Origin of the sequence: Flavobacterium sp. LPB0248, assembly GCF_013388355.1 — a bacterium.
Classification (GTDB): domain Bacteria; phylum Bacteroidota; class Bacteroidia; order Flavobacteriales; family Flavobacteriaceae; genus Flavobacterium.
The window spans coordinates 2,652,684-2,768,026 of sequence record NZ_CP058246.1 but is presented as its reverse complement, the minus strand read 5'-3'; the positions used below and the strand labels follow the sequence as shown (position 1 = coordinate 2,768,026).

Below are 115,343 nucleotides of genomic sequence, written 5' to 3'. Positions count from 1 at the left end.
CTAAAGCTGAGTAATCTTTCCATTTATCAGGATATCCTACTTTAATAGTTATTTTGTTTAGCTTTTCAATTGCTTTTGCCTTAGTGTCTTTAGACATCCAAGTTAAATTGTTAATACGATTTTGGTAAGCCGTAATAACATTATGAATCATATCAACCGCTTTTGTTTTAGCTTCAGCTGGAAAAACTTTTTCTACATAAAGTTTTCCAAGAGCTTCACCAACATTTCCGTTAACCACATTAAGTGCTCTTTCTTCAGACGGAAGCTGTTTTATTGCACCTCTTAAAGTTTTGCTGTAGAAATCAAAATTAGCATTATCAATTTCGGTTGTCAGCTTACTTGCAGCACTGTTAATCAAATCCCATTTCAGGTATTCTTTCCACTGTGCTACTTTATTTTCTTTGAAAACAGTTTGTAAAGCTGTCATATATTTAGGTTCAGAAACAATTACAGTATCTAATTTAGTGATTCCTAAACCTGCAAAATATTCATTCCATTTAATAGCTGGAGTTAATTTTTGAAGATCGGCAATTGTCATTGGATTATATTGCAAACGGCTGTCTCTTCTTTCAACTCTATTTAATCTTGGCTGTGACAATTCTGTTTCAAGAGCTAAAATTTCAGTAGCGCTTTGTTTTGCTTTTGCTGGAGATTCTCCAATAAACTGAAGCATTCTTGCAACATGCAATTCATATTTTGCGCGTTTTTCTTTTGAATCTTTATCTTCAGAAGTATAGTAATCTTTATCAGGAAGTCCTAATTGGCTTGGACTTAAATTTACAGAGTTTTTAGAACTGTCTTTATCATCAGCTCCAATGTAAATTCCGAAAAATCCAGCGTTTCCTTCTTGTTCCATTTCAACCAAATATTTCTGAACATCAGCGATACTTTTAATTGCATCAATTTTTTTCAGATATGGTTTTAAAGGCTCGATTCCTTTTTTATTTCTTCCAACAGAATCCAAATAAGTGTTGAATAAATTAACTGCTTTTCCTTGATCTGTATTAGACTTGTACTTCGGGTTTTTAGAAGCTTCTTTTAAAACCTCCATCACGTCTTTGTCAGTTCTTTTAATTAATTCATTAAAACTTCCCCAAGTAGTTCGGTCACTCGGAATTTCTGTTTTATCCAGCCAAGTGCCGTTCACATATTTGAAAAAATCCTGACTTGGGCTTATTTTCGTATCCATATAAGATACATTAATACCTGGCTCTTTTGGCGCTGTTTGAGCTTGAGCTGCAGTTATTGCAAACATTGCAGATATCACACCAAACACAGGTTTAGCAAATTGTTTTTTCATAAAAAATTATAGTTAAAGGGAAAATACAAACATATTGTTATTATTTCAAAAATTGTGTTAAAATTCTAACTGTACAGTCAAAAAGACGGATAAATTTCACAAATAGAACTTAAACATTGAGGTATATGTCTGCAGATACTAGTAAAAGTTACAAAAGGCTGTTAAAAAAATAATCCAGTAAAGTTTTTAGAATCTGCTTTTTGTATTTTTGCGCCAAATTATTTTTATGAAATCGCTTTTATATAAATACCGCAAATTCTTCATTGTATTAATAGTGTTTTCGGTTGTTACGATATCTTTGTTTTATTCTGCATTAAAACCTAAAAAAACGCTTCCGATTTACAATCCAGCCGATGTAAATCCAGAATTGGTGGATAGTACAGTTCAATATAAAAGCAAATACCACACTATTGCCGATTTTTCTTTTATCAATCAAAATGGTGATACAATTACACAAAAAGATTACGAAGGAAAAATCTATGTTGCAGATTTCTTCTTTACAACCTGCGGATCAATCTGTCCAAAAATGTCAACCAATTTAGTTGATGTTCAAAAAGCGGTTTTAAACAATCCAAAAGTGATGCTACTTTCACATACCGTTTTTCCTGAAGTGGACAGTGTTTCTGTTTTAAAAGCTTATGCTATTAAATACGGTGTTGTAGACAGTAAATGGAATTTGGTTACGGGCGACAAAAAAGAAATCTACAAAATGGCCAGAAAATCGTATTTGGCTGTAAAAATGGGAAGACCAGATCAGCTTTATGATATGGTGCATACAGAAAATTTTGTTTTAGTTGATCAAAAACGCCGCGTTAGAGGTTTTTATGACGGAACAAATAAAGAAGACATAAAACGTCTTTTAGAAGACATCGAATTCCTTTCTCAGGAGTAAAATCCCTTATTTTTAGAAACATTTAGCATTTGTCGAAGTGTTAAATGCCTTGAAATAAAGAATAATTGCCTACTTTTGCAATCTAAATTCAATCTAAATAAGCTTGCAAAATACAATACATACTCTGAAGAAAGGCGAAAAAGCCATTATCAAAGATTTTGATATCGATCTTATTCCACTTAAATTATTAGAAATGGGTTGTCTTCCTGGCAGCTTAGTTGAATTATTGCAGGTTGCTCCTTTTGGTGACCCATTATATTTAGACATTAATGGTTCTCATGTTGCAATCCGAATTGAAACAGCTCGTGAAATTGAAGTAGAAATTATCAAAACCAATTTGTAATGAGTGTTCAGAATATCAATGTTGCCCTTATCGGAAATCCAAATACCGGAAAAACCTCTGTCTTCAATCAATTAACAGGACTTAACCAGCAAGTTGGAAATTACCCTGGAATCACGGTTGAGAAAAAAATGGGTTTCTGCAAGCTGCCTAATAATGTTAAAGCCAATATTCTAGATTTACCAGGAACTTACAGTTTGAACGCCAGTTCTATGGACGAAAGCGTGGTAATCGAACTTTTATTAAATAAAAACGACAAATTATATCCAGATGTAGCAGTAGTTGTAACAGATGTCGAAAATCTGAAACGAAATTTACTGATTTACACACAAATAAAAGATCTTGAAATTCCGACGATTTTGGTCATTAATATGTCTGATCGTATGGAACGCAAAGGAATTTCTTTGGATATTCCGTATTTAGAAGAAAAATTAAAAACGAAAATTGCTTTAGTAAGTTCAAGAAAAGGTTTAGGAATTGAAGAATTAAAAGAACTCATTGTTTCTCATAAAATTATTCCTCACGAACCTTGTTTGAATGCTTCGGTAATTGATCCTGAATATTTTGAAAAATTACAAAAAGCATTTCCAAACCAATTGATGTATAAATTGTGGCTGGTAATTACGCAGGATGTTAATTTTTTGAACTTAGACCGAAACGAAATACGAAGCACTTTTACCAAATCGCATTCCGAATTAAAACGTTTACAGCAGAAGGAAACCATCAAAAGATATCAGTTTATCAATGATGTTTTAAAAGATGGTTTAAAGATTGATGCTTCGATGGCGAAAGACATTCGTGCCAAATTAGATCGTATTTTAACGCATAAAGTTTTTGGTTACGTTATTTTCTTTGCCATTTTATTTTTGATTTTCCAATCGATTTTCAGCTGGTCCACTATTCCGATGGATTTCATTGACAGCACTTTCGCTTCTTTAAGCAGCTGGGTTGCAGAAGAACTTCCAAGCGGTATTTTGACCGATTTGCTTTCGCAGGGAATTATTCCGGGAATTGGCGGAGTTATTATTTTCATTCCGCAGATTGCCTTTTTGTTTTTATTTATTTCAATTTTAGAAGAAAGCGGTTATATGAGCCGTGTTGTATTCTTAATGGATAAAATCATGCGTCGATTTGGACTTTCAGGGAAAAGCGTCGTGCCTTTAATTTCAGGAACTGCTTGCGCGATTCCGGCAATTATGGCAACTCGAAATATCGAAAACTGGAAAGAACGTTTAATCACCATTTTGGTAACGCCATTCACAACTTGTTCAGCAAGATTGCCTGTTTATGCGATTATTATCTCGTTGGTTATTCCGAGCAAAAGAGTTTTTGGAGTATTAAATCTTCAAGGGTTAACCCTTATGTCCCTTTATGTTTTAGGGTTCTTTATGGCCATTTTATCGGCTTACATTTTGAATAAAGTTTTAAAACTGCAATCTAAAACATATTTCGTTGTTGAGATGCCAAGTTACAAAATGCCACTTTTAAAAAATGTTGGAATCAATGTCGTAGAGAAAACAAAAGCATTTGTTGTTGGTGCTGGAAAAATTATCTTGGCAATATCGGTTATTTTATGGTTTTTGGCTTCTTACGGTCCTGGAAAAGAATTTAATGAAGCCGAAACAATCGTTAAAGAAAGATTTGCTAATACAACTTTGGATGAAACTCAATTTGAAAATGAAGTTAATTCTCAAAAACTAGAGAATTCTTATATTGGATTGATGGGAAGAGCGATCGAACCAGCTATTCAGCCTTTAGGTTACGATTGGAAAATCGGAATTGCCTTAATTAGTTCATTTGCTGCACGTGAGGTTTTCGTAGGAACATTGGCAACCATTTATAGTGTTGGAGATACAGATAACGAATCGACTATCAAAAGCAAAATGCAAGCAGAAATTCGTCCAGATACCGGAAAAAAAGTATTTGACTTTGCAACCGGAATCTCTTTATTGCTGTTTTATGCTTTTGCGATGCAATGCGCCAGTACATTGGCAATTACCAAAAAAGAAACCAACTCATGGAAATGGCCCGCAATGCAGTTGGTCTTAATGAGTGGTCTCGCTTATATTACCGCATTAATTGCGTATCAACTTTTAAAATAAGAAGTTATGTTTCAGGAAATAATAGCCTTTGCCATATTAGGATTTGCAGTTGCTTTTTTGATTAAAAAATTCTTTTGGAAATCGAAAAAGAAAAAAGACTGCGGTGGCGGAACTGATTGTGGATGTTCTTAAAAAGGGACAAAGGTGCAAAGGTTCATAGGTGCAAAGTAAAAAAAAGCTGTTCATTTTGAACGGCTTTTTTTTATGACGAAAAATGTCTTATTCTGTTGTTTTAAAAACTTAAAATAGCTTATCGGTATATTTTCTAAGATTATTTTTGATTTCTAAATTTATTAAAGATGACACCAGAAGATAGAATGGAAGTAATTCGAGACAATAGAGTTGCCCGATTGCTATGGTTTGCAATCGGTTTTTTCTGCGCAACGATTATTACCTATTTTACAATGAAAAACAATCATTAGTTTTTTCTCTGCTGATTTAATTATAATTTTATCCCATTAAAACAGCAGAAAAAACTTTAAAAATGAACCTAAAAACTCCTTTACTTTTCTTTCTATTTCTGTGTTTCACACAGATTGGAATTGGTCAGACAAAAACAATTGCAAAACAAGATGCTATACGTACATTTCAAACTTCAGATGGAGTTCCTCTATTTCTGAAAGTTTCAGGAAAAGGTGATGTCTGTATTTTTGTTCATGGCGGACCAGGCGCGTGGAGCAAATCTTTTGAAGAATTTGGCGGAAATGTTCTGGAAGATAAACTAACCATGTGTTATTACGACCAAAGAGGTTGTGGCCGATCTGGATCTCCTGCAGATAACAATTACAGCATGGATAGAATGATTGATGATATTGAAGAGATTCGAATTCATCTTAAAACGGATAAAGTGTTTGTAATTGGGCATTCTTTCGGAGGAATTTTAGCTACTAAATATGCCGAAAAATATCCTCAACATGTAAAAGGCTTAATTCTATTGAATGCTACATTGGATATAAATGATTCTCTTCTTAATCAAATTGCTTTTATGGGTAAAACTCTAGGAAAAGATTTTACAGTAAAAAGTAAGGATTCAATTCTAAGTACTTTTTTTGAAGCAAAACAGCAAATTAAAAAAGCAGATCTAGATTATAAAATGCTTTCTGATAATAGAGCAACTGTTGAAAAACTGGACAGCATTGATAATAGTGAAAAAAGGAACTCTTCATTTGCGCAACATGCATTAAGTGGTCCGTTATATTTTAGTGATTTTACAAAAGAGACAGCTTCGATTAAAGTTCCAACACTTATAATTTCAGGAACAAAAGACAACAATATTGGCCCAGAACATTATCGTTTGTTTAAATTCCCAAATCAAGAAGTTAAGATCATTAATGGTGGGCATATTTTGTATTACGAGCAGAACAAAGAGTTTAAGAATGCGATTGAGGGATTTGTTCGTTCTAGAAAGTAAAGATTAAAGAGGCAAGAACAAAGATTATACTAAATAGTAAAGACTGAAAACTGAGACTGAAAACTGTGATTAAAAAATGTCTTATTCTAATGTTTTAAAGACTTTTTCGACCTTTATCATTTAAGTTACAAAGATACTTTTGGAGCATTCAAAATTAAATTCAAAATGACAAGGTTTGAAAAAAGAGAAATGGTTCGAAATAAAAGCATTACAAGGTTACTATGGTTCTCAATTGGATTTTTATGTGCTTTTGTAATAAGGTGTCTTTTAAAAACCAAATTGTAAATAATTTAACCACCTTATAAAGAAAAAGCGACTCTAGATCTAGAGTTGCTTTTTCTTTATAAATTACATGATCTTACTTCACACCTTCCCATTCTGCGTAAAACTGAGCAAGGAAAGTTTCCATAAAACGATGTCTTTCGGCAGCGATTTCTTTTCCTTTTTCGGTATTCATTTTGTCTTTTAGCAGTAAAAGCTTTTCGTAAAAATGATTAATGGTTGGCGCATTGTTTTTTTTGTATTCCTCTTTTGTCATATTGGTAACTGGAGCAATTTCTGGATTATGTAAAGCTCTGTTCTTAAATCCACCATAATTAAAAGCTCTTGCAACACCAATGGCACCAATTGCATCTAAGCGATCAGCATCTTGAACAATATCCAATTCGACAGAAGAGAATTTCTTTTCGAAATTTCCACCTTTATAAGAGATATTTTCAATGATCTTAACTACATGAGCAATTATGTCTTCAGAAACATTTTCGGCTTCTAAAAACGTTCTTGCCATTTTTGGCCCAATAGTTTCATCTCCATTATGAAACTTACTATCTGCAATATCATGCAGCAAAGCACCCAATTGCACAATTGTAAGATCGCATTCTGTTTCTTTTGCAATCAATAGCGCATTTTTATAAACACGTTCAATATGAAACCAATCATGACCACCTTCGGCATCGTTTAGTTTTTCTTTTACAAAAGCAATGGTTTTAATAATTAATGCTGCGTCGCTCATAGTGAAGTTTTACGGTTTATAAAAAATGTTGATTGCCAAAGATTTTAAACCTCCAACAATCAACAAATATGTTTTAAAGCAACAATGTTGCTTTTTTAATTTCTAAATTCGAAAATTCCACATTCCAATCAAGAATCTGAAATCTACATTCTAAAATCTACAATCTTGCCGGTTCAACCCATTTAAAGATATGCGATTCTTGTGGAATAACGATTCTTTCAGAAATTTTAGCCATTCTCGCAGGCAATTTCATTAAATAGTCACGTGCTTTTTCTGCTTCATCAGTCAGATTAGAGATTTTATCAATCTCCCATTTATTGATTAATTTCTGCATAATTTCAACATAATCATTTGCAGTGTAAACTCCAATACGTTGTGCAGAATCAGAAAACTGTTCGAAAGCTGTACTGATTTTTTGACCAGATTCTCTCAAGAAATGAGCTGGCATAACGATTTTCTGCTTCATCATGTATTGAAAAGCCAACATCATTTCGCTAGGATCTACTTGGAAAATTCTAGTTACAAATTCGCTGTATGCATGGTGGTGACGCATTTCGTCTCCAGCAATCATTTTACACATTTTAGACAACTTGTTGTCGCCAAATTTCTTAGCCATCTGAGCTACTCTATTGTGCGAAACATAAGTTGCTAATTCCTGAAAACTAGTGTATACAAAGTTTTTGTACGGGTCAGTTCCAGTTCCAATATCAAAACCGTCGTTGATTAAATGCTGTGTCGTCATTTCGATTTCACGCATGTTTACACGACCAGACAAATACAAGTATTTATTTAAAAGATCTCCGTGACGGTTTTCTTCTCCAGTCCATTGTCTCACCCATTTGGCCCAACCATTTCCTTGGCCTTCTTCCTGCTGATCTATTCCTTCAACATCCATTAACCATGACTCATATGTAGGCAATGCTTCCTCTGTGATGGTATCACCAACAAGTGTTACCCAGAAATCGTACGGAAGTTCTTTAGCAATCTCACGTAATTCTTTTACCTCTTCAAAGAAGTTTTCTCCTTGAGAATCTGGTAAGAAATCCGACGGCTGCCAAATTTTTTCCACTGGAATTAAATACTGTTCCACGAAGCTATCCACGTTTTTTTCCAAAAACTGCATTACTTCTAATCTAATGTTTTTTATAGACATTACTTATTATAGATTTGGGTTGTACGTTTTAGCTCGGACTAAAACTTAAACCTGTTTATATTCATTTATTCCTTCTTTAACTGCTTTTTCAGTTATCTCCATCAGCTCTTCGAACTTGTAATCTTTAACAGCCAAAGCTTTATGAGCTGTAAATTTGAGGTGATTTCCTAAACCAACAGGAAAAAAACCAAATTTTACCATTTTCCAAGAATTATTGATGCTTACTGGTACAACATATGCAGATGGTGCATATTTGCATAAAATTTTTAAACCGCTTTGCGCAAATTCTTTTGGTACTCCCGTTTTACTTCTTGTCCCTTCTGGAAAAATAACGGCAGATCTTGTGTTTTTTTCGATATATTCAGACAAGCCTTTAATAACGGGTATCGCTTGTTTAGGGTCTTTTCGGTCAATTAAGACAGATCCTCCGTATTTCAAATTATAAGAAACACTTGGAATTCCGCTACCTAACTCCTTCTTACTTACAAATTTACAATGAAAACGTCTAAAATACCAAATCATTGCCACGATATCGTACATACTTTGGTGATTTGCCACAAAAATAATTGGCACACCCTTCGGAACCGTGTCCACGCCTTCAATTGTGTATCTTGTCCCGACAAGATTGGTACATTTTAAAAGGCAGAAATTTAAATAATCAACACTTTTTTTGTGAGCCTGGTAACCAAAAACATTTAAACAAATCCACTGAATTGGGTGAAAAACAGCCAAACATAAACCAAATAATAAATAATAAATTACCGATATTGGATAAGAAATAATTTTTTCCATGCTTCAAAAATTAATGCGCAAAAGTAGTAAATATATTTTTAGCCTTATTAAAATTGAAAACAATAACTGTTTTTATGGTTTAATTGTACCTTTGCAGCAGAATTTGCAAATTTTTTCTGAAATAAATGAACTTTACATATCCTAAAAACGAGCGTTTAAAAAGCAAAACTACCATTGGACTACTGTTTTCCGCAGGAAAATCGATTTCCAAATATCCGCTTCGTTTGGTTTACCGTCAAGCGGAAGAAAATTCAGAAGAGCAGACTAAAATTGGTGTTTCGGTATCTAAGAAATACTTCAAGAAAGCTGTTGACCGCAATTACTTCAAAAGAGTTTTAAGAGAAACGTATCGTTTGAACAAACATTTGCTTTTGGATAACTTAGATCAGCCCTATTCGATAATGCTTTTCTATCAGACCAAAGACCGTTTATCTTACGAAGAAATCAATACCAAAATGATTCAGTTATTTGAGAAATTTTCTTCTCAAATCAACAAACCTCAAGATTCTGATACGAAAACTGAAGCGTAAATTTCAAAACGTAAGATTATTAATCAAGTTAGACAAAAAAATCGTAGTTTTAGCTCTAAATTGAAATTTTATGCGTCAACTTTTCTTTTTATTACTTTTTGTTTTTATTCTTTCTAGCTGTAGTAAATCTTCTGCTCCAAATGAAGAAAATATTTCTATTGCAGCGGTAAAACTTCCTCCAAAAGCAGGAGCTAGTTCTGGTGATAAAGATCCTGATCCAGTAGCAGCGCCTCCTGTAAAAGTCAAACAAGAAATTGAACAGAAGATTATAAAGGAAGCGACATTACGATTTGAAACTGATAATCTTGAAAACACTTTCAATCAAATTCAAAAAACAATTTTAAGCAACAAAGCCAGAATTATAAACGATTCAGAAGGAAAAGATTACGGAACTGTCTTTAGAAATCTTACTGTAAAGGTACCAAGCCAGAATTTTGACCGTTTTATAAATGATGTTTCTAAAGGTGTTTCTTATTTTGAAGTCAAAAACATCTCAGCAGAAGACGTCACAGAACAATTTATCGATTTAACTTCACGATTAAAAACCAAGAAAAAACTGGAAGAACGTTATCTTGAAATTTTAAAGAAAGCGAACAAAGTCAGTGAGATTTTAGAAATTGAACAACAGATTTCAACTATTCGAGAAGAAATTGAGGCTAAAGAAGGTCAGTTGAAATATTTAGAAAGCCGTGTTTCTGAAAGCACGATTACAATAGAGTTTTATAAAACTATTGCTGAAAAAGAAGGCATTAAAATATCTTACGGCTCCAAACTTTGGAACGCTGTTAAATCGGGATTCTTTAGTCTATCTGATTTTTTAATTTCGCTAATCAGCGTTTGGCCGTTTGTTATCCTATTTTGTGTATTTGCCTATTTTATAAGAAAAAGATTAAAAAGAAGAAAAAAAGAATAATCATGTATCCGTATTTCAAAAAGAAATTTATTATACCAGTCGCTGCGGCGGGAATGTTGTTTGTTGGAACCAGTTTTAGAGAAGATTTTTTTGAAATTGCCAAACAGATCGAAATTTTTACGACTTTGTTTAAAGCCGTAAATACCAATTATGTCGACGAAACCAATCCTGGTGATTTGATGGATAAAGCCATTAAAAGTATGTTGGGAAGTTTAGATCCGTACACGGTTTATTTTAACGAACAAGATGTTGTCAACTTTAAAATCAATAATACTGGAGAATATACTGGAATCGGCGCCCTGATTTCTAGAAAAAATGACCGCTTAGTTGTTCGTGAACCTTATAAAAATTATCCCGCTGATAAAGCCGGATTAAAAGCTGGTGATGAAATTATCCAAATTGGTGATGTATTGATTGCTGATTTTAAAGACGATGCTTCTCAATTATTGAAGGGAACAAAAAACACTAAAATCAACATCAAATATCTTCGTCAGGGAAAACCAAATACTACTGTTCTGGTTTTGGATGAAGTTGATATTAAATCCGTTCCTTTTTACGGAAAAATTGATGATAAAACAGGATATATTGTTTTGGCGCATTTTAGCAGAAAAGCTTCTGCCGAAGTTAAAGATGCTCTTGAGAAATTAAAAGCCGATGGAGCCAAACAGATTGTTTTAGATTTAAGAGGAAATCCTGGAGGATTATTGAATGAAGCAATTGATATCTGCAATTTGTTTGTTCCAAAAAACGAAGTAATCGTAACAACCAAATCGCGAATTGAAAAACACAACAATACGTATAAAACACAGAAAGAACCTGTTGACACCGAAATTCCATTGGCAATTTTAGTGAACGGAAGAAGTGCTTCGGCTTCTGAAATTGTTTCGGGCGCTTTGCAAGATTTGGATCGTGCCGTTATTTTAGGAAGCAGAAGTTTTGGAAAAGGCTTGGTTCAGCGTTCTGTTGATTTAACTTATGGAACGCAATTGAAAGTAACGATCTCAAGATATTATACGCCTTCTGGAAGATGTATTCAGGCTTTGGATTATGCGCATAAAGATAAAAATGGTGTGGCTCAGAAAACTGATGCTAAAAATTTCAATGCTTTTAAAACCAGAAAAGGAAGAACTGTTTATGATGGTGGAGGAGTTTTACCAGATATTGAATTGGAAGAAACCAAGACGAGTGCCATTGCAACTGCTTTGATTAAAAATGATGGTGTTTTTGATTATGCAACAACGTATTATTACAAAAATCCAGCTTTGGGAGATAAAATTCCGACCATTACAGATGCAGATTATACCGCTTTTAAACAATATTTGAAAACCAATAAAATCACTTTCGATACAGATACTGAAGTGGCTTTGAAAAACACTTTAGCAGCAGCTAAAAAAGAAAAAATTGACGAGACCATTACTGCCGAATATCAGCAATTGTTGAATGCTTTAGAAAAAAGCGAAACTACTTTACTGGACAAAAACCAAAAAGAAATTAAAAACATGATTTTGGAAGAGTTGATTAAAAGATACCAATATCAGGAAGGTTTGTATCAGTATTATTTAAAAAACAATTCAGAAATTAAAAGAGCAGTTAGCGTATTAAATAACCAAACAGAATATAAAACGATTTTAAAAATGTAGTGAATGAAGATAACTTTAGCCCTGACTCTTTTTTCATTTTATACAGTAACGGCACAGCAAAAACCTGTTGAAACTATTTATTTTGAATTTGACAGGTATGATCTGACAGATAAACAAATTACTGTTGTATCAAACTTTATAAAAAACATAGACACAGCAAAAGTTGAGTCTATACAGATTTATGGCTATTGTGATGATCGCGGAAACGATGAGTATAACTTTAGATTGTCTAACAATCGGGCTAATACGATTCAGAATCTATTGGTCGCGAAAGGATTCAAACAGAGTAAAATTGTCATTCTTGAAGGAAAAGGACGTGTTATCGTAAAAGCAGATACGGTAGAAAATCTGTATGAGACACGCCTCCGAAATCGGCGGGTTGATTTAATCGTTGTTAAGAAAAATAGTTTTGGAAAAGGAGTTTATACTTCTTTCAAAGACAATCTAAAAGTTGGTGACAAGGTTTATCTCGAATCTATTTTATTTGATATTGGAAGCGCCAAACTAACCAGCACTTCTAAAAAAGAACTAGATAAAATTGCAGTAACACTTCAAAAACATAGAACTCTCAATTTTGAGATTAGAGGTCATGTCTGTTGCACACCCGAAATTTATAGTGACGGAATTGATAGAGACACAAAAGAAAGGAGACTTTCTTGGAATCGTGCCAAAACGGTTTTTCACTATTTGATGTCTAAAAAAATTTCCAAAAGCCGTATGACTTATGTTGGATGCGGCAATCGATATCCTTTAGGGAAAGGTGATAATTATGATCGGCGAGTGGAGTTTGTGATTACTAAAATTTAGTTTTTTCTAAGCTTCTAAGATGCTGAGTTACTAAGATTCTAAGGTTTTTCCTTATTGTAGCTTTATTGAATTTTCAATTATTCTCTCACCATTTCAATATGCTCAATATCATCTTCTAGATACATTTCGCTGGTTTGAACAAAACCGTGGCTTTCGTAGAATTTCTTCAAGTATAATTGAGCTCCAATGGTAATTTTATCTTTTCCAAAATTAGATTTAATTCCAGCTACGGCTTCCTGCATTAGTTCATGTCCCCATTTTCTATCTCTGTAATTGGCGTCTACAACTACTCTTCCGATAGAAGCATTGTCAAAACTAATTCCAGCATCAAATAAGCGTGAATAAGCCACGATTTTATCTTCAAATTCTCCAATTAAGTGCAAAGCTTTCTTGTCTTTGCCATCAAGGTCTAAATAGACGCAGTTTTGCTCAACGACAAAGATTTCACTTCTTAGTTTGAGTAAATCATATAACTCATGAACAGTTAATGCCTCAAAAGGCTTTATTTTCCATTTTAATTCCATTCTTGCTTACTTTTTGCCGCGAAGGCACGAAGGCGCTAAGTTATATTATTTTTTAATTGCGCTAAAGTTTCTTATAGAAATCAAAAAAGACACAAAGTTATATCTCACAGAAATAAACCTTTGTGCCTTTGCAACTTTGTTTCTTTGAATCTAAATAGAAAATTATTTTTTCGTCATTACGATTTCCATGCTTTTATATTCTGTTCCGTTTTTTGTGTCGAACATTTCCATTTTTCGTGTTTTAGCATCTACAACGGTGTAAACTTCTCTGTACTTTGTATTTTTTGCTGTTACTGGATCGGCCATTTCGCCGTCAAATTCTATACTCTTAGTACTTTCGTTATACTTTCCTCTACCAACCATCATTCCTGTTCCCATATTATCAATAAATGTGGAAATGTATTCTTTACTCGCATTATTATAGCCCACTGTGCCTTTGCCTTCAAATGGCTGCCCCATCATAGTTCCTTTATACGTTGCTTCTTGAAAGCGTCCGCCTAAAATCATTTTAATTTCCGCCACAGAAGTTTCTTTTTCAGGTTTTGCATTAGCATCAGACCAAAACGTCATATCACAATTCCAAGTTCCAACTTCATCAGCCAGCATTTTATGCGGATTACTAGGAGTTGCATATTCTTGCCAAGCCTTCATTTGTGCTGCAGAATCTAATGGCGCTTCGGTAACAGGTTCTTCAGTTTTAACAGAATCTGTTGCTACTGAGGTTGTAGTTTCCTCTTTCACTTCTTTTTTACAAGAAATAAAACACAAGGTTATTATTGCTAAGGTTGCGGTTAATCTTTTCATAACTATTTGTTTTTATGTTTGTTATGAATAAAAGTACGAAATTTTTTGTTTCAAGTTTGAAGTTTGAGGTTTCATGTTGATAAACTAGACAAATTAAACCGCAAAGCTCACAAAGTTTTTGCGCAAAGGACGCTATTAATCTTTGAGAACTATTGAATACGTAATAAAACCTGAAACTCTATCTTTTGTCAATTTTAACTGTTTTTATAATGGCTTCAAGTTCTAACATTAGATCACGTTCTTGATGCGAAGGCGAATAACAGAAACCTTCTATAACCAAAACACGATTGAAGGTTTCATCTAATATGGCATAATTGATAAAAGGCCCCGACATAAAATCGTTTTTCAATTCCCACGTTCCTTTTGTTTCGAAAGCCGTTTTATTATCTAAAGTTATTTTTGAGAAATAAGGAGCGTAAGCTTCGCTGGTAATCATTTGCGTATTGGGTTCACGTCCTTGAATATATTTACCTATTGAATCACGCATTTTGACAATGGCATTTACAACGTCTTTTTTCTTCTTGAAATTAGATAGTGGAATCTGGTAAATTAATAAACTGGTGTTACCGCTTATGATTTCTTTTTTAAGCCAGATGAATTTCTTTTTATGCAACATATATTCATATCCTGATGGAATCTGAATATTAATATGGAATTTGTTTTTAATAATTGCCTTATTTAACAACGAAGTGCTGTTATCTTCCTGAATTTTTTCAATTTCGGCGTCGTGAATTATTTTTATGATCTGCGCTGAATTCAATTCGAGACTGCAGATAATATCGTCTACCGATTTTCCGTAAATACGAAAAGTATTGTGGGGCAATGTTTTGCTCCGAATGATTTCGAATTTATCCGTTGTGGCTTTTTTTACCACAATAATGCTTCGGCTGTCTGTAACAAAGCCTTCTAGCAATCTGGCGGGATATTGATTTATGGTAAAAAGTGGCTCTTCTTGGGTAAGTCCAAGAACCGGAGAGGCAAATTTATTTCTGATGCTATCACCTACTTCTCCATACCATAGCTGATCGTCAATAATGACCGAGATGGTGTTGGTTTTTCCAGAAACTGGTTCGCTCTGTTTTTCGCTTTTAAAACAAGAAGTCAGGAAAAATGGAACTAATAGCAATAAAAAATGGGTTTTATTCATTTTTTTAATTTATGAAATAAAACCCAAATTTAATAAGAATATTCTATTTATCCGTTTATTTTAAGTTTCATTCCCGGTTTAATATCTTCATCTTTAATACCATTCCATTTTTTAATATCTGAAATTGTTACTCCAGGATATTTTTTAGAAATGCTGTATAAAGAATCTCCTTTTTTAACGTAATAATCTTCACTTACATTTTTAGAAGGTGCTTTTTTCTTGAATGAATCAACCGAGTTTGATGCAATTGCTGTTGAAACAGGCTCTTCTATAACTATTGCTGCTTTAGAAATAATCAGTGTTTTTCCTAAACCAATGTTATTTGAAGTTAAATTATTAAGTTCTTTTAACTCCGCAATAGTCGTACCGAATTTCTTTGCAATACTGCCTAAATTATCTCCAGCTACTACAACATAGTCCATATCTACCGCTGTTGACTTATTTTTTTCATCAGCAGAAGCGATTGCTTCTTCTTTTCTGTCTATGATAGGAGTAGTTTTAACTGGAACTTCTTCTTCAGATTTAATCTTTAGACTTCTTCCAATAGCGACAGCATTTGTTTTCAGATTATTCCATTTTTTCAACTCGCTAATGCTAACATTATATTTAGATGCAATTGCGCCTAAATTATCTCCTTTTCGAACTTTATAAAATTCAAAATCACCGCTTTCAACCGCTGCAGGTTTTGCAACCGCAGGTTTCGCTTTTGGAGCATATTTTACCGCTAATCTAGATGATGTTGCTCTAAACTCTGTATCATGCTTTACGTAAGCATAAATCTGATCTTCGTTTGAAACAAATGTTGCTACTTTATCTTTTGGAAGACGGATAAAATGCTGTTCTCCTTGGTAAAAAGGCACAACTCCCATTTTATACGATGGATTTAAAAGCTGAATTTGAGATTGTGGCATATCTAATAAATCGGCAATCTGTTTGAAAGACATTTGATTTTTGACTGCTATCGTATCGGTTTCAAAGTTTTTAACTACAGCTCTTTCTGGATTGATTCCGTGTTCTTTGTGATATTCAAAAAGGTACATTGTTGCTAAGAAAGCTGGCACGTAACCTTGAGTTTCTTTTGGAAGATAATTACGAATGTCCCAGTATTTTGTTTTTCCGCCAGAACGACGAATTGCTTTGGTAACATTTCCTGGACCTGAATTGTAAGAAGCTAGAACCAGTTCCCAGTCGCCAAAAATATTGAACATTTTGGTCATGTATTCTGATGCTGCAGCTGTAGCTTTAAGGGGATCACTTCTTTCGTCGATATAAGAATCGATTTTTAAAGCGTATTGTTTTCCGGTTCCGTACATAAACTGCCAAAGTCCCGTAGCGCCCATTTTAGAAACTGCTTTAGGATTTAAAGCAGATTCTACAACGGCTAAATATTTTATTTCCAAAGGAACGTTTTGTTTGGCAAAAGCATCCTCGAAGATTGGGAAATAATATTCTGATAAAGCCATTAATCGAGAAAACGATTTTTTACGATTCTTAAGAAATGACTTTATTATATTTTCTAAACCTTGATTGTATTGTATCTCAAAAGGTGATTTCTGATTCATCGCCGCCAAACGCTGTTTTAGCAGTTCGGTTGGGAGTTCTTCATCGACAGTAACATCTTTATTGATGGTTTGAATGTCTTTGGTCAGATCATCATAAATATCGAGACTTACTAATTCGTTCATCCAAAGACTATCTACTTTTGTAGCAAGATCGTTCTTTTTGAATGTGCTTTTAATAGAATCTAAATATGAAAGTTTAACCTCTGGCTTCAGTTCTACATCTGCCTTTGCCGTTTCCTGTGCACAGACAGCAAGCGAAAAGAAAGCCGAAACCACTAACGATAATTTCTTTACAATCATATAACATTTTTTTAAAATTCTGTAATTCAAATAATTACAAGAGTTGTATTTTTGCAAATCTAAGCCCTTTATCGAAGAAAAGTGTTTAAAAAAATGTTAATTGTGATTTTTTAGTCTAAAATCGCAGCGATTCCAGGTAAAATTCTTCCTTCTAACATTTCTAGCATAGCCCCGCCACCAGTGGAAACGTAGCTCATTTTATCTTCAAATCCGAACTGTTTTACTGCTGCAACAGAATCTCCACCACCAACTAATGAAAATGCTCCATTTGCTGTAGCTTCTGCGATATAATCTCCTAATGCGATTGTTCCTTTACAGAACGTTTCCATTTCAAAAACTCCTAATGGACCATTCCAAAGAATTGTTTTTGACTCTAAAATAACCTTTTTGAAGTTTTCTAAAGATTTTGGACCTGCATCTAAACCTTGCCATCCGTCAGGAATTGCAGTTACATCTACAACCTTCGTGTTTGCATTGTTTGAGAAATCGTCTGCAGCAATAACATCAACAGGAATATGAACCTGAACATTTTTTTCTTTTGCTAATCTCAAAATTTCAAGAGCTAAATCTAGTTTGTCATCTTCGCAGATAGACTCTCCAATTTTTCCGCCTTGAGCTTTAATGAAAGTAAAAGTCATTCCTCCTCCAATAATCATGTGATCTACTTTATCTAGGATATTTTCGATAACGGTGATTTTAGAAGAAACTTTAGAACCTCCAAGAACAGCAGTTACAGGTTTTTCACTGTTTTTAAGAACTTTATTTAAACTGTCAATTTCTTTTGCCAATAATGTTCCGAAACATTTATCGTTTGGAAAAAACTGTGCAATAATTGTAGTCGATGCGTGCGCTCTGTGAGCTGTACCAAATGCATCGTTTACATAAATATCTCCAAGAGAAGCTAATTCTTTAGCGAAAGCTACATCTCCAGCTTCTTCTTCAGCATGAAAACGTAAATTTTCTAATAAAAGAACTTCACCTGGTTTTAAATCTTTTGCGGCAGTCTGAGCTGGTTCTCCAACGCAGTTTTCAGCAAATTTTACTTGAACTCCTAAAATATCAGAAGCTGTTTTTAGAATATGTTTTAGAGAGTATTTCTCTTCTGCTCCTTTTGGTCTTCCAAGGTGTGACATTAAAATCACGCTTCCGCCTTGTGCTAAAATAGTATCGATTGTTGGTTTTGCAGCCTCAATACGTGTCGTATCTGTTACATTAAAATTTTCATCCAATGGCACGTTGAAGTCAACACGGATAATTGCTTTTTTATTTTTAAAATCGAAATCGTTTAAAGTTTTCATCTGCTAATTTTTTTAATTTTTTGAAAGAATAACAAATATAGAACTTTTACAGTAGTCTAAATTTCAAAAAAGCAAAAATAATCGAACAATAAAAACGAAAACGTTGTAATTTATGAAAATAAACAAATTTATTCTCAAAAATGATAAAATTACTTGTTTAATCTCGAACGGGACTTTGTGTACAAGGACAGTTACTGATAGATTGCAAGAAATCGAATCCGATTGTGATAGAATGCGTTCCTGAATTGTAGCTTCCAAGACCATTAAACATCAATTGATAAGAGTATGCAAAATAGAATTTAGATTTCATAAAACCAGCCATTGGTCCCATTGCCAAAGGTTTTGGGAACTGGTCGTTTAAGAAACGATATGAAACTCCAATCCAATAATAATCTTCGTAACGATTATAACGTCTGTACTTAAAGTTAAAATCGGTTGTAGAACGCTGGTCACTTGCAAAGTATTGTAAGAAAACTGATGGTTCGTATTCGATTCGTCTGTTTTCTCCATCTTTAAAAGTAAATCCAGAATATACCTGAAAATTTGATAAAAGATCTGGTTCATTTACTCTTTCAAGACTAATATTCTTTTTTAATACGTTATTGGCATTGAAACTTAAATAAAACCCTCTATTACGATACAAAGCACTAATATCAAAGTTATTATTAGCACTATAGCGATTGTCTGTTGGCTGTTGTCCACCAACTGGCGGATTTCCGTTACTACCGTCATTAAAATTTCCAGTCTCAATACGGAAACTATTAAAGTTGTAAGAGATACCAAAAGATAAATACTGTTCTGTACGATAATCTAAAATCAAGTGGTGCGCAAAAGAAACTTTTGCTCCAGTTTGCCTTGTATTACCGTTGCTATCATTATAGAATGAAATACCTACTCCCGAACGATCTAAAAGACGAAAATCTGCATACAATGATTGGTTGTCTGGCGCATCTTTAATTCCGACCCACTGTGTCAAACCGTTGGCTCTAATACGGAGATTATCTCCAATACCAGCATACGCAGGAGAAAGAATAAAAGGGTTATCAGCTAAATACTGGGTAAACACTGGTAGGTTTAACTCTTGGCTGTAACTTGTAGTTACAGCCATGAGTACTAAGGATAAAATAAACTTTTTCATTGTATTAATTTTTTTAGACAACATCATTGGGGCTATAATTTTGTTATCTGTATAATGTGAAATGTCCAACAAATTCTCTTGGATCTTTCGGATCATTTAATTTAAGAACATACCAGTAATCTCCTGTAGGCAGTTCGCTTCCATGATATCTTCCATCCCATTTTCCATTTACACGGTATTTCGCTACTACTCTACCATATCTATCATAAATATCGAATGTCAATTCTTTGTAAGCTAATGCACCACAACCAGGTCCAATATTGTCTCCATCACCGTCACCATTAGGTGTAAAGTAGTTAGGCATACAGAAGTCATAGAAAATTCCTTCTACATCTATCGTAGCTTCACAACCATTTTTGTCTCTAACAACTACTTTATAAATACCTGTTTTATAAATTCTATAGCTATTAGATGATGTAAATGGTTCCCCATTGAAACTGTATTCATAAGGAGCAACTCCACCAGAAGCTTTTACAACAATAGTGTTGATGTCTTTGCTTTGGTTTGTAACATCTATTACGCCTAATTCTGCAACTGCCTCTACAGTAAACACTGGAGTACGCACTTCACATCCGTTAGTATGTCTTGCAACGATGGTGTGATCACCAGCAGCAACATTAGTAAAGATTTCACTTGGCTGATAAACACCGCTATTATCTAATGAATAATCTACATCTGTAGGATTATTAGATTTATCAATAGTAACGATTACCATGTTTGCCTGTTTGTTGTCCACACAGTCGTATTGAACTTCTGCAGTTGGGTTAAGAATAACGGCTTTATCCATCGTTACTTCTAACATTGTCAAACAACTAGCGTCTTTAATGTAAACATTGTGAATACCGCCTTTTAATGCGCTAAATGTATGTTGAGTACCATTTACTGCTACATAAGTTCCGTTCTCGTTATCTAGGCTTACAGTGTAAGGAGGTGTTCCGCCAGAAATTTCAATACTGAATTCTCCATCTTTATCACCGTCACAAATTTCCTGTACAATTGGACCAAGAACTTTTGCTTCTAATAACTTTGGTTCTTTGATCTCATGCTCAAGGATTCTGAAACAAGAATTTTCGTCTTGTACTAAAATCGTATACTTACCTGGAGCTAAACGATCAAATACTGATTTGTCATCGAATAAACCTAAATTAGGTGAAATAGCATATTTAATAACACCTGTACCACCTGTTGCAGTAACTGTAATTTTTCCATCATTTGCAGCGAAACATGTTGCATCAACTGCACTAGAAGTAACTGCAAGTCCTTCATTAGGTTCGGTAATTACAATTGCAGCCGAATCATATTGACAATCTCCACTATCTACACGTACTACATAAGTTCCTTGAGGAAGCAGATCAAAATATCCTTCAGATTGTGCTGGTCTTAATTGATTACCATTGCCATCAAATAAAGTATATACATAATTTGTTAAACCTCCGCTTGCTACTGCATCTATCGCAGCAGTTGAATCTCCTTTACAGTAAACAACAGCATTGCTTAAGTCTACATCTAAAGTTAAAGGTTCTAACTGGTCTATAGTTACGTTGTTAGAGATAGATGAAATACATCCGTTAGTATCTCTTACAAAGTACTGATGATCTCCAACTGAAACTGGGAACGTTGCTGGCAATGTACCTAATACAGTTGTAAAGTTTTTATCAGCACTATACTCGTAAGTTCCTGTTCCTCCAACAGCTGTTAATGTTAACGTTGCATCAGTTTTACAAGTAATTCCTGTAGCCATTTCTAACGTTGGAACAATTTCTGTTGGTTCATTGATTGTAACCTCTACAGTAGTTCCTTCGCAATTAAGCGGGTCTACAATAGTTACTGAATATCTTCCTGCTCCTAATCCTGTAAAGATTGGTGAATCTTGAGACGCAGTAGAGATAACTGGAGTAGCTGATAACATATTTAAGATGTACGCATAGTTACTTCCTTGACCTCCTGTTACACCAGAAACTGTAATTATTCCATCAGTAGCTCCATAGCAAGACAACATTGTTGCGGTTGCTGTAGCGGTTGCTGTAATAGGCTGCGGGTTATCTAATTTTACAGTAGTTATTGCCTCACATCCTCCAAGATCTTTTACTTTTAATGTATAAGTTCCCGCTGGTAAATCTGTAAATTCAAATACATCAGAGTATAATGAATTTACTGGTCCAGTCAATTCATATTGGTAAAATCCTGGCCATCCTCCATCTGCAGAGATTACAATTCTTCCGTCATTTCCTGGTATACAAGAAATTGGGTTGTGTGTCTCAAAAATCTCAAGTGCTTTTACTGGCTGCAGAATTGTAAAACTTGTCTCAACCTCACAATATGGTGGGCCAACAAGAACCGCTTTTACATTATAATTTCCAGCTTTTAATCCGCTTACAGTTACTTTTCCTGTTGCATCACTACTTCCTCCTGTAACTGGGTTTCCTAAATTATCTGTAATAGTATAATTAAATTGGCCTGCATCATCAGTTGGCACTTTTAAATTATCTACTAGAACTAAATCTACACTTCCATCAAAAACTCCATAACATGTGATGTTGCTATAGTTTTCTACATTTAAATCAAATGTATTTGGATCGTTAACAAAATGATCTTTCTTAATAATACATCCAGTTAATGGATTTCTTACCGAGATTACATATTGTCCTATTGCTAAACCTGTAAATGAACCATTTGTACTTGTTTGATTATATACAGTTCCTTTTACTCCTGTAACTGTATACTCTAAAGGTGTTATTGTACTACCATCAAATGCTTTTACGCTAACTACTATGCTTTCGTTTACTGCACAAGTTATTGGCGTAATTGCCACATCAATTCTATCCATTGCAACGAATGGGAATACTTCACTTTCTAGAGATGTACCCATACATCCTTTATTGTCAAATACATTTACAGTATATTTTCCTCCAGAGTAATCCGTTTCAGTGTATACGTTAGAAGGTCCCTCATAAACGATATCTGTTCCGTTTTTAATAAACTGGAAGTATGTATATGTACCTGATCCACCTAAAATCTTGCTCATATCTACAGTAACTGTAGCGTAGTTAGACGTGTTATCAGCTGTACATTTATATTGACTTACCACTGGTGGTTCAACCGTAATAAGATCTGGTTCAGTTACTCTAAACGGTAACGGTGTTTTACAACCTCTTCTAGAAATAGCAGTTACTGTATAATCTCCCGGTTTAAGATTGATGAAAGAACCACTCTCTTGTGCTGGCAGATTAACATCTGGCACTGGACTTCCTTTTGTTGTACCTTTTAATTGGTACATGATAGGATTGTCGTTATCTGTTCCAGCTGTAATTGAAGCTGTAATCGTTCCGTTTGTGTTACCAAAACAAGTTACTCCTGTTCCTGTTACTTTAAATCCAGAAACTGGTAATGCTGGGTTTATTGTAAAATCTACTTTGTCTTTACATCCCGTAGCTGTATCTACTACTTCGATAAAGTGATATCCAGACGAAATTTTATCAAATTTATAAGTAGCACCTGTTTGTGGGAAACCGTTGTTATCTAATGTATAAACATAGTTTGTACTAGACGAACCTCCTGTTGCCCAAACTGTAATTTCTCCGTCATTTTCGTCACAGCTTGGTAATATTTCGTATTTGTAATTTAATACTAATGGTTCTCCAATGATTACCGGTGTTGGCGCTGTAACTTTACAACCATTAGCATCCATTACAGTTATAGTATAAGTACCAGCATTATCTACTATAAAAATTTCGCTGTCTTGGAAATCAATACCGTTTAAACTGTATTTAAATGGTCCGACACCTGAAGCTACTCTTACCGTAAATGTATATTTACCTGTAAGGTCATCTTTACATTGGCTGTAAGGATCAATCGTAATACCTCCTGGCAGCGGTGCTGTTGAAATATTCTGAACTTTTGTAAGAGAACAATTGTTCAAATCTTTCACATAAACATCCCACGCAAGTTTTGTTCCGTTATTAGTATCTACTTCAAGTACATTACTGTCTCCATAAACTGGAATAGATGTATCACCTGACTCTAATACTGCATATTTGTAACCTGGCGTTCCTGTACCGTTCGTAACTGTTACTGTTATTAATGACGTTTTCTTATTACAGTTAATGTCTGTAGCAACTGCTGTGAAATCAAGAGGATTTGCTGGCTGATTAATCAAGAAATCAGTCACTGCATCTGTACAACCAGAGATCTTATCTGTTACTGTGAACGTATAAGTTCCCGATCCTAAACCTGAATATGTAACAACATCTCCAACTTGAACTGGCACTATCGCTAACGGATTTGGACTTAAGTTATAATCGTATTGTCCTGCTGTTATATAGTCGCTAATTTCAAATGTAATAGCTCCTGTACTATCTCCGTTACAGAAAACATCGTTCGATGATTGTTCCGTTACACTGATTTCTGATGCTTTCTTAATTTCAATAGAACCTGTTGCATAACAATGAGAAGCATCGTCTGTTACTTTAAATTCATATACATTACCCGCTACTAATTTAGGGAACACTCCTGTATGATTAGACACTACAAAAGCAGCTGGACTTGTAATTTCATAAGTATAAGCTGTTCCTGCTGGTGGTCCAGTAACACTTGTAACCGTTACTGTTGTTTCACCTAGAGGGGTATTGCAATAGATAGGTGTTGCATCTAGAGTAATTTCTTTTGGCGGGTTGTAAGAGTTTACAATCGCGTCTCCAAAAACTCTACATCCGTTTTTATCTACTACAACATATTTAATTGTTTTTGCAGTATTAACCGTGATACTAATATCCTTGTCTGAAAACGTTTTTCCATTATCAAAACTATAGCTGTACGGTGCTGTACCAAATGTAGCATCAAGTCTTACTACAGCATCAACGGTATCATTAGTAGTACTACATCCAAATGGAGTTACAACAGGAGTTACCAATAATTGAGCTGGCTCATCTATAATAATATCGTGAGTAACAACACATTCTTTTACATCTTTTACATAAACATGGTACGTTCCAGGAGCTAAGCCAATATATTCGCTTTTCAAAGGATCATAATTTATTCCACCATCAATACTATACTGATATGGTTCACGACCGCCGCTTGGTGTAATGGCAAAACTTCCGTTGTTATCTCCAAAACAGCTAATATCTTTTTTAGTGAATGTAAACTCAGGAGTTGTTTTGTCAGAAACAATTACTTCTTTAGAAACTGCCACGCAACCCGCTGCATCTTCTACTCTAAATGTATAAGTTCCTGCAACATTTGTTGTAAACGGTACAGAAGGAACATCATTAAATGTAATACCGTCTGTAGAATATTGAATAGTTTTATAAGGTAATGTATATGCTCCTTGAGTTGCTACTAGATCGATCACAGCGTCTCCTGCAGCACCTGGTTTACAAGTGATATCATCTTGTAAAGTTGCTGTTAACAATAATTCTTGGTTTAATGTGTACTCAAACTTCGTAACTGAAGTACAACCATTACCATCCATTATTGAGAATTCATATTTCCCTGGAGCGTCTAATCTGAAAGTATTATCATAAGTCCAACCGTTTCCTATGTTATATCTAGGTGCGCCAGTTCCAGTCGCTACAGTTCCAGAAAGGGTAACTGTTATTGGGTCACCTGTATAACATACATTACTAACACTATCAATAGTAGGGTTTGGATCTACTACAATTGGGATTGGAATTTCTGCAGTACAATTATTAACGTCTTGAACGTAAGCTATCCAAGTTTTTGATGGATCTAAAACGCTGCTTGCGTTAGCACCAAACACTGGAGTCGCTCCATCAGCTGCAAATGCATATTTGTATCCAGTACCAATAGTACCACCTTCACCTTTTACAGTAACTTTTGCGCCAAATCTACAATTAGCATGTGTATTGCTTACTATAGAAATTGCAATTGGGTCTGCTGGCTGATCTACATCTGCTTCTGCTGAAGCCGTACAACCAGTTACTGAATCTAAAATATCTATTGTATATTTTCCTACAGAAAGTCCTGTTACAGTAATTACATCGTAACCTAAGTAATTAACTTTTGTCGCCGTACCTGTTGAAGGTCCGCTTATATTGTAGTTATATGTGCCTTTAAAGTTTGCAATCGTAAATGCAACCGTACCATTAGATTGTGCTGGTGTTTCATTACAATCTACGTTTTTCACGTTTGCACCAGAAGCTGTAATATTTACGACACGGTCCACTGTGTGATCCCCTTCAATTGAACATCCGTTGCTGTCTGTTGCTTTGAATCTGTATGTATCTGGATCAAGACCTGTGAAAATTCCTGATGTCGCACCAGTAGTGTTTCCTATCGCAGATGCAGGAGAAACAATTTCATAAGTGTAACCTGGATAACCGCCACTTGCGACAACCGTTACATCTGATTTTGTAGCTATACAAGTAACATCAGTTCCTGTAATTGCTAATGCATTAAGTTTTTTGTATGCATCTACATCTACTGTACCGTTGAATACACATAAGTTTTTATCCTGAACAGAATAACTAATTGTTTTTACACCTGTAAAATTACTATCAACACTTAATGTATTATTGTCATCATAAGTCGTAGCTGTACCGAACTTATACTTGTAACCCCCTGTGCCTGTACCAGCCGTAACATTAATTGTTACAATTGCTTTACGAACAGCATTATTTGCTGGATCACAGTTGAAAGGTGCAACTGAAGCAGTTGCCTTTAAAGCTTTAGGCTCTGTAATTACAATATTATTTTCTTGTAATTGACATGAAGTACCATCTTGCACTGTAACCGTATAATTTGTTCCTGCTGCTAAATCTCTAAATTCACTTTCATCTTGAGGCCCCCAAGTATTTGTACCATCTGTCAATGTGAATTTAAAAGGTCCCACTCCGCCAGTAACATTAACTGTAATTGAACCGTTACCACTGTTTTCACAAGTTAAGTTAGTCTCAATTGTATCGAATGTGATTGCAGGAATTGCATCTATTTTCAACGTCTCTGTTACAAAACAAGATGGAGTTGCAGGGTTTCCTGTATCTGTAAGTCTAAAGATATAATTACCTGATACAGTAGCTTCGAAAATATTTCCTGTAGAAAATGTTACTGGTAAATATAAACCACCACCATTTGTAGAGTATTCAAGAACATAAGAAGATCCTTCTCCACCCGAAGCTGTAAGTTCTATCTGAGCATTTGGTGTCGGAGTACAATCTAAACCTTTTTTCTTCTCCACTTTTAGTTTCAATTGCGGATATACCACAAAACGTTTAGTGTCTGTACAGCCATTACCATCTTTTATTGTTAAATTGTAATTTCCGGCCGCATTGAACTCGAAATCTGGATTTGTACTGAAAGCACTTCCGTTAACACTATATGTTGGTCCATCAACAATTGATGGATCAGTTGTACCTGTTACTGTAATTGTAAATGGCGTAGCTCCGTCATAACAAAACGGTGCAGGCAAAGTAACAACAGGATCTGCATCTTTAGTTAAAACAACATCAAAGTCTGCGATACATCCATAAGCATCTAATGCATATACAGTATAACTTCCTGCATTTGCAAAGAAAGTGCTATTAGTAACCCAACGCGTATCTTTTGGATCTGTAGGTGCTGCATCTGTTTCTAATAACAGCATGTATTTGAAATATGCTGGTCCTGTAGCTGGGAGAACTGGAACGAAAGGAGTTCCGCCAACTGCATTAGCTGTAATTATTCCTGATAAATTTTTACAATTAGCGTCTTTAGCAACAGAAGCAGTAACTGTCAATAATTCCGTTGATTCTTTGATATTAAAATTCACAGAAGGAACTCCACAGCCACTATTTCCACCTGAAGTTTCTGTTATTAAAACATAATACGTTCCTACTGGTAGTGGTACTGACGATGCAGGGTTTACTGTAACTGTTGCACCAGCTGGAATTGTTGCTGTTCCAGCAGTACCCATTAAAATATTCGTAAATGCACTAAAAATTTCATATTTAACATCTACAGAAGTAGCATAAGGACTTGTAATATCAAAACTTACATTTCCATTATTTGCTCCCTTACATGTAATGTTTTGTGGAGTAAAACTTTCTATTGCTAATGTTGACGTACTTGGAATAGGGTCTTTTGACGTTTGGAAATAATAGCATTCTGTACTTTCATCGTAAATGATAAAAGTATATGTTTTACCTGGCGTAAGACCTGTAAATTCTGCTACTTTACTTCCTGGGAACGTTTCATCTATCCATCCATTTGCTTTGTTTGTGATTACATCTGGATCTGTTGGATCTGTTGGATTAGCTGGTTTAATCCATGTTTGAGGAGTTCCATTGTAAATATTAAAATGAAAAGCTCCAGTTCCAGCAAAAGCACCTAAAATTTCAACTGTAGCTTTACCTCCATTAGTACAATCTGCAGTTGTAGAAACTTTAATTCCTAATTCAGTTACTGGTGCTGCAATTAAAACATCATCAATAATAAAAGGCGCGCAACCTTTACTATCTTCAACCCTAATCTGGTATAAGCCGAAATCTACAATTTCAAAACGTGCACTACCATTTTGATTGTCAATTCTTTTGTAATAATTATTAATACCAGTTACAATATAACTATAATTTGGTGTTCCACCAGTCACCTGCTGAATAGTGATACTACCTTGGGTAATTCCTTTACCAGTACATTTAAGTGGTTCAGTAGTATAAACAACCTTAATTGGATCTGGTTCTTTTATTTGTGCAGATGCTGTAACTGTACAATCATTAAAATCTTTTAAGGTTACTACATAATAACCTGCAGGTAATCCTGTAGTTTGTGTACCAAAATCATTAACGAACATAGTATGGGCAGCATCTTGATATTGTTTAACATTAATATCAAATGGACCTACTCCTTGAGTATTATCATAAACTATAGTAAGCGCACCTGTAGTAGCTCCATTACATAAAATATTTACTGGAGTTACAGATGTAATTACTGGAGTTGTTGGCGTTTTAATAATTACAGCATTTGGTATCGTTGCAGAACAACCATTTGCATCAGTTACTGTAAATAAATAATTTCCTTGTGTTGTAGTCTCAAATACTCCTGGACTTGTAAAAGTTCCGGTAGTTGGATTACTTGTATATGTATATCCAGGTTTTCCTCCACCAGGAATTAATGTAATTATAGCCGCTTCGCTACCAACAGTACAAGTAATGTTCTTGTCTATTTTAGCGCTTAAAGTTACTTTATCATAAACATGTATTGGAGCAGTTGTAGTTGCAATACAACCATTTCCGTCTCTTACAGTTATAGTATAATCTTTAGCAACTGTTACGATAAATTTATTATCTGTTTTAAAATTTGTACCATCAATGCTATACTCTAAAGTTCCTACTCCAGAGCCGTTTGCTGTTATGGTGTAATCGCCATCTCCTAAACATTGTCCAACAGCCGAAGCAGTAACTGTAGGAGCATCATCTACTTTAACAGTCACATCAATTTTAAATGTACATCCGTTTGCGTCTTTTACCCAAACATCCCAATCTGGAGTTGGAGTTACACCAAGATCTGCTATGTTACTTGCTTGATATTTTGTTGAAGGATCAGTTCCATCTTGTACAAAAGCATAACTATAAGTTCCAGTTCCTCCATCTGCAGTCACTGTAATTTTAGACGTTGTAGATTTACAGTTCGCATTTTTTTGGTCTATTACAGCAGTCAATGCCTTAACTGGTTCTGTAATTGTTAATTGTGCATCATCTTTACATCCAGTTTCTTCATCAGTAACAACGATGTCATAGACTCCATCAGCCAAATTAGGTATCGTAATCGTTGATCCTGAAACGTTTAAAGTCTCTACACCATTAATACTATATTTATAAGTTGTATTAAAGCCAGTAACATTTAATACAATTACTCCGCTATTATCATCTTTACAATACACTTGTTTAGAGATAGAAGCATTAAGATCTATATTTACAACTGGTTTAACTTCGTAAGTGCCAATAGCAAAACATCCGTTATCGTCGGTAACTTTAAATTTATAAATTCCTACTGGTAAATCTTTAAATTGTCCTGAAGTTGCTCCAGTAACATTTCCTGTCTCAGAAGCAGGTTCAATAATAGCATAAGTCACAGGATCTACACCTGTTAAAGCAACTTTTGTAACTGTAACTATACTCTTAGCACTTGTTGATGGCTCACAAAGAATAGGAGTTCCTTTAATTTCAAGAATTTTAGGAGCATTTAATGCTTTTAAAACTCCGTTACCTGATACAGAACATCCGTTTGCATCGGTTACTGTATAAGTATAAGACTGATCTGTTCCTGCAGTATTATCATTTAAGGTTAATACGTTAGCTCCAGGAGATGCGCTTAAACCTCCTCCATTAAAACTATATCTATATGGTGCAGTTCCTCCAGAAGTAACATTCAAAGTAACAGTTCCTTTTACTTTATCACTGTTTGCATCACAAGAAAATGGCACTACATCAACTGAAACAATTAGTTTTTCAGGTGCTGTTAAAGTAATCGAACCACTGCCTTTACATCCTTTTCCGTCAATTACTTCATAAGGATAAGTTCCTTCTGGTAAATTAGAATAATATGCATCATCACTAAATCCTAGATTATTAAAATTAAATTTATAGCCACTTCCAGATCCACCTGTTGCCTGTAATTCTACAGCACCATCACTATAACCATCACACTTAGGATTAGCAAAAGATTTCACAGATACTACAGGGTTTGTTATTGATAAAACTGTAGCATTAACTTTTACATTACATCCGTTAGCATCTGTAATATCAAATTCATAAATATCCGCATTAGCTGCTGTTACAGACAGTACGATTGGTCCTGCTGCAATTGTGTTTACACCTCCAGCTACTGCTGTTCCTTTTTTAATGGTATAATTATAAGATCCTTTACCACCTATAATGTCAACTGTAATTTGTGCATCTGGTGTAGTAGGGCTACAATCTAATCCTTTAGTAACAGATGCTAAAGCTGTTAATGGTTCGCTCACCACTATGCTTGTTGGAGCAGTTGCTCTACAACCATTTTTATCTTCTACAGTTACTGTATAAATACCTGCTGGAACATTAAACGTATTTCCAGATTTAAAAGTTTTTCCATCTATGCTGTATTTCAAAGGAGCTAATCCGTTACCAGTAGCTGTAATAGTAAAAATATTACCTGTACCTGTAGGTCCACACTGACTATCTAGAACAGCTGTCACCGTTGGTGTTTCTTCGCTTTCTATATCAACTGTAAAGTTTCCTGGACAACCATTTGCGTCTTTTACATAAACAGTCCATTTTACATTTGTACCTAAATTAGTATCAACCGTTAGAACGTCATTAGTTCCAAAAACTGTTGGTGCAGGATCAGTACTTTTTACTACTGCATATTCATAATTTTTAGTTCCGCCAACAACTGTTACCGTAATATCCGATTTCCCGTTTTTACAAGTAATTTTTGTTGCTGTTGCACTTACATTTAATGCAGCCACTGGCTGAGTTAAATTAACAGTATATTGAGCCTGACAATTTGTAGTTTTATCCGTAACAGTGATAGTATAATTACTGCTTGGCAAATTATTTAAATCAATAGTCAAATTTGTTGTATCAGTATTACTTCCTACCGAAACATTTGCACTATTTACAATGTTATAAGCAAATCTAGTTGTTCCCGAAACAACAAATTGCACAGAACCTTTATCACCAAAACATTTTACAGAAGATTCTACAGTACCTGTTACCTTAATTGCAGGAATACCAGATACGGTGTGATCCACAGTTTGGCTACATCCGTTTTTATCTGTTGCCTGAAAAGTATATAATCCTGGGCTAAGACTTGCAAATATACCGTCAGTATTTTCAGCAGAAACTGTTGGGCTTATTATTTTATATTTTATTGGACTAACTCCACCTTGCGCTTTTATGGTAACAGTTGCTGTATTAGCAGGACAGCTTAATCCGCTATCAGAGACAATATCGACAATCGTAATTGGATTTTTAGCGGCAATCGTAATTTTTAATGGACCTATTTCACAACCATTTGCATCTTTGATATAAGCTGTTACATCTCCTGCATTAGAAGTACTAAAAGTATTTTTACCAGAATAACTTGTATTGTTATTAAAACTGTACTGATAAGTTGCATTATTACCACCGGTTGCAGTAACAGTAACAACTGCGTCAACTGTTTGATTTCCGTTACATCCTATCTCAGTTGCTTTAATATCACCTTTTAATTCTGTTGGTTGTGATAATGTAAATGTTTTTACATCAGAGACACAACCGTTATCATCTCTAACTTGGTAGCTGTACGTAATATCGGCACTTAATCCTGTGTAAGTTGCATTTGTTTTAAACCCACCATTATTAAAATTATATTCATAACCGCTTCCTGATCCTAAAGAACCTGATAATACAACAGATCCTGTTGCAGCACCAAAACATTTAGGGTCTTTTGGATCTGCTGCTGCTACTGGTTTTGTAGGTGCTTTAATTTCTGCCTGTGCGGTAGTTTTACAAACAAACTTTTGCGAATCTGAAATTTCAAAAGTATAAGTACCTGGTACTGTTGCGGTAAAAGTAAATGTATCAGAAGTTGGATAATTGAATGTTCCTGTTCCAGGACCAGAAAGAAGCGTTACACCAAATGGTGATTTTCCTCCTTCAATTTTACCTGTTATAACCGCAGAAGCTGTTGCTGGCGGTGCCACACACTTTAGTGTTTGTGTTACCGAAGCCAAAACAATAAGTTCTTTTTCAATTACAATTGCATCTGTATCGTCTGTACAACCATTTCCATCTGTTACCGTGATTACATAAGAACCTGGCACTAAATCTTTGAAAGTATTAGAATCTACAGCTGGTGCTCCATTTAAACTATAAGTAAAAGGAGCTGTGCCACCTTTAACAGTAACAACAATAGTCGCTTTGTCAGTAGGATTATAACAAAGGTTTGAAGTTGTTGCTAAAACTGCCTCAATCGGATCTGGCGTGTTAACAGTAACTATAACATCGACATTATTTTGACAGCCATTTTTGTCATATGCTTTTACTTTATATGTCCCTTTAGGTACATCAACAAAATCTGAAGTCATCGCTACTACATCAGAAACAGGCTGCCTTGGTTTTACAACTGCATCTGTGGCGGCATCTAGAAGTTCAAACTCGTAAGCTGGAGTTCCTCCTGTTGCTTTAACTGTAATTGTAGCCCCAATTTTACATGTTGCTGGTTTAGTAATAGTTGCTGTTACGCCTAAAACATCTGGTGCTTTAATAGCTTGAGAAAATGGCCACTTACAGCTTTCTGCTTTATCCTCATAACGTACGAGAATATCATAAATTTTACTTTCTAGATTCTTAATAGTAACGCTTCCTGTAGATGCAGCGGGTACTGGTTTTACTGTTGACCAGTTTTGACCTCCATCAATAGAATACTGGAATCCTTTTGCAGGATCAAAATTTACTGCATTAATAGTAAGTTCTCCATTTTTATCTCCATAACAAAGCACATCTTTTACTCCTGTTATAGAAGCGTTGAATCTTTTTGATGGATCAATAGTAATGTCATAATCTTTTACAGTTCCACAAGCTCTTGGTATTTGGCGAACCCAGATATCATCCATTACCAAGTCATTTCCTCCATATTCAGTACTTCCTGAACGGATCTTGAAAGTTAATTTTTTATTATTTCCTGGATTTAATGCTAATGATTTTAGTAACCAATTGTTCCTCTCTGAACCATTTTTATCCTCAGCAATTTTTCCTGTTTTATCAGTTGCAACGACATTTCCATTCTCATCTACCAATTCAAAGATAAGAATTGGTGAATCTCCATCTTGGCCTTTTTTAAGTAAGTTACCTACATATAGGTCAATTAAAACGGGTTGATCAGGAATTACGTCAACAATCTCTTTACTATACAAAACACCATAATCTCCCGCTGCTTTTCCGATATTGATCAATAAAAATCGTCCATTTTTATCTGCACCACTAGTAGTATGATCTTTAAAATGGAACCATGCTCCTTTACCAGTATAAGTATTACCAGAATAATCATCGCCTCTCCAAAAGTCGCTTGCAACAGAATATTGGTTATCTTCTACAGAACGTGTCCCTGTACCATTTAAAGAACAAGTGTATGGCGGGTCAACTCTTTGGTCATTAAAGCAATATGTACCTGCAATACCAGGAGTCGTAGTTGGTGCTCCACTACCGAATCCTTCAATCAATAAATTGCTATACGTTTTTACGCTCGTTACAGTATATTCTACTGTAATGGTGTGGGGACCTTGAGGTACGTTTAAGAATACATTTGACGGCGTATTTGGATTAAGGAAACCATCAATGTAATATTTGTAACTGTATTTTGAATCTGGTACTCCACCATTTACTTGAACCGTACTAGTAGCCGAACCATCACAATTGAATACAGGATCCAAAATTTTAATTTCTGGAGCAGCTGGCTTTGCATCAAGATAAATGTCTTTCATATCGTAAGTACATCCCGCCGCATCCATTATGCTAAATGTATATGGACCACCTGGCTTTATATACATTTCATTTGAATCCTGCCATGGCGAATCCATAAATTTATATTTATACGGATTTGCACCCGCAAAAGGAATCCCTCCTTGTGGGTTCACAATACGAGCAAGACCTTTCTCTTCTTCTCCAACAGGACCACAACCTGATAAAGCAGCAATACCTGCAGAAGCAGACAATGGATTGGCTGCTCCAACTGTAATCATAATTGGTGGATCAACACAATAAGAATTGTTACTTCCGCTTGTTGTAGAATTCTTATATTCTACAACAACATAATAAATCCCAGCATCTAAATTAGAGAATGTTGGTGTGGTTACAAAACTATTACTAGCACCATTTTTGATACTATATTTTATATCTGTAAATCCATTAGGATTTGTTACGTTAACTGTAATGCTTCCTTTTAAACCAGTACAATTTCCATCTACTTTATCAACTTTGTAAATTGGTTTTACAACAGAACCTATTGTAATGGTTTTATCAGCAGTACATCCATTGGCATCTTCTACTCGAACTACATAAGTTCCTGCTTTTGCTACAGTAATTTCGTTATCAACATTCGCAACATTTACAAATCCTGCATCATCAATATTTACAGAATAACGTAATGGTGCTTTTCCTCCAGTCGCCGATCCCGTAATTGTACCAGCGGTACAAGCTGTTAAATTTTTTGTTCTACTTGATGTATTCTTTAAAACATTTGGGCTAGCTACAATAACTTGATTTGTTTTTGTATCCTTCATACAATTTGGCGCGCCCACAATTGTAGTTTCTACCGTATAAGTTCCAGATGCTAAATCTTTAAAAGTATATTCTGGAGTAGATATAGATGGAGTTGTAATATTTGTAGGCCCACTAATTTTGTATATGTATTTTAAATTTACATCGGTATTAAATACTCTAATACTTCCTAATTCACCACTACATCTAGGTGAATTTATTTGGGTTGAAACTACAAAATCTGTATTCTTGATTACAATATTTGGTACTTTAAAATCACAAGAACCCGATACTCCTTTTAATCGAATAAATACATTATAACTTCCAGGTGATGTAACTGTAAAAATATTACTTTCCTGCCATACAGATGGTGGAGAAGTACTTGTCGTTAATCCGTACTCATAACCGCCACCAAAACCATTAACGGTAATTTTTCCATCAAGCGTACAACCTGTACCATATTTAATAATATCATTTTTAGCAATCGCACCTGGGTCAAGCGTATTCTGATATACGTTAAAATAAAAAGTATTTGGTACTCCCGCATTGTCAATAATTCGAACCCTAAATTGTCCCGCTTCATTTGCCACATAATCAACTGCAGTTCCAACAGTTGTCCAACATGAAGCGGCTGCCGTTTCATTTGCACAATTGGTGTTCAAAACATTTAAACAAGAACCTCCTGCTTTAAATTTTTCCCAAACAATTAATCGCGGATTTTCTAATCCTGTTTCAATTTTTCTAGTTTCGTTACTTCCGCAAAGGAATAATTTTGGAAGCTCTTTACCATCATTGGGACAGATAGAAACTGTACCTAAAAAAGGAGATTGCGCATACTTAATTGCTGGATTGACCATTGCATAAGCAGGTTTACCAACTTCATTTGGCGAGTTACTCTCAAGACCAAATTGACCATTAAACTGATTATTTGCTTTTAAGAATAAAGACTCATTCGAGCTTGAATTAAGCTTTGAATTATATGCAACCCAATTTTGCGCGTGGGAGGCAAAATTGAATAGCAGAGCTAAAACAAAAATCAGCGTTCTTAAAGTAGTAGGTTTTTTCATAATCATTTTTTGTTACTTCTGTTTATCCTCTAAGGGGCATTAGTGAATAAAAAAATTTGTATTTGATAACATTTATTTCAATGTCTCTCTTAGCTTTTAAGAGAGACTACTGTTTTTACTAATTCTCCACTTTTACAATGGCCATTCTTCCGTTGTATGGTTTATTTCCTTTTGCTTCTAAAGCTTTTGTTGCCTCTTGTAAACCATCAAACTTCTCGTAATAGATATAATATTTACTTGTTGTCACATTGTAAAAGAAATTAATATCTGATCTTCCTGCAGCGACTGCTTTTGCTAAAAACTCATCTCGTTTCTCTACGCTACTATGAACCGCGATAATCATATAATACCCGCTATCAGAATTTTTAATATTCTTAATAATCTGCATATTTGACTGTTCTTCACCAAAATCAAAATCATTTGCTTTTAATGGTGTACTGCTCAGCTTAGTTGTTTCTTTTATTCTCTTAAGAGCTGCAACGTCCTGCGCATATCTTCCTTCATCATTCTCATAAGCTGCACGTTTAATTCTACGTTTACGCTCAACTTCAGTATCTGTTTTAATACGCTCTAAATCGGCAAGTAATGCTGCTCCTTCCCTTTCCATTTTTAATTGAGCCGCTTTCAATTCGTTTATCTTTTCAAGATAAGCTTTATTCAAAGGATCATCTTTTGGGAACTTTTTAAGCCTTTCGTTATAAAGATTAGTCAGTTTCGCAATCTCATTTTTCATGCTGGTATTGGCATCAGCAATCTGAATTTTCAATGCCTCAATCTGGCTGTTTTCTGCCGCTACACTCTTAAATGGTTTTGGCTCTCTATAAATACCCTTTTCACTTAAATCATTCTCCTCTTTCAAATCGTTTAAGTCTTTCTGCTTATTCGCAACGGTTGCTTTAAACTGATTTAATAAATCCGTTTGAATGTTACTTGTACCTTCAACAGATTTAGTCAAGTTTTCGATCGCTTTTCCAGTATCATCTTTCGCTTTTGCGGCAAGTGCCGCTGCTGCTGCATCTGCTTTAGCCTGTTCTGCTGCTAATCTTGCTTGGCGCTCTTCTTCTTCACGTAGGCGTCTTGTTTCTTCTTCAGCTTTCAACTTTTCTGTTGCTTCAGCATCCGCTTTTGCTTTTGCTTCTGCCAAAAGTCTTGCTTGTTCAGCTACCATATCGGCTTTTGCTTTGGCATCTGCAGCAAGTTTCGCTTGAAGTGCCTCTGCATCGGCTTTAGCTTTTGCGTCTGCTGCAAGTTTAGCTTGAAGTGCTTCTGCATCAGCTTTAGCTTTTGCATCTGCTGCAAGTTTCGCTTGAAGTGCCTCTGCATCGGCTTTAGCTTTTGCGTCTGCGGCTAACTTAGCTTGAAGTGCTTCTGCATCGGCTTTGGCTTTTGCGTCTGCTGCTAACTTAGCTTGACGAGCCTCTTCATCCAATCTTGCTTTTTCTTCAGCAGCTTGTCTCGCTTTTAATGCTTCCGCGTCTGCTTTTGCTTTAGCATCCGCTGCTAACTTAGCTTGGCGAGCGTCTTCCTCTTCTTGTAATTTTTTCGCTTCTGCGTCTGCTTTTGCTTTTGCTGTAGCTTCTGCATCGGCTTTTACTTTTGCATCAGCTAATAGTTTTGCCTGTAAAGCTTCCATGTCCGCTTTTGCTTTTGCATCTGCTGCCAATTTAGCTTGGAGTGCTTCATCGTCTGCTTTTGCTTTTGCATCGGCAGCCAATTTGGCCTGACGAGCTTCTTCTTCTACTCTCGCTTTTTCTTCAGTAGCCTGTTTAACACGTAAAGCTTCGGCATCTGCTTTAGCTTTGGCTTCTGTTGCTAATCTTGCTTTTTCTGCTTCTGCATCTGCTTTGACTTTTGCATCGGCAGCTAATTTCGCCTGACGAGCTTCTTCTTCTACTCTCGCTTTTTCTTCAGCAGCTTGTTTAACACGTAAAGCTTCGGCATCTGCTTTAGCTTTGGCCTCTGCTGCTAATCTTACTTTTTCTGCTTCGGCATCTGCTTTTGCTTTAGCTTCTGCTGCTAGTCTTGCTTTCTCTGCTTCGGCATCTGCTTTCGCTTTTGCATCGGCTGCTAACTTAGCTTGGCGAGCATCTTCCTCTTCTTGTAATTTTTTCGCTTCTGCTTCTGCCTTAGCTTTTGCTGTAGCTTCTGCATCGGCTTTTACTCTAGCATCTGCAATTAATTTAGCCTGTAAAGCTTCCATATCTGCTTTAGCTTTTGCGTCGGCTGCCAATCTTGCTTGCTCTGCTTCTGCATCTGCTTTAGCTTTTGCTTCGGCGGCTAATCTAACTTTCTCTGCTTCGGCGTCTGCTTTTGCTTTAGCATCAGCTGCTAATTTTGCTTTAGCTGCTGCTTCGGCATCTGCTTTCGCTTTTGCATCGGCTACAAGTTTAGCTTGAAGTGCTTCTGCATCTGCTTTTGCTTTTGCTTCAGCATTTAATTGTGCCTGACGTGCATCTTCCGCTTGTTTTATTCTTAGTGCTTCTGCATCTGCTTTTGCTTTCGCTTCAGCAGCAATAAGCGCCTGTCTTGCTTCTTCATCTGCCTTAACTTTCGCTTCAGCAGCTAATTTTTCTTTAAGTGCAGCTTCTTCTGCCGCTTTTGCTTTCGCATCTGCCGCTAATTTGGCTTTGTTTGCTGCATCGATAGAAGATTTTGTTTTAGTTTCTGCTGCCGCTTTTGCTTTTGCTTCAGCAGCTAATCTTGCTTGCAATGCATCCGAATCTGCTTTCGCTTTAGCATCTGCTGCTAATATTGATTGCATATCTGCAGCCTCTGCTTTAGCTTTTGCATCTGCTTTACGTTTTGCTTCGGCAGCATCGGCTTTGGCTTTAGTATCTGCAATTAATTTTAATCTTGCAGCTTCTGCATCAGCTTTTGTTTTTTCTGCTGCTGCCAATCTTGCCTGTCTTGCGGCTTCTGCATCTGCCTTAACTTTTTCAGCTGCCGCTAATCTCATTTTTGCAGCTGCTTCTGAATTTGCTCTTGCTCTTTCAATTGCAAGCTGTGCAGCTGTTTTTTGCTGTGTTGGTGCCGCTGCATTTGCAGCGGCTGCTTTAGCTTTTGCAGCTTCTGCATCTGCTTTTGCTTTATCGGCTGCTGCTACTTTTACTTGTAGCGCTTCCGCATCTGCTTTGGCTTTAGCATCAGCAGCTAATTTTATTTTTAATGCTTCCGCATCTGCCTGTGCTTTATCTGCAGCTAACTGTTCTGGTGTTTTCTGTTCAACTGCTCCAGACTTGCTTGCTGCGGCTTGAGCTCTTGCTGCGGCTGCGGCATCTACTCTTGCTTTGTTATCAGCAGCTAGTTTTATTCTGCGTTCTTCTGCATCTGCTCTAGCTTTATCAGCAGCTAGCTGTGCTTGTGTTTTTTGCGTTTCTGCTACGGCTTTATTTGCTGCAGCAGTTTGTGCTCTTGCTGCGGCTGCAGCATCTGCTTTAGCTTTTGCCTCAGCAGCTAATCTTATTTTAACAGCTTCTGCATCTGCTTTGGCTTTATTATCTGCTTCTAATTTTGCTTTGGCTGCCGCTTCAGCATCTGCTTTCACTTTTTCAGCTGCGGCAAGTCTTGCTTGTTTTGCTTCAGCATCTGCTTTTGCTTTTGATTCGGCTGCCAATCTATTCTTTTCAGCGATTTCTGCTCTGTTAACTTGAGTTGCTTCCGATTGTGGTTTTGCAGGTACTGGTTTTGGTTTCGCAGGATCAACTAAAGAACCTTCATCATCATCTCCATAGTAGTAATTTCTATTTTTGAATTTATACGCAATAGCAAATTCATGAGAACCACCTAGGTTGGAGAAATTCCCCATTCCTCTTTCATAATTGTACTCAATAGCAATACTCGGCGTAATGTTAACTCCAAGTCCTGCAGAAACTCCATATAATGTGTTATAACCTAACTGAGCCCAAACTCCTTGCTGAAGTGAAAGCATTCCAAGTCCAGAAATAACTGTTTTATCTTTTTTTATTTCTGTCCTTACAATTCCAGAAAATTTACTTCTGTCAAAAAAGCCATAACTATCAATATATCCAGTATACATGGCATGCAATTGAATCGCTCTTTCTGGATCTTCTTTTACCATTCCAGATCCAAAATTGTAAAGCACTAAATTGTTAATTGCTAATCCGAAATCTAAAAATTCTGTACCATAATTAATCCCTGGATTTACAGTCAGTAATGTGCTTTTTGGAAAATCTCCTGATAGAATAGTAGAATCATCTGATATAATTTTTCCTGTATTTATACCGCTTTGATAGATTCCCACATTTAAACCAAAAGTCAAATTACTAGCTTCTTCCAGAACAATATTGTGAGCGAAATTGGCAACTCCGCCAAAGACAGTCATCAATCCGTAATTCTGTTGAAATAAACCTACAGCAAATGCTTCGTTTTCTCTAAATCGGCCAGAATAATTGGCTAAATAAGTCTGCGGAGCATTATCAAACTGTACCCATTGTCTTTTATTATAGAAACTTGCGTACGGGCTCGATTCTCTAACAAAACTGAACGTTGGGTTAATTAAATATCTATTAAATTTTAAAGAATTTCTTATGGGTAATGAAAACGAAACAACTCCATCCTCAGAAGCTTCTTGAGAATAGAGTACATTTGATAAACCGTAAAATAACGTGACGAATAGTAAAATTTTCTTCATATTATTTTATAACCGTTATTGATCCTTTTTTTTCACCTGCATCGCCTTGAATGACATAGTAATAAACGGGATTTACATTTTTAAAATCTATATTGTTTTGAGGCCAATCGCCTTGGTAATTCACTACATCCAGAACTTTATCTCCGTTTGAACTAATGATAATTACCTTTGTATTTGCATTTTTATATTCGTCTGGAATGTTCCAATACGGATTCATTCCGCTTAGTTTAATAATGTTTGGAATAACACTAGCTGGCCCAGACTCTCCATTTATTCTAAATGGAAATTCTCTGGTAGCAATACAGCCAGAAGACTGAGAAACCTTTGCTATGTAATTACCTTTAACAGCTACTACATAAGAGTTTGATGTTTCGCCAGAAATTAAGTTCCCATTCAGATACCACTCATAAGTTGGACTAACAGCATCTGTTGTTATCGTCACAGTTATAGTTTCGCCTTCACTTAGTTTGTATCCGTCTTGCGCATCGATGCTAGCTTCAAAACCATTGCTTTGAAGATTTATAGAGCCCGTTGCTTTACACCCTCCAAAATCTACATCTACAGAATAAACTCCAGATTCGTTTGTAGAATATGTACGATTTGTCGCTCCAGGAATTATACTGCCGTCTTTCTTCCATTGATAGCTATTTCCAGAAGTAGCTGTCAAAACTGTTCCTGTTCCGCTAGCGCAAAATGGGTTTCCAAGACTAGAATTAATCGTTACAGCATTACCAGAAGATGAGCTTCCAACATTAATGTGATTCGAACTAAAATTGGCATCAGTACAAGAACCATAATCAATTGTTGCATAATAATCACCAGGGCTAGTTACTGTTAACGTTTTAGCACTTTGTCCTGCTATAACAGCATTATCTTTAAACCAAATGTATTTTAGATTTGGAAAGTTTAAAGGAGAAGATGTTCCAGCATCTACAGAAAGAGTAAGACTTCCGCCTGAACAAATTGTCGCGCTAGTTTCTTTATTGTTTATTGAAAACGATGCTTCAAAATCTTTATAATAGGCAGGGAAAGATGTTGCCCCTTGAGAATTTTTAAATCTAGGGCTGGCATAAGTTTGAGAACTCTTAATTCTTAAGCCGTAATTATCAGAACCGACAAGATTTACCGGAACCGCAAATTTTATAGTTTTTTGCGTTTCCGATAAATCTATCGTCTGTAATAAAGTTGTTGCAATTGGATTATTTGCTGAATCTACAAGCTCCACAGAAAATGTAGTTCCCGCAGGAAAATTAACATAACTAAAAGTAGCAAAAAACTCATTGAAAGAACTACCAGCACAAAGTTTCTCTAAACCATCTAACTGTTGAGGAACTATCGTTTGGGCATAGGCATTCGATCTAGCAAAAAGTAAAATGCTAAATAATATTATAACTTTAAAAAAAGATAAAGTAATTTTTTGAATCATATAGTGCGTGTTCTTGCTAGATCTATACGCTCAAAAAACAGGATATCTATGAATGTTTCAGAGAAATCATATTTGTAGTTTTCAATTACTTCTTTTGCAAGAATTGAAGTTGCTGCAAATGATGAATTCTCATTACAATCATTAGATACAGTATTTGACTCAGCCGCTATAGTAAGGCTATCCTTGGGGGTGGACATCCCTACTATAGACTGATTTAAATTACTTGATTTGCCGTTTTCAATAACAGCATTATTATTGTTGTTCTGGTTATTGCAAGCTAAAGTTAAACCACACTCAGAAACAGCAGCCTTAGTAGGATTTTCTGCTGTATTCTGTGCATATAGAGTTAACGAAATAGGCGAAACCAAAAATATTATATATATAAAATATTTTTTCGTAGATACCATTATGTCTTGATCTTTATTTGGGCCCGTAAGACGATACATAAATTGTGTCTGGGGACTTAATTAATAAAATTTACGCGAGGGAAATAAAAATCGAAACTATTTATTTGTTACCGCTAGAAGCTGTGATTTTTCCTAATTGTAATCTAAAATCTGGTTTTTTAGGATTGAAGATATCAATGAATGTTTCTTTGTTATCACTTTGTGACATAACATTAAAAAACACAGGGTTTCCATACCAGCTCTCTAAATCTTCGTTGTTAGAATTGTATTCAGTAAAGATGTTTCCTTTACATAAATTGAAATACATTTCCTCAAATTTGATTTTTTTAAGGTTGGCATCATTGATTTCAGTTTTGCTGTCTAATAATACTGCAGGGTTGAATCCAGAGATTACACTTCTTTTCATTTCAAGAGAAGCATTTTCGGCTACATAAACAGCCTCTTTTACTAATCCTGCTTGAATGTCAGCATTAATGTTTTCACTGTCATTAACCATTGTAATATTACTTGCAACAACTAAAGTTTGTTTTTTAGTGAAATCTGTTTCACTTTTCTTTTCAAAAGATTTTACCTCCATACAACGAGATCCATCTTTTGTACTTGAGAAGTAAGAAGATCTAACTGCTAAAGAGTTGAAGAAACGACATTGAACTCCTTGAGAGAATTTAAAGTCATCGTTTACTGATTTATAAGAAACGAATTTTGTAGCATTTAAGTCACCACCTAAGATTCCGAAAGAATCTCCACCAGCGTAACTTACCATGATGTTTTCTAAAATTGTTTTGTTACCAACAGCTGCTAAAGTTAAAGCGTTGAAAGTATCAGCTCCTTTTACTTTTTTACCAGCAAACTCGATTCTTACGAATCTTAAAATTCCTGAGTTTGAAGCTACGTTGTCTCCACCGTAAGTAGTCATTGTTGGATCAAGATCTAGGTTGTAAGAACCTACATTTCCAAATTTGTTAATTGGAGCATCTCCAAGAATCACAATTCCACCCCAATCTCCAGCTTTTTTCATGCTGCGGTTTGAAGTAAATACGATTGGATCTGTTTCTAAACCATCAGCTACTAATTGTGCACCTTTTGTGATCACCAATGTTCCTTTTGTTTCGAAATCACCAATAATTACTGTTCCTGGTTCAATAGTTAAAACAGCATTGTTTGTAACATAAACGTTTCCTTGCAAAACGTAGATATTTCTTTTCAGCAATTTGGTATTAACAGAAATGTTTCCTGCCAAAATTTGGTTTGCTTCTCCATAATCAACTTTGTTAGGCTTAAACTCAGTCCAGTTGTTTAACCAATTGGTGTAGCCCATAATTCCTTTCTCTTGTTGAGCATTCATACTCGCAACTGTCAAAAGAACGCAGATCAATTGAGTAATTTTTTTCATGATAAGGGGGGTATTACGGTTAATAATAAATTTGGGTATGCGTAAATGCAAAAACTCTTCTCGAGTTTTCTGAAATTTTCAGGACCCTCGAGAATGAGTTGTTTTTTTTATTTTGTTTTTTAAGAATGCCTAGCTGGTATTCACCAGACTTTCTCAAAAAAGATTTTAAAAAATGCTTTATTACATTTCGTTCAAATCGTTGAACTCGTGTAATGATTTCAATGTACTTTCGTAGAATAAGATTGCAGCGATTAGATTTCCTTTATCAGAGTAAGGCATCATTTTTCTTTGAAAATCTACCGTAGTATCCAAGAAAGTTGTTGTACCAACTGCCTGAGCATCTAATACTTTTTTGTGTTCGTTATCGTCTGGAATACCTAAGTCTGCCATAGTAACACCTGGTTTAGTAACCAAAGCAATGTAAGGGAGAGTTTTAACTAATACTTTAATACGCTCGATGTATAATTCCAAAAGTTCTCCTTTTTGCATACCACTTAATTCTTTTTGATCATGGTATTTTCTGATAAGAGCAGTTGTACTGATAATACTTCTCGGTGCGTTTTTAGCTTGTGCTGAAGCAGCCGCAGTAGTTAAGATAAAAAAAGCACTAAATAGAATAATTTTCCCTTTCATAGATTCTTATTTTATAATTGGTTGTTGATAAAAACAAAAATATAGAAATTAACTTAAATTACAACTGTAATGGATTTTTTTTTCAAAAAATTTCCTTAAAAAAACCTTAAAAACCAGCGTTATGTCGAGAAAATGTGCGTTTTAACGGGCATTTTGTTAAAAATGTTAATTTAAAATCCGTAAGATATTCGCTATAAAAAAAGAAAAATCCTTCTAATTAATAACCAAAAAAACCTTACGTTTATCGTTTTTTGAAAAAAAATATTAACAAAAACATCTTGATATTTACTCACTTGAAGATATTTATTAACAAAATTCTGTCGAAAATGATTCGAAAATTTTAAAAATCATCTTCAAGCTTTGGAATCAAATTTGAAAATGTGGGCAGCTAAATAATCTTATTCTGAAAATTTTTGACTACACAATTTCTTCTATCTTTGCGCAATGCAATTTTCTCAAATTTTAGGTCAAGATTACATCAAAAGCCACTTGATAAAAAGTGCTGCTTCTGGTAGAATTCCTCATGCACAATTATTCGTTGGTCCAGAAGGAAGTGGCACATTAATAACGGCCATTGCCTATGCCCAATACATTTTATGCAATAATACCGGTGATGAAAATTCAAATGGAAATGATTCTTGTAATCTAAAATTTGATAACATCTCACATCCCGATCTGCATTTTATTTATCCAACCGTTACAACCGAAGACGTAAAGACAAAACCGAAAAGTTTAGACTTTATTCAGGATTGGCGCAGTTTTATTCAAGAAATGCCTTATGGAGGTTTGTTCGATTGGTATAAAATTCTTGGTGTTCAAAACAAGCAGGGAGAAATTCGTGTAGAAGATGCGCAAGAGGTTTTAAAATCGCTTTCGCTGAAATCTTATGAAGGCGGTTACAAAATCATGATTATCTGGATGGCCGATAAAATGAATATCGCCGCATCTAATAAACTGCTAAAACTTCTCGAAGAACCTTCAGACAAAACCATGTTTATTCTGATTTCTGAAAACGAAGAAGATATAATTCAAACCATACGTTCAAGATGCCAGGTTATTCACTTTAACGGTCTTCCCGAAAAAGTAATAGCTGAAGCTTTGGTTGCCAAAGAAAATATAGATCCAAACTTAGCTAAAAAAATTGCACATCAAGCGCAAGGAAATTTTAATAAAGCATTGCATTTGTTAAAAGAAGACGATGACGATCTTCCTTTTGAGCAATGGTTTGTTAATTGGGTTCGAGCTGCTTTTAGGGCAAAAGGAAATGCCGCCGCTATTCAGGATTTAATTTCATGGAGCGAGCAAATTGCTGCGCTCGGACGTGAGAGCCAAAAAAAATTCATCCAATATTGCATGGAAATGTTCAGACAAGCTCTTATGCTAAATTATCAAGCGCCGAGTTTAGTTTATATCGAACCAAAAGCGGATAAATTTAAATTGGAGAATTTTGCTCCTTTCGTAAACGGAAACAATATTCACGAAATTTTCAAAGAACTTTCAGATGCTATGTATCACATTGAAAGAAACGGAAATGCAAAAATAATCCTTACCGATTTATCAATCAAATTGACTCGTCTAATTCATAAAAAATAATTCATAATGAACAATGTTGCCTCAATTTTGCTTTTAGCTTTTCTGGCTTTAACTTTTTTACAATCGGGTTACGAAAAAATTTTTTACTGGAAAGATAATGTTGCTTGGCTTAAAGAACACTTTGCCAAAACGCCTTTAAAAAATCAAGTTCCTCTGGCTCTATTGCATTTATTAATTTTAGAATTGATTTCAGGAATTTTATGTGTTGTGGGCGGAATTCAATTATTTACAAACAATGGCAGAGAATTTGGCTTTTATGGAGCTATCTTTTCTTGTATCTGTTTGCTAATGATGCTTTTCGGACAAAGACTTGCAAAAGATTACGATGGTGCGAGAACCATTGTTATATATTTTATTCCAGCTGTAATGGCTGTTTATTGGTTAAATTAACCAGTACAATTTTTAAATTTTACATTAAAAAAATGAATCCAAAACATCCTTCAGAATCCCTAACTATTTTAACTGATTTGGTTTTACCGAGCGAAACAAATCCTTTAAACAATCTTTTCGGCGGTGAGCTATTAGCCAGAATGGACCGAGCGGCAAGTATTGCGGCCCGCAGACACTCACGTCGAATTGTAGTAACGGCATCTGTAAATCACGTTGCTTTTAACAGAGCTATTTCGCTTGGAAGCGTTGTAACTGTAGAAGCAAAAGTTTCCAGATCTTTTAAAAGTTCTATGGAAGTTTTTATAGACGTATGGGTAGAAGATCGCGAATCTGGAAACAGAACAAAAGCCAACGAAGCAATTTATACTTTCGTAGCGGTAGACGATACTGGAAGACCTGTTGAAGTTCCAGCAATTGTACCAGAAACTGAATTAGAAATTCAGCGCTTTGAGGCTGCACTACGTCGTAAACAATTGAGTTTATTACTTGCTGGTAAAATAAAACCAACAGATGCAACAGAATTAAAGGCTTTGTTTTTGTAGAACGATTTTGTGACAATTTGGAACAATCAAACTTCAAAAAAAGAAGTAATTTTACAAATTATAAAACTGATCAATAAGATTATTAGAGAATTTTCTTATTTTTATCCAGAAAGACAAAATAATAATTTAAGATATTTAGAAAAAAATGAGTTCAGAGAAAGAAGCCAAATTAAAAGCACTACAATTAACGCTTGACAAACTTGACAAAACCTACGGAAAAGGAACCGTAATGAAAATGGGCGACAGAGCCATTGTAGAAGTAGAAACGATTTCTTCTGGCTCACTAGGTGTTGACTTAGCTCTTGGAGTAAACGGATATCCAAAAGGAAGAATTATCGAAATATATGGTCCAGAATCTTCTGGAAAAACTACTTTGACGCTTCACGCAATTGCAGAAGCTCAAAAAGCAGGCGGTATTGCTGCTTTTATCGATGCCGAACATGCTTTTGATAGAAACTACGCAGAGAAATTAAACGTTGATATTGAGAACTTAATTATTTCTCAGCCAGACAACGGGGAGCAAGCTTTAGAAATTGCTGAAAATCTTATTCGTTCTGGCGCTATAGACATTGTTGTAATTGACTCGGTTGCAGCTTTAACTCCAAAAAGCGAGATTGAAGGTGAAATGGGAGATTCTAAAATGGGTCTTCACGCACGTTTGATGTCTCAAGCATTGAGAAAACTTACTGGAACTATCAGTAAAACAAACTGTACAGTTTTCTTCATCAACCAGCTTCGTGAAAAAATTGGTGTTATGTTCGGGAATCCTGAAACGACAACTGGAGGTAACGCACTTAAATTTTACGCTTCTGTACGTTTAGATATTCGTCGTTCTGCTCAGATCAAAGACGGTGAAAATGTAATTGGTAACAGAACTAAAGTTAAAATTGTTAAAAACAAAGTGGCACCACCTTTTAAAACTGCCGAATTTGACATTATGTACGGCGAAGGTGTTTCTAAAACTGGTGAAATCTTAGATCTAGCTGTAGAATTTGATATCGTTAAAAAAGCAGGTTCTTGGTTCAGTTATGGTGATACCAAATTAGGGCAAGGACGTGACGCCGTTAAAGCTTTAATTAAAGATAACCCAGAACTAGCTGACGAACTGGAAGTTAAAATTAAAGATCACATGAAAGAATTGGCAAACGCATAAAAATAAGTCAACAAAGACGCTTTAAAAGCCGAATGATTCTAAAAAATCATTCGGCTTTTTTATTTTGAAATAAAAAATGAAATTTTCACGCAACCTTTTTACCAATCTTCCATCTGTATAAAAAAGCAGTTTATAATTGGTAATGCCATATATCAATTTCGGTTTTTTTTAGAATTTACATTGGTTGGTTATTTGAGTTAAAAATCCGTTAGTTGTTCAAACTGACGGGTTTTTGTCAAATTATCCTCAATTCCAACGCAACCTTTTTAATTTTTCGATATCTATAATAATGTGACATTAACTTGAGTTATTAACTAAACTCTTTATTATCAACCATTAATTTTTTTAACCATGAAAGAAAAAATAGAATTGTTGTACAATAAAAACCGAAGAAAAACCAAATTGAAATTTAAAAAAGTATTGCGTTTTATTTCAGAAAAGATAATTCACAGATAATAAGCTTTTGAATAAAAATAGGGGTTTTTAATTCAAAGAAAAGCCGGTAAACTTTTAAGTCTACCGGCTTTTGTATTTTACATAATGTTTTTTGTGGTTATTCCTTTTGATAATCCACTAAACCATTATAAATCATATTTCTAACTTGATCTCTTAATTCTTTTCTGTTGTCGCTTGTCAATCCTTTTGTTTCTACGAAAGGTAAAATTCTAGCGCGCATCTTTCCAGGACTTCCACTAAAAAAAGTATATGAAAAACGCTCTTTGTTATCTGGATAAACAATAGGCACAATCGGAATCTGATGATCGATTGCCAATCTGAAGGCGCCATCTTTAAACTCATCCAGCAAAATACTTTCGTCATCTGGAACTCCGCCCTCTGGGAAAATGCAAATACTTAAACCTTGATTCAATCTGTTTTGAGCTCTTTTAAAAACCTCATTTTTACTTTTAGACGAACTTCTGTCAACCAAAATACAAGTACGTTTATAGAAAAATCCAAAAAGTGGAATCTTTACCAGCTCTTTCTTCCCAACAAAAACAAATGGATTTTTAATTAAAGCCAACGTAAGCATAATATCCGTCATAGAAGTATGATTGGCCACTATCATGTAACTTTTCCCTTTAACGAGCTTCTGCTCGCGTTTTACGGTATAAAAGAAACCCATTCCGAAAAGGATAAATTTAGCCCAAATGCGGGCCATTTTAAAGAAGTATGGATATCCTTTCTCAGAAAGTATAGAAATAACCAGAAAAGGCAACATAATCAGTATTGGAATGGCCATCAAAATGTAAAACCAAATTCTCCAAAGAATCCAAAAAGCAATTTTAAATATTTTCATAGATTCAAAAGTAAGAAAACAGAAATGAATTTTCTATATAGAATTTATTCACCACACTGCTTTTATTTATAACACAGAGATCTCTGAGTTTTTTCCGCAGAGAAATGAAGTTTTATTTATTATTCGAGATTTGCTAAAGCAAAAGTTCCCAAAGATCTGTATTATTGGGGGTTTAAGACAAAATTTTGCAAAATTTAATGAATATTTCTTGTATTTTTATACGAAATTATGCGTTAAAATTAAAATGACTGAAAATGAAATTTCAACTATTGTAATTGGTATTGCAATAGAAATACATAGAAAATTAGGGCCTGGATTGTTAGAAAATGTTTATCAAGAATGTCTTTTTTATAAAATTAAACAACGTGGACTTCATGTTGAAAAAGAAAAACCAATACCACTAGCCTTTGAAGAAATAAAACTAGATTGCGGATATAGAATCGATTTATTGGTTGAAAATAAGTTTGTTATTGAAATTAAAGCTGTTGAAGCTTTAACAGTAAACCATTTGGCACAAACATTAACTTATCTCAAACTAGCTAAATGCAAACTCGGCTTGCTAATTAATTTTAACGAGTCTCTTTTGAAAAACGGTATTAGAAGAGTGATAAATAATATCTAAAAAAAATAGAAAAACACCGTGGTCTTCAAAAAACTCAAAAAATCTTCCCAAACTCTGCGAAAAACTCTGTGAACTCTGCGCTAAAAAAACGAACTTTGCAGATCAAGTATAAGAAAAAACGAGAATGGCAAAAATACTTACGGGTGTTCAAAGTACAGGAACACCGCATTTAGGAAATTTATTAGGAGCAATTATTCCGGCAATCGAATTATCAAATGATCCATCAAACGAATCTTATTTGTTTATTGCCGATTTGCATTCAATCACTCAAATTAAAGACGGAAAGACTTTAAGAGAAAACACGTACAGTACTGCTGCGGCTTGGCTTGCGTGCGGATTAAATCCTGAAAAAGTTACATTTTATAGACAATCAGACGTAGTGCAAACTACAGAATTGACTTGGTATTTGAGCTGTTTTTTCCCATTTCAAAGATTGACTTTAGCACATTCTTTCAAAGATAAAGCCGATCGTTTAGACGATGTTAACGCTGGACTTTTCACATATCCAATGCTTATGGCTGCGGACATTTTGCTATATGATGCAGAATTTGTTCCTGTTGGAAAAGATCAATTACAGCATTTAGAAATTACTCGCGATGTTGCGGCTCGTTTTAACCACCAAATGGGTGAAACTTTTGTTCTTCCTGAAGCAAAAATTCAAGAGAATATTATGCTGATTCCAGGAACAAACGGAGGAAAAATGAGTAAATCTGCAAACAATATTATCAATATTTTCTTGGACGATAAGACTTTGCGTAAACAAGTTATGAGTATTGAAACGGATAGTACACCACTTGAAGCTCCAAAGAATCCTGATACTTGTAATGCTTTTGCAATTTATTCTCTGTTAGGTACAGAAGAGCAAATCGCCCAAATGAGAGCAAATTATTTAGGCGGAAATTATGGCTACGGTCACGCTAAACAAGCTTTGTTTGAATTGATTACTGAAAAATTTAAAACAGAAAGAGAAAAATATAATTACTACATCAACAATCTAGAAGAAGTTGACACTTTATTGAAAAAAGGCGCGACAAAAGCTTCTGTCATTGCAGATGGTGTTTTAGCAAAGGTTAGAGAAGTTTTAGGATTTCAGAAATAAATTTAGAAAGTATTATACTATAAAACGCTGAACATTATTAAAATTGATCAGCGTTTTTCTTTTATCATATATTTTTGTAACTTCAAGTATATTAATCTTTAAAAAACAAAAAGAATGGATAAGTATATTGAAGATTACAATGTTCCCTCGTATGTATTTCAAATCTTAAATATAATTTTCGGCTTACTACTGATTTATATTTTATATCGATTGTACAAACATTTTACGAGAAAATAAAATATAGGATTTTCTGCGTTAAATTGATTCAAAAAGTTTTCCAGGAAGTGGCCTAATAACACCTTTCAATTCCATTCCTATCAAAATTCCAGATAGCTTGAAAATTGGTATTTCACATTCGATTGCAATGATGTCTAATAACTCTTTTCCGTTTTTTAGAAGAAAATCATAAACCTTCTGTTCTTCTGATTCTAATTCTACAAAAAGCTGTTTTTGAATGCTTTTTGGTTTTTCTTTAATATCCCAATTTAGCATATAGATTAAATCAGCGGCATCTGTCAACACATTTGCTTTCTGGGTTTTAATCAAATTATTGCAACCTTGACTGTATTTATCTGTAACTCTTCCAGGCACAGCAAAAACATCACGATTGTACTCGTTGGCCATATTTGCAGTAATTAGAGATCCACCTCGATCAGCAGATTCTATAACAATTGTAGCTTCAGTCATTCCAGCAACAATACGGTTTCGACGCACAAATTTCTCTTTGTCTGGATTCGAATCGCTCCAAAACTCAGTAATAAATCCTCCGTTTTCTTCCATTCTGGCCATGTACTTTTTATGAGTTCTCGGATAAATCTGATTTAACCCATGAGCCAGCACGCCAACAGTTTGTAAATTTAAATCCATTGCTGCCTGATGTGCCACGATGTCAACTCCATAAGCAAATCCACTAACAATCACAGGATCTAATGGAGCCAAATCTTCAATTAATTTTCTACAAAAATCGGTTCCATAAGAAGTAATCTGACGTGTGCCAACGATACTGATTATTCTTTTGTTTTTAAAATCTAAATTTCCCGCAGTAAATATCAGAATTGGCGCATCAATGCAATGCTTGAGACGCTCTGGATAATTTTCATCCTGAAAAAAAGAAAACTGAATATTATTGTTTTTTATAAATGAAAGTTCTTTATCTGCTTTTTCAAAAACACTTTTATCTTTTAGATTTTTCAATAAAACAGATCCAATTCCATCAACAGCAGCCAATTGAGAATTCTTTGCTTTAAAAATAGCCGTAGCATCACCAAACGAATTAAGCAATTTTTTACCCATTATGTCACCTACTCCATCTACCTTCAATAAGGCAAGCAAATTAAACAATTCTTGATCTGTCATTGTGTTTTAACATTATGTAAAATAGATAAATAAAATCTACTTTTTTTAAGGCGCAAATATCTATAAAATAGGGTAATTTCTTAATAAAATTATAAAATATTTTTAAAGTGCCTGGTTTTGAAAGAAAACATAAAAAGTTAATGTGCTGAAAACGAATTGTCTAAAAATAATTCCGAATTGTTAATAAAAATTGTGAATAAAATTTTGATAACTATACGCGTTGTCTAACTTTGTTAATATGAAAATCGAAGTATATATCTCACAGTTATTGTATCGTTATCAGTGTGTAACGATTCCAGGATTTGGTGCATTTTTAACAGAAACTCACTCAGCGCAGCTGAATGAAAGCACTAATTCGTTTTTTCCTCCAAAAAAAACCATTTCTTTTAACAGTCGTATCAAAAACAACGATGGATTGTTGGCAAATCATATTGCACAAGCAGAAAAAACATCTTACGGTTTTGCTGTAAGCGCAATTGCTTTTGAAGTTTTAAATTGGAAAAAAACATTGGAAGAAGAAGGCGTAATTCTTTTAAAGAACATTGGAGAGCTACGTTTAAATTCTGAAAGCAATATTGTTTTTAAACCAAACGATCAAACCAATTTTCTATCTACTTCTTTCGGATTAAGCCCTTTTGTTTCGCCAATGGTGAAAAAAGAAGATTTCGAGAAAAAAATCGAAAAAATCGCAGCAAAAGAAAAAGATGCTGTTTTATTATACGAAAATGAAGAAGAAACAAAATCTTCAAATCCGTTCTTGCGATATGCTGCAATTCTTGTTTTAGGACTTGGAATTACAGGAAGCATTGGTTACCCATTGTATCAAAATCAAATTGATAACCAAACACTTGTTGTAGAACAAGCTGTTCAGAAAAAAGTACAGAACAAAATTCAAGAAGCAACTTTCTTCATCAAAAGCCCCCTTCCAGCTGTAACTCTTTCTGTTGATTCTGCTAAAGTTGAAACTGTCGAAACAACAATGCCATATCACATTATGGCTGGTGCTTTTAGAAGCGAGCAGAATGCAAGAAAAGCTTATAACCAACTAATTAAAGATGGTTTCAAAGCGAGAATGCTGAAAGAAAACAAACACGGATTGTTTCCTGTTTTATACGGAAGTTATGCTACAATGAAAGAAGCTGAACAAGCTCAAAAAGAAATACAAAAAGGCGAAAATCCACAAGCTTGGATTCTGGTCGAAAATCTATAAATCAAAAAAATCCCGTTTCAGAAGAACGGGATTTTTTTTTGACCTAAACTTAATATTCCGCAATGTTTATCGTGAAACAATTTTGGCATCTTGCGACAAAATTTCTTTTCCTGATTGATATACAATTAACGCCGCAGGCGCCAAATTTTTTTCTCCCAAAACAGTGAAATGACATTCATATCTAAAATTTCCTTTTTTGAATTCATAATGATGATTTCCACCAGTTCCATCCGCATAGAAAACACCGTTTTCAATTACCAAATCGGGCTTGTCAGTCATTTTGTTTTTGATTCCCCAAGAAACATAACGATAATTATTATTTCCCAAATCGTCAATTCTTATTCTAAATTTTGAAGTTTCAAGAACGGCAATCGGTTCTTTAAAATTTGAAATTGAAGCATTTACATTTTTCTTCTGTGCTGCAATCAGCGAATTTTTCATTTTCAGTTCCTCATCAGATTGATGATTAATACTAATGATTCTTCCATCAGTATCAATCCACAAATCTCCTTGATTGAGCATAATCCCACGCCAGCCCACTTCCGACCAATCTTTTGCAGGATCCGATTTTATTATTTTTTCAATCAAAACTTTATCAAAAATTTGATTGTATCTTTTTATAAAATCTGCTTTATCTTTTACTGACGGAATTGGATATTCTCGCTTGAACGGAAATTTTATCCGTTTTGCAATTGCTTCTTTATCGCTGTTTTTCACCTCCAGAATAAACTTCGAAATGAACTTTTGATATTCTAGTTTCAAATCCTGAGCAATCAAAAACGAAGAATTAAACACCAAAATTGTTAGCAATATTTTAAATGTTTTCATGTCAAAAATAATTTAATACGTTAGAAATTAGATTTTTAAAAAACAAAAAACAGTGTTTCACGTAGGACGTTGCAAAAATTAATTGATGCTCGCTTTGAACATTTTTAATTCGTCCCAAGTAAATTCATCTCCATATTTTTCTTTCAAAGGACTCAAAGATTCTTCTTGATAAAACTGAAATGCTTCTCGCAAGGCCAAAATTTTATCATACGGCAAAACATCTGTAATTTCAATTTTCTTCGCTTGAATAAGTCGTATCAAATGCCCTTCGATAGTTTGAACATTCAATTTGCGCATTCTCGCAATATCTTCCACTGAATTTTTATCCATCCACAAATCGTATGTTTCTTCGACTGTCGTTTTTTTAGCCGTTTTAAGCTCGTTTTTCTCTGTCTTAGCTGATTTGTATCGAACAACGGGTTCTTCGGTCCTAAAAATGTCTGTATTTGTCGTTTTCAGCTCTTCTCTTATTCTTTCCGCTTTGTTCGTTTTGTAATTTTTAATATTTGGCGACGAAAGCTTTTCTTTACTGATTTCTTCTCCTGCAACAACAACTTCAATCAATAACTTGGCTTTCATCAATCGCAAAACCGCTTTAGTCTGAAGATCTTCTAAAAAGTTAAGTTCTTCGTAGAACTCTTTTACTTTTTTAAATTTTTGAATTTCAGCCATTTTGTAAATCAGATCATCAACCAATTTGTCCATTTGCTTGAAGAAATAATCGTAGGCAGCATCTACCCTTTCTTTTACAAAAAACAAATCAACAGTTTCTTTGATGAAAATTTTATTGAGTTGCGAAATGAATTTCTGCGAAGGATCTAAAAGCTGCTCCATAATTTCCATGCGTTTATGTGCCCAAACCGCATGTTTCGTTTTTTCCGAACCTGCTGCATTTTCGTTATAACTGAAACGATGATTTCGCCATTCTTGCGCCAATTCTCCCCAATTAAAACTGTTTATCAAATAGTTATGAATAAAATTTTTGGTTTCGAAATGAAGCGCTTTCTCCAAAGTCTCTTCTGTCGCTCTATTCAAAGCGTAATCCATCACATCTTGGTCGTTGGAAATGCCATTCATCTGCATCGGAGAAAGCAAAATAAGGCCTTCTAACGAACGTAAACGCGAAAGTGCTACATATGCTTGTCCGGGCAGAAAAACTTGCGATACATCGAGCGCTGCTTTGTCAAAAGTTAAACCTTGGCTTTTATGCACCGTAATAGCCCAAGCCAACTTGATTGGGTAATGCGCAAAAGTTCCCAAAACCTCTTCTTCGATATCTTTTGTTTGTTCGTTGACTTTGTAGCGGATATTTTTCCATTCGTACTTTTCTACTTCGAGCGTCATATTCTCTTCTGGAAAGTGAACAAAGATTTCTTCGTCTGAAAGCGATTTGATTACACCCATTTTTCCGTTGAAATATCTTTTTTCAAAAGACAAATCATTTTTGACGAACATGATCTGTGCGCCGACTTTTAATTTCAGTTCTTCCTCGACAGGAAATATCTTTTCTGGAAAATCTCCCACCACAAATGGCGTATACACGTATTCCTTACCATCTAAATCATTGATTGACTGTAAGTTGATAGAATCAGCCTTAGCATTATGGGTTGTCAGCGTTATATAGCCCTTGTTCTCTTTAAAGTCAAAATCTGGCTTAACATATTGATTTAGAATGGTTATGTCTTCTGGAGTGATCTGATTATTTCGAAGATTGTTCAAAACTGAAATAAAAGCATCATCGGTCTGGCGATAGATTTTTGACAATTCAATGTAAATTGGCGGATACGTTTGGAGAACATGAGAATGAAAAAAGAATTTCCCTCGGTAATAATTTTTCAGCGTTCGCCATTCTTCATCGCGAATAACCGGCGGCAATTGTAGCAAGTCTCCAATAAACAAAACCTGGACTCCGCCAAAAGGCTGTGTATTTCTTCGAACAGTCTGCATCATGAAATCGACGGCATCCAACAAATCCGCTCGCATCATACTCACTTCATCAATAACCAGAAGCTCCATATTTTTAATTACATTTCGCTTGACGTTATTCATTTTGAAATGACGACGCAACGATTCTTTGTTTTCAAACTTTACCGTTTCTGTAAATTGTGCGCTCGCTTCGTACGACGGAATAAAAGCAGAAAACGGAAGCTGAAACATGGAATGGATTGTTACACCTCCAGCATTCAAAGCAGCGATTCCTGTTGGTGCAACGACCACAGTATTTTTATGCGTTGTTGCGATGATTTCACGCAAAAGCGTAGTTTTTCCAGTACCTGCTTTTCCCGTAAGGAAAATAGATTTTTGAGTCTGATTGATGAATTGCAAAGTATAAGCTGCCGCTTCTGAAACGTTCTGCATTGGGCTTGTATTAAAGAAATAAAATTACCGCATTTTTATAAAAAGAAAAAACCTAAATCTTAGTGGATTTAGGTTTTCAGTAATTTAGTTAGTTTGGTAGTTTTTATTTTTTTGCTTCGCCTTCTTTTGCTTCAGCTGCTGGTTTTGCATCTGTCTTTGGCTCTGCTTTGTATTTATCATTTAAAGCTTTGATAATTTCTTTTGTGATATCGTATTTCTCTTCAGCATACAAAATTGTTGCAGCATCTCCTGTTCCGTAGATGTAAGAGTAACCGTTTTTCTTTCCGTAATCTTTAATGAATTTTTTAACTCCACTAACAAGAGAATCCATCTCAACACCACTTTCTTGTTGTAATTGTTGAGCCAATGCTTGTTGTGCATAACCTAATTGCTGCTCTCTTTTTTGCAATTCAGCACCTCTTTGCTGTGCCCAAGCTTGACCGTTTGCTTGTGCCTGACTTTGAAAACTAGCAGCGTCTTGTTTAAAACGTGAAATCTCAGCTTGTAATTGTCTACCTTTTTCTTCCGCTTGAGCTTTGTACTTTGCTTCTAAATCTTTTGCCTCAGTGTATTCTTTCATCAAAACCGAAGTATCCACGTAAGCTGTTTTTACTTCCTTTACCTCTGCTGTTTTGTTACAAGAAACTGCGAAAACTGAAAGTGCGATAATAACTAATGCTTTTTTCATTTTTTTAAATTCTATTTTTTTAAGTATTGAAGACAAAAATATAAAAAAATCAATAGCATCAACATAAACTTTAAAAAATGCGTAAAATTTATGATATTGTTTTTATTTATCGAAAAAAATATAGCCATAAACCAATGTTATTGCCATGTTTTAGGTGTTTTTTGTCTTATTTTGAGTTAGCTAAAAAAGCCATCTTGTCTTTTAGAGGCAAAACGGCTTAAATGTTTTTTTAATTTTTTATTTGTTTTTCAAAACGTAAATATGCGATGAATATTCCTTTGAGCTTTTTGCTTTCCAATTTGATTTTAAACCAATGAAAAAAGCTTTGATGTAATTCATTTTTCCATTTTTATATTTTTCGGATAAAAGGCTTACGTAAAAAGAATCAAACTTCATTGGAAGTATCTTTTCTAATTCCATATCCACTCTTTCAAAAAGCAATTGAATTGATTTTTTTGAAAAATGCCAAAAGTGAATCGGCACATCATACGCAGCCCAAAAAGTTTCATAATGACCCGCATCGAATGATTTATAGTTTGGAACCGCAATAATTAATGTTCCAGTTGGTTTTAACAAACGTTTTAATTCTTCGATCTGAACTTCTAAATTTGGAACGTGCTCTAAAACGTGCCACATTGTAATTACATCCAAAGAATTACTTTCTAAAGTGCTAGTTTCTTCTTCAAATGAAATTCCTTTTTCTTTCGCAATATTTTTTGCTCGATCGCTTGGTTCTACTCCAATGGTTTCCCAACCATCATTTTTTGCTGTTAGAAGAAAATCTCCAGTTCCAGCTCCAATATCCAAAAGTTTTCCTTTTTTCGATTGCTGGCTATTGATTAGATTCAATTTATTCTTAAGCGCAATATTTTTTACAAAATGATATGCTTTTTCAAATAACGAACGTTTGTTATCTGTGTGCGAAATATAATCTTCACTTTCGTAATATTTACCCAAATTTTGAAGTTCGGGTTGTGGAGAAGTAATTAGCATATCTAATTCTTCATCGTAATACAAATCAAAAATTTCTTTTGAAACAGAATGGTCTTTTACAGTAAGAAAATGTTTTTTGTTTAAAACGTTCATTTTTTAAATTTAATAGATATTTGGGTTTAATTTATAGCAAATCCTAAAAACGAAATTTTATCGCTTTTAGGATTTTTGTTTTTTATTTTATTCTTCTAAATTATTTTTGATTCTTTCAAAATTGATAATTCAACATTATTGCAAATTTAACTTATTCATCTTTTTGCAAAACAATATCCTTTTCAAATCTGATTTTCTTTCCATCTTAAACGGCTAATAGTTCAAATTATTTCAAAAAATCAATCTTGTTTCAGCAAAAGGTTTCACGTGGAACAGCAATAATTTAGATTTTAGATTTATAATCGATTCCAAAAAAGAAAGCCAATAGTTTCACGTGGAACATTTAAAAGTTTTTAGTCCCAGTTTACAATCTCAGTAAAAACTGGAAGCTGAAAACTGAGACCGAAAACTTTTTTACCTTCCCATATAAATCAAAAGCACGGAAATATCACTTGGTGATACTCCGCTGATTCTTGAAGCTTGAGAAATAGTTACAGGACGAATCTTGCTTAATTTCTGTTTTGCTTCAATCGACATGGACTTGATTTTGTTATAATCAAAATTGTCTGGAATTTTTACTTCTTCCAAACGATTTAGTTTATCTGCGTTATTTCTTTCCTTTTCGATATAACCCGAATATTTAACCTGAATTACGGCTTGCTCTACAATCTCTTCATCCAAATCATTTTCTTTGATATATGCTTCAACCTTTTCAAATTTCAACATATCTTCTAATTCAATCTGTGGACGAGAAAAAATCTTAAACATTTTATCTCCTTGAGAAATTGGTGCAGATTCTTTTGCTTCCAAAATCGGATTCGTTTCTGCAATTGTAACACTAGTTTCTTTGAAGAATTGAACCATCTTTTCAGATTCGTTTAATTTCTTTTCCATTCTTCGTAAACGATCTTCAGAAGCTAAACCAATTTCGTATGACATTGGAGTCAATCTGAAATCGGCATTATCTTGACGCAACAATGTTCTATATTCTGCTCTCGATGTAAACATACGATATGGCTCTTCCGTTCCTTTCGTAATCAAGTCATCAATTAGAACTCCGATATACGCTTCGTCACGTTTTAAAATCAGTGGCTCTTTTTCATGCACTTTCAGGTGTGCATTTATTCCAGCCATCAAACCTTGAGAAGCTGCTTCTTCGTATCCTGTAGTTCCATTGATTTGTCCAGCGAAATATAATCCTTCAACTAACTTTGTTTCCAAAGTATGTTTCAATTGCGTTGGCGGAAAGAAATCATATTCGATTGCATAACCAGGTCTAAAGAATTTTACATTTTCAAAACCTGCTACAGAACGCAACGCTTTGAACTGGATATCTTCTGGAAGTGAAGTTGAAAATCCGTTTACATAAACTTCGCAAGTATTCCATCCTTCTGGTTCAACAAATAATTGATGACGCTCTTTATCTGCAAAACGATTTATTTTATCTTCAATCGATGGACAATATCTTGGTCCTAAACTTTTGATTCTTCCGTTGAACATTGGAGAACGATCAAAACCTTCTCTCAAAATATCATGAACATTCAACGAAGTGTATGTCATGTAACAAGAACGCTGATGCGTTAATGGAGCGGTCACATCTGAATAAGAAAACTTGGCTGGCTTTGCATCCCCTTTTTCTTCATTCATTTTAGAATAATCTAAAGAACGTCCATCTACTCGAGGTGGCGTTCCTGTTTTCATTCTTCCAGCTTCAAAACCTGCTTTGATCAAATCTTCGGTAATTCCGGTTGCAGCACTTTCTCCTGCTCTACCTCCTCCGAATTGTTTTTCTCCGATATGAATTAAACCATTCAAAAAAGTACCATTTGTCAAAACCACAGATTTGGAACGAATCTCCACACCAAGTGAAGTTCTAATTCCTTTTATCTTTCCGTCTTCGATTATCAACCCTTTTACCATCTCTTGATAAAAATCAAGATTTGGAGTTGCCTCCAACATCATTCTCCATTCTTCTGCAAATCGCATTCTATCACTTTGAACTCTTGGCGACCACATTGCAGGTCCTTTTGATTTGTTCAGCATCTTGAACTGAATTGCGGTCTTATCAGAAACAATTCCTGAATATCCTCCAAGCGCATCGATCTCACGAACGATCTGTCCTTTTGCAATTCCACCCATCGCAGGATTACAAGACATTTGTGCTATGTTCTGCAAACTCATCGTAACCAATAAAGTTTTCGATCCCAAATTTGCAGCCGCAGCCGCAGCTTCAGAACCAGCATGGCCTGCACCAACCACAATAACATCGTATTCTTCTAAAAACATTTTGTTTTATTATTCTCCAAAAACCGCTAACGCGGTTTCTAGAATTACATTTATATTTTTCTTGTTCCACGTGGAACTTTTATTTTTGTTTCAGGTTTCAGGTTTCAAGTTTAAACTGAAACCTGCAAACTGATATCTTCAAATTCAGAAAACAAATAAAACATTTCACGTGGAACACCTTTTTATTTTCTTCAAACAGAACTTCCAAACAGAACTTCCAAATCAGAACTTCCAAATCAGAACTTCCAAATCAGAACTTCCAAATCAGAACTTCCAAATCAGAACTTCCAAATCAGAACTTCCAAATCAGAACTTCCAAATCAGAACTTCCAAATCAGAACTTTCAAATCAGAACTTTCAAATCAGAATCTCCTCAATAAATGTTTCACGTGAAACATTTCCAAACTTCCATTCTAAACTTCCATTCTAAACTTCCATTCTAAACTTCCATTTTCAACTCCAAAGAACATTTTAAAATCATGTTCCACGTAAAACACCTTAATCTTTTTCTTTTAAATTCAAACTTAAAAAATCGTTCCACGTGGAACGATTTAATCTTTTATTCGAATTCTTTACATAAACGTTCCACGTGGAACGCTACAAAATTCTTTCATTTTCTTTGGATATGTTTCACGTGGAACGTTATAAAAATTTAAAAATCTAAAACGTTTCACGTGGAACATATATAAAAAAAGATGTTTAATTACTGTTCCACGTGAAACATCTTCATTTTCTCCTCTTCCTTCTGTCTCATTAATTGAGCTTCTTCCTCTGACTTATCTTTGTATCCACAGTAATGTAGTATACCATGAGATAGCACTCTTTTAAGTTCTTCAGCAAATGAAACATTGAAGTCTTTTGCATTATCTGCAACGCGTTCTACAGAAACAAAAATATCTCCATTTAACTCGTTACCAACTGAATAATCAAAACTAATTATATCAGTTAAAGTGTCGTGATCTAAATATTCTACATTGATTTTATGAAGATACTCATCATCACAAAATATATAATTGATTTCTCCTTCGTTCTTATTTTCAGAAACAATTACAGCACTCAACCAGTCACTAAAAGCCTGCTCGTCTCCTAAAGTAAAATCTGTTTCGTAATTAAAATTTATCATTTTGTATTAAAGTATTCTTGAACTTTTTGATTAAAATTCGAGCGCAAAGGTAGTGATTGTCTGTTTAATATCTCTACACTGTTTAAATATTCCAATAACGAATTAGGTAAAGCATTTGAACGATTAGTAAATTCAGCCTTATTTGTTTCAGATTGTCTTTGCGTATCTTGACCTTGTTGCTGAACTGCATTGTTTAATTCCCATAATTCTTGTTGGATATTTAGTATACGTTGCAAGTTCTCATTCTTAAATCCTTTGTTCAAAATCTGCTTTTCAGATTGTTTCATTTGGTCTATTACAGATTTACCTTGAGAATCTAAACCTTTCCTTGCTAATTCTTTTTGAAGCGCTTCTCTAAGTTTAACTTGCTCCTTGTAAATCTCCATTATAGCTTCAGCATCACCTTCTCCATCTTCTCCTTCATTACCGTTCTTCTCTCCTTTTCCGTTTTTACCATCTTTACCAGAAGAACCTTTATCTCCACTTTTATTACCTTGTCCTTCTTTACCTTGACCATTTTGCCCCTGCCCAGACTTTCCATCTTTACCTTCTCCAGGTTTATCTCCAGATTGCTGTCCAGGTTTCATACCATCTTTCATCTTATCAGCAAGTCCTTTTTGTTTCTGAATAATATCTGGCAATTGCATTCCTTGTCCGTCTCCTGGTTTAGGTTTCCCCGATCCCGGTTTAGACATAGACATCTGCATATTATTTAATAGATCACTCAAGAAATCGGCTAACTTATTGGCAGATGAAACTGCATATTGCTGGTGTGAAACTCCTCTTGGAATCTGTACATCAGTTAAAGTTTCAATCGCCTTGTCCATGTTGTATTGAACATTTCCTATTTCTTTAGTAACGTCTTCTGCTACTTTCGGATTACGTAATGAAAGTGCAAACAAACTGTCATCAACATGTCTAAACTGCTGTTTCAAATTCTGTTGAATCTTGATGTTTTTTGTAAATGTAGAAGAACCTAATTTCATTGCTTTAAACTGTTTCATCACATCTTCTTGCGACAAAGAATAAGCTAAAAGATTATCTAAAATTTGACGAAGCATTGCTACATCTTCTTCTAATTGTTCTTGTTCTCCACCTTCCATTTCGCTCTGCATTTCTTGAGCCATAGACTTCATTTTCTTTGCAGCACTTTTCTGTTTTGGTTTAGCTCCAGAAGTATTCTTTTTACTCAATTCTTCAGAAGCTTTATTAAGATCATTATCTACATCTTTTTCTTTAGAAGCATCTGATGGAATATCCAACGGTTTCTTCAAAGTCTTATTTTCTTCTTTCAAATCTTTTAAATCTTCCTGAATCTTATCAAAAGATTTATTGATTTCATCCTGCTTCTCTTTAGTATTTTCTTTCTCTTTATTTGATAACTGTTCCTGTTGTTCTGACAGTTTGTTTAGTTTCTCAGCAACCTGTTCTGCTTTCTTTGAAACATAAAAACGTTTGGTTAGCTCAACCAATTGTTCTAAATTACGAGATTGGTTTTTACTTATTTGTTTGAACTTTTCCATCTTATCAAACAGTTCTTCACTGTTTAATTTATCGTTCAAGTTCTTTAATTCATCTAATAATTTCTGATTCTTTTCTAAATCTTTCTGCGCATTATCTAAACGCTTTTGTAAATCTTCAGCAGTTTTATCTTTCTTATCATCTTTAAACTTATCTAAATTCTGATTCATTTTTTCAGAAAACTGTTTCATCATTTCGTCTTGTTGTTTCTGACGTTTGATAAAATCATTAATCTTTTGCTGATCTTTAAACTCTAAATTATCTTTCTCTTTTCCTGTATTCTGAAGCTTATCCATTTCTGAAATCTGCTTTGTTTGGTTCTTCAAAGATTTAGATAAACTATTGATGTTTTGATTTTGCTGTTGTAATTCTTGATCCTGAATTTCATCTGTTGTAGCTACACGATCTGAAAATGTAGAAGACTTTGTACTCTTAAATCCGTGTGGTGCATCGTTATCAAAAACTTCAAAATAGTACTCGTATGAAACTCCTTCTTCTACTGGAAGGTTACTTGGGAAATTAAAAACAAACTGATCGAACACTCCAGCCTTAACAGGAATGTTTCCACGCTTTGCAGATTGTGGTTTGTTACGCTCGTAATACACAATTTGCAGTTTCAAAAGTCCGTAATCATCACCTAATCTTCCCAAAATATAGTTCTTATCCAACTTTAAACTATCAGGCGCAGGACCAACATTTATCGTTGGAAACTGATCTTTGATAACTGACAGCTGATAATCTAGTTTTTCGTAGTTTTTAACCTTATTGTTTGACGTAAGAATTTGATATTCTGCGTTTTGACCAATATTTTTACTCAATTTAAAGTCATTTTCTGTCTTATTGAACTTAAATACTTCATTATCTCTTTTCCATACTACTTCTTGTGTAGATTTAGTATTCATTTTCCAAGTTACGGTCGTTCCTTCGGGTACAATTGCATTTCCAGTTCCTTGAATTGTCTCTGATTTTTTCTTTAGATAAGATGGAAAATTCAAAACCATTTCGAAGTTTGCAATTGACGGAACTGTGATTACTTTCAATTCGTATTCTTCTGAAACAACAGAATTTCCTTCAAAAGAAAATTGAATATTCTCAGCTGGTTTCTCCACTTTAAATTCAAACTTTCCAGGTTGAGAAGATTCCATAAAATAGCTTTCATTTCCAATATGAATCATGACATTCTCAGGAACTACATTTCCAACAGATTCCATTTTGATAACGAAATCTTTATTTTGTTCTGCTTGCAAATTAGAATTCAAAACCACAAACTTGAAAGGAGCTGGTGGCAAAAATGCAGAATTGAAATGCACTACTCTATTCAAACTTTGAGAAATAATATTACTATTTCCTGAAATATAAAACACAGCAAAAAGTAAAATTGGTATTAAAGCTAATGGCAAGTATTTTTTATTTGCTTTAAAATTGATTGCATTTCCAAATGGAATTGGTTGCAAAGAATTTGCTTTTTGCTCAATTGAAGCTAAAACCAATTCTGAACTTTCGGAATTATTTTCAGAAGACAATTGTAAAAAGTTAGTCAGCTTATCACTTACTTCTGTAAAATGATTTCCAATAATTTTAGAAGCTTGAGTATAATCTATTCCTTTTTGAAGTTTGAACAACTTGAACAATGGAAAAAGAATTAAACGAACTAAAAGGAAAACTTCAACTCCAACAAATAACCAAAAAAGAAAAGTTCTTCCTAATGGTTTTAACCAAAGAAAGTACTCCACAAAAAGCGTAAACAAAAAATACAACAACCCAAAACCGGTAAAAAGTAATATGCCTTTTATCAGTTCGTTGGTATAATATTTCTTAATGAAAGCCTCTAGCTTTTGATATATCGCAGATGTTGTTTTCAAAATAAATCTGTTTTAATTATAACCCATAAAAGTAGTAATTATAATAATACCTTTTTTAGATTCTAAGTTACTAAGACGCTAAGGTTCTAAGATTTTAAAATCTAAAATCAACATTCTGAAATCTAAAATCATAAAACGTATCTTTGCAACAAAATTTTAAACAAATGTCAAAGCAAGTTCGTGTGCGTTTTGCACCAAGTCCGACTGGACCGTTACATATTGGCGGAGTTCGTACTGCCTTATTTAATTATTTATTTGCAAAGAAACATAATGGTGTTTTTTATCTGAGAATTGAAGATACAGATCAGACTCGTTTTGTTCCAGGTGCAGAAGCTTACATTATGGAAGCTCTAGAATGGTTAGGAATTGCTCCTGAAGAAACAGTTGGGAAAAATGAAAAATTTGGTCCATATAGACAAAGCGAACGTAAAGATTTATACCAACAATATGCAGATCAGTTGATCAATTCTGGTTGGGCATATTATGCTTTTGATACTCCGGAAGCTTTGGATGCACATAGAAAACAACACGAAGCTGAAGGAAAAACATTTATTTACAATCACCATAATCGTGAAAAGTTAGATACATCATTGGTAATTTCTGCAGAAGAAACTGCTAAAAGAATTGCAAATGGAGAACATTATGTAATCCGTTTTAAAACTCCAGTTGATGAAACTTTGCATTTGAAAGATATCATTCGTGGAGATGTGAAGTTTGAAACTAATCTTTTGGATGATAAAGTTCTTTTCAAAAGTGACGGAATGCCAACGTATCATTTAGCCAATATTGTTGATGATCATTTAATGGAAACTTCACATGTAATTCGTGGTGAAGAATGGTTGCCTTCTATGCCACTTCACGTTTTATTATACAAAGCATTTGGTTGGGAAGCTCCAGAATTTGCACATTTACCTTTGATTTTGAAACCAGTTGGAAATGGTAAATTATCAAAAAGAGATGGAGACAAAATGGGATTCCCAGTATTTCCATTAGAATGGAAAACTGAAGAAGGAGTTTCATCTGGTTATAGAGAAAAAGGATTTTTCCCAGAAGCTGTTGTAAACTTCCTTGCTCTTTTGGGATGGAATGATGGAACTGATAAAGAATTATTTTCTTTAGAAGAATTGGCTCAATCTTTTGATTTGAACAGAGTTCACAAAGCTGGAGCAAAATTTGATCCAGAGAAAAACAAATGGTTCAACCACCAATATTTAATAAAACAAAATGATGCCGATTTAGCAAAAACCTTCTCTCCTATTTTAGAAGAAAAAGGCATTGATGTTTCTAAATATGATCTTACGAGAATCGTTTCATTAATTAAAGAAAGAGCAAACTTTGTTTCAGAATTTTGGGATCTGACAGATTTCTTTTTCCAAGCGCCAACATCTTATGATGAGAAAGCAAGCAAAAATTGGAAAGAAGAAACTCCAACTTTAATGCAGGAACTGATTTCTGTTTTAGAAAATATTGAAGATTTTACTTCTGTAAATATAGAAGCAATCGTAAAAGATTGGTTAACCAAAAACGAAATCGGAATGGGTAAAGTAATGCAACCTTTCCGTCTAAGTTTGGTTGGAGCTCTTAAAGGTCCTCACCTATTTGACATTGTTGAAATCATTGGAAAAGAAGAAACTATTTCTAGAATCCAGAAAGCAATTGAAACTTTATAATTAAAATTTCATTTAAAAATAGAAACGCTAAGTAACATCACAAAAATGTTCTTAGCGTTTTTTTAATGTTTGATAATTCCTTTTTAGAAGAATTTTCGTAATTTACCGAAATTCATAAATTAAACTAAATAACCATGAGTACAGCATTTATTATCTTTTTAGTATTGGCATTCTTCATTTTCATGTCGTCTTTCTTTACTGTAAAACAGCAATCGTCTGTTATTATCGAACGATTTGGAAAATTTCAGAGTGTAAGAAATTCAGGATTACAACTTAAAATTCCGTTGGTTGACAGATTGGCCGGACGTGTAAATCTTAAAATTCAGCAATTGGATGTTATCATTGAAACTAAAACTAGAGACAACGTTTTTATTAAAATGAAAGTTTCAGTTCAGTTCAAAGTAATCCAGGAAAAAGTATATGAAGCTTTTTATAAACTTGAATATCCACACGATCAGATTACTTCTTATGTTTTTGACGTAGTTCGTGCTGAAGTTCCAAAACTAAAATTGGATGACGTTTTTGAAAGAAAAGATGATATTGCAGTTGCAGTAAAACGCGAATTGAACGAAGCAATGTCAACTTACGGATATGATATCATCAATACTTTGGTTACTGATATTGATCCAGACATTCAGGTAAAAAATGCAATGAATAGAATCAATGCTGCCGATAGAGAAAAAACTGCTGCTGAATTTGAAGCAGAAAGTTCAAGAATTAGAATCGTTGCAAAAGCAAAAGCCGAAGCAGAAAGTAAACGTTTACAAGGACAAGGTATTGCAGATCAGCGTCGTGAAATTGCAAGAGGTCTTGTAGAAAGTGTTGAAGTTTTGAACCAAGTTGGAATCAATTCTCAAGAAGCTTCTGCTTTAATTGTAGTAACACAACATTATGATACTTTACAAGCAATTGGAGCTGACGCAAATTCTAATTTAATTTTACTTCCTAATTCTCCTCAAGCTGGTAGTGACATGTTAAATAATATGGTCGCATCATTTACTGCATCAAACCAAGTTGGCGAAATGATGAAAAAACATAATAAAAAAGTCGACAAACCAAAACCAATTCAGAGACAATCTGGTTATGAAGATGACATTCAACCGGAAGACCAACAATAATATAAAAATGAAAAAGAGGCTTAATCGCCTCTTTTTCTATTTATAAACCAACCAATTACATAAGGTAAAATGGTCTGTAGAATTTTTACATAAGAATTGGAAAAGTAATCTGTGTAAGATGAAATAAAACCATTTACAATATTTTGCGGTGTGATACTTTCCTTGGTTTTCTGAAAACTCAAAACCAATTTCTGATAATTGATTTCTTTTTCTAATTTCAAAATTTCTAGATCTCTTTCAATCTCAGCATACGAAGAGTATTTTTTTCTTTCCATAATTAATCATTAAAAAAGATTTCTGAAAATTTCTCTAGGATTGGTCCTTCAACAAATTTATCTTTTATAAAGAAAAGCAAAATAGTTATTACCAAATAGATCCCTCCTACCGTCAAAAATCCGAGGGCATTACTTTCAAACAAAGAACCAAAAGCATACGCTGCGGCAAAAGATCCAAAAATCATCACCATACTGAAACACAATAAAATCAAAGTAAACTTAAAGATCAAAGTTGTAGATTTCATTGCAACTTTAAAACCCCAAAGTTTATAATAAGCTAAGTGACTATCAATATATTCTTTAGCCTGATCTTGAACTTTTTCGGTGTTCTCTTTTAATTCTTCAAAAGCCATATTTAAAATTTTAGATAAAAAAAAGCACAAAACTTTCTTATAAAAATAAGCAAGTAATGTGCTCTATAAAAATATTATTTCTGAAGTTTAGCGTTTTGTGCTTTTAATTCAGCCAATTTAGTTTCTAAAAAAGTAATTACTTCTTCTGTTTTATGGCTGACATTAGAAAGTAACTCATTCAAAGTTCCGTCAAGATTATGAGTAGCACTCGTAAATTTTTCACGAAGAACTTCAGAGCTCGCATCAAAAGAATCTTTCAGATTATGTTTAGCATCATCGATACCTTCCTTAATTTTTGCTCTTGTTTTTGATCCTTTATCTGGAGCAAATAAAATTCCAATTGCCGCTCCTGCAGCCGCTGCAGCCAAAATTGCTGCTGCTGTATTTAAATTCTTAGACATGATAGTTACAATTTAAAATTATTAATAAAGATACTCTTTTTTAAAATGATAAAACTTTGATTAATTGTAATTTACAAAAAATTAACAATCTTATTAATACACATAAGCTACAGCTTCGTACTTACCATCTGCTTTTTCAATAATGCTAACAAAAGGATAACCATTTGAAGCCGATTTAGATTTAATTCTCATAGCAGTCTGGTTCTGATTTGCAATTGGCGGTTCACCTTTTGTCCTTGTTGAGACTCCAGTAAAACTTGCCACCTGTTTCAGTCCTATTGTTTTTTCTTGCGGAAGAACAGTTACCATTTTGTAATCGTCTTTTGAGTCAACTACTATTTTATCAGAAACTTTTTGAGTTTGTTTTGTTTCTTTATTTGTAATAGATGAAACTGCATATTTACTGATTTTGATTTCTTCAGAACTTCCGTTTAAAGAATAGTAAACAAAACCATTTTCAGATTTAATAAAATTTACATCAAGCTGTTCCCCGTTGTGTTTTGTAATTTGATGTGTTTGCGAAATTGCAACGTTTGCAAATAATAGCGCTACTGCGAAATATAAAATTTTCATGATAAATTAGATTTAAATTAAAAATTGTCAGACCTGAAATTTAAAAACTAAACTTTCACTCAAACTCAACATTATGGTATTTTGTACATTATGACACAATTTGAAAAAATATCTTTTACGGGAAATATTATCAGAATTACATCATAATAAAAATGCGAACATAAAATTGTCTTTTTAGGAAATCAGTTTTGAAAATCTATTGTCATAAAAATTACGAGTTTCTAAAAACAATAAATTTCAACTTAGATTCTTTTCGGCAAATTTTAATTTTTTACAAAAATCATCTCTGACTTTTGGTATTGAGTTAAAAATAGCAGTTTTATAAACAATTGTGTGTTAACAACCCGTTAAACTGACTAAAATAACAGTAAAAACTAAAATAAAGACCGTAAATAAACAATAATTCAAAAAATGAATCATATATCAATTCAACTTAAAAAACGTCTTAAAATCAATTTATGAAGGTTGAAATAGATCTATAAAAACTATTATTTTTATATTTTTAATCATTTTTATAAATAATAATTAAAAACTTAAATTTTAAAATATCAATCATTAAAATTTATAAATACAAAATTGAAGTTAAAGACTTTAAAATAATAAAAAACTATAATTTTAAATTTTATAGTCAATTTTATAAATAATAAATATAAACTTAATTTTAAATAATAATAATAATCAAAACTTATAATAATAAAAATTGAAGTCAAAATTAAAAAAATAAGAAAAAACTTTAATTTTAGTTTTTAGAAGAAAAATTGGAACTAAAAAAAGCAAAAAATTAAAATAAAGAATTTTAAGGAATGAAAAACAAAAAAAGGTCTTCTCTACTCGACTATTTTTTATTCTTCTTTAAAATTAAATTATGAAAGTCACTTTTAATCTATAAAATAAATAAAGATATTTGTTTTAATAGATTTTATAAATAATAGATAAAATACTTAAAATAATATATTATTAATAATTAAAATTTATTATTAAGTATTTAAAAACAAAAATTGAACGTAAAAAAAATACAAAATCAAAATAAAGCTTTCTAATAGATTTAAATTAAAAAAATGAATTCCTTATCCAACAAAATTTTATTTTCGATTAAATTAAATTTATGAAAGTTACTTTTAATCTATAAAAATTATAAAATTTAAATTTTTAATAGTTAACCTATATAATAAAAAAAAGCGCTTATAAAAGCGCTTTTAATAAATTTAGTTGATATTACTTCTTCACCATTTCAGAAAGAATTTCAATTTCTCTTTCAGAAGCATTTTTTGGTGGATTTGAATATAATTTTAAAATTTCGTCTGAAAATTGATTTCTCACATCTTCACTTTCAATATCTCTTAAATTTAAGAGTGCTTTTGATCTAACATAAGTCGATTCACTTTTTAGAGACATTGAATATAATTTTTTGATATCTTCTTCTTCAAAATCTGTTGATTTCCAGTTTGAATATTTCAAAATAAACTGAGAAAACAGCAGCGAAGCCTTATTATTGTTGATATTCTTCTTTAAAGAATTCTGTAAAAGTGAAAAAGTAGAGATATTTTTGATGTTCTCCCCTATTGCACTTTCAATTGCAATTCTTTCTGGTTTAGTCTCAACTTTAAAATATTTGTTGATATCTTTCAAAGAATTATTGATGCTGTTTTCTTCTTTTTTACCTTTTTCTTCCCAAGCATCTTTCAATCCAACAGTTTTGTTAAATACTAATTTTGAAGCAGTTGAGTCTTTATCAACAGTAAAATATCCTAAACGTTGAAACTGAAATTTATCTTCATTTTGAGCTGTTGATAAACTTGGTTCAACATATCCAGTTACAATTTCTAATGAATTTGGATTCACAAAATCCAAGAAATTCTTCTCTTTATAACTGTCCGGAGCTTCATCTGTAAACAAACGATCGTACAAACGAACTTCTGCTTCCAAAGCATGTTTGATAGAAACCCAATGCAATGTTCCAGATACTTTTCTTTGGCTTGCTTCTGTCCCACTTCCGCTTAAAGAATCGGTATCATACGTTACATGAATTTCTGTGATATTTCCGTTTTCATCTTTTATAACAGATTCACCTTTAATAATATAAGCATTTTTAAGACGAACTTCTTTTCCTAAAGTCAAACGAAAAAACTTAGCTGGAGCTTCTTCCAAAAAGTCTTCTCTTTCAATATATAATTCACGAGAAAAAGGTACTTTTCTGAAACCAGCATTTTCATCTTCCTGATTGTTCTCTGCTTCTAACCATTCTTCTTTTCCTTCTGGATAATTTGTAATTACCAGTTTTACTGGATCTAAAACAGCCATTACACGAGGTGCAATTTTGTTCAAATCTTCGCGAATGCAGAATTCTAAAACCGAAACATTTATCAAATTATCACGCTTTGCAATACCAATTGTGTTAGCAAAATTACGTAATGAAGCAGCTGTATAACCACGTCTTCTTAATCCAGAAATGGTTGACATTCTTGGATCATCCCAACCGTTAACATGCTTTTCTTTAACTAGTTGCTGTAATTTTCTCTTACTAACAACAGTATGTGATAAGTTACGTCTGGCAAATTCTCTTTGCTTTGGACGCAATTTATTATCATCAAAAATCTGATCTAAAAACCAATCGTATAATTCACGGTGAGGCAAGAATTCTAGTGTACAAAATGAGTGAGAAATTTGTTCTAAATAATCACTTTGTCCGTGTGCCCAATCGTACATTGGATAAATTTTCCAGGCATCTCCAGTTCTATGGTGATGTTTGTGTAAGATTCTGTACATGATAGGATCACGCATTAACATGTTTGTTGATTTCATGTCAATTTTTGCACGAAGAATATGAGTACCAGCCTCAAATTCACCATTTTTCATTCTTTCGAATAAATCTAAATTTTCTTCAACAGAACGATTTCTGTACGGACTATCAGTTCCTGGAGTTGTTGGAGTTCCTTTTTGGATCGCCATTTCTTCAGAAGATTGACTATCAACATAAGCTTTATCTTTCTTAATTAAGAAAACTGCCCAATCATATAATTGTTGGAAATAATCTGATGCATAACATTCTTCAGCCCAAGTATATCCTAACCATTCCACATCTTTTTTAATAGCATCAACAAATTCCTGTTCTTCTTTTTCAGGGTTTGTATCATCAAAACGTAAATTCACAGGAGATTGATAATCAATTCCTAAACCAAAATTTAACGCAATAGAACTCGCGTGCCCAATGTGTAAATAACCATTAGGTTCTGGTGGAAAACGAAAGCGAAGTTTAGTATTTGAAAGACCTGATTTTACGTCTTCCTCTATGATTTGTTCAATAAAATTGAGTGATTTCTCTTCTGATGCCATTATTTTATAGTAATTTTAGCAAAGATAAAAAAGTTTATAGTTTATAGTTTATGGTTTATGGTTTTCTTTGGAAACTTACTCTAAACTTGAAACTTAAAACCTGAAACTAAATTTAGAAATGGGAGTTATAAAATTGAAAAATATCCGTACTTTTTCTTACCACGGATGTTTAATTGAAGAAGGAAAAATTGGATCTGATTATACTGTTGATCTAAAAATTAAAACTAATTTACAGAAATCAGCAGAAACAGATCATCTTTTAGATACTGTTGATTATGTTCATTTGAACAAAATTGTAGCGGAAGAAATGGCAATTCGTTCGCATTTATTGGAACATGTGGCTAAAAGAATCAATATTCGTGTACTGGCTGAGATAGAAATGGTAGAAAAAACAACAGTTTGGGTTTCTAAAATTAATCCGCCTATTGGTGGTGATGTTGAGTCAGTTACTATAAAAATGACGGAAATTAGAAAGTAATCTTTAAAATTAAAATCCTAAAATTTTAAAATAGTTACTATGAAACTTTTGAAATTTAAAGATTTTAGTTACTTTTGCCAACCGTTCAAGTAATGGCGTCGTGGCCGAGCGGCTAGGCTGGGCTCTGCAAAAGCTCCTACTCCGGTTCGAATCCGGACGATGCCTCAAAAAGAGATACAGAAATGTGTCTCTTTTTTTTATGTCTAATTTTTAGAAAAAATTAATTAAAATATATGTTCGAATCCAGACGATACCTTAAAACCTTCAAATTGCTTTGAAGGTTTTTTTTATGTTTAATTTTTAAATTTTACAAGTAAACCCGACAGGTTTTAAAAACCTGTCGGGTTTGTTATTTTATGAAGATTATCCACAATCTTGTCATTTCGACGTAAAGAGAAATCTTCACTAGAAGCTCTACAAAGATTGGATAATTGTTGCGGAGTTACTTGCGGAGATTTCTGCTTCGTCGAAATGATAAACTGTTGTCAACTTTGTCAAAGTTTAAAACTTTAACAAAGTTCTAAACTAACAGTTATAAACACAAAAAAACCTCTGAAATTCAGAGGTTTAATTTTACATTTTTGAGTTATTAACAACTACTTCTTGTCTATTCTTTCGAAAGCATTTTTAACCATTTCCTTTTCTTTTGGAAACCAACCTTGAACTACTAATGCAAATCCAAAGATCATTAAAACAACGCTAATTCCTTTTTTGATTTTAAGAATATTAGTTGGAGTCATTTTTGATTTTAATTGTTTGGCTAATAAAATTTTAGCACAATCAATTAATAAATAAGTGATAATTACAGCAGTAAAAAATGTCATCATTCTTGAAGTCTGCATATCTAATTTTGGCCCGACAGAAATAATAACTGCAAGCCAAAAACCAAGAACACCAATGTTAATAACGTTCAATAAAAACCCTTTTACAAATAGACTTCCATAGTTTCTTTTCAAGATATCGCGATCTATTTCTTCATCGTTTATTTTCTCTTCTTTCTTTAGTTTTACAAACGAAATAATTCCGTAAGTAAGCATAATTATTCCTCCAAAAATAAAAAGCGCTGGATCGTCTTTTAAACTAGAAATCAGTCTATAACTTCCAAGATAAGCAATAGCAATAAAGAATATATCGCCCAATACTACGCCTAAATCAAATACAATTGCAGCTCTAAATCCTTTTGTTATACTGGTTTCTAATAAAACAAAAAATACCGGACCTACCATAAAACTAAGAACAAGTCCCCAGGGAAGTCCCGCTAGAATATCGTTAATCATCAATTACAACTTGTTATTTTACTTCTTCTATTTTACCACCAAAAACAGTTTTCTGGTTTATTTGCTTTGGTTTTCCATAAATGTAAATAGAGCCTCCTGCGCTCACTTTTGCATCGACAAGGGTAGAAGCATTAACATCGGCTTTTCCTCCCGCAGAAACGCTTACAGTAGTCTGAGACGTCTCTAATTTACTTGCTAGCAAATATCCTCCTGCTCCTAAACTTGCATCTTGATTTGCTGCTTTACCAGTTAAAGTAATTTTACCTCCTGAAACTGAACTTACTTTTAGTTTATCAACATCCAAATCAACGTTAATAATACCACCTTCTTGAGCACTAACCTTAAAAGAAGTTGCTTTAATAGCTTCACTGCTATTTACCTCTGCTCCTTCATTAACATCTATTAATTCTAAATGTTTGTAATACAAAGTTACTTGAAGGTCATTTCCTGAAAGGAGTTTTGGAAAAGGCATTCTTAATTTCAGAATTCCATTTTTATTCACAGCCTCTAGTTCTGCTTCTCTTGTTCCTTTTATAACAATTTTATTTTCAGATGACTGAACTAATTTTACACTTAATTTATCAAATACTTTTACGGTATCAAAATCTCCTAACTCTTTGGTAACTTGACCAAAAGACATTTGTACAAATAAAATTGCTGCTCCTATAATTAGCTTTTTCATACTTTTATTTTTAAATTAATATTTATTCTGCTCTTCTTAAAAAGTGAAAATCAAGTTGTTTTTTCACTAAGTCAGCATTTTTTACTTTTACATAAATCTCGTCTCCCAATTGCAATAAACGGTTTGAAGTAGCCCCAACCAATGCATATTGTCTTTCATCAAAAGTATAGTAATCTTCTTTTATTTCTCTGATTCTTACCATTCCTTCGCATTTATTCGAAACGATTTCAACATAAATTCCCCATTCAGTAACACCAGAAATAACTCCAAGGAATTCTTCGTCCTGATGATCCTGCATGTATTTAACCTGCATGTATTTAATACTATCTCGCTCAGCATTTGTTGCTAAGTTTTCCATGTTTGAACAATGCAGACATTTTGTTTCGTAAGTTTCTTCGTCTACAGAAGCTCCTCCATCCAAATAATACTGCAACAAACGGTGTACCATAACGTCTGGATAACGACGAATTGGCGAAGTGAAATGGCTGTAATAATCAAAAGCCAAACCATAATGACCAATATTATCAGTCGAATATTTAGCTTTACTCATACTTCTAATAGCAAGAGTATCAATAAGATTTTGTTCTTTCTTACCGTTTACTTCTTCCATCAAAGCATTGATTGATTTAGCTATATCACCTTTTGTTCTAAAATCAATCTTATAACCAAACTTAGCAATTACAGTTTGCATTGCAACCAGTTTATCTTCATTTGGTTCGTCGTGAATACGGTAAACAAACGTTTTCTTTTGTTTTCCAATATATTCTGCTACTTTTCTGTTAGCCAAAAGCATAAATTCTTCAATCAAATGATTAGCATCTTTTGATATTTTAAAATATACTCCTTCTGGTTCTCCTTCTTCGTTAAGATTAAATTTCACTTCAACTTTATCAAAAGAAATAGCGCCTTGCTGCATTCTTTTCTTTCTTAAAATCTTAGCTAATTCATCTAGTTTTAAAGTAGCTTCAACAATTTCATCTGAAACCACATAAGATTCTCCTGTAATAGAAATATCAACTGGAATCGTATTATTTCCTTTTGTTTCAATAATATGCTGAGCCTCTTCATAAGCAAAACGCTGATCTGAATAAATTACCGTTCTTCCAAACCATTGGTCAATAACTTGTGCAGTTGGAGAAACTTCAAATACGGCAGAGAATGTATATTTCTCTTCATTTGGGCGTAACGAACAGGCAAAGTTAGACAATACTTCAGGAAGCATTGGCACTACTCTATCTACTAAATAAACTGAAGTAGCTCTTTGATATGCTTCATCATCCAAGATTGTTCCTTCTTCTAAATAATACGAAACATCGGCAATATGAATTCCTATTTCGAAATTTCCATTTTCTAACTTTTTGAAAGACAAGGCATCATCAAAATCTTTTGCATCCTTTGGATCTATCGTAAACGTTAGAGTATCACGCATATCACGACGCTTTGCAATCTCAGATTCCTGAATCGAAGTATCTAGTTTTTGTGCAAAAACTTCTACTTCAACAGGAAAATCTGCTGGCAATCCGTATTCTGCTAAAATAGCATGAATTTCAGTATTATGTTCTCCAGGTTTTCCTAAAACTCGAATTACAGATCCAAACGGACTATCGGCTCTTTTTGGCCAGTCTTCAATCTTAACCAAAACAACATCACCGTTTTCTGCTTCACCAATTTTATCTTTAGGGATAAAAATATCGGTATACATTTTAGGGTTTGCAGTCGAAACAAAAGCAAAGTTGGGTTGCATATCAATTACACCTACAAACTCTGTTTTATCTCTTTCTATAACTTCAATTACTTCACCTTCAGGTCTTTTTCCTTTTCTTCTGTTATAAACGTAGACTTTAACTTTATCTTTATCTAACGCACGATTCAAATTATTGGTCGGAATAAAAACATCTTCTTCAAATTCATCACAAATAAAATATGCCGTTTTTCTGCTCGTCATATCTATCGTTCCTTCGTAGTAATCCTGGCTTATTGCTTTTACTAAGTATTTTCCAGGTTCTGTTTCTATAATCTTTTTTTGAGCTGCCAGTATTTTTAAATCTTTTATAATCTGGTTTCTGCTTTTAGTATCGTCTAATTCAAGCTTTGCTCCTATCTGTTTATAATTGAATGGTTTATTAGCATTTTGCGATAAAATCTTAAGTATTTTTCCAGAGAAATCTTTCTCTTTTTTTATCGGCTTTCTAATTTTCTTACTCATATATCTTTTCTTATAAGGTTTAAAATTACAAATAAGAAATCAGATTATAGATTTTAACAATTAGAATTATTAAAATTATAACTTTTCGTACATTTACAAAAACAGCCTTTATGGAAAGCTTTCAAACCATCGCCGTATTCAATTATCAGCACGAAACAGTGGTTCTCAAACACTTACTGGAACAAGAAGGAATACCTTATTTTTTTGAAAACGAAATGACACTCTCTGTCGTTCCTTTATACTCAGCGGCACTGGGTGGAATCAAACTCAAAGTACATCCAAACGATTTCGAGGAAGTCCAACAAATTCTGGACAATCTCAACAATCCTCTCAAAATCGTCTGAAACAAGATTCAAAAACAAATTCAAATCAAGAGTAAAATTCAAATTAAATTTTTTTTTTCCTTTTCAACCTTTTTTAGTTTTCAACATATATTAAATACAACAAAAAAGATTTTTAAAAATTTAAAAAAATTTGTTGGTTATTATAGTGTGTTAATATGTCGAATAAATTTATTTTTAAAAGTATTGAAATGAAGTTTCTCTTAGTTATTCTTAGTTATCAACATAGTTATTTTTAGTTAAAATACTTATTTATAAGACTTTTTGTATTTTAATTAACAACGGTTGACAACCAAAATTGAATTCATTTTGTAGATAAGTTGATATGTTGATTTCTGTTGAAAATGCCATTTTTGATATTGATAACTTTTCCAAAAATTCACGAAACTTTTCTTGCATAATTCAATCCAGTTTTGGATTAGGTATTTTTTTGATACAACCAAAAAAAACTTCTAATTTTCTTTTCGAACTTATTAACATTTTCTGTTAACTTAAAGTTAATTGAATATCAAGCAATTACAAACTGCTATTAACACCTTAAAATTTTAACAAATATTCTGTCTATTCTTCATTGATTGTGAGATAGTTATATACTTATCAAAATTGTTAATAACTGATAAGGTTTTGACAGTAAGATAGTTGTAAAATGAGAGTTTTTATAACGAATTTACGAATGTATGCTAATTATAAATTGCTTTGTTGATATAGTATGTATAAAGAAAAAAATTTGTGAAAATTAGTGCAATTCGTGTCGAACATCTATTTATTAAGTAAATTTGCATAACACAACTTAATAGTATAGAAAAATGAAAATTTCGATAGGAAACGACCACGCAGGACCAGAATATAAAAAAGCAATTGTTGAAATGCTTAAAGCTAGAGGATATGAGGTAACAAATTATGGAACAGATACTGATGCTTCTGTAGATTATCCAGATTTCGGGCATCCAGTTGCTAATGATGTATCTGAAGGAAAAGCAGATTTTGGAATCGTAATCTGTGGAAGCGGTAACGGAATTGCAATGACTGTTAATAAACACCCGAAAGTGAGAGCTGGCTTATGCTGGACTAAAGAAATCGCGTATTTAACACGTTTACACAATGATGCCAATATTGTGAGTATTCCAGCGAGATTTACATCTATTCATCAAGCTGTTGAAATTGTTGAAACTTTCCTTGATACAGCTTTTGAAGGAGGAAGACACCAAAATAGAGTGAATAAAATTGCTTGTTCTTAAAAAGTCAAAAAAAATTTTTGGTGCTTCGCACCTATTATAAATAAAAACACACCGGGCCGATTTTTTAATTTGTCCGGTTTTTTATTTAAATATTTGTAATTCAGTTATTTAAGTTTATATAAAACAGTATTTTTAGAGTTATCAACAATGTTAATATCTACTTTTTGTAATTTAATAAGGCAATTATAAGCGCTACTTGAATTACCAAAATCACAACAAACTTTACAATAAAAGAAGTTTTACTCGTTTTATGTTTAAATAATAACATTGCTGTTAATAACCCTGGAGTTCCGCCAATAAGTTGCAGAAAGAATAACGTATTTTCGGGAATTCGTCTTTTATTTTTTCTAGCCCTATTTTTATCATAACCAGCGAGAATAAAAACAAGTATGTTAATAATTAAAAAATAGAGTAAAAAAATTTTCATAGGCTTAAAATTAAAAACAAAGATATTATTTTAGCCAAATGTTTGATTAATTTACAAGATTGTTTTAACAAGTAAATTATATCAACTTATAATTAAGAATTTATTTCATTAAAAAGTATGACTAATATTCAATTCATTGCCAAGTCTGTTCAGGCACCCGCTGTCAGCATTCAAAACACAGTAAAATTATTAGAAGAAGATTGTACGATTCCGTTTATTTCGCGTTACCGAAAAGACGCTACCGGAAATCTTGATGAAACTGTAATTGAGCAGATTGCAAAACTTCAAAAAGATTATGATACACTTATTAAACGTAAAGAAGCCGTTTTAAAATCTATTGAGGAGCAAAAGGCGCTTACGCCTGAATTGAAGAAAAAGATTGAAGATAGTTTTGATTTACAAGAAATCGAAGATTTTTATCTTCCATATAAAAAGAAGAAAAAAACAAAAGCCGATGTGGCGCGCGAATTTGGTCTTGAACCTTTAGCTAAACTGATTATATCTGAAAGTGACGCTGATATCGATTTTATTTCGACACAATACATTAATGAAAATGTTATTAACGAAGAAGCAGCGATTCAAGGCGCAAGAGATATTGTAGCAGAATGGATTAACGAAAATATCTATGTTCGTAAACAATTAAGAAGATTGTTTCAACGTAAAGCAACAATCACTACAAAAGTGGTTAAAAAGAAAGCAGAGGAAGAAGGCGCACAAAAATTCAATCAATATTTTGATTGGGAAGAACCTTTAACAAAAGCTCCAGCGCACCGTTTATTAGCGATGCTTCGTGCAGAAAATGAAGGTTTTATTAAAATGAAAATTGATGTTGATATTGATGATGCTTACGATGTTATTGACGATATTATCATTAAAAAACAAAACAATTCAACAGCTCATTTGCAACTAGCAATTGAAGACAGTTACAAACGTTTATTGAATCCAGCAATTGGAAACGAAACGTTACAAGAAGCAAAAGCAAAAGCCGATGCAAATTCTATTCAGGTTTTTGCTAACAATTTAGGTCAGTTATTATTGGCTCCGCCGTTGGGAGAAAAACGTATTTTGGCAATTGATCCTGGATTTAGAAGTGGTTGTAAAGTAGTTTGTCTGGACGAAAAAGGCGATTTATTATATAACGAAACGATTTATCCACATGCGCCTCAAAATGAGGAATCAATGGCGATAAAAAAAATCCGTTCGATGGTAAACGCGTATCAAATTGATGCGATTTCTATTGGAAACGGAACGGCTTCTAGGGAAACTGAATTTTTCATCAAAAAAATTGCGTTCGACAAACCAGTTCAGGTTTTTGTGGTTTCTGAGGCTGGAGCTTCAGTATATTCGGCTTCAAAAATTGCGAGAGAAGAATTTCCAAATTATGATGTGACTGTTCGTGGTTCGGTTTCTATCGGAAGACGACTTTCAGATCCGTTGGCCGAATTGGTAAAAATCGACCCGAAAGCGATTGGAGTAGGGCAGTATCAGCATGATGTTGACCAGACGAAACTTAAAGAAGAATTAGATAGTACGGTAATTCGGTGCGTAAACTCGGTTGGAATTAACATCAATACAGCAAGTAAACACTTATTAAGTTATGTGAGTGGAATCGGGGAGAAGCTGGCCGAAAACATTGTACAATACCGTTCTGAAAACGGACCTTTTGAAGATAGAAAACAACTGAAAAAAGTGCCTCGTTTAGGAGATAAGGCGTATCAGCAAGGAGCAGCGTTTATTAGAATTACAAATGCTAAAAATCCGTTGGATAATTCAGCAGTGCATCCAGAGGCTTATCCAGTTGTTGAAAAGATGGCGAAGGATTTGAATATTTCTTTGAATGACTTAATTGCAAACAAAGAGAAAACAGCGCTTATTAAGGCCGAAAAATATGTAACACCTGAAATTGGTTTACTTACGCTAAAAGACATCATAAAAGAGCTTGAAAAGCCGGGATTAGATCCGAGAAAGTCGGCTAAGGTTTTTGAATTTGATGCCAATGTAAAATCAATCAAAGATTTGAAAACCGGAATGATATTACCAGGTATTGTTAATAACATCACCAACTTTGGCTGTTTTGTTGACATCGGAATTAAAGAAAGCGGTTTAGTGCATATTTCGCAGTTAAAAGCTGGATTTGTGAGCGATGTTAACGAAGTGGTAAAATTGCATCAGCATGTTGATGTTAAAGTTACAGAGGTTGATGAAGATAGAAAGAGAATTCAGCTAACGATGATTTTGTAAAAAATCCAAAAATAAAAATCCAAATTCCAATTGGAATGAACAAAAAAATCCCAGACTACATTGTAATCTGGGATTTTAAATTTTTCGAATTTATTATTTCGTTTCTTCTTCTTGTTTTTTAGAAGCAGCAGGTTGATCGTCTTTAGCAGCGTTTTTAAATTCCTTAATTCCACTTCCTAAACCTTTCATTAATTCTGGAATTTTTTTACCTCCAAAAAGTAATATCACAATACCTACGATAACAAGGATTTCTGTAAGACCTAATCTTCCCATGACTAATATATTTAATGCCGAAGCAAATTGTTTTTCTTAATTATTCCGCAAAGGTATATAGAAATATACGAAATAGAAGTATTTTTAGTTTAAAATATTTGTATCAGACCGCGTTAAATATTTTATAAAATCGTAAATTATAGCTCTTCATGAAATTTTTTGAATAAATATCATGATGATTAATTGTTATATTTGCTAGCATAAAGAAGGATAATGAATAAAAAAAAGAAAAAGAATTTTAGAAAAAAACTGTTCATTAAAAACCGATTAGTAATTTTAAATGAAGACACTTTTGAAGAGATATTTTCTTTTAGGCTTACTTTAATGAATGTCTTTGTAACGTTTACTTTAGGAGGAATATTTCTAATTTTGGTTACTACTTTTATCATTGCTTTTACACCCCTTCGCGAATTTATTCCTGGATATTCTTCTACAGAATTGAAACGAAACGCTACAAGACTAGCAATTAAATCGGATTCTTTAGAAACGGCTTTAAAACAGAATGAAATTTACATAAAGGGAATTCAGAAAGTTTTGAAGGGAGAATTGGAATATTCAAAATTTAATAAAGATTCTATATTAGCAGAATCGGTTGAGGATGCTTCAGATGTAAATATGAAAGCATCTGATGCTGAAATAAAACTGAGAGAAGATGTAGCTGAAACTGAAAAAGAAATAAAAGCAAAATCTCAGGACAAAAAGAAAAGTGATAAAAAATAATACCACTGAAAATGTCAATTAAGTCAATTGCGGCAAAAATATTTGCCAAAAATATATACAATCAGACACTTAAATGGGCCAATAAACCTGTTGAAACACAACAAAAAGTTTTTAAAAGTTTGATCGAAAATGCGCAAAACACCAAATTTGGAAAAGACCATCATTTTGAACAAATAAAAAGTTTTGAAGATTTTCAGAAACAGGTTCCCGTTAGAGATTATGAAGATTTAAAATCTTACATAGAAAAGGTAGTAAAAGGAGAAGCGGATATTCTCTGGAAAGGAAAACCTTTATATTTTGCTAAAACTTCTGGAACAACTTCTGGTGCAAAATTTATTCCGCTGACCAAAGAATCAATGCCTTATCATATTGAAGCGGCTCGAAATGCAATTCTACATTATATTCATGAAACAGGAAATGCTGATTTTGTCGATGGAAAAATGATCTTTTTGCAGGGAAGTCCAATACTCACAGAGAAATACGGAATTAAATTTGGACGACTTTCTGGAATCGTAGCGCATTTTGTTCCTAAATACCTGCAGAAAAACCGAATGCCATCTTGGGAAACCAATTGTATCGAAGATTGGGAAACCAAAGTAGACGCTATTGTAGATGAAACGATAAAAGAAGATATGTCGGTTATTTCTGGAATTCCGTCTTGGGTTCAGATGTATTTCGAACGTTTGGAACAAAAAAGTGGCGGAAAAAAGATTGGCGAAATATTCAAAAATTTCAATTTGTTCATTTACGGAGGTGTTAATTATGAACCGTACCGTGCCAAATTTGAAAACATGATCGGCAGAAAAGTAGACAGTATAGAATTGTTTCCTGCCTCTGAAGGATTTTTTGCTTATCAGGATTCACAAAGAGAAAAAGGGATGCTGTTGCTATTGAATTCTGGTATTTTCTACGAGTTTATAAAAGCAGATGAGTTCTTTGAAGAAAATCCAAAAGTATTGACAATTGGAGAGGTTGAAGTAGGAGTGAACTACGTTTTGATAATTTCTACCAATGCAGGATTATGGCGTTATAATATTGGAGATACCGTTCAATTTACCTCTTTGGCTCCGTATCGTGTTATAGTTTCTGGGCGTATCAAACATTATATTTCGGCTTTTGGAGAACACGTTATCGCCAATGAAGTCGAAAATGCGATGAAAGAAGCTGTAAATTCAACTAATATTGTAATCAACGAATTTACCGTGGCGCCTCAAATAAATCCATCAAACGGACTTCCGTATCACGAGTGGCTGATTGAATTTGAAAAAGAGCCTGAAAACATGGAAGTTTTTGCAGAAACTATAGACAATTCAATGCGTAAGCAGAATATTTATTACGACGATTTAATTACCGGAAATGTTTTAAGAAAAGTAGTGATCACTAAAGTTTCTAAAAACGGATTTCAAGATTATATGAAATCACAAGGAAAATTGGGCGGACAGAATAAGATTCCGAGATTATCGAATGATAGAAAGATTGCTGATAATTTGAAGTAGGATTTAGCTTTTTTAAAATAACCGTCTAACAATTTGTTAAATGGAAATTCATTAAAGTTATATATATAATTCCTACTTTCGTTTATTGAAATATTCACATCTTCTTTACAAATGAAGATGATTTTTAAAAATAAAAAGACATGAAAGAAACTAAACATATATCAAGATCTAGAGCGCAGGAATCTTCTGCAGCTATAGAAAAAATGTACATTACAATGCGCCATTTATTCAATCGTGGTTTTTATAAACCAATGGGAGTTTCTGGTGACAGTTTACGCGAATCATTATTGGCTTTACGTCCAGAAATTTATGGTAATATCGCCGAAGAAAAAGTTGAGTTAAACGGGCTTTTGTACGTTATTGAACGTCTTCCAATCGGAATTGAACAATGCCGATTCATAAATTTAACTTCAGACGAAGGATACTCTAAATCGCATTTTCAGCCGATTGTTCCTCCAAAAAGAAGAAGAAACTGCTACAGAATTGATGAAGAACAGATGAATGTTGAAATCACGCGTGGACGTTCAGACATTTACGATATTCTGACGCATTTGACTTTCATTTTCATCGAATCGCATAAAATTAAAAATAGAGTTTTAATAGATGATGGAGGAGAAGTTTCGCGTGATTGGCAGAAATTAGAGCAAGCCGTTATGCAGACCAAGAAGCTTTCTCAAGTTGAAAAAGAAAAAGCAATTTCTCACGTTGCCAATATTTTAGCAAGAACTTTTGAGGAAGTTTTAGATATTTACGATGCTTTTGGTTCAGAAAATGCACCAGATCGTTTCCTACACGTTATTTATTGGTTAGGAAAACTAGCGATAGAAGAGATTGTTGAAAATAACAAACGTACGATCACTTTTAGTCCAGTTTTACGTGAAAGATTAGGACATCATATTCATGGAGAAATCTGGGCAACAAACATTAAAGAAGTTTTAAAAGCAAACGATTTGCTGAAAAGACCAATTCACGTAATTAGTGCTAATATGCACAGTGTGATGAATTCGATTTTTGCAACGCCATTGTTAAAAACAAAATATAAAGGAAAAACAGATTTCTTTATTTATGAAGAATTAAGCAGTTCGGGATCAAAAGAAATTAGAGGCCAGGTAGAAGAATTGGCTTTAAAAAATGGAATGATCTCGTTGCCAGATTGTTCAGGAACCAATATTGATGTTCAGATTTTTGACACAGCTAAAATTGATTGGTCAAAAACAGCATTTTCGCATGCTAATGTAGGTGAAGATAAACCTGTTATTATCGTAATGGATTATGCTTTTGGTGAACAGGCGTATGAAACTATCGACGAGCTTTTGAAACCATTCAAAAAAGAAACTTTACTAAATGTAAAATCGGTTTCTATTATGGGTAAAGCCGGAATTCTGGAAGGAGGAAAAGGCGATATCATGATTCCGTCTGCGCATATCAACGAAGGAACGGCAGATAATTATTTCTTCGAAAATGAATTGACAGGCGCAATGTTTGAAGGAAATGATATAGATATTTATGAAGGAGCAATGGTTACCGTTCTTGGAACTTCATTACAAAATAGAGATTTATTAAAATTTTTCCATGAATCGACTTGGGGCGTAATTGGTCTGGAAATGGAAGGATCTTATTATCAAAAAGCAATTCAGTCAGCATCAAAAATTAGAAAAAGCGTTCCACACGATATTAAAGTTCGCTATGCTTATTATGCTTCAGATAATCCGCTGGAAACAGGAAGTACATTGGCTTCAGGCGGATTGGGAACAACAGGAGTAAAACCAACTTATTTAATTACAATTAAGATTCTAGAGCAGATTTTCAACATCAAATAAAAATCATAAATGAGTACAAAAGTACCGCAGGATAATTCAGAACAGGAGATTGATATTTTTCAGCTTTCTAAAAGCATTGGCAGTTTTTTTGATCGAATTAATGCCATGATTTTTAAATCTATTCATTTCTTTGTTCGCAATTGGATTATCGTTTTAATTTTGGCTGTTGCAGGTTTTGGAATTGGCTGGTATTTAGATGCAAATAAAAAATCATTTGAAAATCAGGTTATTGTAACTCCAAATTTTGGAAGCGTAGATTATCTTTATTCTAAAATAGATTTGATCGAATCTAAAATTATTGCAGGAGATACTGCTTTCATAAAAAACGTAGTTGGAATTCAAAATCCAAAATCAATAAAAAAAATCGAAATTAAGCCTATTGCCGATGTTTATAAGTTTATTGAAGACAAAGAGCAGAATTTCGAGCTGATTAAATTAATGGCTGAGGTTGGCGAAGTCAAAAAGGTTCTAGAAGACAACGTAACAAGTAAAAACTACACTTTTCATTCAATATCTTTTGTAACCAACAAAATTACGGAAGAAAAAGATATCGTAGAGCCGTTGTTAAAATACTTAAACAGTTCGGAATATTTTAAAGCGCTTCAAAAAATTGGTTACAAAAATCTAGAGCAGCAGATTGTTCAAAACGATACTATTATTGCTCAAATTGACCAAGTTTTAAACGGATTTTCGAATACGGTAAAAAACAGTTCAAGAAACGATAAATTAGTTTATTATAATGAAAATACGCAGCTTAATGACATCATTAAAACAAAGCAGTATTTGATTATTGATCAGGGAAAAAATAGATTAAAACTTATGAATTATGATAAAACGATTAAGGAAATAAATGCGATTTTAAATATCAATAATACTAAAATTACGAACGGGAATTTTAAACTTATGCTTCCGATATTTTTTCTTTTTCTCTTTGTTTTAATTCATTTATTTCTAAAGTTTTATCGCAGCCAGCTTTTGAAAGCTCAGGTTAAATAATATTAGGATTGAAAACGCTTAAGATCTTTGAAAGAATTTCAAAAAACTCCTTCATAAAACAGAGTTTAGGAACTTTGGCTTTGCGAATTTTTGGAGTTCTTTTGTTATTTGGTTTCACGGTGTTTCTAACAAAATCATACAGTCCAAAATTGGTCGGGCAGTATGATTTTGTGCGTTCTTATCTTTTGGCAGTTGGAAGTATTTGTTTATTAGGTTTCGATCAGTCTATTTTATATTTTAAAGGAAGACTGGCAAGTCAGAATGAGCTTAGACAATTAAAAAAAGTATATTTAAAAATGGTGAATATGCTATTTTTAACTTCAATATTAATTCTAATTGTTTTTCTTCTTATCGATAAAAAGAGAATCAATACTTATTTTCTTGATGATGAGGTTTATTCTATTCTTTTAAAAAGTTCTGTTATATTATTTTTTCATGGATTGTCGCTTTTAAATACTGAAGTTTTCAGAGCGATGGACAAATTGTATGTTGCTGAATTGTTTCGAAATATTATCAAATATATTCCGCTAATAATTGGCTCTGTTGTTTTGTTTTTTTGGCATTTAGAAACGTATTTGGTAGATGTTTTTTTAATTGGTTTTGTTTTTTTGGCAATTATAAGCTCTGTTTTAATATTCATTTACTTTAATAAAACGGAGACAGTAACAGAAGAGGTTTTTACTTCAAAAGAGATTTTTACAAAATCATATCCCATAGCAATAAGTGGAATGGCAATGTTTTTATTAATGTCTTTTGATATTATGTTTTTGAAAAAGTATCAAAACGATGAAGCAGTTGCTTTTTATTCCGTAGGAGTTAAAATAATGACAATTGTTTCTGTTATTATTTTGACAATAAACATAACAGTTTCAGCAAAAATTGCAGAGTATTTTTCTAGTAAGAATATGATCGAATTAAAAAAAGTATTGCGAAACAGTGCTCGTTTAATTTTTTGCATTAGTTTTCCTGTGATTACTTTAATTTCTATATTCTCCGAATATGTTTTGTCCATGTTTGGACATCAATATGTCATAGCGCAACAATCCTTTTTAATTTTAATAATCGGTCAGGGAATCTGTTCATTATTTGGCTCTGCACCAGTTTATTTGAATATGACAGGGAGACAGCATATTTTTCAGATAATTTTAATAGGAGCGGTTATTATTAACTTTACTCTAAATCGATTTTTGATTCCAATTTACGGAATGACAGGTGCCGCAATTGCTTTTTTCTGTAGCTCTTTTTTATGGAATTTTGTTTCGGCAGCTGTCATTTATAAAAAAGACAAAATCAAGATTTTTTTACATTAAAAATATACTAATGAAAACTGTAATCAAAAAAAGCAAAGCTGCTTTCTTGCTTATTGCACTGGTAAACTTAGCTGTTGCTTTTGGTGCTTTTTTTGTTTTGCCACCAAGATTCTTTTATGATGCCGCAATTATTGCCTTTGATAAAGGAAACGAAGTAGGGTATTTTGGTAGTTATCCACTTACCATTTTATTTTATAAAATTACAGGACTTCGGCATTTACCATTTCCAGTAATTGCGCTTTTACAGTTCCCTATATTAATGTTTATTTTGTACAAAATAGGAATTCCAAATGATTTTGAAAAAATAAATGTAAAGAACATTTTAGTCTATTTAGGCATTTTTATGATGGCTATTTTTATATCAATGCCATCAAAAGAATTTATTACTTTTTTGTTTATTTCACCTATTGCTTTTATGTGTGTAAATAAGCAGTTTTCTTTCAAAAAAACGATAATTATATCGTTTCTTTTATTCGTTGTTTTTGGTGCTTTTTATCGTCCTTATTTTGCCTTAATTCCTATAATAACTTATGGAATGTACTTAATAAGTTTTATCAATTTTAAGAATAGAGTTTTGACAACTATTTTCTATGGCTTGTTAATTGCCTTTTTTCTATCCTTAAGTTACGGAATTATAAAAGGAGAATATTTTTCAGAAATAAGCCGTGAAGTTGTAAATAACGCTAGAATGGGATCTGCAGATGCAAATTCGATGATTGTTCCGCTTGTAAAACCTGACACATGGTATGGAGAAGCCATTTCAGTTTTCTATGGCTTTTTTACGGTAAATATTCCCTTAAACGGATTAAAGCATTTACTCTCTCCACAAATTCTTATTTTTGTTATTTGGCAACTGTTATTATCGTATATTCTATTAGTTCGTTTTTCTAAATGTTTAAAAGACAGGGAAAATTATAAATATGAACTTTTTGCGTTATTTATTTTACTTTCTTTTTTTATAATTCAGGGTGTTTTTGAACCAGATTTAGGCTCTGCTGTTAAGCATAAAACAGGTATTTTTCCATTAATTTATTTTACATTGTACTATGAACATTTCAGAAAAAAACTTCAATAAAATTTTTCATGTTTTTTTGTGTCTGATTGCTGGTGCAATGATTTTCAGAAAACCTTGTTCATTTCTTATAATAATATTTGCTGCTTTTAATTTAGTTTTTTATAAAAAACTGAAATATTCGAAAGCATCATTTATTTTAATGGCCTGTATCGCTTCACCGTTTTTGCTTGAATTGCTGATGTTTTGGAATAATGATTCCTTTACAAAAGGATTAAAGGCTATAGAAAAGAACATTTCGTTAATCGTTTTCCCATTATTTATTATTGGAAATTTCGAACGTATTAACTTTTTTAAGCTTGCAAAAACATATGTTATTATGACAACGTTGATTCTGTTTTTGTTTTTTGTTAGATTCAATCTCTTTTATCCTGAGTTAATGCAGAAATATTTAAACGGAATTCATTTATGGGAAATGGGTTATCAATTTGCAAATAGTATAGGAATCCATGCACCTGCTTTAAATATGCATTTAGCATTTGTTTGTGTTTGCGTTTTTTATTTTGTGTTTAATACTTTTCGACAACGCGAGAATTTAAAAACTAAAATATTTTGGATTATTGTGTTTATTCTTTCTTTTTTCTTTGTGCTTTTTGTTAATACCAGAATGGCTTTAGGAAACATTTTTGCAGGGTTTTTAATTGTTCTGGTTTTAGAAATTAAAGCGAAATTCAATCTGAAAAAACTCATTATTATTACAATACCACTTTTGGTTCTTCTCTTTGGAATCCTTTTTTTATTTGTTCAAAAAGATCCTTATATGAAAGAGAAATATTCGAAAGTAACTTTTGCGTATATGGATAAAGTTGGAAAATTGGATGAAATTGACCATCCTGAGATTAAAGTTTTCAATTCGCTGGTTACTAGAGTCTCGATATGGAAATCAGCATGGGAATTGTCGCTTAAAAACCTTCCTTTTGGAGTAGGAGCATCAGATGGAAAACCAGAATTGAATAAATATTATAAAGAGACTAACCAGCAGTTTTTAGCTAAATATGAATTTCCTACTCATAATCAGTTTCTTGATTTTTTATTAAAATTTGGTATTCTCGGACCGTTGGTAGTTGCACTTTATATCTTTACTATAGGCTATTTGGGTTATGATTTAAAAAATGCAATTATATTTTCGTTTTTTTTTATTTTTTTCACTTCAAATTTAGTAGATGACTTTTTACTACGCTTTGACGGAATTGCCTTCAGCGGATTTTGGTTTTCTGTATTTGGAAGTTATTGGATTCAAAAAAAATCATTGGTTATAAACCTCAATTAAGTCTTTAAAATTTTTGTTAACATTAAATAATTCTTGACACCTTTCAAGAGCTTTTTCTCCAAAAATTGTTCTTGTTTCGGTATTCCTTAAAATTTCAAAATACTCATTTAATTCTTCAATATCAGTAAATAAAAAACCTGTTTTATTATGTACAACAGCATCTTTATTCCCAATAACATTAGTGGCAATAATAGGTTTTTTTAGAGCCATTGCTTCAAGAACAGCAATTGGTAATCCTTCCCATAAAGATATCTGCATATAGACATCAACTTTATTCAATTCTTTTAAGACGGTTTCGCGATCTAAAATCCAACCAGTAATTTTGATATTTGAGGCCGTAATTAAAGATTTTAACTCACCATCTCCAATCCAAACAAAATTATATTCAGGAAACTTTAAGGCAATTTTATTGAATAAAGAAGGATTTCTTGCTGCAGTAATTCTAGCCATAATCCCTATCGTAAGCTTATCATTTTTATTCTCAACAAAATTTTCACGTATACTCTCAATATCAACACCATTTCGAACCAATTTTGAACTACCGATTTTTTTGGCAATTGCAAACTCAGTATCTCCACAAGCAATAGTTACGCCTCCAAATATAGTTTGGGTACTTTTTTCTATAAACCAATATATTTTTCGAATAGGTTTTGAAATATCCGTTCTAAGAAATGAATAACCGTGTGGCGAATAATATAGCTTCTTTTTCTTAAACAAGAAGAAATAAGCAATCCTGCCCAAAACTCCTGCTTTTGATGAATGAAGGTGAATAATGTCTGGATTTATTTTTTTCAGCTCTTTAGTTAACCGAATTACAGATTTTAGATCTTGAAGAGGAGAAAAACTTCGCAGCATATTAATTTCTACCAAATTAATGTTGCTAGAAAGTTCAGATTTAATTTTTTCTCTGTCTATTTCTTTTCGGTTTGCACTGTAAATTATTGTAGTATCGATGCGACTTTTTATTTCATCCTCACCAAAATAAGTTGATAAATCATTAAAATAAGTATAAACGCCTCCGCCAAGGGCTTCTATGATATGTACAACTTTCAATGCAAATTGATTTAATTCTTGGTAAAAATAGATAAATTGATATGAACTGTAATCTGAAATACCAAAACTTCTTTTATTGGATGGTTTTATATCTAATTTAAAAGGCAGATATTTGTGCATCTTTAAAATTTATCATGAAAAGAATACTTATCACTGGAGCGGCAGGATTTTTAGGATCACACTTATGTGACAGATTTATCAAAGAAGGTTACTTTGTAATTGGTATGGATAATTTGATTACGGGCGATCTTAAGAATATTGAACATTTATTCAAATTAGAAAACTTTGAGTTTTATCATCATGATATTACTAAGTTCGTTCATGTTCCAGGAGATTTAGATTATATATTGCATTTTGCTTCGCCAGCAAGCCCGATTGATTATTTAAAAATTCCGATTCAGACTCTTAAAGTTGGGTCTTTAGGGACACATAATTTATTAGGCTTGGCAAGAGTAAAAAAAGCAAGAATTTTGATTGCATCTACTTCAGAAGTTTACGGAGATCCACTAGTTCATCCTCAGACAGAAGAATATTATGGAAATGTAAATACAATTGGTCCTCGTGGAGTTTATGATGAAGCGAAACGTTTTCAGGAATCAATTACAATGGCATATCATACGTTTCACGGAGTAGAGACCAGAATTGTGCGTATTTTTAACACGTACGGACCAAGAATGCGACTGAACGACGGACGTGTAATTCCTGCTTTTATTGGACAAGCGTTACGTGGAGAAGATTTAACGATTTTTGGGGACGGAATGCAGACACGTTCTTTTTGTTATGTAGACGATCAAGTTGAAGGTATCTACAGATTATTGCATTCAGATTATGTTTATCCTGTAAATATTGGAAATCCAGACGAAATCACCATCAAAGATTTTGCAGAAGAAATTATAAAATTGACAGGAACAAACCAGAAAGTGGTGTATCATCCACTGCCGATAAACGATCCGTTACAGCGTCAGCCAGATACTACAAAAGCAAAAGAATTGTTAGGTTGGGAAGCAAAAGTAAACAGAGCAGAAGGAATGAAAATAACTTATGAGTATTTCAAATCATTATCTCCTGAAGAATTGGCTAAAGAAGAACATAAAGATTTTTCTAGTTATATTAAATAATAAAAGGGACTGTTATTTCAAAAATAATTGTCCCTTTTATCAATAGTTATTTTACTTAAAAAGCATTGTTTTCAATTAAATTTTTCATTTGCTGATTAAGATTAAAATTTGTTTTAGCATGCTCAAAAATTGTTTTCTTCATATTTTGAATTTCAAGTTTTCCTATTTTTGAAATTTGTTTTAAAGCAATATTTAAACCTTTAAAATCTTCGACAGGAACAACCCACCCTAAATTGTTTTCTTCTACTATAATTTCTCCTTCACCGCCTCCAAAATAAAGAACAGGAAACCCTAAAGCGCTATATTCGAATATTTTAGAAGGAACAGAACCATAAATTCTTGTTTTTAAAGGAACTAAAGCAATGTCTAAATCTCGTAGTTTTTCATGTAGAACATCTCTCTCCAACATTCCATAAAATATAATTTTCTGTTTTGAATGTTCATTTAAATAATTTAAAATTTGATCTTTTTCTGCACCATCGCCAAAAATATGTAGTTCAATGTTTAGATTTTCTAAGTCCAATTGCTGAATAAGCTCAAAAACTCCTTGCGCTACTCCTAATAAACCAGCATAAAATAATTTTATAGGCTCTGCTAAATTATAATTTTTAGCAGTAATATTTTCAATAAAATGATCTGGATAATTGCGATATAAAAAGCATTTTTTTTTAGGAAAAATGGAATGAATATGGTCGATAATTTCATCGGATTGCGCAAAAATGTGCGTTGCTTTATTATAAATAAAACGTTCGATAAAAAGCAGAATTTTATGCGAAATACTGTTTTTCGTTAATACACCAAGCTCAATAGCAGCAGTTGGCCAAAGATCTGAAACATTCAAGATTATTTTTTTTCTTTTTATCCAAAGAGCTAAAACAGAGACAAAAGACAGTAATAATGGTGGAGATTGTACAATTACCTTTTTTGGTGTTTTAGCAAATAGTAAATAAAAAAACAAAACACTTGAAAATGAAAATGTTGAAATAATTCTTTTAAAAATATTAGAGCTATTGCTCGGATAAATCCAAAGACGTTTTAAAGTTATGTTTTGGATTTTTTCTGTAACAGAAAATCGTCCCTTGTATTCTGGAAAAAGTTCACCTTTTGGATAATTTGGAAGAGGAGAAATTACCGAAACGACGTATCCGTTTTGGTTTAGTTTTAAAGCTAATTGCTCAATTCTATTAGCTGCAGCACCTTTTTCAGGAGGATAATAATTTGATATAATTAAAATGTCATTCATTATTTCTTATTCAGTAAAATTGAAATAATTCTTTCTGATGCTTTTCCATCCCATAATTCCGGAATTCCGCTTTTTTTTGGTCCATTTTCTAAAAAGGTTTCAAAATACTTCTTCAAATTTTCTAATGATGTCCCCACAATTTTATTGGAACCAATAGTTTCTGTTTCGGGACGTTCCGTATTGTCACGCATTGTAAAACAAGGAATTCCTAAAACAGTTGTTTCTTCAGAAATTCCGCCACTATCTGTAATAACTGCAAAACTGTTTTTGATTAAGTACATGAAGTTTAGATAACCTTGAGGAGAGACGAAGATGATGTTTTTAAAATTGCGTTTGTTTTCGCTTAAAATTGCCTGAGTTCTTGGATGAATTGGAAAAATTATTTTTTTACCCTTTACTAATAAATCAATTCCAAGAAGAAGTTCGATAAGGGAAGATACTTCATCAACATTTGCAGGACGATGCAATGTTAAAACGACATAATTTTTCTCACTTAATTGATGTTCATTCCAAAAATCAGGAGCCGAAATTCTATTTATGTTTTGATACAAAGTGTCAATCATTACGTTCCCAACAAAATGTATATTTTCAGGATTAGACCCCAGTTTTATTAGATTTTCTGAAGCTGAGGTTGAGGTTGTAAAAAAATAATCTGTAATGCTATCAGTTAGCATGCGATTAATTTCCTCTGGCATTGTTAAATCTCCAGAACGAATTCCAGCTTCTACATGCGCCACTTTAGTGTAACATTTTTTTGCCACAATTGAGCATGCCATTGTCGAGTTTACATCTCCAACTACCAAAACCAAATCACAGGGATTTTGAATTAATTCTTTTTCAAAAGCAATCATTATGGCAGCTGTTTGTTCTGCTTGAGAACCACTTTTTACTTCTAAATTAATATCTGGATGAGGAATATTTAATTCTTCAAAGAAAGTATCGCTTAGATTTTTGTCATAATGCTGACCCGTATGTATTAAACGAAATGAAATATTAAATCCTTTATTTTGTTTATTTTTTATAGCATTGATAATAGGTGCTATTTTTATGAAATTGGGCCTTGCGCCTGCAATGATGGTTATTTTCATAGTTGGATCAGATTCTTTCTAAAAACTTTCTTTCCGCAAAAGTAAAGTTTAAATTGGAATCTCAGCAGGTCAAGATAATTTCTTCAAATTCTTGATGATTTTTGAATCTTGTCAAATTTGGAAGATACAATTCGTGACTCTCCAATTCTATAAGATTTGAATAGAAAGTAATTTAAAACTTGAAGCTAAATATATATACTTCAGATGTTTAATGTTCTGTTTGTCACTTTAAAGAACTATTTTTTATAGCCAATCTTTACTCTTTCAGATTCATTTTCTTTTTTCTCAGTCAATTCATCTAAATAAGAAAAAACCAATTCAATATTTTTATCATGATTCTCTAACTTCTTTTGAATCTGAAGAATATCAACTTTAATTTCGGTTGTATCTAAAAGCATTTGTCTCACTTTCGTGAAAATCCTCATAATTTGAATATTGGTTTGGATTGCTTTGTCGCTTTTTAGGATGCTTGATAACATTAAAACGCCGTGCTCACTAAATGCAAAAGGTAAATATTTTTGATGTTCTCCTCGTCCTTTCTTTAAGGTCGCAATTTGCGACCTTAAAGAATTAAATTCATTTTCAGTTAGTTGAAACATGAAATCCACAGGAAAGCGTGATGAATTTCTTTTTACCTGTTCGTTTAATCTTTTAGTTTCAACGTCATATAGCGAAGCTAAGTCAAAATCAAGCATCACTTTTTGACCACGGATAAAATATATTTTATTAGAAATTGTTTCTTAAGAAAGTAAAGAGTTATTGCCCATAAGTTTTTAGTTAAAAAAACAAATGTAAGATTTTATTTATATTATAAATAAGATTTAAACTGTTTTAGTTTTCCGCGATTGGTTCTTTCTAAAACCGTTTTTCTGGTGAAATTGAAGATTAAATTTGGCTCGAGATATAAATCAATTGCTTGTTTTATTTTCTCAATTTGTTCTGAAATTAATTCTTTTTCAGAAACATACTCAATTTCGAAAGTATTTAATTTTGTTTGTTTGATAATGAATTCTTTTACATTTCCATCGTCTTCAATTATGCTTTTGGTTACATAATAAAATGTCAATCCTGGCGATTTTTTTCCGCTTGGTAAAATAGCGACATCATTAGTTCGTCCAACGAGTTTTTTCAGAATAGGTTTTTGTGGCGTACTTTTTTCATCGAGAATTCCAATGTCGCCAATTTCATATCTGATAAAAGGAGTTGCTTTATTGAAGAGCGAAGTAATTACAATTTTGCCTTCTGTTCCATGTGGAACAGGATTATTATTTTCATCTAGAATTTCGACAAAAAGAGTTTCTGCATTTACTTGCCATTCTCCTTGAGGATTTTCAAATGCAATTAAATCTAATTCAGATGCACCGTATTCACTAATAATTGGAATTCCGAATTGTTTTTCCAATAATTTTTTATCCGATTCAAAAAGCATTTCTGACGTAACAAAACAAGCTTTTAAAGTTGGACAGACTTCTTTTAAAATGATGTTTTTCTGTTCTAAATATTTAGCAAATAAAACAATAGAACTTGTATATCCGTTGATGTAATCGAATTTTTTGATTCTAAATTTCTTTAGAAATTTTTCAAGAACTTCATCAGATAAATCAAAAACAGGAAAACGAAAACGGTGCGTCAGGAAATCTTTGAAACGTTCTTTTTGATAACCAATAAAGTCCATTGGAATTCCGTAAAAACGTGCTTGATAGGAATGATTAAAATCGATTCCGAACCAACCAAAGCGCATAATATTTGATGCCCAAGTCAAAGCATGGCAATATTTATCTTTAGCAAAAACAAAAGGAGTTCCGCTTGATCCTGATGTTTTGTTGAGGTAAATGTTTTTTTTTGAATAACCTTTAGAAAGTCTTTCTTCGAGTGGTTTTTGAAGATTCTGTTTATTGAGGATTGGTAAATCTTCCCAATTATTGACATTGGTATTTCCAGTTAATTCTTTGTAAAAGGAGTTATTTTCTAAATGAAAATCAACGATTTCTTTCTTTTTGCTTTCAAGAAACAAATTGTATTCTTCTTCAGTAAAAGAAACAATTTTGTCCAATTCAGCTTTAGCTTTCTTTATAGGAAAACTATTTAATTTGAGCGAAAGATCAAAAAGACGAATCATTTTCAGAATAATTTTTGTCAAAAATAATGTTTAGGAATTACTAACAGTATAGAACCAACAACTTTTTAGAGATTTAATTATTTTTTACGTTCAAAAGCAATTATTTTTGCACCACAACTAAATATAACAACACCATGACAATTTTACTATTGGGATCAGGCGGAAGAGAGCATGCATTTGCATGGAAAATGACTCAAAGTCCGCTTTGCGAAAAACTTTTTGTAGTGCCTGGAAATGCAGGAACTGCTGCAATCGCTGAAAATGTTGCAATATCTGCAACTGACTTTGAAGCTGTAAAAGCATTAGTACTTAAAGAAAATATAAGTTTAGTAGTCGTAGGGCCAGAAGATCCGTTAGTAAAAGGTATTTATGATTATTTTAAAAACGACGAAAGTTTAAGAAATATCCCAGTTATTGGACCATCAAAATTAGGTGCACAATTAGAGGGAAGTAAAGAATTTGCAAAAGAATTCTTGATGAAACATAATATTCCAACTGCAGCTTATGACAGTTTTACAGCTGAAACGGTCGAAGAAGGATGTAAATTCCTTGAAACTTTACAGCCTCCTTTCGTTTTAAAAGCGGACGGATTAGCGGCTGGAAAAGGTGTTTTGATTATTCAAGATCTTGAAGAAGCAAAAACAGAATTACGCAATATGCTGGTTCACGCTAAATTTGGAACAGCAAGTGCAAAAGTAGTTATCGAAGAATTTTTGGACGGAATCGAATTAAGCTGTTTCGTTTTAACGGATGGAAAAAGCTATAAAATTCTTCCAACGGCAAAAGATTACAAACGAATTGGTGAAGGCGATACAGGCTTAAACACAGGTGGAATGGGAGCAGTTTCTCCAGTTCCTTATGTAGATGCTATTTTGATGGAAAAAATCGAAACTCGCATCGTAAAACCAACAATCGAAGGTTTCCAGAAAGACGGAATCGAATATAAAGGTTTTGTATTTATTGGGCTAATTAATGTAAAAGGAGAACCAATTGTTATTGAATACAATGTGAGAATGGGTGATCCTGAAACTGAAGTTGTGGTTCCGAGACTGAAATCAGATTTAGTAGAATTGTTCTTGTCTGTTGCCGATCAAAAGTTAGGAGACTTTAATTTAGAAGTAGATCCAAGAAGCGCAACAACTGTAATGGTAGTTTCTGGCGGATATCCTGAAGATTTCGAAAAAGGAAAAGTTATTTCTGGTTTAGAAAATATAACAGATTCAATTGTTTTTCACGCAGGAACAAAATTAGATAACGGAAATGTCGTTACTAATGGAGGACGTGTAATTGCTGTAACTTCTTATGGAGATAATTTCCAGGAGGCCATAAAAAAATCTTATCAAAACATAGATAAACTAAGCTTTGATAAGATGTATTTTAGAAAAGATATCGGTTTCGATCTAATTTAAAAAATAATTGACCAGCCCTTAATTAATTTAAGGGTTTGGTTTTTATTTTAAAAATGAATGAGCAGTCGTATCTTGGTTTTCTGTTCCAGCATCATCAAAAATACGTAATTGTTTAATCCAATAAACGATTGCGCATGCACAGATGGTCATGAAAATCCAGTTAATAGTGTTTGCACCAAACCATGTAATTAATTCCAAACGACGTAAAAAGTCAAGAGGAGCAAACAAAATGTTAACGAATAAGTATTGTATTCCTTCAAAAAAAGCTGTCATAATTCTTTAAAATTATATGTTATTTATTGTTGTGTAATGCTTTGAAGATAAAATTCTTTTAAACGAATCTTTTTTCAACTTGTTCTGTTTTCCTTTCAAACAAGTATTATCTTTACAATCACAAAAGTATAAAATATCCTTATGATAACAAGTGTTTTTAAAAAATCTACGCCATTAAATTATTCATTGGTTGTAATTTTAATACTGGTTTTCTTTTTTATGTTCCAAATTAAAGACCCTTCTTGGGTTACTTCTTATTTTTTGGCTTTTCAAAAAGTGAGTTTGTTATGCTTTATTTTGGCTTCTTTTTTTATGATTAATTTCATTGTAAAAAAGAACGGACTCAGTAAAGACAATGGTTACGCGATACTTTTTTACTTATTGTTTATTTTGTTTTTTCCAACAATATTTAATGATTCAAATGTTATCTATGCCAATTTTTTTATTTTATTGGCACTTCGAAGATTGATTTCGCTACAATCTCTAAAAGCATCAAAAGAAAAAATATTTGATGCTTCATTTTGGATTTTTGTAGCTTCTTTATTTCAATTTTGGAGCATTCTCTTCTTAATATTGGTTTATGTTTCCATTATTTTTCACGTTTCAAGAGATTATAGAAACTGGGTTCTTCCTTTTATAGCATTTTTGGCCGTTACGATTTTATTTTACATGACATCATTAATTTTCAATTTTGATGCTGTAGCCTTCATTCAGGAAAGAGCTGTTATCGATTTTAGAATTGATTATTTTAAGAATAATTACGAAAATGCAGCACTTTCAATATATACTGCTGTCGCTTTGTTTTTTGTTACTTCGATGTTAATGACATTGTCAAACAGACCACAAATTGTACATTCTTCGTATAAGAAAATTGTAGCTTGCTTTTTTATAGCCGCTTTTGTTTACATCGTTTCACCAAATAAAAGTAACGATTTATTATTGTTTAGTATTGCTCCATTAACGGTTATGGCAACAAGCCATATAGAATATATGCAGCAGAAGCTGAATAACGAAATTGTTTATTACACGCTAATTGTGTGTAGTTTATTTACGTTTTTCTCTCAATTATAATTTACTTCCGTAAGCAAGATCGCCTGCATCACCAAGACCAGGAACAATGTAGTTTTTCTCATTTAGTTTTTCGTCTAGAGAAGCGACCCATAAATGACAGTTTTCAGGAAGATTTTCTTCAAGATAGGCTATTCCTTCTGGAGCAGCGATAACAACTATAATGTGCAGTTCTGTTGGAGAAGCATTTTCGATTAGTTTTTTATGAACAGCTACAATTGATTGTCCTGTAGCCAACATTGGGTCGAGAAGTAAAACAGTTTTATTATTTAAGTCTGAAATTGCCTGATATTCAACTCGAATCTCAAATTCATCATCATTGTTTGGGTGAAATCTGCAGGCAGAAACAAAACTGTTTTCGGCATGATCAAAATAATTTAAAAAACCATTATGCAATGGTAGTCCAGCCCGTAGAATAGGACATAACACTAAGTCAGTGTCAATTTCTGTTGTTTTTTTGATTCCAAGTGGAGTTTGAATATCTACATTTTTATAAGGTAAAATTTTGCTTAGTTCATAAGCCATAATTTCTCCAATACGTTCAATATTCCTACGAAAACGCATACTGTCATTTTGAACATTTACATTTCGAATCTGGCCTAAGAAATGATTTATGACACTGTTGTTCTCAGAGATATAATGGATTTTCATATTATTTTTTTAGAAGAGCAATTGTTTTTTAAGAATAATTGAAAAATTGCTGTTTTTTTTCAAAGTATAAAAGTATAAAAAGTATCTTTGTTTTATAAAAAAATAAAAACATGTTTTCAAAATTAGCATATTCTGTTTTCGAGCAAAGCATCAAAGATTATCACCAATTTGATAATGTAGATCAGCCGATCAATAATCCTTATCCAAAAGATAAGTTTGAGCATTTGTTATATCTAAAAAATTGGATTGACACCGTTCAATGGCATTTTGAAGATATTATTCGTGATCCGCAAATTGATCCAGTTGCAGCATTGACTTTAAAAAGAAGAATTGATGCATCAAATCAGGAACGTACTGATATGGTGGAATATATAGATAGTTATTTTTTACAAAAATACAGAGATGTAAAAGTAAAAGATGGAGCAAAAATTAATTCTGAAAGTCCAGCTTGGGCATTTGACAGATTGTCAATTTTGGCTTTAAAAATTTATCATATGCATGAAGAAGCAAATCGTGCAGAAGCTTCTCAAGAACACAGAGATAAATGTCAAGAAAAATTAAATGTACTTTTAGAACAAAGAAGTGATTTATCAACTGCAATAGATGATTTACTTACTGACATTGAAAATGGAGATAAATTCATGAAAGTGTACAAACAAATGAAAATGTACAACGACGATGAATTGAACCCAATTTTATATCAAAATAAAAAATAATAATTTGGCAGACTTGTCTAGCAAAATTAAGCATATAGCCGTCATGAGACTATCCGCAATGGGAGATGTCGCCATGACGGTTCCTGTTTTACGAGCTTTTGTAAAACAATATCCAACGGTAAAACTAACCGTTATTTCTCGTCCATTTTTTAAACCTTTTTTTGACGGAATTCCTAATTTGGAGTTTTTTGCTTTTGATGAAAAAGAAAGACATAAAGGTTTTCCAGGCCTTGTGCGCTTATATAAAGATGTAAAAAAACTGAAAATTGATGCTTTTGCAGATCTTCATAACGTTTTGAGATCTAAGATTGTGAGTTTGCTTTTCGCTTTAAGCGGAAAAAAACGAGCAACTGTTGATAAAGGAAGAGAAGGGAAAAAGGAATTGACGCGTGAAGAAAACAAGATTTTCAAACAATTGCCAACCATGTTTGAAAGACATGTAAAAGTGTTTGAAGAATTAGGTTTTCCTTTAGATTTATCGAAACCAACATTTCCTGAAAAAGCAGTTTTAAGTTCTGATGTTTTGGACATTATCGGAAATGAGAATCAAAAACTTATAGGAATTGCGCCTTTTGCTCAGTACGATTCTAAAGTTTATCCTTTAGATTTAATGAAGGAAGTAATTACAAAATTGGCCGAAAACTCATCGTACAAAATTTTACTTTTTGGAGGAGGAAAGAAAGAAATTGAAATTTTAGATTCACTCTCAGAACCTTTTGAAAATGTAATTAATATGGCTGGAAAAATTAAATTTCAGCAAGAGTTACAATTAATAAGCAATCTTGATGTAATGCTTTCTATGGATTCTGGAAACGCACATATTGCAGCAATGTTGGGTGTAAAAGTTATCACGCTTTGGGGTGCGACGCATCCGCACGCAGGATTTTTGCCATTCAATCAAAGTTTAGAAAATGCACTGACTTCAGATCGAAATCAATATCCAAAATTACCAACATCAGTTTACGGAAATAAAGTTGTTGAAGGATATGAAGATGCGATGAGGACAATTTTACCGCAACAGGTTGTTGATAAAGTTGTAGAGCAGCTTTCATGAAATAAAAAACTTCTCTTTTTTGGAGAAGTTTTTTTTAAAATTTTAAGCAATATTTTTGTTTAAAACATATCTTTCATCAGCATCGAGGAAAGAATATCCTATCGTTTTTCTTCTTTTTTTGTTTACTATGATGGAGACAAAATTATTTTTGTCTTCGGTAGACAATAGAATATGTTCGAATTTATTGGATGAATCTCTATAAATTTTATAAATCAAGTCGTGATCTTTAATTTTCTTAGATAAAATTTTAGCCGATTTAAGTCTACTTACATAAGGCCAGATGTTAAAAATATTCGAATCTGTCTTTTTAACTTCTACCATTTTTTCGGTCAAGGTTGAATTGTATTTTTCTCTTTCGAGCAACTTTGGACCTTTTTTGTTTTTCATTTTTATAATAACTGCCAGAACGCAAAGCGAAGCAGTTACAACCAGCATAATAAATAGGTATAAATGAAAGTGTTGAACGTGAGCTGTCATGATATTTAATGTTTAAATGTTTGACAAATTAGATTTAGCTCTACAAATTCTCAAACAATGAGATTGAGATTACCATAATTACACCCCTAATTTAATGAAAATTCGGCAATATTTTGATAAAATTTTGCTTTTATTTCAATTAGAGCCAAATCTTCTAATAGCGCCAAAAATTTTGACTGCAAATCAAAAAAAATCCAAATTCCAGTTTAGTTTGGAATTTGGATTTTTATATTTTGGAATTTATCAAATATTATACGTCGTCGTAATCAATATAAATAGTTTCTGATGTTGGGTGTGCTTGACAAGTTAAAATTAAACCTTCAGCAATTTCACTATCTGTTAAAATAGAATTTTTCGTCATTTCGGCACTTCCTGCGGTAACACGCCCTAAACAGCTGCTGCAAATTCCGCCCTGGCAAGAATAAGGAGCATCAACACCTTGTTTTAAAGCAGCATCAAGAATAGTTTGTTTTTTAGACATTTCGAAAGTAGTTTCCTCATCGTCTACCAAAACAGTAATTTTTGTATGCCCTTCTTGAGAACCTTGAATTGCATGCTCTTCTGAAGAAGAGGTAAATAATTCAAATTTAATAGCAGACTCTTTTACATTTTTCTCTTTCAAAACATTAGAAACAGTATTAATCATTTCTTCTGGTCCGCAAAGGAAAAACTTATCAAATTGAAGTTCTTTGTGTTTATTGTTTAAAACATAATTCACAGCCGATTTTTCAATTCTTCCAAATAAAGCATTTTCAGCTTTTGCTTGACTGTATACATAATGCACAAAAAATCTGCCTACATATTGCAATTGTAAATCATGAAGTTCTTGATGAAAGATTGTACTTTCAGGAGTTTTGTTTCCATAAACCAATACAAATGAACTCTTTGGCTCATTTTTAAGAACAGATTTTATAATAGAAAGAACCGGAGTAATTCCGCTTCCTGCAGCAAATGCTGCGTAATTTTTTTGTCTTTCGGCATCTGGCTCAAAAGTAAATTTACCTTCTGGCTGACCTACTTCAAGAACATCTCCTGCTTTCAGTTTTGTATTAGCAAACTGAGAAAAAAGACCATTTTTTACAGCCTTTACAGCAATTCTTAATTCACCGCTATCAGGTGCAGAGCAAATAGAATAAGCACGTCTGATTTCTTGGTTATCAAGAGTTAATTTTAAGTTGATATATTGACCAGCTATAAATTTATAGTCAGATTTTAGTTCTTCAGGAACATTAAAAAGAATAGAAACGGCATCTGCAGTCTCACGTTTAACCTCTTTAATAATAAGTTTTAAGAATGAAGGCATGATAGAATTTTTATGCAAAAGTAGCAAACCACTATTAAAAGTTTAGCACGAAATTATTTTTTTTAACTTTTTTTGTAACGTTTTCCTACATTTGGTCTCTTACTACAAAAATACTAAACCATAAACCATGATTAAGAAGTTTATTTATCTCGAATGGAAAGCTTTTATTAGATCGGCATCTTTCGGTAAAAATCTGACAATGAAAATTATAATAGGTTTTTTAATGATCTATTTTTCATTAATTTTTATTGGTATGGGAGTTGGAGCGTTTTATGTGCTCAAAGAAATGAAATTAGAACCATTGGTAACCGTAAACAAATTTCTGATTTACTATTTTTTATCCGATTTAGTAATTAGGTTGCTATTGCAGTCAATTCCTGTTCTGAATATTAAGCCATTATTGGTTCTTCCTTTAAAAAAAACAACGATTGTTCATTTTTCTTTAGGCAAAACGATTTTATCTTTCTTTAACTGGATACACGCATTATTTTTTATTCCGTTTACAGTTGTCTTAATTTTAAACGGATACGATGTTGTTCAAATTATTTTTTGGCATTTAGGAGTAATGTCAATAATCTACATCAACAATTTTCTAAATATTATTTTAAGCAATATTGACAAACTATTTACCTTGTTTTTGATACTTATTGTGGCTTTAGGATTGGCGCAGTATTATCAATTATTTGATATTACTGTATTTACGACTCCATTTTTTCAAAGTTTTTACGACATAGACGGCCTGTTTTTGATTCCTGTCCTAGTATTAATTGTATTGCACATTTTTACTTTTAAATACTTCGAAAGAAATTTATATCTCGATGCAGGGCTTTCTGTAAAACAAGATGAAGCGTCTACAGAAAATCTTTCTTGGTTAAATCAGTTCGGGACTTTAGGTACTTTTCTTAAAAACGATATCAAACTCATTAAAAGAAATAAAAGATCTAAAACCACTATTGTGATGAGTGTGATCTTTTTATTCTACGGATTGATTTTTTTCGGAAATACGCACCAGCCACAGGCCATGCAAATTTTTGCAGGAATTTTTGTTTCGGGAGGATTTCTATTTGTTTTTGGGCAATTTGTACCAAGCTGGGACAGTTCGTATTATCAATTAATGATGACACAGAATATTCCGTATCGAGGTTATATTACAGCCAAATGGTGGCTTATTGTAATTGCAACTTTTATTTCGACTATACTGGCTTCTTTTTATCTCCTTTTTGGATGGGAGGTATATTTGACAATTGTAGTGGGTGCAATATATAATATTGGTGTCAATTCTCATTTGGTTCTTTTAGGAGGCGCATTTACCAAAACGCCAATCGATTTAAGTAATGCTGGCGGAGCTTTTGGAGATAAAAAAGCTTTTAATGTAAGTGCCATGCTTTTGTCTCTACCAAAAGTTTTTTTGCCGTTATTATTGTATTGGCTAGGATTACGTTTCGCAGATAAAACAGTGGCTTTAAGCTTGGTCGCCGGAGCAGGTATCTTGGGTTTTATCTTTAAAGAAAAAGTATTTTCGTTAATAGAAAGAAGATACAAAATTGAAAAGTACAGTACAATAAGTGCTTACAAACAAAAGAGTTAATTAGATAATAAAGAAAAGGTGTCAATTGGATAATTAATCCAAAATCAACAATATAAAATTATTATGATACAAGTAAATCAGCTTTCAAAAATATATAACGGAACAACAGTTTTAAACATTAACAATTTAGAAATCCCAAAAGGACAAAGTTTTGGATTGGTGGGAAATAACGGAGCAGGAAAAACAACATTTTTCAGTTTGCTTTTAGATCTTATTCAACCTTCTACTGGGTATATAAAAAGTAATGATATTCAAGTAAATACAAGTGAAAACTGGAAATCGTTTACAGGTTCTTTTCTAGATGAAAATTTCCTTATCGGATATTTAACTCCAGAAGAATATTTCTATTTTATTGGAGATTTAAGAAATCAGAACAAAGCAGATATTGATGCATTGTTGGCGAAACATGAAGAGTTTTTTAACGGTGAAATTTTAAAGAATAAAAAATATCTTCGTGATTTGTCTAAAGGGAATCAGAAAAAAGTAGGAATCATTGCAACACTTATTGGAAACCCAGAAGTTGTAATTTTAGACGAGCCATTTGCAAATCTGGATCCAACAACAGTTAGCCGATTAAAAAAAATAATTAGAGAATTAGCCGATAACCCGAATGTAACAGTTTTGGTTTCAAGCCATGATTTACAGCATACCGTAGAGGTTTGTGATAGAATTGTTGCCCTTAATAAAGGTGAGATAGTCAAAGACATTCAGACTTCTAAAGAGACCTTACAAGAATTAGAATTATTTTTTGCTGTGTAAGAATTTCTATATTTCAAAAAGAAGCGTATTTTTACAAGTGATTATACTAAAATTGGTTTTTAGTAGTTATGTGTTTTAAACTCTTTTCTATTGAAAAAGAATACTCTCAAATATAGTTTTATTCTCGTTTTTTTAATTTTTTTGGTGGCTTGTTCTACCAAAAAAAACACCTTTTTGGCTCGAAGTTCTCACTCGATTGGGACAAAATATAACATTCTTTATAATGGAGGAATTGGCCTTGATAAAGGTTTAAAGTCTATTCAGGCCAATAATGAGGATAATTTTTGGAAACAATTGCCAATAGAAAAAATGCAGTTTGATGAAAATTTTTCTGAAGGCGAAAAGGCAAAAAATCCTGATTTTGAAAAGGCTGAAACCAAAGCGACAAAAGCCATCCAAAAACACTCCATGAATATTGGCGGAAGAGAAAGAAACTGGCAGATGGATGAAGCTTATCTTATGCTTGGAAAAGCAAGATATTATGATCAGCGTTTTATTCCGGCAATTGAGGCATTCAATTATATTTTATACAAATATCCAGAAAGTAATAATATTTATACCGCAAAAATTTGGCGAGAAAAAACCAATATGCGTTTAGGTAACGATGCAATCGCGCTTAAGAATATTAAAATTTTACTTAAAAAAACAGATTTAGATAAACAGACTTATGCCGATGCCAATGCTCTTTTGGCGGAAGCTTTTTTAAATCTGGAACAAAAAGATAGTGCTGTTTCTAGACTTAGAGTGGCAGAACAATTTACAAAAAGTAATGAAGAACGCGCAAGATATCGTTTTATCCTTGGCCAAATGTATCAGGCAGAAGGAAAACGTGACAGCGCGATTTATTTCTACGATGCCGTTATTGATCTAAACAGAAAGGCAGATCGTAAGTATATGATGCACGCGTATGCCAAAAAAGCACAGATGTTTGATTATGAAAATGGTAATCAAGATTTGTTTATTGAAGCTTATAATAAGTTGGTAGAAAATCGAGAAAACCGTCCTTATTATGATATCTTATTTTATGAAATGGGAGTTTTCTTTGATAAAAATAAAGATCAGGAAAATGCACTTTTATTTTACAATAAATCTTTAGGCAGAAAATCGAAAGATCCGTATTTAATGGCTTCAGCCTACAGAAATATTGGAAATATGTATTTTAAAAATACAGATTACTCAATGGCGGCCAAGTATTATGACAGTACTTTGGTAAAACTGGATCCAAAAACTAGAGAATTCGCCTATATAGAAAAAAACAGAAAAAATCTTGATGACGTAATTAAATACGAAGCGATTGCAAAACGTAATGATAGTATTATTAAGGTATACAATTTACCGCCGAACGAAAAGAAAGATTATTTTGAAAACTATATAGCTGAACTTAAAAAGAAAGATGAAGCAAAACGCCTTTTAGAAGAAAAAGAAAAAGAGCGATTAGCCAATATTGATCGAAATTCCCAAGCAGAGTTTTCAGGAAACGGAGCCGTTAATCCTAATTCTTTGGGTAAACCTATAGAACCAGAAGGAAATGGCATGCCTCCAGGAAGTAACGATAATGCAAGTACATTTTACTTTTATAACCCAACAACAGTTGCTTACGGAAAACTGCAATTTAAAAAAATGTGGGGAAGCAGAACATTGGGTGGAAATTGGAGATTGGCAGGAGTTCGATCTGCAAACGATGCAGCTTTGAATGATAGTATTAATACTAAAGAAGTTGCCAACGCACTGAAAGATACAATTGTTCCTGAAAAATATACGGTAGCCTATTATGTAGAACAACTTCCAACTTCGCAAGCAGCTATGGATAGTATTGGTAAAGAACGTAATTTTTCATACTATCAATTAGGACTTATATATAAGGAGAAGTTTAAAGAATATAATCTGGCTAGTGATAAATTAGAACAGTTGCTTCAAAATAATCCAGAAGAAAAACTGGTGCTACCTTCTATGTATAATTTGTACAAAATTTATCAAATTACAAATCCAGCAAGAGCAGAAGCTATTAAATCAGAGATTTCTTCGAAATATCCAGATTCGAGATATGCCCATATTTTAAATAATAAAGAAGAAGATCCAAATTCGAGTCCCGACAAAGAATATCAAAAATGGTATAAACTTTTTGAGCAGGAAAAATTCGATGAAGTCTTAGCCAATATTGACAATTTGATCAACCAATATTCGGGGGATGATATTGTATCGAAATACGAATTGCTAAAAGCTAATACTTTAGGAAAAGTAAATGGATTGGAAGCATATAAGAAAGGTCTTGAAAATGTAGCAGACAATTATCCAAATAGCGAAGAAGGTAAAAGTGCAAGAGAAATTCTAGAAAAGCAAGTGCCTATTTTAGAAAAACTTAGTTTTACAACAACCGACACTAAAAACTGGAAAATATTATATCGTGTTTCTAACAACGATACAAAAGCGGTTAAAAGAATTGAAGAAGCAATCAGAGTATTTTTATTAGTAGAAAATTACGAAAGATTGACAACATCTTTGGATAAATACAATAAAACAGAAAGTTTTGTAGTTATTCATGGTTTAAAATCTGAGGCTTATGCAAATGATATTGCTGGAGTTTTCAGAGAAGATAAGAAATATAAAATCCCAGATCAAGCAATAATAATATCAAATGATAATTACAAAATCGTCCAAATCAAAAAGAATTTAGACGCATACTTGACCCCCAAAACCCCTTAAAATCTTAACCGCCATGTTTGAAAAAGTAAAGAAAAATGGAACTGAACAATTAGGAAGAACAAATAGAATTGTAGAAGGAACATCAATAGTAGGAGACATAGTCTCGAAAGCCGATTTTAGATTAGACGGCGAATTGATTGGAAACTTTACTTCACAAGGCAAAATCGTGATTGGGGCCAAAGGAGCTGTTAAAGGAGAAATAATTTGTAATAATGCTGATATAGAAGGAGAATTTCATGGAAAAATAAAAGTTCTGGAAACCCTTAATATTAAATCGACTGCCCAAATACACGGAGAAGTGGCAGTAGGAAAACTTTCGATAGAACCAGGAGCCGACTTCACAGCAACCTGTACCATGCTTGCCCATTCAAATCCTGTAATCATGTTAGAAGATGGAAAAGGAACCGAATAATGATAGAAGAAATAAATGGTTAGCATTTATTAATATTCCATTTCAGATGGGAGTAATCATTTTTGTATTCTCTTATTTCGGAACCTGGCTTGATGAGAAACATCCAAGCCCCAAAGTTTATTACAATACCATTTTTGTGCTAGTGGGTGTTGGAGTTGCATTGTATAATGTAATCCGACAGGTAAATGATATCAATAAAACAAAGTAGTTTGTAAATAAAAATCGCTTGAGATAAAAATTGCATCTTTGCACTAAAATTATTTCAAATGCTTTCAAAAAATTACAAACCATTTTTTTATTTGTTATGTCTTGCTTTAGGAACTTATATTATTCATAAAGCTGTTTTTTTATTTAGTGAAATTAATACGCAGCACTTTCATTACAGTTTAGAATTACTGTATTTATCTTTCTTCGCGATTTCATCTTTATTATATTTTATATTGTTAATAGTAAAAAAGAAAAATTTTGAAATCGTCGGAATGACGTTCTTATTCGGAACTTTTACACAAATGTTATTAGCCTATTTAGTTTTGCAGCCAATTTTAAAAAATCAAATTGGAGAAACCAATGTTGAAAAAGTCAGTTTTTTTATAACATTTGTGTTGTTTTTGTTATTTCAGACGCTTTTAACTGTCCGATTATTAAATGAAAAGCGTTAAAATAACAATTCTTTAAAACAAGGTTTAAAAATAATTTTTCATATCCTTTTGAATATTAATAAAAAATGTACCTTTGCACCAAATTTTAGAAACGTAAAAAAATAAGATTTTCCAAGATATGGTGATTTCAAACAAACCACTCAGCTTTATTCTTGCTGCTTTTGTAGCTTCTCTACCGATTATGGGTTTTGCAAATCCAGAGAATGACTCGACGCATGTACAAACTGAAACTGCTCATGAAGAGAAAGTAGTTTCACATAATGCTCACGAAGAGGGAGAGCATGTTGCTCTTGATCCAAAGGCAAAAGTGGATGCATTTATTGACCACCACTTACAAGATTCTCATGACTTTGTTTTTTTCCAAGATGAGAAAGAAAACAAACACTACGGTTTTCCATTACCAGTTATTTTAATTGATGGTGGTTTAAAAGTTTTCTCTTCTTCAAAATTCCACTTCGGGGAAACAGTTGCAGAAGTTGACGGAAGCTTCTACAAATTAGTTCACGGTAAAATTTACAAAACAGATGCAGCCGGAACAATTACTTTTAATGAGCACGGTCATCCAGAAAATGAAAAACCATTAGATTTTTCAATTACTAAAAATGTTGTTTCAATGCTTTTCGTATCAGTATTATTATTATTAATGTTTACTGGATTAGCAAGATCATATAAAAAAGGACCAATTCCAACAGGATTTGGTAGAGTTTTAGAACCATTAGTAATTTTCATCAGAGATGAAATTGCTGTTCCAAATATTGGAGAGAAAAAATACCGTAAATATATGGGTTACCTATTAACTGTATTTTTCTTTGTTTGGATCTTGAACTTATTAGGAATGACTCCGCTAGGAATCAACGTAACAGGAAACATTGCTATTACAGTTTGTTTAGCAGCCTTTACATTTATCATTACTCAATTTAGTGCAAACAAAGATTATTGGGGACACATCTTCTGGATGCCAGGAGTACCAGTTCCAATGAAAATTATCTTAGCTCCAATTGAGATTTTAGGAACATTAACAAAACCATTCGCATTATTAATTCGTTTGTACGCAAACATTACTGCAGGTCACGTAGTAATTATGAGTTTGATTGCAATGATTTTTGTTGGAAAGAATTTAGCAGCAGATTTGCCAATCTCATTAGGATTGACATTGTTTATCTCTGTTATTGAGATTCTAGTTGCATTTTTACAAGCGTTTATCTTCACAATGTTATCATCATTGTTTATTGGTATGGCTGTTCAGGATCATGATCACGCTCACCACCATGAAGACGAAACAGCGATTATTTAATTTTAGAAGTTTAATTTTATATATATAAATACTTATGGGAACAATTCCAACTTTAGTAGGTGCTGGTTTAGTAGTAATCGGTGCAGGTTTAGGTTTAGGTAAAATCGGTGGATCTGCTATGGACGCTATTGCTCGTCAGCCAGAAGCTGCTGGTAAAATCCAAACTGCGATGATCATTATCGCTGCTTTATTAGAAGGTTTAGCATTCGCTGCTTTAATCTTAGGAAAATAATAAAGAAAAAAATAACAGCATCTTTAACGGTTGGTTAAAGATGTTGTTACTTTAAAAAAGAAATTAAATATTTAATATAGTTATATAAAATGGATAAGTTAATTAACGATTTTTCATTCGGATTATTCTTCTGGCAAGCTTTAATCTTGGTAATATTAATTTTGCTTTTAGTAAAATTTGCTTGGAAACCAATTATGGAGTCTATTACTGCAAGAGAAGAAGGTATTAAAAATGCATTACTTTCTGCTGAAAATGCAAAGAGAGAAATGGAAAACTTACAAGCTGACAATCAAAGAATTTTGAATGAAGCTCGTGCTGAACGTGACGCGATGTTGAAAGAAGCTCGCGAAATGAAAGAGAAAATGATTGCTGATTCTAAAAACGAAGCTCAAGAAGCTGGTCAAAAAATGATTGATCAAGCAAAAGCTGCTATCGAAAGTGAAAAGAATGCTGCAATGGCAGAATTGAAATCTCAAGTTTCAACTCTATCTTTGAGTATTGCTGAAAAATTATTGAAAGAAGAATTATCTAACAAAGAATCTCAAACTAAATTGGTAGAGAAATTGTTAGGTGACGTAAAGTTAAACTAAGATTATGGCAAGTACAAGAGCAGCAATTCGTTATGCAAAAGCAATTCTAGACTTAGCAAACTCTAAAGGTGTTGCCGAAGTTGTCAATAACGATATGAAATCAATTGCACACGCAATTGAGACTAATGAAGAATTGAGTACATTTATTCAAAACCCAACAACAAAAGTTGAAGTTAAAGAAGGTGCTCTTTTAGAAGTTTTTGCAGATGCAAATGGAGTAACAAAAGGATTATTCCATTTATTATTCGAAAACAAAAGATTCGAAATTCTAGATGCGATTGCATTAGAATACAATAAGTTATTTGATGAAAATAATGGTGTTGAAGTAGCGAAAGTTACAACAGCTATTCCAATGGATGCAGCTTTAGAAGCTAAAGTTTTAGCAAAAGTTGCAACTTTATCAGATAAAAAAATTACAATTGAAAATATAGTAGATCCTTCAATCATTGGTGGATTTATTCTGAGAATAGGAGATAATCAATACAACGCTTCTGTTGCAAACAGATTACAAGTATTAAAAAGAGAGTTAAGTAATTAGTTTTTATAACACAAAAAGTGTCTAAATTATAAATTAAGATGGCGGAAATCAAACCTGCTGAAATTTCAGCAATATTAAGAAAGCAAGTAGAAGGTTTTGAATCTGGTGCTACGCTAGAGGAAGTAGGAACAGTACTTCAAGTTGGAGACGGTATTGCTCGTGTTTACGGGCTGTCTAATGTACAATATGGAGAGTTAGTGGAATTTGATAACGGTATGGAAGGTATCGTATTGAATCTTGAAGAGGATAATGTTGGGGTTGTATTGTTAGGACCATCAACTGGACTTAAAGAAGGATCTACTGCAAAAAGAACTCAACGTATTGCTTCTCTTAAAGTAGGTGAGCAAATGGTAGGACGTGTTGTTAACACACTTGGTTTTCCAATTGATGGAAAAGGACCAATCGGTGGAGACTTATACGAAATGCCATTGGAAAGAAAAGCACCTGGTGTTATCTTCCGTCAGCCAGTAACTGAGCCATTACAAACAGGAGTAAAAGCAGTTGATGCGATGATTCCAGTTGGTCGTGGACAGCGTGAGCTTGTAATCGGTGACCGTCAAACAGGAAAATCTACTGTTTGTATCGATACAATCTTAAATCAAAAAGAATTTTACGATGCAGGAAAACCTGTATTCTGTATATATGTTGCAATTGGACAAAAAGCTTCAACTGTAGCAGGAATCGCAAAAATGTTAGAAGAAAAAGGAGCAATGGCTTATACAGTTATCGTTGCTGCTAATGCTTCTGATCCAGCTCCAATGCAAGTTTATGCTCCATTCGCTGGTGCAGCAATTGGAGAGTACTTCAGAGATTCAGGTCGTCCAGCACTTATCGTGTATGATGATTTATCTAAACAAGCTGTTGCTTACCGTGAGGTTTCTCTTTTATTAAGAAGACCACCGGGACGTGAGGCTTACCCTGGAGACGTTTTCTACTTACACTCTCGTTTATTAGAGCGTGCTTGTAAAGTAATCGCTGATGATGGTATCGCTAAAAACATGAACGACTTACCAGACTCTATCAAATCTATCGTAAAAGGTGGCGGTTCTTTAACTGCTTTACCAATTATCGAAACTCAAGCTGGTGACGTTTCTGCATATATTCCAACAAACGTAATCTCTATTACAGATGGTCAGATTTTCCTTGATGGAGATTTGTTCAACTCTGGGGTTCGTCCTGCTATCAACGTAGGTATTTCTGTATCTCGTGTTGGAGGTAATGCACAAATTAAATCAATGAAAAAAGTTTCTGGAACTTTAAAATTAGACCAAGCTCAATTCCGTGAATTAGAAGCTTTCGCTAAATTTGGTTCTGACTTGGATTCTGTTACTTTAAACGTAATTGAAAAAGGAAAAAGAAACGTTGAAATCTTGAAACAAGGTTTAAATGATCCTTATCCTGTTGAAAACCAGGTTGCAATTATTTACGCTGGATCTAAAAACTTATTAAGAAACGTTCCTGTAAATAAAGTAAAAGAATTTGAAGCTGATTTTATCGCTTACTTAAACAGTAAACATAAAGATACGCTTAACGCGTTGAAAGCTGGTAAATTAGATGACGCTATTACAGACGTTATCGAAAAGGCAGCAAAAGAAATTTCAGCAAAATATAACTAATTAGATAATTGGTAAATTAGATAATTAGAAAATGTTCATCATTTATTCTAATTATCTAATTTTAAAATTGTCACATTTTCTAATTAATAGATGGCAAATTTAAAGGAAATCCGTAATAGAATTACTTCCGTTTCATCGACGATGCAGATTACATCGGCTATGAAAATGGTTTCTGCTGCAAAGCTGAAGAAAGCACAAGATGCAATCACTGCAATGCGTCCTTATGCCGAGAAATTAACGGAGTTATTGCAAGATCTTTCGGCTACACTTGAAGGTGAAGTAGGAGGAGATTACACTACACAACGTGAAGTAAAAAAAGTATTGTTAGTAGCTATAACT

General features: G+C 33.1%; 92 protein-coding genes and 1 tRNA gene (2 of these 93 cut by a window edge). 49 read left to right on the top strand and 44 right to left on the bottom strand.

The window, feature by feature from the left end; genetic code table 11:
• Positions 1–1,300 carry the 5' portion of a M13 family metallopeptidase gene (locus LPB248_RS11510; RefSeq protein WP_177211562.1) on the bottom strand. Its footprint begins 758 nt before the window's first position, so the window shows 1,300 of its 2,058 coding nt (coding positions 1–1,300); it begins with the start codon at positions 1,298–1,300; its stop codon lies beyond the left edge, outside the window.
• Positions 1,301–1,526: 226 nt separating this feature from the next.
• On the opposite strand from LPB248_RS11510, the gene LPB248_RS11505 reads away from it, so the two are divergent.
• The 6 genes from LPB248_RS11505 to LPB248_RS11485 all read left to right on the top strand — a co-directional run bounded on the left by LPB248_RS11505 (position 1,527) and on the right by LPB248_RS11485 (position 6,045).
• Positions 1,527–2,192, top strand: a complete 666-nt coding sequence (locus LPB248_RS11505) for an SCO family protein (RefSeq protein ID WP_177211561.1) — start codon at positions 1,527–1,529, stop codon at positions 2,190–2,192.
• Positions 2,193–2,295: 103 nt separating this feature from the next.
• Positions 2,296–2,535: a ferrous iron transport protein A gene (locus LPB248_RS11500; RefSeq protein ID WP_177211560.1), complete on the top strand. Its 240-nt coding sequence runs from the start codon at positions 2,296–2,298 to the stop codon at positions 2,533–2,535.
• Positions 2,535–4,634 carry a ferrous iron transport protein B gene (gene feoB / locus LPB248_RS11495; RefSeq protein ID WP_177211559.1) on the top strand — a complete coding sequence of 700 codons (2,100 nt, stop codon included), beginning with the start codon at positions 2,535–2,537 and terminating at the stop codon, positions 4,632–4,634. Before LPB248_RS11500 ends, feoB begins: the two co-directional genes overlap by 1 nt.
• Before the next feature lie 6 nt (positions 4,635–4,640).
• Complete coding sequence (locus LPB248_RS11490) at positions 4,641–4,766, top strand: FeoB-associated Cys-rich membrane protein (RefSeq protein ID WP_177211558.1); 126 nt, start codon at positions 4,641–4,643, stop codon at positions 4,764–4,766.
• A gap of 167 nt (positions 4,767–4,933) precedes the next feature.
• Positions 4,934–5,056, top strand: coding sequence for a hypothetical protein (locus LPB248_RS17070; protein ID WP_255462931.1), 123 nt, complete (start codon positions 4,934–4,936; stop codon positions 5,054–5,056).
• A gap of 62 nt (positions 5,057–5,118) precedes the next feature.
• Positions 5,119–6,045: an alpha/beta fold hydrolase gene (locus tag LPB248_RS11485; RefSeq protein ID WP_177211557.1), complete on the top strand. Its 927-nt coding sequence runs from the start codon at positions 5,119–5,121 to the stop codon at positions 6,043–6,045.
• 358 nt (positions 6,046–6,403) lie between these two features.
• Here LPB248_RS11485 and LPB248_RS11480 read toward each other — a convergent pair whose 3' ends face one another.
• From LPB248_RS11480 to LPB248_RS11470, 3 genes are all read right to left on the bottom strand, one after another.
• Positions 6,404–7,057, bottom strand: coding sequence for an HD domain-containing protein (locus LPB248_RS11480; RefSeq protein ID WP_177211556.1), 654 nt, complete (start codon positions 7,055–7,057; stop codon positions 6,404–6,406).
• Between the two features lie 157 nt (positions 7,058–7,214).
• Positions 7,215–8,210, bottom strand: a complete 996-nt coding sequence (locus LPB248_RS11475) for an acyl-ACP desaturase (RefSeq protein ID WP_177211555.1) — start codon at positions 8,208–8,210, stop codon at positions 7,215–7,217.
• Between the two features lie 45 nt (positions 8,211–8,255).
• On the bottom strand, positions 8,256–9,002 hold the full coding sequence (locus LPB248_RS11470; RefSeq protein ID WP_177211554.1) for a lysophospholipid acyltransferase family protein: 747 nt from the start codon (positions 9,000–9,002) through the stop codon (positions 8,256–8,258).
• 125 nt (positions 9,003–9,127) lie between these two features.
• Here LPB248_RS11470 and rnpA point away from each other — a divergent pair, with 125 nt between their 5' ends.
• The 4 genes from rnpA (at position 9,128) to LPB248_RS11450 (ending at position 12,892) form a co-directional block, all read left to right on the top strand.
• The gene (rnpA, locus tag LPB248_RS11465) at positions 9,128–9,532 is read left to right on the top strand and encodes a ribonuclease P protein component (RefSeq protein WP_177211553.1); all 405 of its coding nucleotides are present in this window, start codon (positions 9,128–9,130) and stop codon (positions 9,530–9,532) included.
• A gap of 70 nt (positions 9,533–9,602) precedes the next feature.
• The gene (locus tag LPB248_RS11460; protein WP_177211552.1) at positions 9,603–10,445 is read left to right on the top strand and encodes a DUF4349 domain-containing protein; all 843 of its coding nucleotides are present in this window, start codon (positions 9,603–9,605) and stop codon (positions 10,443–10,445) included.
• Between the two features lie 2 nt (positions 10,446–10,447).
• Entirely contained in the window at positions 10,448–12,085 is a 1,638-nt protein-coding gene (locus LPB248_RS11455; protein WP_177211551.1) for a S41 family peptidase, read from the top strand.
• A 3-nt stretch (positions 12,086–12,088) separates the two neighbouring features.
• Positions 12,089–12,892 carry an OmpA family protein gene (locus tag LPB248_RS11450; RefSeq protein ID WP_177211550.1) on the top strand — a complete coding sequence of 268 codons (804 nt, stop codon included), beginning with the start codon at positions 12,089–12,091 and terminating at the stop codon, positions 12,890–12,892.
• Positions 12,893–12,969: 77 nt separating this feature from the next.
• Here the strand turns inward: LPB248_RS11450 and LPB248_RS11445 are convergent, their stop codons facing one another.
• The 12 genes from LPB248_RS11445 to LPB248_RS11390 form a co-directional block, all read right to left on the bottom strand.
• Positions 12,970–13,416: a GNAT family N-acetyltransferase gene (locus LPB248_RS11445; RefSeq protein ID WP_177211549.1), complete on the bottom strand. Its 447-nt coding sequence runs from the start codon at positions 13,414–13,416 to the stop codon at positions 12,970–12,972.
• Positions 13,417–13,578: 162 nt separating this feature from the next.
• The gene (locus LPB248_RS11440; protein WP_177211548.1) at positions 13,579–14,220 is read right to left on the bottom strand and encodes a DUF1579 domain-containing protein; all 642 of its coding nucleotides are present in this window, start codon (positions 14,218–14,220) and stop codon (positions 13,579–13,581) included.
• 178 nt (positions 14,221–14,398) lie between these two features.
• Complete coding sequence (locus tag LPB248_RS11435; protein ID WP_177211547.1) at positions 14,399–15,367, bottom strand: DUF4837 family protein; 969 nt, start codon at positions 15,365–15,367, stop codon at positions 14,399–14,401.
• 47 nt (positions 15,368–15,414) lie between these two features.
• Positions 15,415–17,229: a LysM peptidoglycan-binding domain-containing protein gene (locus LPB248_RS11430; RefSeq protein ID WP_177211546.1), complete on the bottom strand. Its 1,815-nt coding sequence runs from the start codon at positions 17,227–17,229 to the stop codon at positions 15,415–15,417.
• Positions 17,230–17,339: 110 nt separating this feature from the next.
• Positions 17,340–18,527: a phosphoglycerate kinase gene (locus LPB248_RS11425; RefSeq protein WP_177211545.1), complete on the bottom strand. Its 1,188-nt coding sequence runs from the start codon at positions 18,525–18,527 to the stop codon at positions 17,340–17,342.
• A gap of 157 nt (positions 18,528–18,684) precedes the next feature.
• Positions 18,685–19,665 carry a type IX secretion system membrane protein PorP/SprF gene (locus tag LPB248_RS11420; protein ID WP_255462930.1) on the bottom strand — a complete coding sequence of 327 codons (981 nt, stop codon included), beginning with the start codon at positions 19,663–19,665 and terminating at the stop codon, positions 18,685–18,687.
• Between the two features lie 43 nt (positions 19,666–19,708).
• Entirely contained in the window at positions 19,709–35,947 is a 16,239-nt protein-coding gene (locus LPB248_RS11415; RefSeq protein WP_177211543.1) for a T9SS type B sorting domain-containing protein, read from the bottom strand.
• A gap of 118 nt (positions 35,948–36,065) precedes the next feature.
• The gene (locus tag LPB248_RS11410; protein ID WP_177211542.1) at positions 36,066–40,598 is read right to left on the bottom strand and encodes a type IX secretion system membrane protein PorP/SprF; all 4,533 of its coding nucleotides are present in this window, start codon (positions 40,596–40,598) and stop codon (positions 36,066–36,068) included.
• A 1-nt stretch (position 40,599) separates the two neighbouring features.
• A complete protein-coding gene (sprC, locus tag LPB248_RS11405) occupies positions 40,600–42,024 on the bottom strand; it encodes a gliding motility protein SprC (protein WP_177211541.1) in 1,425 nt (474 codons plus the stop codon).
• Positions 42,021–42,431, bottom strand: coding sequence for a hypothetical protein (locus LPB248_RS11400; RefSeq protein WP_255462929.1), 411 nt, complete (start codon positions 42,429–42,431; stop codon positions 42,021–42,023). The genes sprC and LPB248_RS11400 overlap by 4 nt, the downstream gene beginning before the upstream one ends.
• Before the next feature lie 100 nt (positions 42,432–42,531).
• A complete protein-coding gene (locus LPB248_RS11395; RefSeq protein ID WP_177211539.1) occupies positions 42,532–43,824 on the bottom strand; it encodes a hypothetical protein in 1,293 nt (430 codons plus the stop codon).
• Positions 43,825–44,004: 180 nt separating this feature from the next.
• On the bottom strand, positions 44,005–44,457 hold the full coding sequence (locus tag LPB248_RS11390; protein WP_111368292.1) for a hypothetical protein: 453 nt from the start codon (positions 44,455–44,457) through the stop codon (positions 44,005–44,007).
• Between the two features lie 444 nt (positions 44,458–44,901).
• On the opposite strand from LPB248_RS11390, the gene LPB248_RS11385 reads away from it, so the two are divergent.
• From LPB248_RS11385 to recA, 4 genes are all read left to right on the top strand, one after another.
• Positions 44,902–46,050, top strand: a complete 1,149-nt coding sequence (locus LPB248_RS11385; protein WP_177211538.1) for an ATP-binding protein — start codon at positions 44,902–44,904, stop codon at positions 46,048–46,050.
• 6 nt (positions 46,051–46,056) lie between these two features.
• Positions 46,057–46,440: a DoxX family protein gene (locus LPB248_RS11380; protein ID WP_095930182.1), complete on the top strand. Its 384-nt coding sequence runs from the start codon at positions 46,057–46,059 to the stop codon at positions 46,438–46,440.
• Between the two features lie 32 nt (positions 46,441–46,472).
• Complete coding sequence (locus LPB248_RS11375) at positions 46,473–46,982, top strand: acyl-CoA thioesterase (protein ID WP_177211537.1); 510 nt, start codon at positions 46,473–46,475, stop codon at positions 46,980–46,982.
• A gap of 145 nt (positions 46,983–47,127) precedes the next feature.
• Positions 47,128–48,135 (top strand): recombinase RecA, encoded by a 1,008-nt coding sequence (gene recA, locus LPB248_RS11370; protein WP_177211536.1) that lies wholly within the window; start codon positions 47,128–47,130, stop codon positions 48,133–48,135.
• A gap of 553 nt (positions 48,136–48,688) precedes the next feature.
• Here the strand turns inward: recA and LPB248_RS11365 are convergent.
• Positions 48,689–49,432, bottom strand: a complete 744-nt coding sequence (locus LPB248_RS11365) for a lysophospholipid acyltransferase family protein (RefSeq protein WP_177211535.1) — start codon at positions 49,430–49,432, stop codon at positions 48,689–48,691.
• 244 nt (positions 49,433–49,676) lie between these two features.
• On the opposite strand from LPB248_RS11365, the gene LPB248_RS11360 reads away from it, so the two are divergent.
• Both LPB248_RS11360 and trpS read left to right on the top strand, forming a co-directional pair.
• Complete coding sequence (locus LPB248_RS11360) at positions 49,677–50,054, top strand: GxxExxY protein (RefSeq protein ID WP_177211534.1); 378 nt, start codon at positions 49,677–49,679, stop codon at positions 50,052–50,054.
• 124 nt (positions 50,055–50,178) lie between these two features.
• Positions 50,179–51,153: a tryptophan--tRNA ligase gene (gene trpS / locus LPB248_RS11355; protein ID WP_177211533.1), complete on the top strand. Its 975-nt coding sequence runs from the start codon at positions 50,179–50,181 to the stop codon at positions 51,151–51,153.
• A 255-nt stretch (positions 51,154–51,408) separates the two neighbouring features.
• Here trpS and dprA read toward each other — a convergent pair whose 3' ends face one another.
• Positions 51,409–52,509 (bottom strand): DNA-processing protein DprA, encoded by a 1,101-nt coding sequence (gene dprA, locus LPB248_RS11350; protein WP_177211532.1) that lies wholly within the window; start codon positions 52,507–52,509, stop codon positions 51,409–51,411.
• Between the two features lie 238 nt (positions 52,510–52,747).
• Between dprA and LPB248_RS11345 the strand changes: the two genes are divergently transcribed.
• On the top strand, positions 52,748–53,719 hold the full coding sequence (locus tag LPB248_RS11345; RefSeq protein ID WP_177211531.1) for an SPOR domain-containing protein: 972 nt from the start codon (positions 52,748–52,750) through the stop codon (positions 53,717–53,719).
• 66 nt (positions 53,720–53,785) lie between these two features.
• On the opposite strand, the gene LPB248_RS11340 is transcribed toward LPB248_RS11345, so the two are convergent.
• The 5 genes from LPB248_RS11340 to mnmG all read right to left on the bottom strand — a co-directional run bounded on the left by LPB248_RS11340 (position 53,786) and on the right by mnmG (position 60,965).
• The gene (locus LPB248_RS11340) at positions 53,786–54,547 is read right to left on the bottom strand and encodes a hypothetical protein (protein WP_177211530.1); all 762 of its coding nucleotides are present in this window, start codon (positions 54,545–54,547) and stop codon (positions 53,786–53,788) included.
• A 78-nt stretch (positions 54,548–54,625) separates the two neighbouring features.
• Complete coding sequence (locus LPB248_RS11335) at positions 54,626–56,905, bottom strand: helix-turn-helix domain-containing protein (protein WP_177211529.1); 2,280 nt, start codon at positions 56,903–56,905, stop codon at positions 54,626–54,628.
• A gap of 103 nt (positions 56,906–57,008) precedes the next feature.
• On the bottom strand, positions 57,009–57,593 hold the full coding sequence (locus LPB248_RS11330; protein ID WP_177211528.1) for an OmpH family outer membrane protein: 585 nt from the start codon (positions 57,591–57,593) through the stop codon (positions 57,009–57,011).
• A 237-nt stretch (positions 57,594–57,830) separates the two neighbouring features.
• Entirely contained in the window at positions 57,831–58,679 is an 849-nt protein-coding gene (locus tag LPB248_RS11325; RefSeq protein WP_177211527.1) for a class I SAM-dependent methyltransferase, read from the bottom strand.
• A gap of 414 nt (positions 58,680–59,093) precedes the next feature.
• Complete coding sequence (mnmG, locus tag LPB248_RS11320; protein WP_177211526.1) at positions 59,094–60,965, bottom strand: tRNA uridine-5-carboxymethylaminomethyl(34) synthesis enzyme MnmG; 1,872 nt, start codon at positions 60,963–60,965, stop codon at positions 59,094–59,096.
• A gap of 169 nt (positions 60,966–61,134) precedes the next feature.
• On the opposite strand from mnmG, the gene LPB248_RS11315 reads away from it, so the two are divergent.
• Positions 61,135–61,395 (top strand): hypothetical protein, encoded by a 261-nt coding sequence (locus LPB248_RS11315; RefSeq protein ID WP_177211525.1) that lies wholly within the window; start codon positions 61,135–61,137, stop codon positions 61,393–61,395.
• 273 nt (positions 61,396–61,668) lie between these two features.
• On the opposite strand, the gene ybeY is transcribed toward LPB248_RS11315, so the two are convergent.
• Positions 61,669–62,088, bottom strand: coding sequence for an rRNA maturation RNase YbeY (gene ybeY, locus LPB248_RS11310; protein ID WP_177211524.1), 420 nt, complete (start codon positions 62,086–62,088; stop codon positions 61,669–61,671).
• Complete coding sequence (locus LPB248_RS11305; RefSeq protein ID WP_177211523.1) at positions 62,085–65,471, bottom strand: DUF4175 family protein; 3,387 nt, start codon at positions 65,469–65,471, stop codon at positions 62,085–62,087. The genes ybeY and LPB248_RS11305 overlap by 4 nt, the downstream gene beginning before the upstream one ends.
• Positions 65,472–65,635: 164 nt before the next feature.
• On the opposite strand from LPB248_RS11305, the gene gltX reads away from it, so the two are divergent.
• Positions 65,636–67,141: a glutamate--tRNA ligase gene (gene gltX / locus LPB248_RS11300; RefSeq protein ID WP_177211522.1), complete on the top strand. Its 1,506-nt coding sequence runs from the start codon at positions 65,636–65,638 to the stop codon at positions 67,139–67,141.
• 134 nt (positions 67,142–67,275) lie between these two features.
• Positions 67,276–68,259: an SPFH domain-containing protein gene (locus LPB248_RS11295; RefSeq protein ID WP_177211521.1), complete on the top strand. Its 984-nt coding sequence runs from the start codon at positions 67,276–67,278 to the stop codon at positions 68,257–68,259.
• 20 nt (positions 68,260–68,279) lie between these two features.
• Here the strand turns inward: LPB248_RS11295 and LPB248_RS11290 are convergent, their stop codons facing one another.
• The 5 genes from LPB248_RS11290 to LPB248_RS11270 all read right to left on the bottom strand — a co-directional run bounded on the left by LPB248_RS11290 (position 68,280) and on the right by LPB248_RS11270 (position 73,194).
• Entirely contained in the window at positions 68,280–68,534 is a 255-nt protein-coding gene (locus LPB248_RS11290; protein WP_177211520.1) for a DUF6327 family protein, read from the bottom strand.
• Between the two features lie 2 nt (positions 68,535–68,536).
• Positions 68,537–68,887: a competence protein gene (locus LPB248_RS11285; protein WP_111422884.1), complete on the bottom strand. Its 351-nt coding sequence runs from the start codon at positions 68,885–68,887 to the stop codon at positions 68,537–68,539.
• Positions 68,888–68,961: 74 nt separating this feature from the next.
• A complete protein-coding gene (locus LPB248_RS11280) occupies positions 68,962–69,288 on the bottom strand; it encodes a YtxH domain-containing protein (protein ID WP_111378726.1) in 327 nt (108 codons plus the stop codon).
• A gap of 93 nt (positions 69,289–69,381) precedes the next feature.
• A complete protein-coding gene (locus LPB248_RS11275; protein ID WP_177211519.1) occupies positions 69,382–69,861 on the bottom strand; it encodes a hypothetical protein in 480 nt (159 codons plus the stop codon).
• A 1,215-nt stretch (positions 69,862–71,076) separates the two neighbouring features.
• Positions 71,077–73,194, bottom strand: coding sequence for a glutamine--tRNA ligase/YqeY domain fusion protein (locus tag LPB248_RS11270; RefSeq protein WP_177211518.1), 2,118 nt, complete (start codon positions 73,192–73,194; stop codon positions 71,077–71,079).
• 118 nt (positions 73,195–73,312) lie between these two features.
• Between LPB248_RS11270 and folB the strand changes: the two genes are divergently transcribed.
• Together folB and LPB248_RS11260 are read left to right on the top strand one after the other, a co-directional pair.
• Positions 73,313–73,672 (top strand): dihydroneopterin aldolase, encoded by a 360-nt coding sequence (gene folB / locus LPB248_RS11265; RefSeq protein ID WP_177211517.1) that lies wholly within the window; start codon positions 73,313–73,315, stop codon positions 73,670–73,672.
• A gap of 94 nt (positions 73,673–73,766) precedes the next feature.
• Positions 73,767–73,837: transfer RNA gene (locus LPB248_RS11260), tRNA-Cys, on the top strand.
• 431 nt (positions 73,838–74,268) lie between these two features.
• On the opposite strand, the gene LPB248_RS11255 is transcribed toward LPB248_RS11260, so the two are convergent.
• From LPB248_RS11255 to rnr, 3 genes are read right to left on the bottom strand one after another with little or no spacing between them, the layout of a single operon-like run.
• On the bottom strand, positions 74,269–74,949 hold the full coding sequence (locus LPB248_RS11255) for a LysE family translocator (protein WP_177211516.1): 681 nt from the start codon (positions 74,947–74,949) through the stop codon (positions 74,269–74,271).
• A 13-nt stretch (positions 74,950–74,962) separates the two neighbouring features.
• A complete protein-coding gene (locus LPB248_RS11250) occupies positions 74,963–75,631 on the bottom strand; it encodes a head GIN domain-containing protein (RefSeq protein WP_177211515.1) in 669 nt (222 codons plus the stop codon).
• A 22-nt stretch (positions 75,632–75,653) separates the two neighbouring features.
• Positions 75,654–77,837 carry a ribonuclease R gene (gene rnr / locus LPB248_RS11245; protein ID WP_177211514.1) on the bottom strand — a complete coding sequence of 728 codons (2,184 nt, stop codon included), beginning with the start codon at positions 77,835–77,837 and terminating at the stop codon, positions 75,654–75,656.
• A 110-nt stretch (positions 77,838–77,947) separates the two neighbouring features.
• Here rnr and LPB248_RS11240 point away from each other — a divergent pair, with 110 nt between their 5' ends.
• Positions 77,948–78,181, top strand: a complete 234-nt coding sequence (locus tag LPB248_RS11240; RefSeq protein WP_177211513.1) for a putative signal transducing protein — start codon at positions 77,948–77,950, stop codon at positions 78,179–78,181.
• Positions 78,182–78,984: 803 nt separating this feature from the next.
• The gene (gene rpiB, locus LPB248_RS11235) at positions 78,985–79,416 is read left to right on the top strand and encodes a ribose 5-phosphate isomerase B (protein ID WP_091129181.1); all 432 of its coding nucleotides are present in this window, start codon (positions 78,985–78,987) and stop codon (positions 79,414–79,416) included.
• Positions 79,417–79,573: 157 nt separating this feature from the next.
• Here rpiB and LPB248_RS11230 read toward each other — a convergent pair whose 3' ends face one another.
• A complete protein-coding gene (locus tag LPB248_RS11230; protein WP_177211512.1) occupies positions 79,574–79,843 on the bottom strand; it encodes a DUF1294 domain-containing protein in 270 nt (89 codons plus the stop codon).
• Positions 79,844–79,960: 117 nt separating this feature from the next.
• On the opposite strand from LPB248_RS11230, the gene LPB248_RS11225 reads away from it, so the two are divergent.
• On the top strand, positions 79,961–82,084 hold the full coding sequence (locus tag LPB248_RS11225; RefSeq protein ID WP_177211511.1) for a Tex family protein: 2,124 nt from the start codon (positions 79,961–79,963) through the stop codon (positions 82,082–82,084).
• A 93-nt stretch (positions 82,085–82,177) separates the two neighbouring features.
• On the opposite strand, the gene LPB248_RS11220 is transcribed toward LPB248_RS11225, so the two are convergent.
• Entirely contained in the window at positions 82,178–82,357 is a 180-nt protein-coding gene (locus tag LPB248_RS11220) for a twin-arginine translocase TatA/TatE family subunit (protein ID WP_008465789.1), read from the bottom strand.
• A 213-nt stretch (positions 82,358–82,570) separates the two neighbouring features.
• Between LPB248_RS11220 and LPB248_RS11215 the strand changes: the two genes are divergently transcribed.
• The 7 genes from LPB248_RS11215 to LPB248_RS11185 all read left to right on the top strand — a co-directional run bounded on the left by LPB248_RS11215 (position 82,571) and on the right by LPB248_RS11185 (position 91,041).
• Positions 82,571–83,077 carry a peptidase gene (locus LPB248_RS11215; RefSeq protein ID WP_177211510.1) on the top strand — a complete coding sequence of 169 codons (507 nt, stop codon included), beginning with the start codon at positions 82,571–82,573 and terminating at the stop codon, positions 83,075–83,077.
• A gap of 11 nt (positions 83,078–83,088) precedes the next feature.
• A complete protein-coding gene (locus LPB248_RS11210) occupies positions 83,089–84,573 on the top strand; it encodes a GH3 auxin-responsive promoter family protein (RefSeq protein WP_177211509.1) in 1,485 nt (494 codons plus the stop codon).
• A 140-nt stretch (positions 84,574–84,713) separates the two neighbouring features.
• Complete coding sequence (locus tag LPB248_RS11205; RefSeq protein WP_177211508.1) at positions 84,714–86,393, top strand: DUF6909 family protein; 1,680 nt, start codon at positions 84,714–84,716, stop codon at positions 86,391–86,393.
• Between the two features lie 9 nt (positions 86,394–86,402).
• Positions 86,403–87,389: a hypothetical protein gene (locus LPB248_RS11200; RefSeq protein ID WP_177211507.1), complete on the top strand. Its 987-nt coding sequence runs from the start codon at positions 86,403–86,405 to the stop codon at positions 87,387–87,389.
• Positions 87,390–87,397: 8 nt separating this feature from the next.
• A complete protein-coding gene (locus tag LPB248_RS11195) occupies positions 87,398–88,699 on the top strand; it encodes an oligosaccharide flippase family protein (RefSeq protein ID WP_177211506.1) in 1,302 nt (433 codons plus the stop codon).
• Positions 88,700–88,709: 10 nt separating this feature from the next.
• A complete protein-coding gene (locus LPB248_RS11190) occupies positions 88,710–89,774 on the top strand; it encodes a hypothetical protein (protein ID WP_177211505.1) in 1,065 nt (354 codons plus the stop codon).
• Positions 89,746–91,041: an O-antigen ligase family protein gene (locus LPB248_RS11185; protein WP_177211504.1), complete on the top strand. Its 1,296-nt coding sequence runs from the start codon at positions 89,746–89,748 to the stop codon at positions 91,039–91,041. The genes LPB248_RS11190 and LPB248_RS11185 overlap by 29 nt, the downstream gene beginning before the upstream one ends.
• Here the strand turns inward: LPB248_RS11185 and LPB248_RS11180 are convergent.
• Entirely contained in the window at positions 91,018–92,214 is a 1,197-nt protein-coding gene (locus tag LPB248_RS11180; RefSeq protein ID WP_255462926.1) for a glycosyltransferase, read from the bottom strand. The two genes, LPB248_RS11185 and LPB248_RS11180, sit on opposite strands and share 24 nt — an antisense overlap.
• 14 nt (positions 92,215–92,228) lie before the next feature.
• Between LPB248_RS11180 and LPB248_RS11175 the strand changes: the two genes are divergently transcribed.
• A complete protein-coding gene (locus LPB248_RS11175; protein ID WP_177211503.1) occupies positions 92,229–93,212 on the top strand; it encodes a UDP-glucuronic acid decarboxylase family protein in 984 nt (327 codons plus the stop codon).
• Between the two features lie 55 nt (positions 93,213–93,267).
• Here LPB248_RS11175 and LPB248_RS11170 read toward each other — a convergent pair whose 3' ends face one another.
• The 4 genes from LPB248_RS11170 to LPB248_RS11155 form a co-directional block, all read right to left on the bottom strand.
• Entirely contained in the window at positions 93,268–94,455 is a 1,188-nt protein-coding gene (locus tag LPB248_RS11170) for a glycosyltransferase family 4 protein (RefSeq protein WP_177211502.1), read from the bottom strand.
• On the bottom strand, positions 94,455–95,543 hold the full coding sequence (gene wecB / locus LPB248_RS11165; RefSeq protein ID WP_177211501.1) for a non-hydrolyzing UDP-N-acetylglucosamine 2-epimerase: 1,089 nt from the start codon (positions 95,541–95,543) through the stop codon (positions 94,455–94,457). The genes LPB248_RS11170 and wecB overlap by 1 nt, the downstream gene beginning before the upstream one ends.
• Before the next feature lie 236 nt (positions 95,544–95,779).
• A complete protein-coding gene (locus LPB248_RS11160; protein WP_410504067.1) occupies positions 95,780–96,238 on the bottom strand; it encodes an ORF6N domain-containing protein in 459 nt (152 codons plus the stop codon).
• 113 nt (positions 96,239–96,351) lie between these two features.
• On the bottom strand, positions 96,352–97,662 hold the full coding sequence (locus LPB248_RS11155; RefSeq protein WP_177212539.1) for a phenylacetate--CoA ligase family protein: 1,311 nt from the start codon (positions 97,660–97,662) through the stop codon (positions 96,352–96,354).
• Positions 97,663–97,796: 134 nt separating this feature from the next.
• Here LPB248_RS11155 and purD point away from each other — a divergent pair, with 134 nt between their 5' ends.
• Positions 97,797–99,071: a phosphoribosylamine--glycine ligase gene (gene purD, locus LPB248_RS11150; RefSeq protein ID WP_177211500.1), complete on the top strand. Its 1,275-nt coding sequence runs from the start codon at positions 97,797–97,799 to the stop codon at positions 99,069–99,071.
• Positions 99,072–99,113: 42 nt separating this feature from the next.
• On the opposite strand, the gene LPB248_RS11145 is transcribed toward purD, so the two are convergent.
• Entirely contained in the window at positions 99,114–99,344 is a 231-nt protein-coding gene (locus LPB248_RS11145; protein WP_177211499.1) for a DUF6341 family protein, read from the bottom strand.
• Between the two features lie 141 nt (positions 99,345–99,485).
• Here LPB248_RS11145 and LPB248_RS11140 point away from each other — a divergent pair, with 141 nt between their 5' ends.
• Complete coding sequence (locus LPB248_RS11140; protein ID WP_177211498.1) at positions 99,486–100,415, top strand: DUF6427 family protein; 930 nt, start codon at positions 99,486–99,488, stop codon at positions 100,413–100,415.
• On the opposite strand, the gene upp is transcribed toward LPB248_RS11140, so the two are convergent.
• Positions 100,410–101,063 (bottom strand): uracil phosphoribosyltransferase, encoded by a 654-nt coding sequence (gene upp / locus LPB248_RS11135; RefSeq protein WP_177211497.1) that lies wholly within the window; start codon positions 101,061–101,063, stop codon positions 100,410–100,412. The genes LPB248_RS11140 and upp overlap by 6 nt on opposite strands.
• Positions 101,064–101,173: 110 nt before the next feature.
• Here upp and LPB248_RS11130 point away from each other — a divergent pair, with 110 nt between their 5' ends.
• A complete protein-coding gene (locus LPB248_RS11130; RefSeq protein WP_177211496.1) occupies positions 101,174–101,779 on the top strand; it encodes a DUF4254 domain-containing protein in 606 nt (201 codons plus the stop codon).
• 43 nt (positions 101,780–101,822) lie between these two features.
• Positions 101,823–102,833, top strand: coding sequence for a glycosyltransferase family 9 protein (locus tag LPB248_RS11125; protein ID WP_177211495.1), 1,011 nt, complete (start codon positions 101,823–101,825; stop codon positions 102,831–102,833).
• A gap of 42 nt (positions 102,834–102,875) precedes the next feature.
• Here the strand turns inward: LPB248_RS11125 and LPB248_RS11120 are convergent, their stop codons facing one another.
• Both LPB248_RS11120 and LPB248_RS11115 read right to left on the bottom strand, forming a co-directional pair.
• Positions 102,876–103,310, bottom strand: coding sequence for a hypothetical protein (locus tag LPB248_RS11120; protein ID WP_177211494.1), 435 nt, complete (start codon positions 103,308–103,310; stop codon positions 102,876–102,878).
• A gap of 250 nt (positions 103,311–103,560) precedes the next feature.
• A complete protein-coding gene (locus LPB248_RS11115) occupies positions 103,561–104,613 on the bottom strand; it encodes a ferredoxin--NADP reductase (protein WP_177211493.1) in 1,053 nt (350 codons plus the stop codon).
• A 127-nt stretch (positions 104,614–104,740) separates the two neighbouring features.
• Between LPB248_RS11115 and LPB248_RS11110 the strand changes: the two genes are divergently transcribed.
• The 12 genes from LPB248_RS11110 to atpG all read left to right on the top strand — a co-directional run.
• Positions 104,741–106,201: a DUF5687 family protein gene (locus tag LPB248_RS11110; RefSeq protein WP_177211492.1), complete on the top strand. Its 1,461-nt coding sequence runs from the start codon at positions 104,741–104,743 to the stop codon at positions 106,199–106,201.
• A gap of 63 nt (positions 106,202–106,264) precedes the next feature.
• Complete coding sequence (locus LPB248_RS11105; RefSeq protein ID WP_177211491.1) at positions 106,265–106,960, top strand: ABC transporter ATP-binding protein; 696 nt, start codon at positions 106,265–106,267, stop codon at positions 106,958–106,960.
• Between the two features lie 90 nt (positions 106,961–107,050).
• Positions 107,051–109,663, top strand: coding sequence for a tetratricopeptide repeat protein (locus tag LPB248_RS11100; RefSeq protein WP_177211490.1), 2,613 nt, complete (start codon positions 107,051–107,053; stop codon positions 109,661–109,663).
• A gap of 13 nt (positions 109,664–109,676) precedes the next feature.
• Positions 109,677–110,075, top strand: a complete 399-nt coding sequence (locus LPB248_RS11095; protein ID WP_111368379.1) for a polymer-forming cytoskeletal protein — start codon at positions 109,677–109,679, stop codon at positions 110,073–110,075.
• Positions 110,056–110,283 (top strand): AtpZ/AtpI family protein, encoded by a 228-nt coding sequence (locus LPB248_RS11090; protein ID WP_111378764.1) that lies wholly within the window; start codon positions 110,056–110,058, stop codon positions 110,281–110,283. The genes LPB248_RS11095 and LPB248_RS11090 overlap by 20 nt, the downstream gene beginning before the upstream one ends.
• A 58-nt stretch (positions 110,284–110,341) precedes the next feature.
• Positions 110,342–110,734, top strand: coding sequence for a hypothetical protein (locus LPB248_RS11085; RefSeq protein WP_177211489.1), 393 nt, complete (start codon positions 110,342–110,344; stop codon positions 110,732–110,734).
• Positions 110,735–110,852: 118 nt separating this feature from the next.
• Positions 110,853–112,028, top strand: a complete 1,176-nt coding sequence (atpB, locus tag LPB248_RS11080; protein ID WP_177211488.1) for a F0F1 ATP synthase subunit A — start codon at positions 110,853–110,855, stop codon at positions 112,026–112,028.
• 34 nt (positions 112,029–112,062) lie between these two features.
• Positions 112,063–112,260, top strand: coding sequence for an ATP synthase F0 subunit C (gene atpE / locus LPB248_RS11075; protein ID WP_008465835.1), 198 nt, complete (start codon positions 112,063–112,065; stop codon positions 112,258–112,260).
• Positions 112,261–112,349: 89 nt separating this feature from the next.
• Complete coding sequence (locus LPB248_RS11070) at positions 112,350–112,850, top strand: F0F1 ATP synthase subunit B (protein WP_095930604.1); 501 nt, start codon at positions 112,350–112,352, stop codon at positions 112,848–112,850.
• A gap of 4 nt (positions 112,851–112,854) precedes the next feature.
• Positions 112,855–113,388 (top strand): ATP synthase F1 subunit delta, encoded by a 534-nt coding sequence (gene atpH / locus LPB248_RS11065; protein ID WP_177211487.1) that lies wholly within the window; start codon positions 112,855–112,857, stop codon positions 113,386–113,388.
• 38 nt (positions 113,389–113,426) lie between these two features.
• Complete coding sequence (gene atpA, locus LPB248_RS11060; RefSeq protein WP_177211486.1) at positions 113,427–115,004, top strand: F0F1 ATP synthase subunit alpha; 1,578 nt, start codon at positions 113,427–113,429, stop codon at positions 115,002–115,004.
• 90 nt (positions 115,005–115,094) lie between these two features.
• Positions 115,095–115,343, top strand: the 5' end (the start) of a protein-coding gene (gene atpG, locus LPB248_RS11055; protein ID WP_177211485.1) for an ATP synthase F1 subunit gamma. Its footprint extends 612 nt past the window's final position; only the first 249 of its 861 coding nucleotides appear in the window; its start codon is at positions 115,095–115,097; its stop codon lies beyond the right edge, outside the window.

What these genes read in the sequence shown, in the direction of transcription:
- LPB248_RS11505 (WP_177211561.1), top strand. Translation starts at nt 1,527, where the DNA reads ATGAAATCGCTTTTATATAAATACCGCAAATTCTTCATTGTATTAATA.
- feoB (WP_177211559.1), top strand. Translation starts at nt 2,535, where the DNA reads ATGAGTGTTCAGAATATCAATGTTGCCCTTATCGGAAATCCAAATACC.
- LPB248_RS11490 (WP_177211558.1), top strand. Translation starts at nt 4,641, where the DNA reads ATGTTTCAGGAAATAATAGCCTTTGCCATATTAGGATTTGCAGTTGCT.
- LPB248_RS17070 (WP_255462931.1), top strand. Translation starts at nt 4,934, where the DNA reads ATGACACCAGAAGATAGAATGGAAGTAATTCGAGACAATAGAGTTGCC.
- LPB248_RS11485 (WP_177211557.1), top strand. Translation starts at nt 5,119, where the DNA reads ATGAACCTAAAAACTCCTTTACTTTTCTTTCTATTTCTGTGTTTCACA.
- LPB248_RS11480 (WP_177211556.1), bottom strand. Translation starts at nt 7,057, where the DNA reads ATGAGCGACGCAGCATTAATTATTAAAACCATTGCTTTTGTAAAAGAA.
- LPB248_RS11475 (WP_177211555.1), bottom strand. Translation starts at nt 8,210, where the DNA reads ATGTCTATAAAAAACATTAGATTAGAAGTAATGCAGTTTTTGGAAAAA.
- LPB248_RS11470 (WP_177211554.1), bottom strand. Translation starts at nt 9,002, where the DNA reads ATGGAAAAAATTATTTCTTATCCAATATCGGTAATTTATTATTTATTA.
- rnpA (WP_177211553.1), top strand. Translation starts at nt 9,128, where the DNA reads ATGAACTTTACATATCCTAAAAACGAGCGTTTAAAAAGCAAAACTACC.
- LPB248_RS11460 (WP_177211552.1), top strand. Translation starts at nt 9,603, where the DNA reads ATGCGTCAACTTTTCTTTTTATTACTTTTTGTTTTTATTCTTTCTAGC.
- LPB248_RS11455 (WP_177211551.1), top strand. Translation starts at nt 10,448, where the DNA reads ATGTATCCGTATTTCAAAAAGAAATTTATTATACCAGTCGCTGCGGCG.
- LPB248_RS11450 (WP_177211550.1), top strand. Translation starts at nt 12,089, where the DNA reads ATGAAGATAACTTTAGCCCTGACTCTTTTTTCATTTTATACAGTAACG.
- LPB248_RS11445 (WP_177211549.1), bottom strand. Translation starts at nt 13,416, where the DNA reads ATGGAATTAAAATGGAAAATAAAGCCTTTTGAGGCATTAACTGTTCAT.
- LPB248_RS11440 (WP_177211548.1), bottom strand. Translation starts at nt 14,220, where the DNA reads ATGAAAAGATTAACCGCAACCTTAGCAATAATAACCTTGTGTTTTATT.
- LPB248_RS11435 (WP_177211547.1), bottom strand. Translation starts at nt 15,367, where the DNA reads ATGAATAAAACCCATTTTTTATTGCTATTAGTTCCATTTTTCCTGACT.
- LPB248_RS11430 (WP_177211546.1), bottom strand. Translation starts at nt 17,229, where the DNA reads ATGATTGTAAAGAAATTATCGTTAGTGGTTTCGGCTTTCTTTTCGCTT.
- LPB248_RS11425 (WP_177211545.1), bottom strand. Translation starts at nt 18,527, where the DNA reads ATGAAAACTTTAAACGATTTCGATTTTAAAAATAAAAAAGCAATTATC.
- LPB248_RS11420 (WP_255462930.1), bottom strand. Translation starts at nt 19,665, where the DNA reads ATGAAAAAGTTTATTTTATCCTTAGTACTCATGGCTGTAACTACAAGT.
- LPB248_RS11415 (WP_177211543.1), bottom strand. Translation starts at nt 35,947, where the DNA reads ATGAAAAAACCTACTACTTTAAGAACGCTGATTTTTGTTTTAGCTCTG.
- LPB248_RS11410 (WP_177211542.1), bottom strand. Translation starts at nt 40,598, where the DNA reads ATGAAGAAAATTTTACTATTCGTCACGTTATTTTACGGTTTATCAAAT.
- sprC (WP_177211541.1), bottom strand. Translation starts at nt 42,024, where the DNA reads ATGATTCAAAAAATTACTTTATCTTTTTTTAAAGTTATAATATTATTT.
- LPB248_RS11400 (WP_255462929.1), bottom strand. Translation starts at nt 42,431, where the DNA reads ATGGTATCTACGAAAAAATATTTTATATATATAATATTTTTGGTTTCG.
- LPB248_RS11395 (WP_177211539.1), bottom strand. Translation starts at nt 43,824, where the DNA reads ATGAAAAAAATTACTCAATTGATCTGCGTTCTTTTGACAGTTGCGAGT.
- LPB248_RS11390 (WP_111368292.1), bottom strand. Translation starts at nt 44,457, where the DNA reads ATGAAAGGGAAAATTATTCTATTTAGTGCTTTTTTTATCTTAACTACT.
- LPB248_RS11385 (WP_177211538.1), top strand. Translation starts at nt 44,902, where the DNA reads ATGCAATTTTCTCAAATTTTAGGTCAAGATTACATCAAAAGCCACTTG.
- LPB248_RS11380 (WP_095930182.1), top strand. Translation starts at nt 46,057, where the DNA reads ATGAACAATGTTGCCTCAATTTTGCTTTTAGCTTTTCTGGCTTTAACT.
- LPB248_RS11375 (WP_177211537.1), top strand. Translation starts at nt 46,473, where the DNA reads ATGAATCCAAAACATCCTTCAGAATCCCTAACTATTTTAACTGATTTG.
- recA (WP_177211536.1), top strand. Translation starts at nt 47,128, where the DNA reads ATGAGTTCAGAGAAAGAAGCCAAATTAAAAGCACTACAATTAACGCTT.
- LPB248_RS11365 (WP_177211535.1), bottom strand. Translation starts at nt 49,432, where the DNA reads ATGAAAATATTTAAAATTGCTTTTTGGATTCTTTGGAGAATTTGGTTT.
- LPB248_RS11360 (WP_177211534.1), top strand. Translation starts at nt 49,677, where the DNA reads ATGACTGAAAATGAAATTTCAACTATTGTAATTGGTATTGCAATAGAA.
- trpS (WP_177211533.1), top strand. Translation starts at nt 50,179, where the DNA reads ATGGCAAAAATACTTACGGGTGTTCAAAGTACAGGAACACCGCATTTA.
- dprA (WP_177211532.1), bottom strand. Translation starts at nt 52,509, where the DNA reads ATGACAGATCAAGAATTGTTTAATTTGCTTGCCTTATTGAAGGTAGAT.
- LPB248_RS11345 (WP_177211531.1), top strand. Translation starts at nt 52,748, where the DNA reads ATGAAAATCGAAGTATATATCTCACAGTTATTGTATCGTTATCAGTGT.
- LPB248_RS11340 (WP_177211530.1), bottom strand. Translation starts at nt 54,547, where the DNA reads ATGAAAACATTTAAAATATTGCTAACAATTTTGGTGTTTAATTCTTCG.
- LPB248_RS11335 (WP_177211529.1), bottom strand. Translation starts at nt 56,905, where the DNA reads ATGCAGAACGTTTCAGAAGCGGCAGCTTATACTTTGCAATTCATCAAT.
- LPB248_RS11330 (WP_177211528.1), bottom strand. Translation starts at nt 57,593, where the DNA reads ATGAAAAAAGCATTAGTTATTATCGCACTTTCAGTTTTCGCAGTTTCT.
- LPB248_RS11325 (WP_177211527.1), bottom strand. Translation starts at nt 58,679, where the DNA reads ATGAACGTTTTAAACAAAAAACATTTTCTTACTGTAAAAGACCATTCT.
- mnmG (WP_177211526.1), bottom strand. Translation starts at nt 60,965, where the DNA reads ATGTTTTTAGAAGAATACGATGTTATTGTGGTTGGTGCAGGCCATGCT.
- ybeY (WP_177211524.1), bottom strand. Translation starts at nt 62,088, where the DNA reads ATGATAAATTTTAATTACGAAACAGATTTTACTTTAGGAGACGAGCAG.
- gltX (WP_177211522.1), top strand. Translation starts at nt 65,636, where the DNA reads ATGTCAAAGCAAGTTCGTGTGCGTTTTGCACCAAGTCCGACTGGACCG.
- LPB248_RS11295 (WP_177211521.1), top strand. Translation starts at nt 67,276, where the DNA reads ATGAGTACAGCATTTATTATCTTTTTAGTATTGGCATTCTTCATTTTC.
- LPB248_RS11290 (WP_177211520.1), bottom strand. Translation starts at nt 68,534, where the DNA reads ATGGAAAGAAAAAAATACTCTTCGTATGCTGAGATTGAAAGAGATCTA.
- LPB248_RS11285 (WP_111422884.1), bottom strand. Translation starts at nt 68,887, where the DNA reads ATGGCTTTTGAAGAATTAAAAGAGAACACCGAAAAAGTTCAAGATCAG.
- LPB248_RS11280 (WP_111378726.1), bottom strand. Translation starts at nt 69,288, where the DNA reads ATGTCTAAGAATTTAAATACAGCAGCAGCAATTTTGGCTGCAGCGGCT.
- LPB248_RS11275 (WP_177211519.1), bottom strand. Translation starts at nt 69,861, where the DNA reads ATGAAAATTTTATATTTCGCAGTAGCGCTATTATTTGCAAACGTTGCA.
- LPB248_RS11270 (WP_177211518.1), bottom strand. Translation starts at nt 73,194, where the DNA reads ATGGCATCAGAAGAGAAATCACTCAATTTTATTGAACAAATCATAGAG.
- folB (WP_177211517.1), top strand. Translation starts at nt 73,313, where the DNA reads ATGGGAGTTATAAAATTGAAAAATATCCGTACTTTTTCTTACCACGGA.
- LPB248_RS11255 (WP_177211516.1), bottom strand. Translation starts at nt 74,949, where the DNA reads ATGATTAACGATATTCTAGCGGGACTTCCCTGGGGACTTGTTCTTAGT.
- LPB248_RS11250 (WP_177211515.1), bottom strand. Translation starts at nt 75,631, where the DNA reads ATGAAAAAGCTAATTATAGGAGCAGCAATTTTATTTGTACAAATGTCT.
- rnr (WP_177211514.1), bottom strand. Translation starts at nt 77,837, where the DNA reads ATGAGTAAGAAAATTAGAAAGCCGATAAAAAAAGAGAAAGATTTCTCT.
- LPB248_RS11240 (WP_177211513.1), top strand. Translation starts at nt 77,948, where the DNA reads ATGGAAAGCTTTCAAACCATCGCCGTATTCAATTATCAGCACGAAACA.
- rpiB (WP_091129181.1), top strand. Translation starts at nt 78,985, where the DNA reads ATGAAAATTTCGATAGGAAACGACCACGCAGGACCAGAATATAAAAAA.
- LPB248_RS11230 (WP_177211512.1), bottom strand. Translation starts at nt 79,843, where the DNA reads ATGAAAATTTTTTTACTCTATTTTTTAATTATTAACATACTTGTTTTT.
- LPB248_RS11225 (WP_177211511.1), top strand. Translation starts at nt 79,961, where the DNA reads ATGACTAATATTCAATTCATTGCCAAGTCTGTTCAGGCACCCGCTGTC.
- LPB248_RS11220 (WP_008465789.1), bottom strand. Translation starts at nt 82,357, where the DNA reads ATGGGAAGATTAGGTCTTACAGAAATCCTTGTTATCGTAGGTATTGTG.
- LPB248_RS11215 (WP_177211510.1), top strand. Translation starts at nt 82,571, where the DNA reads ATGAATAAAAAAAAGAAAAAGAATTTTAGAAAAAAACTGTTCATTAAA.
- LPB248_RS11210 (WP_177211509.1), top strand. Translation starts at nt 83,089, where the DNA reads ATGTCAATTAAGTCAATTGCGGCAAAAATATTTGCCAAAAATATATAC.
- LPB248_RS11205 (WP_177211508.1), top strand. Translation starts at nt 84,714, where the DNA reads ATGAAAGAAACTAAACATATATCAAGATCTAGAGCGCAGGAATCTTCT.
- LPB248_RS11200 (WP_177211507.1), top strand. Translation starts at nt 86,403, where the DNA reads ATGAGTACAAAAGTACCGCAGGATAATTCAGAACAGGAGATTGATATT.
- LPB248_RS11190 (WP_177211505.1), top strand. Translation starts at nt 88,710, where the DNA reads ATGAAAACTGTAATCAAAAAAAGCAAAGCTGCTTTCTTGCTTATTGCA.
- LPB248_RS11185 (WP_177211504.1), top strand. Translation starts at nt 89,746, where the DNA reads ATGAACATTTCAGAAAAAAACTTCAATAAAATTTTTCATGTTTTTTTG.
- LPB248_RS11180 (WP_255462926.1), bottom strand. Translation starts at nt 92,214, where the DNA reads ATGCACAAATATCTGCCTTTTAAATTAGATATAAAACCATCCAATAAA.
- LPB248_RS11175 (WP_177211503.1), top strand. Translation starts at nt 92,229, where the DNA reads ATGAAAAGAATACTTATCACTGGAGCGGCAGGATTTTTAGGATCACAC.
- LPB248_RS11170 (WP_177211502.1), bottom strand. Translation starts at nt 94,455, where the DNA reads ATGAATGACATTTTAATTATATCAAATTATTATCCTCCTGAAAAAGGT.
- wecB (WP_177211501.1), bottom strand. Translation starts at nt 95,543, where the DNA reads ATGAAAATAACCATCATTGCAGGCGCAAGGCCCAATTTCATAAAAATA.
- LPB248_RS11160 (WP_410504067.1), bottom strand. Translation starts at nt 96,238, where the DNA reads ATGCTTGATTTTGACTTAGCTTCGCTATATGACGTTGAAACTAAAAGA.
- LPB248_RS11155 (WP_177212539.1), bottom strand. Translation starts at nt 97,662, where the DNA reads ATGATTCGTCTTTTTGATCTTTCGCTCAAATTAAATAGTTTTCCTATA.
- purD (WP_177211500.1), top strand. Translation starts at nt 97,797, where the DNA reads ATGACAATTTTACTATTGGGATCAGGCGGAAGAGAGCATGCATTTGCA.
- LPB248_RS11145 (WP_177211499.1), bottom strand. Translation starts at nt 99,344, where the DNA reads ATGACAGCTTTTTTTGAAGGAATACAATACTTATTCGTTAACATTTTG.
- LPB248_RS11140 (WP_177211498.1), top strand. Translation starts at nt 99,486, where the DNA reads ATGATAACAAGTGTTTTTAAAAAATCTACGCCATTAAATTATTCATTG.
- upp (WP_177211497.1), bottom strand. Translation starts at nt 101,063, where the DNA reads ATGAAAATCCATTATATCTCTGAGAACAACAGTGTCATAAATCATTTC.
- LPB248_RS11130 (WP_177211496.1), top strand. Translation starts at nt 101,174, where the DNA reads ATGTTTTCAAAATTAGCATATTCTGTTTTCGAGCAAAGCATCAAAGAT.
- LPB248_RS11125 (WP_177211495.1), top strand. Translation starts at nt 101,823, where the DNA reads ATGAGACTATCCGCAATGGGAGATGTCGCCATGACGGTTCCTGTTTTA.
- LPB248_RS11120 (WP_177211494.1), bottom strand. Translation starts at nt 103,310, where the DNA reads ATGACAGCTCACGTTCAACACTTTCATTTATACCTATTTATTATGCTG.
- LPB248_RS11115 (WP_177211493.1), bottom strand. Translation starts at nt 104,613, where the DNA reads ATGCCTTCATTCTTAAAACTTATTATTAAAGAGGTTAAACGTGAGACT.
- LPB248_RS11110 (WP_177211492.1), top strand. Translation starts at nt 104,741, where the DNA reads ATGATTAAGAAGTTTATTTATCTCGAATGGAAAGCTTTTATTAGATCG.
- LPB248_RS11105 (WP_177211491.1), top strand. Translation starts at nt 106,265, where the DNA reads ATGATACAAGTAAATCAGCTTTCAAAAATATATAACGGAACAACAGTT.
- LPB248_RS11095 (WP_111368379.1), top strand. Translation starts at nt 109,677, where the DNA reads ATGTTTGAAAAAGTAAAGAAAAATGGAACTGAACAATTAGGAAGAACA.
- LPB248_RS11090 (WP_111378764.1), top strand. Translation starts at nt 110,056, where the DNA reads ATGGAAAAGGAACCGAATAATGATAGAAGAAATAAATGGTTAGCATTT.
- LPB248_RS11085 (WP_177211489.1), top strand. Translation starts at nt 110,342, where the DNA reads ATGCTTTCAAAAAATTACAAACCATTTTTTTATTTGTTATGTCTTGCT.
- atpB (WP_177211488.1), top strand. Translation starts at nt 110,853, where the DNA reads ATGGTGATTTCAAACAAACCACTCAGCTTTATTCTTGCTGCTTTTGTA.
- atpE (WP_008465835.1), top strand. Translation starts at nt 112,063, where the DNA reads ATGGGAACAATTCCAACTTTAGTAGGTGCTGGTTTAGTAGTAATCGGT.
- LPB248_RS11070 (WP_095930604.1), top strand. Translation starts at nt 112,350, where the DNA reads ATGGATAAGTTAATTAACGATTTTTCATTCGGATTATTCTTCTGGCAA.
- atpH (WP_177211487.1), top strand. Translation starts at nt 112,855, where the DNA reads ATGGCAAGTACAAGAGCAGCAATTCGTTATGCAAAAGCAATTCTAGAC.
- atpA (WP_177211486.1), top strand. Translation starts at nt 113,427, where the DNA reads ATGGCGGAAATCAAACCTGCTGAAATTTCAGCAATATTAAGAAAGCAA.